This window comes from Vibrio sp. ZF57 (assembly GCF_001691235.1).
Lineage (GTDB): Bacteria > Pseudomonadota > Gammaproteobacteria > Enterobacterales > Vibrionaceae > Vibrio > Vibrio crassostreae_C.
On sequence record NZ_MAKD01000051.1, the window covers coordinates 1 to 84,686 of the forward strand.

Here is an 84,686-nt window from a genome sequence, read left to right on the forward strand (position 1 = left end):
AGCATAGTGCTCGCTTCTTTTTTATTTCATCAGGCGTTCAAACTCAACTTCTCAAAGAGGTTAAGGAATTAACCTTCTAGACCTGCGCTTGCTTGTTTGTTCTGAATCAGCTCAATCATGTAGCCATCAGGATCTTTAACGAACGCAATGTGTGTAGAGCCGCCTTTAACCGGACCCGCTTCTCGCGTTACGTTGCCGCCAGCTGCTTTAATCGCATCACACGTTGTGTAGATGTCATCAACACCGATAGCAACGTGACCAAAAGCAGAGCCAAGATCGTATTCCGTGGTGCCCCAGTTGTAAGTCAGCTCAATCACTGCGCCTTGAGATTCGTCGCCAAAGCCAACGAAAGCCAGTGTGTATTCGTACTCTTTGTTTTCGTTCTTACGTAATAGCTGCATGCCCATTACATTGGTGTAGAACTCGATAGACTTGTCTAGATCACCCACGCGTAGCATGGTGTGTAAAATACGACCGTTTGACATGATTTGCTCCTAGCTTGTTATTGGTTGTTTCTTTTATAGCACTATATATGAGCAAGCTCATAAGCAACACCAAAGAGATGATGAGTTTGGTCATATTTTCTTATTCTCATCATCTATCTTACTCTCCCCCTCTGCCTTTTTTCTTATTTGTATTACAAGAAATTAAAGAGCGACGGCCTTATTAATTTGTCAGTCACTAGCGCTTAATTCGCAGTTTTGCATAAATAGTAAGTTTGAGTGTTGGTCTTTTTTGTAATGGCCAAGAATGGCCTTGGTTGTTGAATTGTGACTTATATCTCCATCTTGTTGCTGATTTCCTTTCGTTTTTACAATTGGCATCTAACTTTCCATTTTATCAATTTATGATTACGCCAACATATCCCTGTTTATAGAAAGGTTATTCCGATGTTTTACTTCGTTATTAAGGAATTTTCGATAAAATACGCCGATAACTAATGGTTTTTACGAAAGTACAAAGGGTGTCTATTTTTTGTGCTTATCTTTTTTAAACAATAGTTTGGGCTTGTATTGTTTGTTTGATGTTTGATGTTTGATGTGGTTGTGTTTTCAAAGTAGTTGTCAAGTGTGTATCAAGTGTATCTTTTGCGATCTTTGCTAAATAGACAATCCTTACTATATAGTTTTTCAAGCGCACCAAATCGACTAAATATTCACTTTTGATTTGTGCGATTTTTCTATCACATAAGAATAAGTATTATTTTATTACATTAGCCTCGGCGTGAGGCATTGATGTGGAGTACTCAAATGACGAGTAAATGGTTTACACAACAAAGTTCAGATGTTTTAAACGAACTGAACGCAGATCAAACGACAGGTTTATCAACTTCTGAAGCGGATGCACGCTTAGAGAAGCACGGCACTAACGAACTGACTGCACAAGAGTCAGCTTCTGCGTGGGAACTGTATATTCATCAATATAAAAACCCACTGATTTTTATTCTAGCTGTTGGTGCAATCGTTTCTTGGTCTACTGGCCACGCGATTGATGCTATGGCTATTGCAGTGATTATCCTTATCAATACTGGTATCGCGTTCTGGCAAGAATTTAAAGCTCAGAAAGGGATGGAAGCGCTAAAAGAAATGGCAGCTCCAGAAGCCGAAGTGATGCGCGATGGTAAATGGATCAGTGTTCCAGCTAAAACCCTCGTTCCTGGTGACATCATCAAAATTAATACTGGCGATATTCTGCCTGCTGATGTTCGTATTCTTGAGTCAAACCGTCTGACGGTAGATGAGGCTGCACTGACCGGTGAATCTGAGCCAGTGAATAAGCAGTCTGAACGCCTTGAAGATGAGACCCTTGGTCTTGGCGATCAGAAGAACATGGGCTTCATGACAACAATCGTGACTACAGGTACAGGCCTTGCTGTGGTAACAAGCACAGGTATGCAAACTGAAGTTGGTCACATCGCTGATATGATGAACCAAACGGAAGAGACGAAAACACCAATGCAAGAGCGTATGGACACCATCGCACTCGCATTATTGGTTGTTGCTCTTGTGGTTGTTGCTATTGTTTGTGCTATCGGTGTTTACCACGGTATGCCATGGTTAGAAATCCTAACAACAGGTATCTCTTTATCGGTTGCCGCTATTCCTGAAGGTTTACCAACGGTGGTTACTATCGTATTAACGATGGGCTCGACTAAGATGGTTAAGAATAATGCTTTGGCTAAACAGCTAGCAGCAATCGAAACGCTTGGTTCTACAACCGTTATCTGTTCAGATAAAACCGGTACGCTAACACAAAACCAAATGCAGGTGATGAAAGCGTACGATGTGTCTGGTCGTTACTGGGATGTGTCAGGTAAAGGTTTTGATCCTAAGGGTGAATTCATTACCAAAGGTCACAATGTCGAAGCGACAAACAGCCCTGCAATGATGAAAGGTCTTGTTGTTGCAACGCTTTGTAACGATGCTGAATATGTAAATGCTGATGGTAAATGGACGGTTCGTGGCAACCCGACAGAAGGTGCACTAATTGTTGCAGCTGCAAAAGCAGGTCTTAAACAAGATGAAATGCTATCAACGGGTGGCTACTCAATCGTTAAGAAGTTCCCGTTCGATTCTGGTCGTAAGATGGCTTCTGTTATCGTTCGTGACCCACAAGGTAAGCACTTCCTAGCATTGAAAGGTGCGCCAGATGTTGTTCTTGGTAAATCAACCAGCTTCATGGTTGACGGTGGTTTCGTACCAACGGCTGGCTGTGAAGTTTCAGGCAACTTGGCTCTCGATACCGCACCGTCTCAAGAGCTTCATTTAAACTTTGAAGCGGCAATCCAAACCTTTGGTGGTGATGCTCTGCGTACACTTGCCGTTGGTTTCCGTGAATTAAAAGAAGAAGAGCTTGAGTTAGATTTCCCTGAGCTTGAAAAAGACGTCAGCATCCTGGGTATCTATGGCATCATGGATCCACCACGCCCAGAAGTACGCGATGCAGTAAATAGCTGTTATAGCGCTGGTGTTCGTACGGTAATGATTACCGGTGACCACGCAGTCACGGCAGCAGCGATTGCTCGTGAAATCGGAATCATCCGTAGCGAAGACGATCTAGTGGTAACGGGTGCTGAGCTTGACCAAATGGATGACGAGAAGCTGTTGTCTATCTGTTCTCAGGTTGCAGTATTTGCCCGTGTTACTCCAGAGCACAAGCTGCGTATCGTAAAAGCGCAGCAAGAGAACAATGAAGTTGCCTCTATGACCGGTGACGGCGTGAACGATGCGCCAGCACTGCGTCGTGCAGACATTGGTGTTGCGATGGGTATTACAGGTACGTCTGTTGCGAAAGACTCAGGTGACCTTATCCTGTTGGATGACAACTTCAGTACTATCGTGAAGGCGGTACGTCAGGGTCGTCAAATTTTCGATAACCTACGTAAGTTTATCCGCCAAGCACTTACAGCGAACGTGGGTGAGGTTTCGGTAATCCTATTTGCATTCCTACTCATGGGACCAGATGTAGTACTTCCGCTAACTCCACTAATGATTTTATGGGTTAACCTCGTTTCTGATGGTCTACCAGCACTCGCACTCGGTGTTGAGCCAGAAGAGAAAGATCTCATGGAGCGTAAGCCAGGCAAACGTGACCAAGGCTTCTTCTCTAATGGTCTAGGCGCTCGTATCCTAACTCGTGGTCTTGCATTAGGTGGTCTAAGCTTTGTGACATTCTCTTACGCACTCGACGGTGGTTACAGTGCTCAATACGCACAAACCGTTGCGTTTTTAACACTGATCTTTGCTCAACTTTGGAGCTTGTTCGATGCACGTACGTTTACAACGATTTATCGTAAGAATCCGTTCACTAACCACTACCTACTTGGTGCGGTGGCAGTATCGGCTATCTTGTCTTTAAGCGTTGTGTACACAAGCTTCGGTCAGTTGGTATTCAGCACAGAAGCGCTAGAGTTTAATCACTTAATATCGTTAATCTTCATTGCAGCAGTACCAACATTTGTTCTATCTGCTATCAAAGAAGTGACTAAAGTGGAGTTTATCTAAGACAGACTTCTTAGCTAAATAATTGAATCCCGCCATAAAAGGCGGGATTTTTTTATGCCTGTTGTCTTGGGAACGCAGAATTAGAAGTGAAAACTTATGTAGAGGCGGATTCTAGAGAGTGGCAATAAAAAAGCAGCGCTTTAAGCGCTGCCGTATTGATTAATCGTTGTGAACGGAAAGACTAATCTTCGCTCTTTTCTTTGAATTCACAGAGGTCTTCAATGATACAGCTGCCACAGCGTGGTTTACGTGCGACACAGGTGTAACGTCCATGAAGAATGAGCCAATGGTGGACATCCAGTTTGAATTCTTTTGGGATAACTTTAAGTAGTTTTGCTTCGACATCGTCGACGGTTTTACCCATCGCTAGCTTAGTGCGGTTTGATACACGATAGATGTGAGTATCAACGGCAATGGTTGGCCAACCGAATGCGGTATTTAACACTACATTTGCTGTTTTACGACCGACACCTGGAAGGGCTTCTAATGCAGCGCGATCTTCCGGTACTTCACCATTATGTAGGTCAAGCAGCATACGACACGTTTTGATGGTGTTTTCTGCTTTTGAGTTAAATAGGCCGATGGTCTTGATATACTCTTTTAAGCCATCAACACCTAGGTCGAAAATTGCTTGCGGAGTGTTGGCTAAAGGGTACAGCTTATCCGTCGCCTTGTTCACGCTGACATCGGTTGCTTGTGCAGACAATAGAACGGCAATCAGCAGCTCGAATGGGCTGTTCCAGTTAAGCTCAGTCTCTGGCTTTGGATTGTTTTCTCTTAAACGCTCAAGTATTTCTACTCGTTTTACATTGTTCATAGCGACATTACTTTCAAATAGTTAGGGCATGAAGCTTGGATTGCTTCTGCTTTATCATCGGTTACGCGCTCTTATGAGCGTCATTATTATATGTACTGTTTAGATCTGATTTCCCCCGCTGAGTGGTTGAGCTAACTCAGCGAGGTTTAAGCTAATTTAACTTATTAGGCATTGGTAACGCGAGCGCGTTCAATGACTGGTTTTTCTTGTTTTGGTTGTCTAGATTTTGCTTGGTTATCGATGATATTTTTCAAAGCAATTAAGAAACCAACACCAATGAAGGCACCCGGTGGAAGCAGGGCTAACAAGAAGCTGTTATCAAATTCAAATATCTGGATTCGTAACACCGAAGCCCAGTCACCAAGCAGCAGGTCTGCGCCATCAAATAGGGTCCCGTTACCAATAATCTCACGCATCGCACCTAACACGACCAATACTGATGTCATGCCTAGACCCATCCAGAAACCATCTTGAGCCGCTGGTAGCACTTCATTTTTTGAAGCGAAGGCTTCCGCACGACCAATGATGATGCAGTTGGTTACGATCAGCGGGATGAAGATACCCAAAGAGAGGTAAAGCCCATAGGCGTAAGCGTTCATCAGCAATTGAACACAGGTTACTAGCGAGGCAATGATCATTACGAATACTGGGATACGTACTTCTTTTGGCACATGATTACGAACCAAAGAAACAGAAACGTTTGAGCCGACCAGTACAAGCAAGGTAGCAATGCCTAGCCCAAGTGCGTTAGTGACTGTTGACGATACAGCCAGCAGCGGACATAACCCAAGAAGTTGCACTAGGGCAGGGTTATTGGCCCACATGCCATTTTTGATCAATGTTTTATGGTCACTCATTATTCACCACCACAATTTAGAGGTTGAGCAAGCAATGCTTGGTTGTTTTGGTTAACGTACTGGACCGCTTGTTTGACTGACTTCACGACTGCTCTTGGCGTGATAGTAGCGCCAGTAAACTGGTCAAAATCACCACCGTCTTTACGAACCTTCCAACGGTCTAGATTAGAATCCGTCACTTGCTTACCTGCAAACGAAAGAATCCAATCACTCACACGCAGATCAATCTTATCACCCAAGCCCGGAGTCTCTTGGTGAGAAAGCACGCGAGTACCTAAAATAGTACCGTCAGTTTTCATTCCAACAATGACTTTAATCGCGCCATTGTAGCCGTCTGGTGCAATCGCTTCGATCGCAATCGCGCTTGGCTCACCATTAAGCTTAGCAATGTAAGCCGGCATCGCTTGCTCAGTACCAAGTTCTTCTGCTTGAACCAAAGTACAAGACGAAAACAGCTCGTTGTCGTGCTGATCGTGTGGGATCACTTGGTTAAGAACAGACAGTAACTGAGCCTGTTCTTGTTGTTTGATCTGATCTTTGGTCAGGTAGTGAGTTACCGCGACCAAACCCGTCGAAGCACACGCAAAAATCGCGAGTACAAGGCCGTTTTTCTTAATTGCATTTAGCATGGTATCCGCTCCCTTAGTGACCGTATGTGCGAGGTTTGGTGTAGTAGTCAATCAGTGGAACACACATGTTGGCTAACAATACAGCAAACGCCACGCCATCAGGGAAACCACCCCAACTGCGGATGATAAAGACTAAACCGCCGATCAGAGCGCCAAACACTAAGCGACCTTTGACTGTCGTGGATGCTGAAACTGGGTCGGTTGCAATAAAGAATGCACCAAGCATAGTCGCGCCAGACAGAAGGTGAATGGTTGGAGAAGCGGTTTCACCAGGAGTGAGCACTAAGAACACTAAGCTAAACAGAGTAAGACTGCCGATGAAAGCCACAGGGATATACCATTGAATAACACGTTGCTTAATCAGCACTAAACCGCCGATTAGGTAAGCAAGGTTTACCCACTCCCAGCCTACGCCAGCTAACCAACTAAATTGAGGTTGAGATAGTGCTTCTGAGGCAGTATTGCCTGCCGTTAATGCCGTTTTGAATGCATCAAGCGGCGTCGCCATTGTGGTGCCATCAATGCCAAGGCGTGCTTGTTGCAGAGACAAACCTTCGTTATTGAAGCCAGTAAAGATCATCAAGAATGAGTCAATAAAGCTTGTTGCTTCTGCTGTCAGGCTCGCGGGAGCATTCCAACTGGTCATTTGAACTGGGAATGAAATCAGCAAAACAACGTAAGCGACCATCGCAGGGTTAAATGGGTTCTGCCCTAGGCCGCCGTATAAGTGTTTCGCGATAATAATAGCGAAGAACATACCAATGACGAGGATCCACCACGGAGAGTGTGGGGGAATCGCGACACTCAGTAGCCAAGCGGTTACAACAGCACTGTAATCACGCAGTGCCATTACTGGCGGGCGTTTTCTCAATAGCATGACGGCTGCTTCAAAGGTAACAGCAAGTGCAATAGCAAATACTAACTGGATGAGGGTACCCCATCCAAAGAAGTAGGTTTGAGCTAGTAGACCTGGCAATGCACAAATAGCCACCCATTTCATTAGATCTGGGGTGCTTCTACGGCTATGCGCGTGCGGTGAGCTGGCGATAAAGAAGGCCACTACTCTTTCTCCTCATTGTTCTTTTTATCTAGCTCTTGCTGGGCTTTTTTCGCTTTAGCACGAGCGATAGCTGCAGCAACAGCAGCTTTCTTCGGATCGACCTGTTCAGATTGAGTATCAGTTTCTACTTCAACTACTGGTTCAGATGTTTCTGCTTGCTTAGCTTGCTGTGCTTTTTTTGCTTTAGCACGGGCTATAGCGGCAGCAACGGCGTCTTTCTTAGCATCGCCAGAACTTCCAGCTTCAGTTTCAACTGCAGGTTCAGGAGCTTCGGTTGTTTCTTGTGTCGCTTGCTGTGCTTTCTTAGCCTTAGCGCGAGCGATGGCCGCAGCAACAGCAGCTTTCTTAGGGTCGACTTGCTCCGATTGAGTCTCGGTTTCAACTTCAACCACTGGTTCAGATGTTTCTGCTTGCTTCGCTTGCTGGGCTTTTTTGGCTTTAGCACGAGCGATAGCGGCAGTAACAGCATCTTTCTTGGCATCGCCGGATTTTTCAGCAGGAGCTTCAGCAGCAGATTCAGCTTGTTGAGCTTTCTTGGCTTTAGCACGAGCAATGGCCGCAGCGACAGCATCTTTCTTAGCATCGGCAGAGCTTTCAACAGGAGCATCCGAAGCAGATTCCGCTTGCTGTGCTTTCTTCGCTTTAGCGCGAGCAATCGCAGCAGCAACGGCGTCTTTCTTTGTATCGCCTGAGCTTTCAGCTGGAGCGTCGGAAGTAGATTCAGCTTGTTGAACTTTCTTGGCTTTAGCACGTGCAATGGCCGCAGCGACAGCATCTTTCTTAGCATCGCCAGAGCTTTCAACAGGAGCATCCGAAGCAGATTCCGCTTGCTGTGCTTTCTTCGCTTTAGCGCGAGCAATCGCAGCAGCAACGGCGTCTTTCTTCGTATCGCCTGAGCTTTCTGCAGGAGTATCGGCTGCTGCTTGTTGTGCCTTGCGCTCTCTCGCTTGACGCTTGCGCTCTTCACGCAGTTTAGACATTTCAGAGTTGTCTGGTTCAGCGCCTTCCGCTTTTTGAGCTGCAGCTTGTTTCGCTTTTGCCTTCGCAATAGCGGCAGCAACCGCAGGTTTCACTGCTGGTTCTTCATTCGGAGCCTGATCCGCAGCGGCTTTTTGTGCTTTAACACGAGCAATCGCAGCAGCAATAGCATCATCACCGCCGGATGTTTTCATATCTTTACGGCGGTTATCTGCGGCTTTTTTAAAGCGGTTTTCACGTTCGGCTTTATCACGCTCCATACGAGCGTTCTTCTCTTCAAAACGAATCTTGGCGCGTTCTGCAGCAGCGGCTTCATCTTTTCGAGTTTTGATTTCAGCTTTTGCTTGGCGATAGTACTGAACAAGAGGGATTTCGCTTGGGCAGACAAATGCACATGCACCACATTCAATACAGTCTTTAATATTTAGCTCTTCACACTTATCCAACTCGTTGGCTTTGGCGTGCCATTGCAGTTGTTGAGGAAGTAGAGACGCAGGGCAAGCTTCAGCACATGCGCTGCAACGGATACATTCCATCTCGTAAGTGCTTGGTGAGATCTCACGACGCGTTGGCGCCAAAATACAGTTCGACGTTTTGGTGATTGGCACATTGGCATGCGGCAAGGTAAAGCCCATCATTGGGCCGCCCAAAATTAAACGCGGCAGTTTTTTATCTGCTTTGTAGCCAAACTCTTCAAGTAACTCATGTACTGGTGTGCCTAATAGCGCCCAAACGTTACGAGGTTGCTTAAAGGTTTTACCGGTTAATGTCACAACGCGGTTAACCACAGGTTCGCCGTCAATTACCGCTCGCTTAATCGAGTAAAGAGAGCCGACGTTCTGAACCAAAACACCAATGTCTGCAGGAATGCCGCCAGCTGGAACCTCTTTGTTGGTGAGGATCTTGATAAGTTGCTTCTCACCACCAGAAGGGTATTTGGTTGGGATAACGCGAATGACGATATCTTTGTCTTTCGCTGCAATCTCAAGTGCTTTTATCGCATCTGGTTTGTTGTCTTCAATGCCGATAACCGTCAGCTTTGGTTGAAGAATGTGTTCAACCACTTCGATGCCTTTTAATACTTCGTCGGCATGTTCTTGAAGCAACTTGTCATCAGAGGTGATGTAAGGTTCACATTCCGCAGCGTTGACGATCAAAATGTCGGTACGACCTAAGCCTGATTGAAGCTTCTTAGCCGTAGGGAAACCTGCGCCGCCCATGCCTGAAATACCAGCTTGGCGAATCACATCAAGCAGTTCGTCAGAAGTCTTTGTCGAAAAATCTTCAACTGGATTTTTTTCAATCCAAGTGTCTAGGCCATCAGGTTTAATAACCACGCATATTTCGCTCAAGCCTGAAGGGTGAGCGGTAGTTCGCGGTTCGATAGCGGTAATCATACCCGATGTTGGTGCGTGTACTGGCAAAGTAAAACCAGTGTCTAAGGCCGTAAGTTGCTGACCTTTTAACACAGTGTCGCCAGCAGCAACCAATAGGTTCCCCGGCTTACCGATGTGCTGTTTCACAGGAAGAACGATTTCTTCTGGAAGCCTTGCATGGACGATATCAGTAGTATTCGACTGTTTCTTGTTTTCAGCAGGGTGCACGCCACCAGGGAAGTTCCAAATAGAGCCCGTGCGAATTTGTTCAATTAAAGAGATCATACTAACCCTATGCTTTAGGCTCTGACGTAGTCGCATCAGTCGCTTGGTTAGTGATATCAGTAACAGGGATGATGTTCATCTGCCATTTCCAATTTTCAGTCGTTGTTGCCACTGGAATCATTTCAATACAGTCAGTAGGGCACGGTGCGACACATAGATCACAACCTGTACATTCATCTTTAATTACTGTGTGCAGTGCCTTGGTGCCACCAACAATGGCGTCAACAGGGCAGGCTTGAATACACTTGGTACAGCCGATACACATATCTTCGTGAATGAAGGCAACGGTTTTTACTTTGTTATCTAAGTCATGAGCGGAGTCTTCAACTTCTACGCCCATTAAATCTGCTAGCTTCTCAATGGTTGCTTGGCCGCCCGGAGGACATTTGTTGATCTTGTCTCCGTTAGCGATCGCCTCTGCGTATGGGCGACAGCCAGGGTAGCCACACTGGCCACATTGAGTTTGCGGTAAAATGGTGTCGATTTGATCGACGATAGGATCAGCTTCAACTTTAAAACGGATAGAAGCAAAGCCCAAAATAGCGCCAAAAACAGCGGCTAAAACGGCGAGTGCAATGATTGCAATTAAGATGGTGCTCATGCTTATTTCACCAACCCAGTAAAGCCCATAAATGCCAGAGACATTAGGCCTGCTGTGATCATCGCAATCGATGCGCCTTTGAAGGGCATTGGAACATCAGCAACCGCAATACGCTCACGCATTGCAGCAAATAGGATCAATACAAGCGAGAAACCAACCGCAGCGCCGAAGCCATAGATGATCGACTGAATGAAGTTGTGGTTTTCATTGATGTTCAGAAGTGCCACACCTAATACCGCACAGTTGGTGGTGATAAGCGGCAGAAAGATACCCAACAGGCGATATAGAGTTGGACTGGTTTTGTGAACGACCATTTCCGTAAATTGAACAACCACCGCGATAACCAAGATGAAACTCATGGTACGCAGGTATTCAATACCCAGAGGGGTAAGGATGTAGGTTTCTACTAGGTATGCAGAGACCGACGCTAACGTTAGAACGAAAGTCGTCGCGAGGCCCATGCCAATCGCAGTCTCCAGTTTCTTGGAGACTCCCATAAATGGACATAGTCCTAAAAACTTCACTAGCACAAAGTTATTGACCAGCACTGTGCCAACCAACAACAAAAGGTATTCGGTCATAATGGATTAATTCTTGAGATTCCGATCCGGATATTATCCTGCTTTGCTCACCTAATAACAACCAAGGATCACTAGGGATTTAGACACTTGGTGAAAAAAACATCAGGTAATCGATTGATTATTAAAGTTACCGTAAGTATAGACGGCCAATTTTTACTTCGTGAGACAAGTTTGTAGGAGTAGTTGAATTGGATCTTTCATAAGATCATTCTTGAATTGAGCTCGATTTGCTTCCTAAGAATAGGGTCATATTTGTGGGTTTTGGTGCTCAGAACTATCAAAAAGAGAAGGAAAGCTGAGAGTCGAATACGTTCCCAAACCGCTAAAACGCAAAAAGCCGCATCGAGTGATGCGGCTTCTTTAAATTTGGCTCCCCTTGCAAGACTTGAACGCGGGCGGCTAGGTTTGTGACATTAACTTGGAACAAGTTAGTCGCAGTTATATACGAAAAAGCCCAATCTTTCGATTGAGCTTTTTTCTGAATTTGGCTCCCCTTGCAAGACTTGAACTTGCGACATACGGATTAACAGTCCGCCGTTCTACCAACTGAACTAAAGGGGAATTGCTTGTTAGCGACGCGAATTCTAATAATTGTCCGGATTTCTGTCAATAAAAAATATCAGAAAAAAGTAAGATAAAAAACTTTACTTTCTTGAACGCCTTATAGGATTTAGCTTTGCTTTAGTTATCCACCAAAATTGTGGATAAGTGTGTGTGTGAAACTTTAACAACAATAATCGGGATAAATCGAAAAATGTAAAAACCTTATCTAACGTAATGTATTTAAAAGATTTATAGCAAAATGTCGCAATTGTATAACTTTTGTAGATTATAAAACGAACAGTAAAACAAGCGGTATTTTTAGGTTTTTTGGGGAAAAGTAGTGGATTAAAATTCGAGTAATTTAGCTGGGGAAACTTTGCAGGGCACGGATAATACCAAGTTCTAAAAATAAAAGCTATAACTGATCTCTGATCTTAAGATGCATTTCTCTAGATAATTGTTGCAACGACACTCCTCCTAGAGTGACAATGACCTGATTAAAAAAACAGTATGGAAATGGCGACCTATGATTAAACTCTTTGACTTGGTATCGGACTACAGCCCGTCCGGTGATCAGCCGACAGCGATAACCAAATTACTAGACGGATTAGATTCTGGTTTGGCACATCAAACTCTACTAGGGGTAACGGGCTCAGGTAAAACCTTTACCCTTGCCAACGTCATTTCCCAATCTCAAAGACCTGCGATTCTGTTAGCGCCTAACAAGACATTGGCGGCTCAACTTTACGGTGAGATGAAATCTTTCTTTCCAAACAATGCCGTTGAGTATTTCGTTTCTTACTACGATTACTACCAACCTGAAGCCTACGTTCCAACCACGGACACGTTCATCGAGAAAGATGCGTCTGTGAACGCTCATATCGAACAAATGAGGCTTTCGGCAACCAAAGCCTTATTAGAACGAAAAGACGCCATCATTGTGGCTTCTGTGTCGGCTATCTACGGTCTGGGTGATCCTAAGTCTTATTTGAAGATGATGCTTCATTTGAGTCGTGGCGAGGTGATGGATCAGCGAGACATCCTGCGTCGATTGGCTGAGCTGCAATATTCAAGAAACGATGTCGCCTTTGAACGTGGTCAGTTCCGTGTTCGTGGTGAGGTGATTGATATCTTTCCGGCTGAATCTGACCAAGATGCGGTTCGAATTGAGATGTTCGATGACGAAGTGGACTGCATTAGTATTTTTGATCCTCTGACTGGTGCGGTGAAACAAAGAGACTTGCCGCGCTTTACGGTTTATCCAAAAACTCACTATGTAACGCCAAGAGAAAAAATCCTTGAGGCGATTGAGAACATCAAGGACGAACTGCGCGATCGTGCTCAATACTTAAAAGACAACAATAAGCTTTTGGAAGAGCAGCGTATCTCTCAAAGAACTCAGTTTGATATTGAGATGATGACTGAGCTTGGCTTCTGTTCCGGTATCGAAAACTATTCACGATACTTGAGCGGCCGTACGGAAGGGGAAGCGCCGCCAACGTTATTTGACTACCTGCCTGATGATGGTTTGCTGATCATCGATGAGTCACACGTGACTGTGCCGCAAATTGGTGCGATGTATAAAGGTGACCGTTCTCGTAAAGAAACCTTGGTCGAGTTTGGTTTTAGACTGCCTTCTGCATTGGATAACCGTCCAATGAAGTTTGAAGAATTTGAGTCTATAGCCCCACAAACGATTTTTGTGTCGGCAACACCAGGTAATTACGAGATTGAAAAATCAGATGGCGAGATTGCTGATCAAGTGGTACGTCCTACTGGTCTGTTAGACCCAATCATCGAAGTAAGACCTGTCGCGACGCAGGTGGATGACTTGCTGTCTGAAATCAGAATCCGTTCAGTGAAAGAAGAGCGTGTTTTGGTTACCACGTTGACCAAGAGAATGGCAGAAGACTTAACCGAATACCTAAGTGAGCACGGCGTTAAAGTGCGTTACTTGCACTCGGATATCGATACCGTTGAGCGTGTAGAGATCATCCGAGACCTACGTTTGGGCAAGTTCGATGTGTTAGTGGGCATTAACTTACTTCGTGAAGGTTTGGATATGCCTGAAGTGTCGCTGGTGGCGATTCTTGATGCAGATAAAGAGGGCTTCTTGCGTTCTGAGCGTTCTCTGATTCAAACCATTGGTCGTGCTGCTCGTAACTTGGAAGGTCGAGCAATCCTTTATGGTGATTCGATTACTAAGTCGATGAGAAAAGCGATTGATGAAACCGATCGTCGTCGCGAGAAACAGCAAGCCTACAACGAAGAGCAAGGCATCACTCCGCAAGCGTTGAAACGCAATATCAAAGACATTATGGAACTGGGTGATCTAACCAAGTCGAAGCAGCAGCGCCAATCGAAACAAGTTCCACTATCTAAGGTGGCAGAGCCTTCTGAAAGTTATGCAGTACTTACGCCGCAACAGCTTGATAAAGAGATCAGCAAGCTAGAATCTGCGATGTATCAGCATGCTCAGAATCTGGAATTTGAATTGGCCGCACAGAAGCGTGATGAAATTGAGCAGTTAAGAAAGCAGTTTATTACCAACAGCTAATCTCACTTTTCGCTCGAGAATTGATCCCCCTCAACACAAGAATTGAGAGTGTTTCAGACAAAAAAACAGCCAGTAGTAAATGTTCTACTGGCTTACGTTTGTGAACAATCGGTCCACTAACAACGTCAGTTGGCTAGGTGACCCGAAGGTCATTTATACCGTTGCATCGTTCGTGCCAGATAGATAAAACATTGATTGTTTGAAGCAAGTAAAAAAAACACACTACAAATACTGTGGCTAATTTGCATAATGCAAGGCGGAATGCGACTATAATAAGAAATGCAAATTATAAATGGCTAGGATATGCAATCAAAAACGCTAGATAACAAATCGAAGTATTTGTTGATGGTAGAGGATACCGCTTCGGTAGCAGCTTTATATCGCTCGTATCTTACACCGCTCGAAATTGATATCAACATTGTCGGCACTGGCCGCGATGCAATCGAGAGTTTGAATCATCGAATCCCAGACCTTATTTTATTAGATCTACGTCTGCCTGATATGACGGGTATGGACGTACTATTTGCTGTAAAACAAAAATACCCTGAAGTTCCAGTTATCTTCATGACGGCTCACGGCTCTATCGATACCGCTGTAGAAGCGATGCGTCATGGCTCTCAAGATTTCCTTATCAAACCGTGTGAAGCCGACCGACTCCGTATTACGGTGAATAATGCGATCCGCAAAGCCACCAAACTTAAAAATAGCTCGGAACACCCGGGAAACCAGAACTACCAAGGTTTTATCGGCAGCAGCCAAACCATGCAGCAGGTTTACCGAACTATCGATTCTGCTGCATCGAGTAAGGCGAGCATTTTCATTACTGGTGAAAGTGGTACCGGTAAAGAGGTATGTGCAGAAGCCATTCATGCGGCGAGTAAGCGTGGCGATAAGCCGTTCATCGCGATTAACTGTGCCGCTATCCCTAAAGACCTGATTGAAAGTGAGCTGTTTGGCCACGTTAAAGGTGCCTTTACCGGTGCTGCGACCGATCGCCAAGGTGCTGCTGAGCTTGCTGATGGTGGAACACTGTTCCTTGATGAACTGTGCGAAATGGACTTAGAGCTGCAAACCAAGCTGCTGCGCTTTATCCAAACCGGTACTTTCCAAAAAGTCGGCTCTTCGAAGATGAAGAGTGTCGACGTTCGTTTTGTGTGTGCGACCAACCGTGACCCTTGGAAAGAAGTACAAGAAGGTCGCTTTAGAGAAGATTTATACTATCGTTTATACGTGATTCCATTGCACTTGCCGCCATTGCGTGAGCGTGGTGAAGATGTCATCGAGATCGCGTATTCTCTGCTAGGCTATATGTCGGTCGAGGAGGGGAAGGCGTTTGTACGTTTTGCTCAGGAAGTACTTGATCGCTTTAATCAATATGAGTGGCCGGGTAACGTTCGTCAGCTACAAAACGTGTTGCGGAACGTAGTGGTTTTGAATAACGGCAAAGAGATTACTCTCAACATGCTTCCACCACCGTTGAACCAACCGATTGAAAACAGTCTGCGATTGAAAGAGAAGCAGAATGAAGACATCACGGTAAAAGATATTTTCCCATTGTGGATCACTGAGAAAACGGCTATCGAGCAGGCCATTAAAGCGTGTGATGGCAACATCCCTCGTGCGGCAGGTTTCTTAGATGTCAGTCCATCGACGATATACCGTAAGTTGCAAACGTGGAATGCGAAGCAGTAATCAACAAACAATAAGAAAATAATAATGACGAAAGTATTAAATCAGCAAAAAGTTGATGAGCTTGCCGGCGAAATAGGCCAAGAGAATGTCCCGGTTTTACTGGAAATCTTTTTAGGTGAGTTGAAAGGCTACTACGAACACCTAGAGATAAATAAAGAGTCGGATACCTCTAAGTACTTGGCTGATATCAGTCATGCGCTTAAGAGCAGCGCAGCAAGCTTTGGTGCGGATTCTTTGTGTAGTTTTGCGATTAGCTTAGACGCAAAAGTGAAGCAAGCGTTGCCTGTAACCGAGATTGATTTTCAAGATATGCAAGACCTCCTGTTATCGACGTACACTGAATATCAGCAGTTGATGACGGACCTTTAAAACAGCGAGTTATTACTGAGATTAAAAAAGGAGCAGCATGCTCCTTTTTTGTTGTTTGTTGCTTGAACCTATGGCTACGCCAACTGGGCTTCAATGGCTTGTTGAAGCTTCACACGGTCGTGTCGCCAATCTCGGTTTGCCGATGCAAGATCTGTGGTCACACAATTCCATTGCACTTCTAGTTCCGGGTGAGGTTCATTGCCTAACACGATGTCTATTTTCCTTGCCTTACAGGTACGTTCACACCACTCCAATTGCTCTTGAAGCGTCATTTTCCCTGCGGGACCGTGCTCTGGTGAAAGGTTTTCAACGAAGATAACTTTTGCCTTGGTGTTCTCAGAGATTGCTTTGCCAATCTCTGGAAGGAGAAGAGGGGGCATCACACTGGTTAAAAAGCTTCCAGGGCCAAGGACAATGCAGTCTGCTTGCTCAACGGCAGCAACGGCTTCTTTGGTTGCTGGCACTTCTGGAGACAAGTCCATCATGCGCAGCTTTTCCGTCATGTCATCAACGTTGGTTTCGCCGGTAACCCAGCGGCCGTCCATTGATAGAGCCGTGAGGTCTGAAGGATGCTCAGTCATCGGCACGATATTGACATCGACCTTGAGCATATTTCGAATCAGGTTAATTGCTTCCAATGGGCGAACGGAAAGGTTGTCTAACGCCGTCAGCATTAGGTTACCCAAGTTATGACCGTCTAACTCACCTTGACCACGAAAGCGGTATTCGAACATCATCGAACTGATTGAAGGCTCTGTGATTAATTGGTTGATACAGTTGCGTGTATCTCCCCATGCGATGCCACCTTGGCAATCTCTAATACGTCCGGTGGAACCGCCGTTATCTGTCGTTGCAACAATGCCAGTTGCGTTGTTACCAAAGTCTTTTAATGCAGCTAACATGCGACCTAAGCCATGGCCACCGCCGATTGCTACGACTTTCTTTGAAGAGTAAATATTCATTTATTGTTCTTGTTAGGTTATTACCAACTATAATTTAGGTTAAATGCTTCTCGCTATATACTCAACAAGAGTTATTTTGAGCGTTTGATACGTTTTTTTTTGCCGATGTGACCCGTTTTTTACCATCAGAGCTAGATTCACGTACAAATATTAAGTATTTTATTACTCAGCTACTGCGCGTGTGAATATAACGCTCAGTTGCCATAACTCCGAGCTCTCGCATGCTAAGTCGCACAGTGGTATTTGCTGTACCGATACGCATCAAGAGCCAGTGACATGTTGTCACAAGGGCTTAATTGGAAATGATTATGCCTCCCGTGTTTGGAAAGGTGTTCCGTGGCGCAACAATTCGAAGATAGATTCCATCGCAAGTTTTATTACTTGCGCTTGTCGGTTACAGACGTCTGTAACTTTAAATGTACTTACTGCTTGCCAGATGGTTACAAACCGTCAGGGCAAAAAAACTCGTCTTTTTTAAGTGTTCCCGAGATCAAACGCGTTGTTAAAGCGTTTGCAGATTGTGGTACCTCAAAGATCCGCATTACAGGCGGAGAGCCGAGCCTGCGTAAAGACTTTCCTGAAATCATACATACCGTTGCTTCTACTCCAGGCATCGAAAAAGTAGCCACCACAACGAATGGCTACCGCATGGAGAAACAAGTAGGGCAATGGCGTGATGCTGGTTTAACCCATATAAACGTGAGCGTGGATAGTTTAGATTCGCGCATGTTCCATCAGATCACTGGTGAGAATAAGTTTACTGAGGTTATGCGAGGCATTGATAAAGCGTTTGAGGTTGGCTTTGAACAAGTCAAAGTCAACGTCGTATTAATGAAAGACCTCAATAGTCAGGAATTACCAGCCTTCCTTAATTGGATCAAAGACAAACCTATTCAATTACGTTTTATCGAGCTGATGAAAACCGGCGAGATGGACGAGTTGTTCGATAAACATCATGTGTCTGGCGTTGCGATTCGCAACCAGCTTATTGCTAATGGTTGGCTGTTAAAAGTCAAAGCCGTTAACGATGGCCCGGCGCAAGTGTTTGTCCACCCAGACTACAAGGGTGAAATCGGTTTGATCATGCCTTACGAGAAAGACTTTTGTGAGAGTTGTAACCGACTGCGCGTTTCTGCGACCGGTAAACTTCACTTATGTCTGTTTGGCGACCATGGTGTTGAACTGAGAGATCTGATTCAAGAAGATCAACAAGAGCAAGAACTCATTGATCGAATTCAGGCTCAGCTTCAAACCAAGTCCGTTAGCCACTTCTTACACGATGGCAACAGCGGCATGACTCCAAACTTGGCGTCAATCGGCGGTTAACCCGCTACACACTCTAAAGCATTTTATCGCTCAGCTTCTTCAGGCGGGGCGAATCAGTCTAATGAAAAATTTATATAGGTGAACAAATGGGTCACGCAGAAAGCAAATTCCAAGCAGCAAACATCGCAGTACTAACGGTTTCAGATACTCGTACAGAAGAAAACGACACTTCAGGCGGTTACCTAGCAGAGCATGCTAAACAAGCGGGTCACAACGTGGTTGATAAGCAAATCGTTATTGATGACATGTACAAGATCCGTGCGATCGTATCTAAATGGATCGCTGATGAAAGCGTACAAGCTATCATGATCACGGGTGGTACTGGTTTCACTTCTCGTGACAGCACGCCTGAAGCGCTTAAGCCACTGTTCGACAAAGAAGTAGAAGGCTTTGGTGAGCTATTCCGTCAAGTATCTTACGAAGAGATCGGTACTTCGACAATTCAATCTCGTGCGATTGCGGGTTTTGCTAACCACACGGTTATCTTTGCGATGCCAGGTTCTACAGGCGCTTGCCGCACCGGTTGGACTAAGATCATCAAGCAACAGATGGATGCTAGCCACCGTCCTTGTAACTTCATGCCACACCTTTCTGTATAAGGCGGTTTGAGTATGAGCCAATTTACACACATTAACGCGTCTGGCGAAGCAAACATGGTCGATGTATCGGCTAAAGCGGAAACAGTACGTGAAGCGAGAGCGGAAGCCTTCGTTCAAATGTCGGCAGAAACGCTAGAGCTGATTGTCTCTGGTAGCCACCATAAAGGTGATGTTTTCGCAACGGCACGTATTGCGGGTATTCAAGCGGCGAAGAAGACGTGGGATCTGATTCCCCTGTGTCACCCTCTGCTATTAACTAAAGTAGAAGTGCAGCTTGAAGCTATCGAGTCTGAAAACAAGGTTCGCATCGAATCTGTTTGTAAGCTTGCGGGTAAGACGGGCGTAGAGATGGAAGCGCTAACGGCTGCTTCTGTGGCTGCGTTAACGATTTACGATATGTGTAAAGCTGTTCAGAAAGACATTGTTATCGAAAACGTGCGCCTGCTAGAGAAGACAGGTGGTAAATCTGGTCACTTTAAGGTGGAGTCATGATTACAGTACTTTTCTTTGCTCAAACTCGTGAACTTGTTGGTGTGGACAGCGTTGAAGTTGATGCACAATTTAAGACGATTGAAGCGATTCGTAGTCATCTTGTGACACAAGAAGGCAAATGGGATATCGCATTGGAAGAGGGGAAGCTTCTGGCTGCACTTAACCAATCAATCGTACCTTTGACAGCTGAAGTGAAAGACGGCGACGAAGTGGCTTTCTTCCCACCAGTGACTGGAGGCTAAGCATGGATCCAAGAGTATTAGTGACAGCTGAGGACTTCTCGGTAGGCGACGAATACGACTACTTGGCTCAAGGTACAGCTGCCGGAGCGATTGTGACGTTCGTTGGTAAAGTTCGCGACATGAACCTTGGCGACAATGTGATTGGTTTGTCTCTGGAGCACTATCCGGGTATGACAGAAAAATCACTGAGCGAGATCTGTGACCAAGCTGAGGCTCGCTGGCCTATTCAGAAGATGCGTGTTATCCACCGTGTAGGTGACTTAGATATCGGCGACCAGATTGTTTACGTTGGTGTATCCAGTGCACACCGTGGTGCTGCATTTGAAGCCTGTGAATTCGTTATGGACTTCCTGAAAACCAAGGCTCCCTTTTGGAAAAAGGAACGCACGACCGAAACGACGCGTTGGGTTGATTCTCGTGATTCAGACACGAAAGCAGCGGAACGCTGGGAGAAGTAATTTCTCTTAAAGTGATGTTGCTTCAGCATTTACTCATTTGTATATGAGACAGTCAAAAACCGACCACTTAGGTCGGTTTTTTTGTACCTGCTATAAATCTATTTATAGATAATCATTGATTTGACAAATGATAATTCATTGTGGTTGCATATAAATTCAGCGCGTAATTTTGTCTTAATTGGTGCATTGGATAACCCGGTTTGGTGCAGAGCATTATGCTGTCTTGTATAAAGTGATTATCCTCACAAATAGTGTAGAAGGTTTAGGTGATATGTGATGTGCAATTAGATTTCATGTGGCATTAATGTTAATTTGCGCTCAGTGTTCTAGCATAAGATGCTAAAAAAAAGTATCAACACAGATACATCAACACTAAAGGCTGTTTTTTAATTAATCCCTCTACGCAAGTCACTACTGATTTGGGGTTTTTTAGATATTTACACTGATACCTTAAGTATTTCGGAGAATTATCCGATTTTTTGCGACTTGTTTGTGGCAAATTACTTCAATGGTTGATAGTGTGTGCCTCAATCTTTGTAAGGTTTTAGATTTTTATGCTTAAATTTTGAGCTAAATAAATCTAAATCACTGCCGTTCAGTGAACCAAGCAAAGAAGTCATGGATGCAATACATAAAACTTGGAGTTTATTAAATGTACAAGAATAAAATCACTCAGGCCCTTCTTCTAGGTGCTGGTTTGGCAGTGGCTGCCTCTTCTACTCTTTCTATCGCTGCTGAAGTTCCAGCAGGCACAGAACTGGCAAAAGTTCAGGAACTTGTTCGCGGTAACGGTACTGAAGTTGCAACTATCGACCCACACAAATCTCAAGGTGTACCAGAATCTCACGTAATTCGTGATCTTCTAGAAGGTCTAGTGAACCAAGACGGCGACGGCAACACTATCCCTGGTGTTGCGGAAAGCTGGGAAACGACAGACAACAAAACATTCACTTTCCACCTACGCAAAGACGCAAAATGGTCTAACGGCGATCCTGTAACAGCTCAAGATTTTGTATACAGCTGGCAACGTGCAGTTGATCCTGCAACGGCTTCTCCATACGCTTGGTACATGGAATACACCAAGATGGCGAATGCGAAAGATATCGTAGCGGGTAAGAAAGACAAGAGTGAACTAGGCGTTAAAGCAGTGGATGCAAACACTCTAGTTGTTGAATTAGAAACAGCGGTACCATACTTCGTAATGATGATGGGCCACACAACAATGAAGCCAGTACACCAGGCAACTGTTGAAAAATACGGTGACCAGTGGACTAAGCCAGAGCACTTTGTTGGCAACGGTGCATTCTCTGTTGATAAATGGGTTGTTAACGAGCGTCTAGTACTCAAGCGTAACGAACAGTACTGGGACAACGATAAAACAGTTCTTAACAAAGTAACGTTCCTACCAATCGAAAACCAAGTAGCGGAAATGAACCGTTTCCTATCTGGTGAAATCGATTTCACAAACGAACTTCCAACTGAGCACTTCAAGCGTCTTCAAAAAGAGTACGCAGAAGATGTATCTGTAGCGGGTAACCTATGTACTTACTACTACATCTTCAATACGAAGAAAGCACCATTTGATGATGTTCGTGTTCGTCAAGCAATCTCTTACGCGATCGACCGTGATATCGTAACAGGTGCTATCCTAGCGCAAGGTCAAAAACCTGCGTATTTCCTAACGCCTGAAATCACAGCTGGCTTCGATCCTGAGCTACCTGCTTACGGCAAGATGTCTCAGAAAGAGCGTAACGCAGAAGCGGAACGTCTTCTTGAAGAAGCGGGTTACGGTAAAGACAACCCACTTAAATTCAACCTGCTTTACAACACTTCAGAGAACCACAAGAAGATTGCTGTAGCGCTAGGTTCTATGTGGAAGAAAACACTGGGTCTTTCTGTAACACTTGAGAACCAAGAGTGGAAAACGTACCTATCTTCTAAAGATTCTGGTGACTTCGAAGTAGCACGTGCTGGTTGGTGTGGTGACTACAATGAAGCGTCTTCGTTCCTGACGCTAATGAAGAGTAACAACACTACCGGTGGTGTTCACTACGACAGCGCGGCTTACGATAAGATCATCGATAAAGCACTTAACTCAACTTCAGAAGAAGAGCGCAAAGCACTTTACCTAGAAGCTGAGGCGCTAATGGCAAACGACATGCCAATTGCTCCTATCTACCAATACGTGAAATCTCGTCTACTTAACCCGCATGTTGGTGGTTTCCCAATCAACAACGCGGAAGACAAGATCTTCTCGAAAGACCTATACATCAAAGCTCAATAATAAGCTTCGATTCTAAAAAGTTAATATAACTATAACGATACAGGCACTACATGCGCAGGGCGCGCATGTAGCGTCTTTCTAATTTTAATTGTCACAGACTGAAAGAGTGAGTTTATGCTTAAATTCATTATGAAAAGGATATTTGAAGCGATTCCAACCATGTTGGTGTTGATCACTATATCTTTCTTTCTCATGCGTTTCGCACCGGGTAACCCGTTTTCAAGCGAGCGTCCATTACCGCCAGAAGTTATGGCTAACATCGAAGCTAAATACGGCTTAGATAAACCAGTGTTTGAACAATACACCACGTATTTGACAAATATCTTACAAGGTGACTTCGGTCCCTCTTTTAAATACCAAGATTACACAGTAAATGAGCTGATCGCGGTTGCACTTCCAGTATCTGCGAAGGTAGGTTTCGTTGCTTTTATCTTCACATTATTGATGGGGGTAACGGTCGGAACCATTGCCGCCTTGAAGCACAACACCTGGGTCGACTACACCATAATGTCGACCGCCATGCTCGGGGTGGTAATGCCATCTTTCGTGTTGGCACCGGCGCTTATTTACCTTTTCTCCCTGCACTGGAACATATTCCCAGCAGGTGGTTGGCATGGCGGTACATTCATGTACATCGTGCTGCCTGTTATCGCGATGTCTCTTCTTTACGTAGCAACCTTTGCTCGTATTACTCGTGGTAGCATGATTGAAACGCTAAACAGTAACTTTATCCGAACTGCACGTGCAAAAGGTCTAAGCTACCGTTATATCATTCTAAAACATGCACTTAAGCCAGCAATGCTACCTGTTGTTTCTTACATGGGACCTGCGTTCGTAGGTATAATCACAGGTTCAGTTGTTGTTGAAACCATCTTCGGCCTACCAGGTATCGGTAAGCTGTTTGTTAACGCCGCGTTTAACCGTGACTACTCGCTAGTAATGGGTGTAACCATCTTGATTGGTTTCCTATTCATCTTGTTCAACGCAATCGTTGATATTTTGCTAGCGCTTATTGACCCGAAAATTCGCTACTAACAGGGACGCATGGTTATGTTGAAGAAAAAAGAAAATTTAGAAGCGATCGAAAAGTTCTCTGAGAGCTTAGAGATTGAAGGTCGTAGTTTGTGGCAGGACGCGCGCATTCGTTTCATGCGAAACAAAGCTGCGATGGTGAGTCTGTTCATTCTTACGCTTATGGTACTGGCAGTTATCTTCTTACCAATGCTGGCTCAGTACACTTATGATGATACTGACTGGTACGCAATGCACGTTGGTCCGAATGCGGATCACTGGTTTGGTACCGATAGCTTAGGTCGTGATTTGTACGTTCGTACTCTTGTCGGTGGCCGCATCTCATTGATGGTTGGTGTGATGGGTGCCTTCGTAGCGGTACTGATTGGTACGCTTTACGGTGCAGCTTCAGGCTTCATCGGCGGTCGTACTGACCGAGTGATGATGCGTATCCTAGAGATCTTGTACGCAGTGCCATTCATGTTCCTAGTAATCGTACTGGTAACGTTCTTTGGTCGTAACATCGTCCTAATCTTCGTTGCTATTGGTGCGATTGCTTGGCTAGATATGGCGCGTATTGTACGTGGTCAAACGTTGAGCCTACGTAGTAAAGAGTTCATTGAAGCTGCACACGTATGTGGTGTAAGCAAATGGAAGATCATTACACGTCACATCGTACCGAACGTACTGGGTATCGTAGCGGTTTACTCTACGTTGCTTATTCCAAGCATGATCCTTACAGAATCATTCTTATCTTTCCTTGGTCTTGGTGTTCAAGAGCCTATGACAAGCTGGGGCGCATTGCTTCAAGAAGGTTCGCAAACAATGGAAGTTGCAATCTGGCAATTGACATTCCCTGCGGCATTCATGGTAGTTACGCTGTTCTGCTTTAACTACGTAGGTGATGGTCTGCGCGACGCGCTTGATCCAAAAGACAGATAACGAAATAGCAATTAAAAGCTATAAAAGATTAAGGAAGCAATAATGAGCTTATTAGATGTCAAAGATCTGCGCGTCGAATTTACCACACAAGATGGTATCGTAACCGCAGTAAACGACTTGAACTTCTCACTTAACCAAGGCGAAACGCTGGGTATTGTTGGTGAGTCGGGTTCAGGTAAATCACAAACGGTATTTGCACTGATGGGGCTGCTGGCTAAGAACGGCATCATCTCAGGCAGTGCAAAGTTTGAAGGCAATGAAATTCTCAACCTGCCTGAAAAAGCACTGAACAAGGTTCGTGCTGAACAGATCGCGATGATCTTCCAAGATCCAATGACCTCACTGAACCCTTACATGAAAGTAAGTGATCAGCTGATGGAAGTACTTATGCTGCATAAAGGCATGGGTAAAGCAGAAGCGTTTGAAGAATCAGTACGCATGCTTGAAGCGGTGAAAATCCCTGAAGCACGCAAGCGTATCACTATGTACCCGCACGAGTTTTCGGGCGGTATGCGTCAGCGTGTGATGATCGCAATGGCACTGCTGTGTCGTCCTAAATTGCTTATCGCTGATGAACCAACAACGGCACTGGATGTAACCATTCAAGCGCAAATCATGGAATTGCTGAACGAACTAAAAGATGAGTTCAATACAGCAATCATTATGATCACCCATGACTTGGGTGTTGTTGCTGGTTCTTGTGACAAAGTACTTGTGATGTACGCGGGTCGTACAATGGAGTACGGCACGGTTGATGAAATCTTCTACGAGCCAAGCCACCCATACGCGGAAGGCCTGCTTAAAGCGATTCCTCGTTTGGATACCGAAGGTGAAATTCTACCGACGATTCCAGGTAACCCACCTAACTTACTTCGCCTACCAACAGGTTGTCCTTACCAAGACCGTTGTCACCGTGTAATGGACCGTTGTAAGCAAGAAGCACCGATTTTGCAGCCATTTGCTAAAGACCGTCAGCGTGCTTGTTTTTCAGACTGGGAGACTTGGACAAAATGAGTAAAGAATTACTATTAGATATTAAAGACCTGAAAGTTCACTTTAGCATTGCAGCTAAGTCTGCTTGGCCTTGGGCAAAACCATCAAACCTTAAAGCGGTTGATGGGGTTGATGTTCACCTTTACGAAGGCGAAACACTAGGCGTAGTGGGTGAGTCTGGTTGTGGTAAATCAACTTTTGCCCGTGCGATTATCGGCTTGGTTGAAGCGACTGAAGGTCAAGTGATGTGGTTAGGTCAAGACCTAACTAAGATGCAGGAAGTGAAGCGTCGTGAGACTCGTAAAGAGATTCAGATGATCTTCCAAGACCCGCTAGCGTCGCTTAACCCACGTATGTCAGTAGGCGATATCATTGCTGAGCCTCTAGAGACTTTCTTCCCTGAACTTTCTAAACAAGAAGTGAAGGACAGAGTTAAAGAGATGATGGCAAAGGTTGGTCTACTACCAAACGTAATAAACCGTTACCCACATGAATTCTCTGGTGGTCAGTGTCAGCGTATTGGTATTGCACGTGCACTTATCTTGAAACCTAAGATGATCATTTGTGACGAACCTGTTTCGGCACTTGACGTATCTATCCAAGCTCAAGTAGTTAACCTTCTGAAGGAGCTACAAAAAGAGCTAGGTTTGTCTTTGGTATTCATCGCGCACGATTTGTCGGTTGTTAAACACATCTCTGATCGCGTATTGGTGATGTACCTAGGTAATGCGGTAGAACTTGGCGAATCAGATGCATTGTTCTCTGATCCTAAGCACCCATACACCAAAGCGTTGATGTCTGCAGTTCCAATTCCAGACCCACGCTTAGAGCGCAGCAAAACCATTCAGATGTTGGAAGGTGATCTCCCATCGCCAATCAATCCGCCATCAGGTTGTGTGTTCCGTACTCGTTGCCCACAAGCAACAGAGGCGTGTGCGCAAACTAAGCCAACGATTCAAGGCGATGACGTTCACGCAGTATCTTGCTTGCACGTACAAGTCTAGAGCCTATTTAAAACGGTTCAGCCTGTGACAGGCTTAAGCGCGACTAGTTATTAGAGTCGCGCTTTTTTTGTCTTAGGCTTATTGGTTCGCTCAACAAGCTTCATCAAAATATTCGAACAACTAAGCCAACTTCTTCTAGTTTTGAAAAAGTTGGCTTTTTTTATACTAGAGAAAAGTTTCGATGACAGAGGTTTGGATATGGGTAAGTTAGTTGAAGGTGTTTGGCACGATGTGTGGTACGACACCAAAGAAAGCGGTGGTAAGTTTGTTCGTGAAGATGCGGGCTTTCGTCACTGGATAGAGAACAAACCGGGCGCGCAGTTTGAGCCGGAAAGCGGCCGTTATCACTTATACGTATCGTTAGCTTGCCCTTGGGCGCACCGAACCCTTATCTTCCGTGAGCTGAAAGACCTAACCGATCACATTGACGTGACGGTTGTTTGCCCAGACATGATGAGTGAAGGTTGGCAAATGGGGTTACCTGAACCTCTATTTGGCCATACCCGCATGCACCAAATCTACACTCAAGCCAAGCCTGACTACTCGGGTAGAGTTACGGTACCTGTGCTGTGGGATAAGAAAACCAACACCATTGTGAGTAACGAGTCGTCTGAAATCATTCGCATGTTTAACTCAGAGTTTAACGAGCTAACGGGTAACACCGATGATTACTACCCGTGGGAGTTGTCCAAGAAGATTGATGAGTGGAATGATTATATCTACCCAAACATCAACAACGGCGTATACCGAACCGGCTTTGCGACAACACAAGAAGCCTACGAAGAGGCGTATGAAGCGTTATTTGAAGCGTTAGATAAAGTGGATGCGCATCTTAGTGAGAAACGTTATTTAGCGGGAGAGCAGATTACTGAAGCGGATTGGCGGTTGTTCACGACCTTGGTTCGATTCGATGCTGTGTATGTGGGTCACTTCAAGTGTAACAAGCAACGAATTGCGGATTACAAACATATCCAAGGTTATCTAAAAGAGCTCTATCAAATAGAGGGTATTAAAGAGACGACGGATTTCTACCACATCAAGCGCCACTACTACTACAGCCACACTGGTATCAATCCGACTCAAGTTGTACCCAAAGGACCAGAGCTAGACTTAGAATCACCACATGGTCGAGGCTAGGCTTACCAAGTAGTTCCTTTACTCCAGACATAAAAAAACCCTAGATAAACATCTAGGGTTTTTGCTTTTTACAAAAGAAAAATTAGTTAATTACTTTTTCTTCAGCTTGTGCAGCTTGGTCTGCTTGGATAGCCGTTAGAGCTACTGTGTAAACGATATCGTCTACTAGAGCGCCACGAGACAAGTCATTTACTGGCTTGCGCATACCTTGAAGCATTGGACCGATAGATACTAGATCTGCTGAACGCTGTACAGCTTTGTAAGTCGTGTTACCCGTGTTTAAGTCTGGGAATACGAATACTGTCGCTTTACCTGCAACTGGAGAGTTAGGCGCTTTAGAAGCGGCTACGTTTTCCATGATTGCTGCATCGTACTGTAGAGGACCGTCGATCACTAGATCAGGACGCTTCTCTTGAGCAAGTTTCGTTGCTTCACGTACTTTATCTACGTCTGCACCCTTACCAGATTCACCAGTAGAGTAAGAGATCATAGCAACGCGTGGGTCGATACCGAATGCCGCAGCAGAATCTGCAGATTGGATAGCGATTTCAGCAAGCTGTTCAGCTGTTGGATCTGGGTTGATCGCACAGTCACCGTATACAAGAACTTGATCAGGCAGAAGCATGAAGAAGATCGAAGATACGATAGAAGCATCAGGAGCAGTCTTGATGATCTGGAACGGAGGAACGATAGTGTTCGCCGTTGTGTGAACAGCACCAGAAACTAGGCCGTCAACTTCGCCAGCTTCAAGCATCATAGTACCTAGGAATACTGAATCTTCTAGCTTCTCACGAGCAACAACTTCAGTCATACCTTTAGCGCCACGAAGTTCTACTAGACGAGCTACGTAGTTTTCGCGAACTGATGCAGAATCGATGATCTCAACGCCAGCGCCAAGCTCAACACCTTGCTGCGCTGCAACGCGACGGATTTCTTCAGGGTTACCTAGAAGTACACACGTTGCGATACCGCGCTCAGCACAGATAGCCGCAGCTTTAACTGTACGTGGCTCATCTCCTTCAGGAAGAACGATGCGCTTAGCCGCTTTACGAGCAAATTCAGTTAGCTGGTAACGGAATGCTGGTGGGCTTAGACGACGGATGCCTTGAGTACCTTCAGATAGAGAATCAATCCAAGGGCCATCAATGTGGCTTGCAACGTGATCGTTAACGAACTCGATACGCTCTTTATCGTCTGCAGGAACTTCTAGGTTGAAGCTCTGTAGGTTTAGAGATGTCTGCCAAGTGTTACCTTGAGCCTTGAAGATCGGTAGACCTGAAGCGAATGCTGGTGCACAAAGGTTAGCAATGCTTTCTGGAATGTCGTAACCGCCAGTAAGCAGGATTGCGCCAATCTCAACACCGTTTTTCGCAGCAAGAGCCGCAGCAACGATAACGTCAGGACGGTCTGCAGAAGTTACTAGCAGTGAGCCTGGTTTGAAGTGCTCAATCATGTGCGGTAGAGAACGTGCACAGAAAGTGATGCTCTTAATACGACGAGTTGAGATTTCACCTTCGTTAACGATTTCAGCGTTAAGGTGCTTAGCCATATCAACCGCACGAGTTGCGATTAGATCGATGCTCCATGGCACGCAGCCAAGAACACGGATAGGGCTAGAGTTGAAGATTTGCATTACTTCAAGGTTCGCTTGCTGAGCGCTGTCTGCATCATCAAAGATTTCAGATAGGTCAGGGCGAGTACGGCCAGCCTCATCAACAGGAGCGTTAAGCTTGTTGATGATTACGCCTTTGATGTTTTTGTTCTTAGTACCGCCGAAGTTAGAACATGCTACTTCTATACGCTCTTTAAGCTGCGTAGGGTTGTCAGTACCAGGAGTCGCAACGAATACGATCTCCGCGCCAAGTGTTTTTGCGATTTCCGCGTTCACTTGGTTAGCAAATGGGTGCTTACGAGTAGGTACTAGACCTTCGATTAGCGTAACTTCTGCGTCTTTGTTGATCTTGTTGTATTGCTCAACAACAGACTCAAGAAGCTCGTCCATTTTTTCGCTACCGATCAAAGCTTCAGCTTTAGTCATTGCGATTGGCTCACCAATCTTAATGTCGCTGTTTGCGCTGATGATAGTAGACGTTAGATCTGGTTGGTTACCACCGCTGCGAGGCTGAGCGATTGGCTTGTAGAAAGAAACACTTACGCCCTTACGCTCCATAGCGCGAAGAACACCCATGCTAACACTAGTAAGACCAACACCAGCGCTTGTAGGGATAAGCATAATAGTACGTGACATTGACGAACACCTTTGACTATTGGAAATAAAAAAAGCTCAACTGCTATTCCCACCGATATTTAAATTGGGGTAGGAATAGAAGTTGAGCCCCATTTTCTTGATATGAAAAACTGACTAGCTTCGAATGAAGCTAGTCAGGAAAATCAATTAAAGACCTGCTAGTTTCGCAGTGTCTTCAGCAATTACTAGCTCTTCGTTAGTAGAGATAACCATTGCAGGGATACGGCTGTTAGCTGTAGTGATAGTACCTTCGCCGCCGAAACGAGCTTTAAGGTTAGCTTCACCGTCAACTTCGATACCGAAGATGCCTAGGCGGTTAAGAACCATTTCACGGATTGGGCCTGAGTTCTCGCCGATGCCGCCAGTGAAAGTGATTGCGTCTAGACGACCTTCTAGAGTTGCAGTGTAACCAGCTACGTACTTAGCTAGACGGTGACAGAACACGTCCATTGCACGAGTTGCTTCTTCTTTCTCACCGTAGTTGTCTTCAACGAAACGACAGTCAGAAGTCACTTCAGTTAGACCAGCAAGACCAGACTCTTTAGTTAGCATGTTGTTGATTTCTTCAACAGAGTAACCAAGTGCGTCGTGTAGGTGGAAGATGATTGCAGGGTCTAGGTCACCACAACGAGTACCCATTACAAGACCTTCAAGAGGAGTAAGACCCATAGAAGTGTCTACAGATTTACCGTTCTTGATTGCACATACAGAAGCGCCGTTACCTAGGTGACAGTTGATGATGTTAACTTCTTCAACTGGCTTGTTTAGTAGGCCTGCAACTTCACGAGTGATGAATAGGTGAGAAGTACCGTGCATGCCGTAACGACGGATGCCGTGCTCTTTGTACAGGTTGTACGGTAGAGCGTATAGGTAAGACTCAGAAGGCATTGTTTGGTGGAACGCAGTGTCAAAAACAGCAACGTTTTGTAGACCAGGGAAGTTCTGTTGAGCCGCTTCGATACCGATAAGGTGAGCAGGGTTGTGAAGAGGTGCGAAAGTCGCAGCGTCTTGAATACCCTTAAGAACTTCATCAGTGATAAGTGCAGAAGAAGTGAACTGCTCGCCACCGTGTACGATACGGTGACCGATAGCGCCAAGGTTAGCTTTAAGCTCAGGCTTAGAAGCAAGAATAGTTTCTACCATGAAAGATAGTGCTTCTACGTGAGCTGCGCCCGCGCCTAGTTGTGCTTCATGCTTGCCATCAAGTTTCCACTTCATACGAGCTTCTGGAAGACCTAGACACTCAGCAAGACCAGTTAGGTGCTCTGCACCTGTTTCTGCATCAACAACAGCGAATTTAAGAGAAGAACTACCACAGTTTAAAACTAAAACTAGCTTAGACATTAATGACTACCTGTTTATTTTTCTGATCGAAATCAGTTAAGGATGAAAATTAATCTCAAGAATAGTCGAAGCACATAGGCTTGCGTACTAACCTTGGTCAAAAAAACGTTAATTTCCGTATAAAGTGAAAGCGCTCTTTATCAAAAAGAGGCTTGTGCATTCCTTGCAGAAGTCTTCTCAAAGTTGCTTAAATTGTAAATAAGGGCAACAATGAGATTGAGGTCTGCAAATAATAGCGATATTGTGCAAATATAACAAAAAAATTTGAAAGAATATTATTTTTCGTCAAATTTTTGTGTTTTTAGTTGATGATTTCAACTTTTTTTTAATGGGAGACTCATATGAGCAATAGAGTTGGTTTAGCTAGTAGTTTAAAAGATGGCCAAAAGTACATGGATCTCTGGCCCGTCCGAAAAGAGTTAAACGCGATCTTCCCAGAACAACGCATTATTAAAGCGACCCGCTTTGGCGTGAAAGTGATGCCTGCGATTGCAGCTATCAGTGTTCTTACACAAATGGTCTTTAATAATTACCAAGCGATGCCACAGGCTGTGGTTATGGCTTTGTTTGCGATCAGCTTGCCGCTTCAAGGTATGTGGTGGTTGGGCAATCGCTCAAATACACAACTTCCGCCGGCGCTAGTATCGTGGTACCGCGAACTGCATGAAAAGATCACTGAAACGGGTTTTGCGTTAGAGCCTATGAAGCCGCGCCCTCGCTATAAAGAATTGGCAATCATTTTAAATCGTGCCTTTCGTCAGTTAGATAAATCCTCAATGGAGCGTTGGTTCTAAAGAATCCCAGCTCTCCCTCTTGTCTGAGAACAACTATTCATCTTCTATAGCTTGTTCTCAGATTTGCTCCTCTTTTTGTTACCTCGCTTACTTTCCGTTTAGCTTACCTGTCCTTATTCACTTGGTTTCTTACCTTCCTCCGAAGTCAATATAACCTTTCTCACATAACTCGAGCCTTGTTGTATTTTTGTTAAATATCACTTCAAGTTATCAATGGTTACTGGTAATAATGTCAATAGTGATTTTGATGTTGTTCTCTTTGAGCGAGTAATGACGGGTAGAGCTTGATTCAGGGAGCGATAATGAGTTCTGTAAGAAAGGTATTGGCAGCGGTTTTAAGTTGCTTGATGTTGCTATGGACTGGCAATGTAATGGCAAACGTTGCCAAAGTGTCGGTTTCACAAGTTGTTGACCATCCAGATCTGAATGCGACACGTTTAGGGCTTCTTGAAGGATTGAGAGCCAATGGTTATGAACCCGGTAAGAACTTAGAATTCTCCTATGAAATGGCGAATGGTAACCCGGCTCAGGCAGCCAAGATTGCCAGAGAGCTCGTCAGTGAAAATCCACATGTACTTGTTGGTATCGCGACACCGACTTCACAAGCCTTAGTGTCGGCGACTCGCTCGATTCCTATCGTGTTTACCGCGGTTACGGATCCTATCGGCGCTAGGCTGGTTAAACAATTAGAAAAGCCGGGGCGTAATGTCACGGGGCTTTCTGACTTATCTCCGATCACTCAGCATGTGTCATTAATCAAAGAACTGCTCCCTGAAGCTAATTCAATCGGTGTAGTTTACAACCCAGCAGAAGCAAATGCCGTTGCGTTAGTTGGGTTATTGAGAAAGGCAACTCGAGATTTCGGTTATACACTTCACACCGAAAAAGCGCTGACTGTTGACGATGTCGAAGCAAAAGCAGAATCCATTGCTAAGAAGTCCGATGTTATCTATGCCTTGACCGATAATACGGTTGCAAGCGGCATGGAGGGTCTTATCAAAGCGGCTAACCATGCAGATACGCCAGTCGTCGCAGGCGCCACATCTTATGTCGGAAAGGGAGCGATTGCTGGTTTAGGTCTAGATTATTATGATGTTGGGGTTCAGACCGCGGATTATGTCGCAGCCATTCTGGAAGGACAGAAGCCCGGGAAGTTGAGTGTCAAAACTGCGCAGAGTTCTCAGCTGGTGGTCAACCTAGATGCTGCTCGTGAGCTTGGCGTGACAGTGCCTCAATCTGTGATTGAGCGTGCGGTCATTAGCCGGTGAATTGAGTTTGGTGTTAGGTGAGCTAATAGGCCATAAGTCATATTATTAACAGCATTGAAATGGGCTCAGATAACAAACTCACCTGCTCTATATGTTGGCGCTTCTCTATTTTATTCATTTGTAAGCGGTTATTTGACCGTTAGGTGTGTCGTTAATATCAATTTACATTATTTTACGTCGAGCGAATTGCCGATTAATGTAATAATATTAATGGGGAAAATGAAAATAGCTGAACGCTAAGAGCACATTATATGAAAGTAAATAGGCACTTTAGCCTAACCTTTGTCTTCGGGTTTCCCGCTGTGATCGCCGCGATGTTACTTGGCCTAATAGGAAAGAATCATTTTGACGCGGTAGAAAAAGATATCAGTAGTGAGTTTCATCGTATTGAAGATGTGTTCAAAAGAACCACAAAAGTGGTGACAGCCCTAGATTACAGCTTCTCAAATTACTACAAATCAGGAAACCCTCTCTTTCTTGATCACAACAAACAAGTTGTGGATGGCCTTTGCCAAATTTGGCCGATCGACGTGTTACTTCTCGCTGATGGTAAAACCTCAGACATCCCTTCTGTCGATATCGACTATATGTTGGTCGGTGAAGAGTCCCTTTGTTCCGAAACCAGTGACAGTTATAAGAGCGCGTCAGAAAAAATAGCGTTAGCTCCTATTCTTTCATTTTTATCCCAGCTTGATGAATACCATGCCGGCGTGCACTTTATTGATACGAGCGGCTATGTGATCTCGTCGCCTGAAGGGTTTGCTAAGAAACTGAGTAAGGAATTACTTTCAACCATAAAAAGTCGTCCTTATTGGCAGAAAACAGCCAACAACCCTGACCAACTCACCCTTTCAGGTCCTGGTTATCGTTTTGATTCCCTTGACCGTATAATCAGTATGACGATCCCTGTATTCCATAAAGGTGTTCACCAAGGGATGCTGTCGGTGGATATTAATGCTGACAAGCTGCTCGCAAACTCGAATGAGCACCTTGCAGGTCGGATCGATATCATTGATACCACTTTAGCGACTCCGGTAGATTCTGCGGCTTTTTATCACGAGATCAAACTGGATGGTGTCTCGTCTCACCATGCGATGTATTACGAATTAGACATCGCGAAAGAGGTTGAGCACTTTTTCGTCTATGAGAAAGACAGCCTTATTGTTGCCATCATTGTGTATCTGTTCTCTGTAACTATCTTTTTCTACGTTAATTCCAATATTGAACGTGGCTACTTCAAAGATCTCGCAGCCAAAGACCCTATGACAGGGTTATTGAATCGTCGTGGCTTAGAAGCGTTCTGGCGCAGCGTAGAGCACGATCAACTGTTTGCTTTAACCGTCTTCGATATCGATGATTTCAAGTCAATTAACGACACCTACGGCCACGATAAGGGTGACGATGTGATCCGTTATATGTCGCGTCAGATCAGCAACAGTATTCGAAGCAGTGACGTTGCAGCACGGTTTGGCGGTGAAGAGTTTGTCGTTTACATGAAAGGCGAAGATTGTGAAACTCTGATGAGAACATTAGAGCGCGTGAAGAATGCGATTTGTACCACTTCAGCCGACATTATTCCAAATGGGTTTACGGTGTCTGGCGGTGTCTGCATTGTTGAAACTGAGCAAAGTAAACTTAACTTCGATGAGATATTTAAGTACGCCGATGAAAAGCTGTACGTGGCTAAGACGACGGGCAAAGACCGTCTTAAATTTTAACCACGTTATTGAATCGATGCTTTGTATGAAAATGAAAGAGGGAAGAGCCAACGTGTCTACCAAGCGAAGCTTATTTGCACCCGTAAACACGTTTGTATCGTTAGGGGCTTAGCCCTAATCTAATCTTAAACAGGTTGGCGGCGTTCTTCTTGATAACGCTGAAGGCGTTCTACAATCGGCGGCGCCTTCTTGAAAGTACGAATTTCTTTAAACAGTTCGTTTGCTTCAGGGTAGCCTTTACTTAGATAAACAAACCACTGCTTCACTCTATTGGGGTAGTACATGCCTTTGTCCCCTTTGATTTGAAACTCTGAATAGCGCAGCAAAAGTTCAATGACTTTATCCCACGGCATTTTTTGGTGGTTGTGCTTAACGACGTTGCCAAGGTTTGGAATATTGAAAGCACCACGGCAGACCATCAATGAATCGACGCCTGTTGCTTCTATGCAATCTTGACCATCTTGATAGTTCCAGATCTCACCATTAGCAATCAACGGCAGAGACGTTTTTTCTCTTATTTGATTGATGAAGTCCCATTTGATTTCGCTGGCTTTATAGCCGCCAACTTTGGTTCTTGCATGCACGGTGAGTTCGTCAGCTTTGGCTTGCTCGATGGCATCGACGATTTCAAAGCACTCTTCCGGATGCTCCCAACCTAATCGAATCTTTGCGGACACAGGAATGTGTGCAGGTACTGCTTCTCGACAGGCGTTCACCACTTGATAGATGAGCTCTGGTTCTTTTAGCAGTGACGCACCACCATTACTTTTGTTGACCGCCTTTGCTGGGCAACCAAAATTAAGGTCAATCCCTTTAGCGCCTAAGCTAGCAGCTTGAAAAGCATTCTCGGCCATCCAATTTGGGTGTTGACCTAAAAGCTGGAGATGGATTGGCACACCAGCCATGGTCTGAGAGCCTTGATGTAGCTCAGGGCAAATACGGTGGAACACATGCGGGGGAAGAAGTTGATCCACGACGCGCACAAACTCTGTCACACAGAGATCGTAATCATTAATCTCTGTGAGAATTTCACGCATTAGGTGGTCTAGAACGCCCTCCATAGGGCCAAGTATTACGCGCATGCTGCTTTACCGAAACTGAGTGAACCGAAAAATTCGAGGCGTGATTGTACGGTGTGCTTACAGGATTGTCACTATGAGTGTGGTTTGCCTGTCTTAATGTTGGTTTCGTCTCTTAATAGCGACATCTTGGGGAGGATGGCGTTATAATATCGAAAATGCCCAATATCCAGAGCTTTCATGACATATCAATTATTAAGCCTACCAGAATCAATCACAGACATTACTCCGCAGTTTATGGAAGGTGCAATCCTTGCCTCTAACTTGGCTACCAAACCACTCGATCCAGAAGAGTGGCTGGTTATCGTTGCGCCTGAAGCGGGTAAAGAGCTGGTAAAAACGGTGACAGAACAGATTAATCGCCAGCACAACCTGATTCAGCGTAATGAATACCTATTAACAGACGTACTGGCTGAAGGTGACTTTAACGAACAGTTCGCTGATTTTTCTGAAGGCTTCATGATGGTTTGGCCAACAGTGGAAGAGCAGTGGCAGAGCGTGACAGTCGCGGATGGTACTCTGCGCATGTTGCAAGCGCTCTTAACCACCTTGATGCTTGCGATTGATGAAGAGCAAACTCAACAACAAATGATCGCTGCAGGGCTTACTAACCCACCATCGCTTGCCGATTTAGTGGGTCAAGTCGATCTGATGATCTCAGAAGTGGCAATGGCAGCGGATGAAGCTATGTTGGGCAATAAGTCCCAGAGCGTGAACCCGTTTAAAGACATTGGTCGAAACGACCTTTGCCCTTGTGAAAGCGGCAAGAAGTTTAAACAATGCTGCGGTAAAAACAGCTAGTCACGGCTTGTTGAGCAACTTAGCTTGAGTGAGTAACAGACTTTCTTAAGTGATAAAAAGTTTTAAGTAATAAAAAAGTCGACCTTTGGGTCGACTTTTTCGTTTCTGGACATGATGAGTTAATTGTTAGTCATTCTTTGATTTAACGAATTGAGAAATAACCACAAAACCGAAAGCAACCAAGTTACCTGCAAAGATAATTACTAGCCACTGAGGCATAGAAAGATCGAAGAACTGCCACACAACCTTGCTGCAATCGCCGTAAGCCTCAAACATCCACGGAGCCCATTGGTTTAAAGGCGCCCAGCTAGGGAAGGTTACGAATAAGTCGCAGGTTGCGAAAGGGGACGGATTGAACTGGTAATCGACGTGCTCTAAAGCAAGCATCAAACCTTTGTATGCGCCAAATCCCCAGCTAGCAAGGCCTAACCAGCGTGATATTGGGTTATTCGGGGCAATCGCACCAATCATGGCGGCAACACCGATAGCGAGCATAGCAACGCGCTCATAGATACACATTACGCAAGGGCCAAGCATCATCACGTGTTGGAAGAAGAGAGCGCATGCCTCAAAAAAGACAATAAAAGCCAGCAGTAAAAGCCAAGATAAACGTCCCTTAGAGAAGTCTTTAAGCATTGCAAAAAAGTTCACGAATTTAATCCCGTCTATAAAATAAAAAAGCCCTGATTACTCAGAGCTTTTTATCTTGGATAAGTTTCCTAATCAACTAATATTTTTGATTAGTTAGTTATAGTTATTGTGGTTTGCGACACAGTGTTTAGCTTAGTGACCACCAGAGATAACTGGAGCGACGACTTCACCAGTGCGTTGAATGATCCAACCAGCATCGTAGAACCATGCTGTCATTGGCTCTACGATGAACACAATGCTTGCTAGGCCAACCAGTGCCAATACGATGGTGTATGGCAGCGCCATGATAACCATGCGACCGTAAGACAATCGAATTAACGGAGCAAGTGCTGATGTTAATAGGAATAGGAATGCAGCTTGGCCATTTGGTGTAGCAACAGAAGGTAGGTTAGTACCAGTGTTGATAGCAACAGCAAGTAGGTCAAACTGGTCACGAGTGATAATGCCTTCAACCAGTGCAGTTTTCACTTCGTTGATGTAAACCGTACCTACGAATACGTTATCTGAAACCATCGACAAGATACCGTTGGCAACATAGAAGAGTGCGAGCTGTGCGCCTTTATCTTCAACGTGAAGTACAGCATCGATTACTGGCTTAAATAGAGCTTGGTCGATGATTACAGCAACAACCGCGAAAAAGACGGCAAGAAGTGCGGTAAATGGCAGTGCTTCTTCAAAGGCTTTACCCATTGAGTGCTCTTCGATAACGCCAGTAAATGCCGTTGCCAAGATGATCACTGAAAGGCCAATCAAACCTACTTCAGCGACGTGAAGCGCAAGGCCAACAATCAGCCAAACTGCGATTGCACTCTGAACCCATAGTTTTGCTACGTCTTGCTTTGTACGGTTTGCACGTTCTTTGTTGTCAAACTCAACTAAGATTTGGCGAACATTCGTTGGCAGTTCTGCACCGTAACCAAACACTTTGAATTTTTCGACAAGTGCGCAAGTTAGAATACCGCAGAAGAAAACAGGCAGTGTTACTGGCAGCATACGGATGATAAATTCACCGAACTCCCAACCCGCTTGCTTAGCAATTACTAAGTTTTGTGGTTCACCTACCATGGTCATTACGCCACCCAGTGCAGTACCAACACCGGCGTGCATAAGTAGTGAGCGTAGGAAAGCACGGTAGTTTTCTAGGTCATCACGAGTTAGCTCAGAGATCTCTTCATCATGAGTATGATCGTGCGCAGATGTTGTGCCTTTGCCCGATGCAACTTTGTGGTAGATAGAGTAGAAGCCGACCGCAACGCTAATAACTACGGCGATTACTGTTAGTGCATCTAGGAATGCTGATAAGAAAGCGGCAGCAACACAGAAGGCAACGGAGAGTAAAATTTTAGATTGGATGCCAAGCAAGATCTTCGTGAAAATGAACAGAAGTAGTTCTTTCATGAAGTAGATACCAGCAACCATGAATACAAGTAAGAGTAATACTGGAAGGTTTGCTTGTAGCTCGTGATAAACCATTTCTGGTTTGGTCATGCCAATGGCGACGGCTTGAATTGCCAATAAGCCACCCGGTTGAAGAGGGTAGCACTTTAGAGCCATAGCTAGAGTGAAAATAAACTCAACCACCAACAGCCAGCCCGCAACAAATGGGTCAACTAGGAAGAAAACAAACGGGTTGATGATTAAAAAGGAAATGATGGCAAGTTTATACCAATCAGGAGCTTTACCAAGGAAGTTCTTGATAAAAGCGTTTCCGAGAGACATCGGCATGTTAATACTCTTTTATGTTGATTATGAATAGACAAGCAATACAACATTTTGAGAATCGAGCTATAGAAATTGTTAAAAACTATGACTAACAGTGACTTAGAAAAACTACATTCCATGTAATGTTCTGTGGTCTTGCCAAGTCACTCCCTTAGAAACTCAAGCACTGCTTATTTTTGAGCGCAACTTTACTCTTAGATAACATTTAGTCAACAGGAAAAGCCCTGTAGCCCTAAAAATACCTCTTTTTTGTTGAGAAACGCGATCAAAGTAGCGCAAGCATACCACTTAAAATGTGATAAAAACCGACTAGAATCAATATTTCAGCGAAATGATTGAAAATTACAGAATAACGACGGCTTATATATGATTATTACAACTTAATATTGCAAATTAATAGCTTTAAAAATATGACCAATCCCATTGATTTTAAAGAAAAATTGTCGTGTTAACGGTTTGTTTAAATGGTGATTTAGAGTCGCTTGCTTTACAAACCTGAGGTGCAAACGCGTGCTGAACTTTAGAGTTATAACTCTAACGGTGTTTAGGGTGAGTAAAATTTTTGAGGGTGTTTCCGCTAGGTGTGAACTAGTGGTATGATGAGTAAATTAGAACAGAATAATTAAATTGGATTGAAGTGTAGATGGTCATTAAGGCGAAGAGCCCGGCAGGATTTGCAGAGAAGTATATCATTGAAAGTATTTGGAATGGTCGTTTCCCTCCAGGTTCTATCTTGCCCGCAGAGCGTGAGCTTTCTGAGCTGATTGGTGTTACACGTACTACGCTTCGTGAAGTACTACAACGTCTTGCTCGTGATGGTTGGTTGACAATCCAACATGGCAAACCAACTAAAGTTAACCAGTTTATGGAAACCTCAGGTCTTCATATCCTTGATACGCTAATGACGTTGGACGTTGATAACGCAAGCAAAATGGTAGAAGACCTGCTTGCTGCTCGTACTAATATCAGCCCGATCTTTATGCGTTATGCATTCAAAGCAAACAAAGAAGCTTCAGAGCGTACTATCAGTAACGTGATTGAATCTTGTGAAGCGCTACTTGCGGCACCAACTTGGGATGAGTTCCTAGAATCGTCGCCATACGCTGACAAGATCAAACAAGCGGTAAAAGAAGATTCAGAAAAAGATGAAGCGAAACGTCAGACGATCTTAATCGCGAAGACTTTCAACTTCTATGATTACATGCTTTTCCAACGTTTGGCATTCCACTCAGGCAACCAGATTTATGGCCTAATCTTTAACGGTGTGCGTAAACTTTATGACCGTATCGGTAGCTACTACTTCTCTAACCCAGAAGCACGACGTTTAGCGATGGACTTTTATAAAGAGTTGTTCATTATCTGTGAAAGTGGCGAGCGCGAAACTTTGCCATTAGTGATTCGTAACTACGGTATCGCAAGTGCACAAGTTTGGAATGAGATGAAAACGACATTGCCGACGAACTTCACTGAAGACGACAGCTAAGGCATAGGTTTACTATTGTTGTTCCTGTTTAGTCAGTGACGTAAAGAAAACGAAAAAGCGGCGAGATAATTCAATTATCTCGCCGCTTTTTATTTATCTGTCGTTACTAGAAAATTATCAGTGGGTCAGTTACTTACCTATGACGAGTAATTTATCTATGTGTAGCAACTTAAAATTTATCTAGGAGTAGTAACTTAACCCGCAAACTCTTCTGAGTCTGGACGGTTGGTAAATTGCACACCGTTTAGAAAATCGCAAAGTAGTTGGTCTTCACACACTTTGTAGTTTTTGTTTTCTGGCTTGCGGAAGTAAGCGCCGATTTCGTACTTGCTCAAGCTAATGCCAACCACTTCTAGTACGTCCAAAACATCTTCTGCTTTCATGTTCAATGCGATACGAAGCTTCATGAAGATCATGTTGTTCGTCAGTGCAACTTCAGGTTTAGGTTGCTCGCCTTCTTTTTTGCCACGCTTAAGGTTGATGAAACCATTTAGGAATACCGCTAACTCTTTATCTTTCATCTTAGAGCATGACTTGTCGTTGTCATCTTTTAGCCAGTTAATCACTTGGTCATGAGCAACAGTCACATCAGCTTGTTCGATAGCTTTGATGATTTGTGCATTTTTAAGGTTTAGTGCGTGTTGAATACGACGCAAGATTTCGTTGTTAGTCACTGGGGATTCCTAAAAAGGGTTTTAGAGTAAAGAGGTGTTGGTTTAGCCTATTTTTGTCGACGAACCAATTTCTACTCTACATAGCATAGTTGACGGCGACTCTAACAGAGAACGTTAATTTTCGGTAGATATAAAAAATCCCCAATGCTGATTAACTCTTTCAAGTCAAAAATGCATTAGGGATTTAGTGATGAGTGCTTGTTATCTGACAGGAGCCAGAATTACATTACACGCATACCAGGTTGAGCACCTTCGTGTGGCTCAAGGATCCATAGGTCGCTGCCGCCAGGGCCCGCTGCTAGGATCATGCCTTCAGACATACCAAACTTCATCTTACGAGGTTTTAGGTTTGCTACCATTACAGTTAGCTTGCCTTCTAGCTCTTCAGGTTTGTATGCTGATTTGATACCAGAGAATACTTGGCGAGTCTCACCACCGATGTCTAGTTGGAACTTCAGTAGTTTGTTCGCTTTTGGTACTTCTTCACAAGAGATGATACGAGCGATACGCATGTCTACTGCTGCAAAGGCATCGAACTCAATCTCGTCTGCGATTGGCTCTTTGTCTAGCTCAGTTTGGCTTGCTTGCTCTTTTTCAGCTTCTGCTTTTTCTTTCGCTGCTGCTTCAGCGGCTGCATCTTCTTTAGAAGACTCAACCATTGCTTCCACTTTCTTAGGGTCAATGCGGTTGAATAGCGCTTTGAACTTAGTGATCTCGTGATCAGTTAGCGGAGTAGCAATCGCTTCCCACGTTAGCTCTTCGTTTAGGAAAGCTTCAGTGCGAGCTGCAAGCTCTGGCATCACTGGTTTCAGGTAAGCCATCAGTACGCGGAATAGGTTAATACCTACAGAAGAAACTTGTTGAAGCTCAGCTTCTTTGCCTTCTTCTTTTGCAAGAACCCAAGGTGCTTTTTCGTCGATGTACTGGTTAGCTTTATCCGCTAGTGCAGTGATTTCACGGATAGCACGGCTGAATTCACGAGTTTCGTATAGCTCACCGATACGCTCAGCAGCAGCAACGAATTCGTTATATAGCTCAGGCTCTGCAAATTCAGCAGCTAGCTTGCCTTCAAAACGCTTAGTAATGAAGCCAGCGTTACGAGAAGCTAGGTTAACAATCTTGTTTACTACGTCAGCGTTTACACGTTGAGTGAAGTCTTCAAGGTTAAGATCTAAGTCATCGATGCGGCTGTTTAGTTTCGCAGCGTAGTAGTAACGTAGACACTCAGGGTCTAGGTGGTTTAGGTACGTGCTTGCTTTGATGAATGTGCCTTTCGACTTAGACATCTTCGCACCGTTCACTGTTACGTAGCCGTGTACGAATACGTTGTTTGGCTTACGGAAACCTGCGCCGTCTAGCATTGCTGGCCAGAATAGGCTGTGGAAGTAAACAATGTCTTTACCGATGAAGTGGTAAAGCTCAGTTGTGCTGTCTTTCTTCCAGTATTCATCGAAGTTTAGATCGTCACGTTTGTCACATAGGTTCTTGAAAGAAGCCATGTAGCCAACAGGTGCGTCTAGCCATACGTAGAAGAACTTGTCTTTTTCGCCTGGGATTTCAAAGCCGAAGTAAGGTGCATCACGTGAGATATCCCACTGTTGCAGACCAGACTCAAACCATTCCTGCATTTTGTTTGCAGTTTCATTCTGTAGAGAGCCAGAACGAGTCCACTCTTTAAGCATGCTTTCGAACTGAGGTAGGTCGAAGAAGAAGTGCTCAGAGTCTTTCATTACTGGAGTTGCGCCAGAAACCGCTGATTTAGGGTTAATTAGCTCAGTTGGGCTGTATGTCTCACCACAGTTATCACAGTTATCACCATACTGGTCTTCTGACTTACACTTAGGGCAAGTACCTTTTACGAAGCGGTCTGGTAGGAACATCTCTTTCTCAGGATCGAAAAGCTGAGAAATAGTGCGGCTAGAAATGAAGCCGTTCTTTTTAAGTTCTAAGTAGATGTGAGAAGCCAGTTCACGGTTCTCTTCGCTGTGTGTGCTGTGGTAGTTATCAAAGCTGATATCAAAGCCAGCGAAGTCTTTTTGGTGCTCTTCACTAACAGCAGCGATCATCTCTTCTGGCGTGATACCCATCTGTTGAGCTTTAAGCATAATTGGCGTGCCGTGAGCATCGTCAGCACAGATGAAGTTTACAGTGTTGCCACGTAGACGCTGGTATCGAACCCAGATATCAGCTTGGATATGCTCAAGCATATGGCCAAGGTGAATAGAGCCGTTAGCGTACGGAAGCGCACAAGTTACCAAAAGTTGTCTTGGATCAGTTGCCATACTTAATAATTCGCTTTTTTGATAGGTATAAATTTGAGAGGTAATACTACTTTATAACGTGTGATACGCCAAGGTATCAGACTAAGGATTCCCCTAGTTTTTTAGGGGTTCAGTCTTCATCCCGTGGGTGATAGCATAAATAAAAAAAGGAGTCCCAATGCGTAACTTTACTTCTAAGCAAGATTTCTGTTCATGGTTGAATGAGTTCGAGTCACCAATCCTCATCCCAGAGTGGGCGCTACACCAAAATATTGTATCGGTTGATCCGCGTGGATCATTTGTTATCACCTTACCTTTTGCCGCTAATCAGCTTGCGGTTGAATTGGAACAGTGGATTCACTCTCAGATTGAACAACAGCTTGTTAGCGCTTTTCAGTTTGAAGTGAAGGTGAAGCCGTCTGCGTTAGAAACCACGGTTGCGACACCATTGAAGGGGGTGAAGAACATCATCGCCGTGACATCTGCAAAGGGTGGGGTGGGTAAATCGACCACTTCAGTCAACCTTGCTTTGGCTTTATCTAAGTCTGGTTCAAAAGTGGGTTTGTTGGATGCGGATATCTATGGTCCTTCTGTACCTATGATGCTTGGCCAATTAGATGCGAAACCAGAAGTCCAGAATAACAAGTGGATGATGCCAATCGAAGCGCACGGTATTTTCACTCACTCTATCGGTTATCTTGTGTCGAAAGATGACGCTGCGATTTGGCGCGGTCCAATGGCGGCCAAGGCTTTAGGTCAGCTTGTTAACGAAACCGTATGGCCAGAGTTGGATTATCTAGTTATTGATATGCCACCGGGCACGGGCGATATTCAGCTGACGTTATCGCAACAGATCCCAGTGACCGGGGCTGTAGTGGTGACCACTCCTCAAGATTTGGCGCTAGCGGATGCACGTAAAGGCGTAGCGATGTTTGATAAGGTGAGTGTGCCAGTCGCAGGCTTAGTTGAAAACATGAGCTATCATATTTGTAGTCACTGTGGTGAGAAAGAGCATATCTTTGGTGTTGGTGGTGCCGAAGCTATGTCAGAAGAGTTTTACCTCGATATTTTGGCACAGATCCCTCTTCATATTGATGTGCGAGAAGATATCGATGCAGGTTGCCCGACGGTGATTCGTCGTCCAGATAGTGAACATACACGTCACTACTTAGAGCTTGCAGAGAATGTGGCTGCGAAGATGTTCTGGACCGGCAAGGCGAGACCAGAAGCGATTAACTTCTCTATGGTTGAATAACGAATCTATGGTTGAATAGCGCAAGTTAATCACAAAGTCGTTTAAATATAGTTTGGATTAGATAAACAGCGGTGGATTTAAGTCAATATCCATTGGGCTTGTGCAAATAGTTGTAGGCAAGTTATTTGAAAGCAAACGATTGCATTCATTAAATGCATTGATATCATCAATTTGACTGCAATTAGCTAAAATGGCGACTAGAATCTATGTGCTTTAGCCCCTATAATCAGGCGGTTTATCTCTTCCCACCACCAAACCATATCGGGTGCAAAATTAATGTCTGATAATAATCAATGTGTCATCGTAGGTATCGCTGGCGCTTCAGCTTCAGGAAAAAGTCTGATTGCTAGTACAATTTATAATGAATTGCGCGAAAAAGTAGGCGACCATCAAATTGGTGTTATCACGGAAGATTGCTATTACAGCGACCAAAGCCACTTGAGTATGGAAGAGCGTGTTAAAACTAACTACGATCACCCAAATGCACTAGATCATGATCTTTTATGTGAACATCTACAGCAGCTAATGAGTGGCAACGCCGTAGAAGTTCCTGAATACAGCTACACAGAGCACACACGTACTTCTGAAACGACTACACTTACTCCAAAGAAAGTGATCATTTTAGAGGGTATTCTGCTTCTAACAGACCCGCGTCTTCGTAAACTAATGCACGCAAGTGTGTTTATGGATACACCATTAGACATCTGTCTATTACGCCGTGTTAAGCGTGATGTAGAAGAGCGTGGTCGTACAATGGACACTGTACTTAAGCAATACCAAGAAACAGTACGTCCAATGTTCATGCAGTTTATCGAGCCTTCAAAACAACATGCAGACATCATCGTTCCTCGTGGTGGTAAAAACCGTATTGCGATTGATGTGCTAAAAGCGCACATTGCGAAGTTGTTGAAGTCTTAATCGAATAAAATTTTGCCTAAGTGACTCACTTAGCTTTATTTTTTACCGAATCAGTGGCACTTTTATAGTGCCACTTTCTTTTGGAATCTAAGCAAGGAATATGCGGATGAAGAAACTACTCATTTTCATAGCTGTACCAGTGTTTGTTGTCGTTGCAGCAATTCTGGCACTAGTGCTGTTAGTGAATCCCAACCAATTTAAGCCATTAATTGTCGAACAAGCCCAAAAACACACAGGCCTAGAGCTAGTGATCGAGGGTGATATCAGCTGGCAATTCTTCCCATCCATTGGCTTTGAACTTGGTCAAACTGAATTACGCAACCCTGAAGGTTTTACGCAACCTAACCTATTTAAGGTTGATACCGTTGGCGTTGACGTTTCGGTTACTCCGCTATTTAGCAACCAACTAGAGATCGGCAACATTACTCTAGATGGTGCAGAATTCTATTTAGAAACGCTTAAAGATGGTCGCAAGAACATTGATGCACTAACGCAAGCGTCAGCGCCTCAAGAATCTGAGCCTGCAGCAGGCACAAGTTCTGAATCAGCGCCTGCCCCTCAAGAGCAAACTACCACAGACGCATCGGGTTGGACGATCAACCTTGCAGGCGTAACTGTATCAAACGCATTGTTTGAAATGGACGACAAGCAAGCGGGTTCATTCACTAAGCTATACGATGTGTCTTTGAATCTTTCTGAGTTTGCCGTTGATACATGGACAACCGCGACATTTGCGGCTTCTGGTGAGAACAATCAACAGAAGTTCTCTGCACAAGGCAGTGCAGAATTCAAATTAGCTGAAGGCTTTGCAAGTTACGCACTTCGTAATATCGACTTAAACGCTAAGTTCAATGATCCAGCGACGTCGATTGAGTCAGCAAAAATTGGCTTGAATACGTTTGAGTTCGATAAGGTAAACCAACTGACTTACGCTGTAATCGGTAATGCAGCTGGCCTTGACCTTGATCTTAAAGGTGGCGGTGAACTTACTGTTGATAGCGCGATTTCAAAAGTAACGCTGAACAAGTTAACGTTAGACTCAACATTCAAAGGCGACACGCTTCCTCAGTCTCCAATGAAAGTCGACATGCTGTCTGACTTAAGCTTCGATCTTAACAAGAGCCACCTGAGCTTTGTGTTAGAGAAGCTACAAGCTAACGCTATTGCATTAGACGGTAAAGCAGACGTAATCCTATCTGAAATACCAAAGGTTCGTTTCTCTCTTCATAGCCCGAACATTGATTTAGATGAATTCTTAGGCTTAGGCAATACAACAGAAACAGCGAGCACAGCGCCTTCTGGTTCTGCTGGTGGTTCAACGTCAAGTTCTGGTAGTTCAGATCCAGCTAAAGAAGTGGAACCTGATCTGTCGGCTCTGAAAACGTTAGACGTGAAAGGTGACATCACGATTGATAAGTTCAAGGCGAACAACGCGAAGATGCAGAATGTTAAAACCGCATTTTCGGTTAACCGTGGTATCGCAGAGCTAACCTCATTCACCTCGAATCTTTACCAAGGTTCTATTTCTGCTACTGCAAAGTTAGACGCTCGTAAAACACCAGCGACTTACACGGCTAAGAAGAAAATCAAAGGCGTGAAAGTACAACCGTTACTGGTTGATGTTGCAGATAACGATATGCTGGAAGGTACCGGTAATATTGATGTCAACGTGAAAGGTAAGAGTCTAACTCCGACGGGTATCAAGAAAAACCTAGTCGGTACTATCGCGATTAACTTTGAAGATGGTGCAGTTAACGGCATCAACGTAGCTCAACTGATTCGAGAAAACTACGCTAAGATCAAGGGCGAGAAAGTTGAAAGCACAAATGAAGCTCAAAAAACGGACTTCAGTGCAATGAAAGCGACGCTGAAAGTGGATAAAGGTTGGGTTTCAACTAACGACTTATCAGCACAGTCGCCACTGTTACGTGTGACAGGTCAAGGTAAAGCAAACTTCATCAATGAAACGGTCGACTTCCTTGTGCGTACATCAATTGTGGGTTCACTTGAAGGTCAGGGCGGTAAGAGCATCGACGACCTGAAAGATGTGACTATCCCAATTAAGGTAACAGGTCAGTGGGCCGCCCCGAAATTTGCACTTGTTTTTGATGATGTATTGAAACAGAAAGCACAGAAAGAAATTGATCGTAGTTTAGAAAAGTTAGACGAAAAGTACGGTGACAAGATCAAAGATGAGAAAACAAGAGACGCAGTAAACGGTCTACTAAAAGGTTTGTTTAACTAGTCTTCATCTCATTTAAAAATGAACAAAGCGCCACTCCTGTTGTAGGAATGGCGCTTTTTATTTTTGGCTCGATAATACTCAAGAGAGATTCCCTATGACACTCGTCCCTCGCTCTAGGGAATGACGATAGGCCGTCGTCCTTTGTTCAAGAGCGTAACGGCCTAGTGGTCGTCATCCTCGAGAGGGAAGAATGACCGAGTCGGGGATCTCTGGTTGAAGGTGATTACCAGTCAACGCCTTGTAGCGCTTTAACACCAGATTCAAAAGCGTGTTTCACATTGCGAACTTCAGATACTGTATCTGCTATCTCAGTAAGAGTACGGTGCGCGCCACGACCTGTAATGATGACAGACTGCATCTTCGGGCGGTTATTCAACGCCTCAACCACTTCATCGAGTTCGATGTAACCGTAGCTAACCATGTAAGTCAGTTCATCAAACAGAATCACATCGATCGACTCATCAGCCAGCATGCGTTGGCACTCTTTCCATACACGCTGCGCAGCTTCAATATCTTGCGCTTTGTTCTGAGTTTCCCAAGTAAAGCCTGTGCCCATGACTTGGAACTCGACATCAAGCTTTTGCAGAACGTTTTTTTCGCCGTTATCCCAGGTACCTTTAACAAACTGAGCAACGGCGCATTTCTTACCATGACCAACTGCACGTGTAATCGTACCAAAACCGGATGTTGATTTACCTTTACCGTTACCCGTGATGACCAGCAATAGGCCTTTTACTTCTTGTGCTGCAGCGACACGTGCATCGACTTGTTCTTTTACTTTCTGTTGTCTTGCTTTGTGGCGTTGTTCTTTGTTGTCTTCAGTCGACATAACAAATCCTTTTAAGTTGTGATTGCGTCTATCATAGCCTAACTTAACGATAGCAAAAACCATCGGAAGAACAGGTGATTAGGGATGAAAAAGATACTCGTAGTTTGTATGGGGAATATTTGCCGCTCGCCAACAGGTGAAGCGGTGCTAAGGAAGAAAGCGCAACAGCTGGATATTGATGTTGTGGTCGACTCTGCGGGGACGATTGGTTTTCATCAAGGCAACCCGCCAGACTCGCGATCCAAATCTGCAGGAGAGAAGCGAGGCTACAGCTTTAAGGGGATTACTTCTCGTAAAGTGGTTGATAATGACTTCGAAGAATTTGACCTGATACTCGCGGCAGATAGAGCCAATTTAGACGACTTAATGAGCCAGTGTCCAGCTCACTTCCAATACAAGCTTGCGTTATTTTTAAGCTTTGGAGAGTCACAATATCAAGAGATCCCCGATCCGTATTATGGTGAGGGAAATGGTTTTGAATTGGTGTTGGATTTAATCGAAGAGTCTAGCGAAGCGATACTGCGTTCGATGTAATGTAGGAACAATGTACGTCGTTTTGTTATCAGCGTAAGGGCTGACCGATAGGTATAAAAAAGGCCGACATTGAATGTCGGCCTCTCTAAATCTAACTTAAAGCTACAGCTAAGATTACTTAGACATTACTTTGTAGATTGGGTCTTCTGCAACGTTCGCTTCAACTAAGCTACCTGCTTTGTGCAGCATAGCAACACAGTCTTGGCTTAGGTGGCGAAGGTGAAGTGTTTTACCTAGCGCCGCGTAACGGTCAGCAATCGTGTCGATCGCTTCAATTGCAGAGTGGTCAGTCACGCGTGAGTTTGCGAAATCAACGATTACATCTTGTGGATCGTTGTATGCGTCAAACAACTCTAGGAAGTTAGCCGTTGAACCAAAGAAGATTGGGCCGTTAACTTTGTACTCTTTTGAGCCTTCAGCGTTTACTGATGTATCTGCGTAGATGTGTTTAGCATGTTGCCAAGCAAACATTAGCGCAGAAGCGACAACACCAACACCTACTGCCACAGCAAGATCAGTCAGTACTGTTACTACGGTAACAAGAACGATAACGAAGAAGTCTTGTTTAGGAACGCGACGCGCAAGCTTGAAGGTTGCCCATTCAAATGTGCCGATAACAACCATGAACATTACGCCCACAAGTGCTGCTAGAGGAATCATTTCAATCAGTGCAGAACCGAACAGGATGAACATCAGTAGTGCAACTGCGGCGACGATACCTGAAAGACGACCACGACCACCTGAGTTTACGTTGATCATCGATTGACCGATCATCGCACAACCACCCATCGCACCGAATACAGAACACGTTACGTTAGCCATACCTTGACCAACACATTCACGGTTAGATTGACCACGAGTGTTTGTCATTTCATCTAGTACTGTCAGTGTCAGTAGAGACTCGATCAGGCCGATAGCCGCAAGGATAATTGCGTACGGTAGGATGATCTGTAGTGTCTCAAAAGAAAACGGAACAGCAGGAATAGAGAACGTTGGTAGAGAACCCGCTAGCGTTGCAGCTTCGTCACCAGACATTGTACGTAGGAAGTCGACAACAGTGCGAGTTTCAAGGTCAAGACCGACAACCAAAGCCGTTACTGTAACAATAGCAACCAGTGAAGATGGTACCGCTGTTGTTAGCTTAGGTAGGAAGTGGATGATAGCCATTGTAAGGGCTACTAAACCCAGCATGAGTGTCATTTGACCGCTTGGTAGCCAAGTTAATGCACCTGTTACGTCTGGCGCTTTAAACTGACCAAGCTGAGCTAGGAAGATAACAATGGCCAAACCGTTCACGAAACCAATCATTACTGGGTGTGGAACGATACGGATAAATTTACCTAGTTTAAATACACCTGCTGCAATTTGCAGAAGGCCAGCCAGCATAACGGCTGCGAATAGGTATTGAACACCATGGGTTGCCACTAGGCTCACCATTACAACGGCCATTGCGCCGGTTGCGCCAGAAATCATACCTGGACGGCCGCCAAAGACAGAAGTGATTAAACCTACGATGAATGCTGCATAAAGACCAACCATTGGGTCAACGCCAGCAACAAAGGCGAATGCTACAGCTTCAGGTACCAGAGCCAGGGCTACTGTAAGACCTGAAAGCACGTCATTCTTTACAGAGTGCTTTGAAAATTGTGGGAATTCGAACATGTTTGCTCAGCTATGCTTAAGATGGATTTACCGACACGGGTGTATTGCGTAGCCAAACAGTGATGGAAAAGAGCGGCAATAGCGAAGTGTCGAAAAGATAAGTGCGCGAATGCTACCCAAAAATGTGATTAAGTTCAAGGTTGAACCTAACTTTGAGTAATATATCTGTTAATTTTTATTCGATTAGTAGATATGAAAAAGGCTGCTTTAATAAGCAGCCTTTGATTCTATTTACTCGCGATTACCTATCAGTAATCACTAGTAGTTTGGCTTAGTCATCGCCGCGCCAGCTTTGTTCGACGCTGCCTGACTGCCTGCACCTTTCGATACAAAACGTTCAGTGCGGAACGGAGCTGCAATCACTTCAATCTCTTTGATCTCTTGAGGACCAGGAGCTTTAGTCATTGGTGAACCGGCTTGCTTCTTAGCAACAGCTGCCTTTGGTGCCGCTTTAGGAGCTTCTGCTTTAACAACAGGTGCTTCTTCAACTTTTGCACTTTCAGCTTTAGGCGCTTCAGCTTCAACAACTGGTGTTGTTTCTGCTTGCACAGCTTCTGCTACAACAGGCGCTTCAACTTTCGTCGCTTCTGCAATCACTGGAGCTTCAACTTTCGCGGTTTCAACAACCACTGGTGCTTCTTCAACGACTGCAGGAGCTTCAACTGCAGCAGGAGTCTCAGCTACTTGAGCTTCAACAGCAGCATCTTCACGACGGATGATAACTTTACCCATTGCAAGCTCTGGACATGCGAAGCCGCCAGTCATTGCTACGTTGCTTTGTGGTGCCGTCTCTAGAGCAACATTCTGCTCTTGAACAGATGTTTGAGCTTCAGCTGCTACTTGAACTTCAGCCACTTCAGGCTTTGCCTGCTTGTGGTGAGGTTTTGGAATGAAGCGAGGCATCACTTTACCCATAGCCATCTCTGGAGAAGCTACACCACCTTTACGTAGGCGGAATGGGTTAGGGCGACGATCACGACCGCGACGACGACGTTGACCACTTGCACGTAGGTGACGTGGAGAACGACGGTTACGACGTTGTTTCGGCTCTTCCTGTTCAGTTTGCTCTGCATTCGCTTGAGTTGCTTCTACTTGTTCCGCAACTTTTTGCTCTTGAGCTACTGACTGTTCTTTTGAAACAGATAGTTCTTTAGCAGCAACCTGCTCTTTTGAAGCGTTATCTTCAGCTTGAGCTTGTTGGTCTTTAACACGAACTTGCTTGTTCAGTTTACGACGCTGACGACGCTCTTTAATCTTAGCTGCTTTCGCTTCAGGTTTAGCCTTAGGCGCTTCCGGTTTACCAGCTTGTGCTTCTGCTGCTAGCTGTAGACCTTCTTCTGCTAATTTAGATGGTGCTTGCTCTTCGCGTTGCTTCTGCTCATCACGTGGCTTGTTGCGACGGTCTTGCTTAGGCTTGCGAGGCTGACGAGTTTGCTGTGGAGCTGCTTCTTTTTGCTCTTCAGGCTTCTCATCACGAGCTGGCTTACGGCGGCGTTTGTTGTCACGGTTTTCGTTACGATTGTCACCACGTTCACCACGGTCGTTACGCTGTTCGCCACGCTCACCACGTTGGTTACGACGACGGTTATCGTTACGATCACGGCGTTGACGGTTGCCGTTGTTACGATTGTTTTTAGGTTTTTCTTCTTCTTTCTTCTCTTCTTCTTTTTTCTCTTCTTGAGTTGAAGAGCCAAATAAGAAGCTACCGATAGCTTTGAAGAAACGACCAATTAGGCCTGGTTCTTGAGTCGCTGCTGGTTCAGCTTTCTTCTCTTCTACAGCTTTAGGTGCTGGAGCAGGAGTTGGTGCTGATTGAGCAGGAGCTGCGAAGCCTTTCAGAGCAGGTTCTTCGATCTTCTTAGGACGAATAGTCTGTTCAGCAGGCTCTTTGCTTTCCGCTTCTTTTAGAGCTTCTAGCTTGTTAGGCAGCAAGTAAGATAGTAGATCGAACTCTTCACCTTCACGAACACGGATAACCTCAAAATGCGGCGTTTCCATGTCTGAGTTAGGAACAACAGTGATCTTAACTTCTTGGTTCTTCTCGATGTGGTTTACTGAGCGACGTTTTTCGTTCAGAAGGTAAGAAGCGATTGGAACAGGCACAACAGCAAGTACTTGTGCTGTGTTGTCTTTTAGAGCTTCTTCTTCAATCAAACGTAGAACAGAAAGTGCTAGAGATTCGTTATCACGAACAACACCAGTACCTGTACAACGAGGACAAATGTGGTGGCTTGCTTCTGCTAGTGATGGGCTCAAACGTTGACGAGACATCTCTAGAAGACCAAAGCGAGAAATACGACCAATCTGAACACGTGCGCGATCTAAACGAACGGCATCACGTAGACGGCTTTCTACTTCGCGTTGGTGGCGAACCGGGGTCATATCGATAAAGTCGATTACAACAAGACCACCTAGGTCACGTAGACGTAATTGACGTGCAATTTCATCGGCAGCTTCTAGGTTAGTGTTAAGTGCTGTTTCTTCAATATCGCCGCCCTTTGTTGCACGAGCAGAGTTGATATCGATAGAAGTCAGTGCTTCTGTTGGGTCGATTACGATAGAACCACCAGATGGAAGACGAACTTCACGTTGGAAAGCAGATTCGATCTGGCTTTCAATCTGGTAATGGCTGAATAGTGGCACTTCACCATCGTATTTCTTAACGCGATTCATGAAATCTGGGCGTATTAATTGAATGTGCGCTTGTGCACGTTCAAAAATAGTATTGCTGTCGATTAGAATCTCGCCAATATCACGACGTAGATAGTCACGAATTGCGCGAACAATAACGTTACTCTCTTGGTGAATTAGGAAAGGAGCTGCATTTGAATCAGAAGCTTGCTTGATAGCGCCCCAATGGTTCAATAGAACATTCAGGTCCCACTCTAGCTCTTCTGCGCTTTTGCCAACACCCGCTGTACGCACGATTAAGCCCATACCTTGAGGAAGCTCAAGAGTGCTTAATGCTGCTTTCAGTTGAGTGCGTTCATCACCTTCGATACGACGAGAAATACCGCCAGCACGAGGGTTATTAGGCATAAGAACTAAGTAACTACCAGCCAAAGAGATGAAAGTTGTCAGTGCAGCACCTTTGCTACCACGTTCTTCTTTCTCTACTTGTACGATTACTTCTTGGCCTTCTTTTAGCACTTCTTTAATGCTAGGACGGCCTTGGTATGTATAACCTTCAGGGAAGTATTCGCGGGCAATTTCTTTAAGAGGGAGGAAACCGTGACGTTCTGCGCCGTAATCAACGAATGCCGCTTCTAGGCTTGGTTCAATACGGGTAATACGTCCTTTGTAGATATTCGCTTTCTTTGACTCGTGACCTGGACTTTCGATATCTAGATCGAACAGTCGTTGGCCATCAACCAAAGCGACACGCAACTCTTCTTTTTGAGTTGCGTTAATTAACATTCTTTTCATTTAGAAATTCTCATTGTCTTTTCTTATTTTCATCATTGTTCTTATCGCTTTATTTCGTTTCTCATGGTGCCAGATCCCATGGCTTTATCGGTGCAGCCTCCCGGCTGGAGAGGGATGCTCTGGGGCACGTCAGTCATCATAGGGAGTTAGCCTATGATCCGCGATGTGGCGGTGAATACTCAACATGAGTGTACGTGAGTAGAGCGATAAGGAACTCAGTTGACCGTGTCTTACGCCGATTGCAGCACTGTCTAATCTGAGTTATCTACTCATTTACTTGCTTATGAATGGTTAGCTGTTTAAATAATAGTCAAACCACTGATAGCAGCTGTGAACTATAGCAGCGGTCGGTAAACACAGCAATCTGCTTTGTCGGAATGCTGTAAAAAAAACAGTTTTTGTTTGGGTTTTGATAGCTCTAACTCACTGTCTATAAATAATTTATCAATTGATATTTTAATTTGCAGGAATCTTGGTGCTTTTTTGTTCGAAGAATCAAAGAAATATAGAACTTCGGCGACCATTTTGGGATAGATCGGTAAGGATTAGGGATAAATAAGTTCGGAATAGGGCTAAGAAAATCTCAATTATCAAAAGTGACAGTGATACAATAGCGCAATGAGCGAAATTAGAACCCAAGTCCAATTCGTCGACATTGACGAAGATATGGCTGGTCAGCGTATTGATAACTTCTTACGCAACCAATTAAAAAACATCCCGAAAAGCATGATTTACCGAATCGTGCGTAAAGGCGAAGTCCGCGTAAATAAAAAACGCATTAAGGCTGAGTACAAACTAAAAGCTGGCGATTTAGTTCGTATCCCTCCGGTTACTATTGAAGAGAAAACAGAAGAGAACGTGCCGAGCACGAAACTCAACAAGGTTTCAGAATTAGAACAGTGCATCATTTATGAAGATGATCACATGCTAATTCTTAACAAACCGTCTGGCACTGCTGTTCATGGTGGTAGCGGATTAAAATTTGGCGCGATTGAAGCATTACGTGCTCTTCGCCCTGATGCTCGTTTTCTTGAATTAGTGCACCGTATCGATAGAGATACGTCTGGCATTTTGCTTGTTGCTAAGAAGCGCTCGGCGCTAAGACACCTTCAAGCACAGTTCCGTGAAAAAACGGTTCAAAAATACTACTTCGCTTTAGTTATGGGCGAATGGAAGAACAGCTGCAAAGTCGTCAACGCACCTTTGTTGAAAAATGAAGTGAACAGCATTGTTCGAGTTAACCCGAATGGTAAAGCTTCTGAAACCCGTTTTAAGGTTTTAGAAAAATTCCAAGAGGCGACGTTGATTCAAGCAAGCCCAATTACAGGCCGAACACACCAAATTCGTGTGCACGCTCAGTATACTGGTCACCCAATTGCTTGGGATGATCGCTACGGTGATCGTCGTTTTGACGCTTACACGGGTAAGGTTGGTCTTGATCGTCTGTTCCTACATGCAGCAAACATCAAGTTCACACACCCAGGTAGTGAAGAGAAGATGGATATCTCGGCGCCAATGGAAAGAAGGCTAGAGAAAGCCCTAACTGGTTTACGTAAGCTTTAAGAAGATACGAGATACGAGATACGAGATACGAGATACGAAGGTATAGAGTGCCTCTAAATTTGTTCTTCAGTATCCATAAATGAGAAAGGTTGACGAATATCGTCAACCTTTTTTGTTTTCATCTGTTGTAGAAGATCCCCAAGTCGCTCGTTCCTCGCTCTTGAGGATGACGACTTTTTAAAATCACGCTCTATATCATTAGTTGGTTAGATAAAATTGCGTGTTCCGCCATTCCCTAGACTGACGAAGGAAGGAGTAGGGATCTCTAACAAAGAGAGCGTATCCGTTATAGTACACCCATTCCTTGCGCTTCTAACATATCGACTAGATCGATCAGCGGTAAGCCGATCAAAGTATTTGGGTCTTTCCCTTCCATCTGTTTAAACAACGCGATGCCTAACCCTTCACACATAAAGCTACCTGCGCAGTAATAAGGCTGCTCTTTCTCAACATAACTAATGATCTGTTGCTTAGTTAAATCGCGGAAATGCACTACAAAGGTGTCGAGACGCGTGTCAGCTTCATTGGTTTCGTTGTTCCAAACCGAAAGCCCAGTATAAAAAGTAATGCTCTTGCCGCTTTGACGAGATAACTGCTCGATCGCTTTTTCTCGAGTGTGAGGCTTACCAATGATCTCTCCATCAATTACGCAAACCTGATCAGAACCAATGACTAAGCTAGGTTGCTCCACAACACAAGACTTAGCTTTGGTCTCAGCAAGACGCATCACTAACTGTTGTGGTGTCTCTTCTGGAAGCGGCGTTTCATCGCAGTCTGGCTTGGCTGTAATGAAGCTTAACTGTAGTTTTTTGAGGATCTCTTGCCTAAATGGTGATGTAGAGGCTAAAACTAGTTGGTAATTTCTCATTTTAATTTACAATTCAAGGAAGCATTTATCTCAGGATAACGTAACTTGTCCTGCTATTCATAATGCTCTGAATAGGAAAGGCAGGAAAGTACATTTTTTTTGCCATTTCCTTTGACTAAACACGATTTGGAAGATAAGATTCGCGCCCTATGCAAAAGGAAAAAATACCGCGTACAGTTGATCCGGCAAGAACGGCTCAAAAACGACTCGATATGGATGGTATCATCCAGGTCAGTCTTTTGAAGCGTTTAACTGAAGCAACTGAAGGCGTAAAACGTGACGCGCAAGTCTCAATGTCATTTGGGCTTGATGAACAACGATTAGTCGTTATCTCTGGTAAAGCTAACGTCGAAGTCGATTTAGAGTGTCAACGTTGTAATGAGGTTTTCGCACATGAGTGCGATGTCCAATTTACTTATACTCCTGTTTACAGTGAGAAAAGTGAAGAGGAAGCACCGGAAGAGTACGATTTGGTAGATCTGAACGAGTACGGTGAGTTAGACCTGATTCAATTAGTTGAAGACGAGTTCATCCTTGGATTGCCACAAATAGCAATGCACGACGATGCGAAATGTAGCGTTAACTCAAATAACTTGGTGTTTGGTGAACTTCCTGAAGAAATTGAGGAAGACAAAAAGCCGAATCCATTTGATGTTTTAAAAAGCTTAAAGAAGTAATTGCTTCTTTAAGAATTTACATAGGAGTAGGGTCAATGGCCGTACAAAAGAGCAAGAAATCACGTTCAATGCGTGGCATGCGTCGTTCACACGATGCGCTAACTACAGCTGCACTTTCTGTAGACGCAACTTCAGGTGAAACTCACCTACGTCACAACGTGACTGCCGAAGGTTTCTACCGCGGCAAAAAGGTTATCAACAAGTAAGGTTGACCTTTGCAAAATCTAACCGTTGCGCTTGATGCAATGGGCGGGGACTTCGGTCCTCGTGTAACAGTGCCTGCCGCCGTGCAGGCACTGTCGTATTTCCCAGAGCTAAAAGTCATTCTAATAGGTGATCGAAACGCGATCACATCTCAATTATCTTCATTAGGTCGAATGCCTGATTCTCGTTTGAGTATCCAGCATTGTGATCGAGTCATTTCCAATTCTGAAAAACCTTCACTAGCCTTACGTAATAGTCAGGGTAGCTCTATGCGTGCCGCTATCGATCTGGTTGCCGAATCACAGGCTGATGCTTGTGTGAGTGGTGGTAACACTGGCGCACTGATGGCTTTATCCCGTTTCAGACTCAAGCTTCTTCCCGGTATTGATAGGCCTGCATTGGTTTCAGCTTTGCCTACTGCATCCGGAAATCGCACATGGATGCTTGATTTAGGGGCGAACGTTTCTAGTGACGCAGATTCACTGTTTCAGTTTGCTGTCATGGGCAGTGCATTAGCAGAACAACATTTAGGTCGCGCACCACGTGTCGCTATCTTGAATATCGGTGCAGAAGAAATTAAAGGCAATGACCTTGTAAAACGATGCGCTGAAATGTTGTCTAATACTCAGTCTGTGAACTTCATAGGCTATATTGAAGGTAATCAATTACTTCAAGATGCTGCTGATGTCGTCGTATGTGATGGTTTTGTGGGCAATGTCTGCTTAAAAACGTGCGAAGGTACGGCTCAGCTCTTTATTGATAAGCTAAAAACGCGCATGATGGCTTCAACAATAAAGGGTTGGATAGCCAGAATGCTGTTTTCTGAGCTATTTACTGAATTAAAAACCTTGAACCCCGACCAGTATAACGGCGCAAGTTTGTTAGGATTGCGCGGCATTGTCATTAAAAGTCATGGAAGTGCTGATGTGTCTGCAGTCGTCAACGCGATTGGTGAAGCAGTACACGAGGTCAAACGACAAGTCCCCAGCCGCATTAGCGATCGTTTGGAAGCGGTTTTACTCGAGAGGCATTATTAGTCTTCATGTATAGCAAAATTTTAGGTACTGGCAGCTACTTGCCATCTCAGGTGCGTACTAACGCAGACTTAGAGAAAATGGTAGAGACTAGCGATGAGTGGATCGTTGCTAGAACGGGTATTAAAGAGCGTCGTATTTCAGCGGAAAACGAAACCGTTGCTGATATGGCGTTTTACGCTGCTGAAAATGCCATTGAAATGGCAGGTATCGACAAAGAAGAGATTGATTTAATCATCGTTGCGACAACCAGCAGTAGCCACACATTCCCGTCTTCGGCATGTCAGGTACAAGGCAAGCTTGGTATCAAAGGCTGCCCTGCGTTTGATTTGGCTGCAGCGTGTTCTGGTTTTGTCTACGCACTGTCTGTTGCTGATCAACACATCAAGACTGGCATGTGTAAGAACGTTTTGGTAATTGGTGCTGATGCACTGTCAAAAACCTGTGATCCGACTGACCGCTCTACTATCATCCTATTTGGTGATGCAGCAGGCGCGGTGGTTGTAGGCGCAAGCGAAGAGCCAGGTATTTTGTCTACTCATATTTACTCTGATGGTAAATACGGTGAGCTTCTAAGCCTTGAAGTACCAGAGCGCGGCGGTGATGCAGACAAATGGCTGCACATGGCGGGCAACGAAGTATTTAAAGTGGCGGTAACTCAGCTTTCTAAGCTAGTTAAAGACACCTTAGCGGCGAACAATATGGATAAGTCAGAGCTTGATTGGTTAGTTCCACACCAAGCGAACTACCGTATTATCTCGGCAACCGCTAAAAAGCTGACGATGTCGCTTGATCAAGTAGTGATTACTCTTGATAAGCACGGCAATACGTCGGCAGCTACCGTACCAACGGCCCTAGATGAGGCTGTTCGCGACGGGCGAATTAAACGTGGTCAAACGCTTCTACTTGAAGCATTTGGCGGCGGCTTCACTTGGGGTTCTGCGTTAGTTAAATTCTAACCCTAAGCGATAATCAACAAACAAGGCACATAACTTATGTGCCTTATTCAATTTTTTGCTTTGCTTAAAGGAAAATTACAATGAGCAAATTTGCTATCGTATTCCCAGGCCAAGGCTCTCAAGCTATCGGTATGCTTGCTGACCTAGGCGAACAGTATGATGTTGTTAAAAAGACATTTGCTGAAGCTTCAGAAGCACTTGGTTACGATCTATGGGCATTGGTTCAAGATGGTCCTGTAGAAAATCTAAATGAAACTTTTCGCACTCAACCGGCTCTATTAACAGCGTCTGTTGCAATTTGGCGTGTATGGCAAGAGCTTGGCCTAGAGCAACCTGTAAATCTAGCAGGTCACAGCCTAGGTGAATATTCTGCTCTTGTATGTGCCGGCGTTATCGACTTTAAAGAAGCGATCAAGCTGGTTGAACTACGTGGTCAACTGATGCAAGAAGCGGTTCCTGCAGGTGTTGGTGCAATGTACGCAATCATCGGTCTAGACGATGAAGCGATTGCTAAAGCGTGTGAAGAAGCTGCGCAAGACGAAGTTGTGTCTCCAGTTAACTTTAACTCTCCTGGCCAAGTTGTTATCGCGGGTAACAAAGCGGCAGTAGAGCGTGCTGGTGCACTTTGTAAAGAAGCGGGCGCTAAGCGTGCACTTCCGCTACCTGTTTCTGTGCCGTCTCACTGTGCACTGATGAAGCCAGCAGCAGACAAGCTAGCGGTGGCTCTAGAAGCTCTAGAGTTCAACACGCCAGCATTGCCTGTTATCAATAACGTTGATGTTATCGCTGAAACAGATCCTGCAAAAATTAAAGACGCACTTGTTCGTCAGCTGTACAGCCCAGTTCGTTGGACTGAAGGCGTACAAGCGATGAATGAGCAAGGCGTTGAGAAGCTACTTGAATTAGGCCCTGGTAAAGTTCTTACTGGTCTAACAAAACGAATCGTAAAAACTATGACAGCTGCTGCAGTTAATGACACTGCATCACTAGAAGCTGCTAAGTAAATAACCACTTAATAGAGAAGTTATGATGAATTTAGAAGGCAAAGTTGCACTAGTTACAGGCGCAAGCCGTGGCATCGGTCGTGCAATCGCTGAACTTTTAGTTGAGCGTGGTGCTAAAGTTATCGGTACTGCGACATCTGAAGGCGGCGCAACTGCAATCAGCGAGTACCTTGGTGAGAACGGTAAAGGTCTTGCTCTTAATGTAACGGATACTGACTCAATTGCTGCTACACTGAAAACCATCAACGATGAATTCGGTGCGATTGACATTCTAGTTAACAACGCAGGTATCACTCGTGATAACCTACTGATGCGTATGAAAGACGACGAATGGAATGACATCATCGATACTAACCTAACGCCTATCTTCCGCATGTCTAAAGCCGTATTGCGTGGCATGATGAAGAAGCGTCAAGGCCGTATCGTAAACGTTGGTTCTGTAGTAGGTACTATGGGTAACGCTGGTCAAGCTAACTACGCAGCTGCAAAAGCAGGCGTAATTGGTTTTACTAAATCAATGGCTCGTGAAGTTGCGTCTCGTGGCGTTACAGTGAACACTGTAGCTCCTGGTTTCATCGAAACTGACATGACTAAAGCGCTAAATGATGACCAACGTGCAGCAACTTTGGCGAATGTACCAGCAGGTCGACTAGGTGACCCTCGCGAAATCGCTGAAGCTGTGGTATTTTTGGCGTCACCTGCGGCAGCTTATATCACAGGTGAAACACTTCACGTCAATGGCGGTATGTACATGGTGTAAATTATGTGCAACATTTGTGCATGATTTAAGTCAAGATCATACGTAATTTCGGTTAAAATCGTGAAAATTGTGGTTTGACCAGAAAAGTTGACCTTGCAACTTTCAATAGATTGAATAAACTACGGAAAACATCGCATAAAGCGAACTCTGTAAAGGAAAAGAAAAAATGAGCAACCTCGAAGAACGCGTAAAGAAAATCATTGTTGAACAGCTAGGTGTAGACGAAGCTGAAGTTAAAAACGAAGCTTCTTTCGTTGATGACCTAGGTGCAGATTCTCTAGACACAGTAGAGCTAGTAATGGCTCTAGAAGAAGAATTTGACACTGAAATCCCAGATGAAGAAGCTGAGAAAATTACTACTGTTCAAGCAGCTATCGATTACGTAACTAGCGCTCAGTAATAATCTCTCCCAGGCGGTCACCTCGACCGCCTGTGTTTTATCTAACTCATCTATCCTCATCTTAAATCACCTCAATCCCCGGAGTGTAAAATCGTGTCCAAGCGTCGTGTAGTTGTCACTGGCATGGGTATGTTGTCACCGGTAGGCAACACTGTAGAATCTTCTTGGAAAGCCCTGCTAGCTGGTCAAAGTGGTATCGTTAATATCGATCATTTTGATGCAACCAATTTCTCAACTCGTTTTGCAGGTCTAGTTAAAGACTTTAACTGCGAAGAGTATATGACTAAAAAAGATGCTCGTAAGATGGACTTGTTCATCCAGTACGGCGTCGCAGCAGGTATTCAAGCTTTAGATGATTCAGCCCTAACTATTACTGAAGAAAACGCTCCACGTGTGGGTGTTGCTATCGGTTCTGGTATTGGTGGTCTTGGTTTGATCGAAGCCGGTCACCAAGCTCTAACTGAAAAAGGCCCTCGTAAGATCAGCCCGTTCTTCGTACCGTCGACGATCGTGAATATGATTGCTGGTCACATGTCTATCATGCGTGGCCTACGCGGTCCAAACATCGCGATTTCTACTGCATGTACGACTGGCCTACATAACATTGGTCACGCGGCTCGTATGATTGCATACGGCGATGCAGACGCAATGCTAGCGGGTGGTGCTGAAAAAGCATCAACTCCACTAGGTATGGGCGGTTTTGGTGCGGCTAAAGCACTTTCTACTCGTAACGATGAGCCTCAAAAAGCTTCTCGTCCATGGGACAAAGGCCGTGATGGCTTCGTTCTTGGCGACGGTGCAGGCATGATGGTTCTTGAAGAGTACGAACATGCGAAAGCTCGTGGCGCTAAGATTTACTGTGAGCTAGTTGGCTTCGGTATGTCGGGTGACGCTTACCACATGACATCTCCAAGTGAAGATGGCTCAGGTGGCGCACTAGCAATGGAAGCGGCTATGCGTGATGCTGGCATTACTGGTGAACAAATCGGTTATGTAAACGCACACGGTACTTCGACTCCTGCAGGTGACGTAGCGGAAGTTAAGGGCATCAAGCGTGCTCTTGGCGAAGCAGGCAGCAAGCAAGTATTGGTTTCTTCTACGAAATCAATGACAGGCCACCTTCTAGGTGCTGCTGGTTCTGCTGAAGCTATCATCACGGCTATGTCTCTGGTTGACCAAATTGTTCCACCAACAATCAACCTAGATGATCCTGAAGAAGGCTTAGATATTGACTTAGTACCTCACACTGCGCGTGAAGTTAGCAACATGGAATATGCTGCATGTAACTCATTCGGTTTCGGTGGTACAAACGGCTGTTTGATCTTCAAAAAGATTTAATCATCTTATTAAAGACGTAAACACTCGTAGATAGTCACAATTAGACTTGTTTTTAAACGGCTTGATGCTTTAGCATTGAGCCGTTTCTTTTTATGGGGAAAAACATGTTTTGGGTTGATGGAGAAAGCCAGCAAACTATCGATATTTTGGATCGCTCGTTTCAGTACGGAGACGGCTGTTTTACGACAATGCTCGTGAGTGATGGTGAGATACAACATCTTCACGATCATCAGCACCGTGTCGACGAGTGCCTTAAAGCACTACGCATTTCTGCTCTTGATTGGGATGTTGTTAGTCTTTGGCTCGATACTGCGCTTCAACACATCCAACATAACGCTCTTCATGGCACAAAGAGCCTTGATGGTTCAAAGAAGCTCCATAACGCCAACAAGCCTCATAATCAAAAAGCAGGGATCAAGCTGCACGTTAGTCGTGGAGCGGGTGGGCGTGGCTACAGTACCAAGAATATCGCCAAGCCGACAATCACCATCAGTACCTTTGATTACCCAAGCCATTATTCAGCGTGGCAAGACTCCGGTGTTGAACTCGGTATCTGCCATCAAGCGCTAGGTTTGAGCCCACTACTGGCTGGCCATAAGCACAATAATCGCCTTGAGCAGATTTTGATGAAAGATGAAATGGATCAAGCTAATGAAGTGGATGGTGTGGTTCTTGATATATCGGGCAATGTGATTGAAACCACCATGGCCAATCTGTTCTGGCGCAAAGGTCAGTCGATATACACACCTCAACTCACTCAAAGTGGTGTCGCGGGGGTTATGCGTAAGCAAGTGTTAACCGCGCTGAATCAGGCTGAACTTTCCGTTACAATTAGTGACTACTGCTTATCTCAACTCATGCAAGCTGATGAGGTTTTCATGACAAACTCCATTTTAGGGGTTGCCCCAGTTACCCGTATTAGTGATACCCAATTTAACATTGGAACCGTTACTCGTAGCCTTCAAGGACAACTAAACTCGTGATCAAAAAGTTATTTATTTTTATTATCTTGTGCTTAATTGCAGCCGGTGCTGCTGGTTTTTATGTTTACAACCAAGCGCAAGATAACCTGAAACAAGTTATTCAATTAGAAAAACCACAAGTCGTGACTGTTGCTTCAGGTAGCAGCTTTAACCGCGTTCTAGCCCAGTTGATTAACGAGGGGCTGTTTGAGGCTTCTCCTTACGAGAAATTAATCCGTAAGTTACATCCTGAGCTTGTAGACGTAAAAGCGGGTACTTTCCTGCTTGAACCGGGTTTAACCTTAGAGCAAGCGCTACAGGTGCTTGTAGAAGGGAAAGAACACCAGTTTACTATTACCTTTGTTGAAGGCAGTCGTTTTGACGAATGGCTTGTTCAGCTAAAAGACAACGAATTCATTCAACAGACATTGGATGGCGTTTCTGAAAAAGAGATCGCTGAAAAGTTGGGTATTGAAAACGAAAAGCTAGAAGGTCTCTTCTTAGCAGAAACGTATCACTACACCTACGGCACCACTGATTTAGATTTGTTGAAGCGCGCGCATCGAGACCTAATGAGCGTGGTGAATGAAGAGTGGGAAAATCGAGCGGATAAGCTGCCTCTTAAATCGCCATACGAAGCGTTAATTCTTGCATCTATCATTGAGAAAGAGACCGCTGTTGCGTCAGAACGTGAGCGTGTTTCTTCTGTGTTTGTTAACCGTCTAAACAAGCGTATGCGTTTGCAAACTGACCCAACGGTTATCTATGGCATGGGTGACAGCTACGATGGCAACATCCGTAAGAAAGACTTACGCACGCCAACGCCTTACAACACCTATACAATGAGTGGCTTGCCACCGACACCTATCGCTATGGCAGGCAAAGCGTCTATCAACGCGGCGTTGAATCCAGAGAAGAGCAACTACTTGTATTTCGTTGCGAGTGGAACAGGTGGTCACGTATTTTCAAAGAGTTTGACTGAGCATAACCGTGCAGTGCGAGCTTACTTAAAGCAATTAAGAAAAAACAGATAAAGAAATAATTATGAATCAGTCGAAATTTATCGTGGTTGAAGGCCTTGAAGGCGCTGGCAAAAGCACAGCAATCAATGCCATCGTTGAGACATTAAAAGCATCGGGTGTTGAAGATATTGTTAATACTCGCGAGCCGGGTGGTACTGTCTTAGCTGAAAAGATGCGTTCATTGGTTAAAGAAGAGCACGAAGGCGAGAAGCTTCAAGACATGACTGAATTGCTGTTGATGTATGCAGCACGTGTTCAATTAGTCGAGAACGTCATCAAGCCGGCACTCGCCAATGGTCAATGGGTATTGGGTGATCGTCATGATATGTCTTCACAGGCATACCAAGGTGGTGGTCGCCAGATCGCGCGCACGACTATGGAATCACTGAAAGCAACCACGCTAGGCGGCTTTAAACCCGATCTAACGCTATATTTGGACCTAGACCCTAGAGTAGGGCTAGAGCGTGCTAGAGGCCGTGGTGAGCTTGATAGAATTGAAAAGATGGACATCTCATTTTTCGACCGCACGCGTGAGCGCTATCTAGAAATTGCAGAACAAGATGATTCTGTACTTGTGATTAACGCGCAGCAAGAAATTGAGCAAGTAGCCGCTGATATTAAAGTCGCGCTAACTGCTTGGCTCGACAAACAGTAGGTAGTCATGGCTGAAGTGTATTCTTGGCTCACACCGGTATGGAGTGAGTGGAAAAAAAGTCTCGATGCGGAGCGTTTTCCTAACTCTGTGATTGTTAATGCACCGGAAGGGCTCGGCGTTGATGCTTTGATTAGCCAACTTACCGACGCATTGATGTGCACGAACTATGAAAGCGAGTCGTGCGGGTTTTGCCACAGCTGTGAGTTAATGAAGTCGGGCAGTCATCCTGATTTTCATGTGATCTCACCCGAGAAAGAAGGTAAGTCGATCACGGTTGATCAAGTGCGTGCCAGTAACCGCTGGGCTCAAGAGTCTTCTCAGTTAGGTGGTTTGCGCGTTATTTTGCTTAACCCTGCTGAAGCAATGAACGAATCGGCTTCCAACGCACTATTGAAAACTCTGGAAGAGCCATCAAGCAAGTGCATCTTCATTCTGTCTACTCGTAACAGTAATCGCTTAATGCCGACTATTATTAGCCGTTGTCAGCAATTCAATGTGGTTAGTCCGCAGTTAGAGACAGCATCAGCGTGGTTAGATGGTGAAGTGGGCAAAGCGGTATCGCAGTATATTTTAGCACTCAATGACAACGCGCCTTTAAAAGCAAAAGCGATGTTTGAGCAAGGTGGCGTTGAAGCTTCAACAAAAGCGCTCGATGGCTTTGTGAATGTGATAAAAGGCACTCAACCTGACATGCTAAAGTTCTCTACAGAGCTTAGCAAAGACCCTTTGATTCAACTTGGCTGGCTTTGGCATCTATTGTCAGATGTACAGAAGCTGCATTTTGGTTTGGCGAATCAGGCTTTCACTCCGAGTGCGAAAGCACTGTGTGAGGCGATGTCTTATCAAAGTGCTTATGCAGCATCGAATAAACTGCTGACATTGATTGAGCAGTTAAAGCAACACCCTGGGCTCAATACGGAGCTACTCATAATGAATTGGCTGATAGCCACTTGCGAGGAAACATGTTCGTAGATTCCCACTGTCATTTAGACAAACTGGATTACCAAGATTTACACACCAGCGTAGAAGATGTGGTTAACAAGGCGAAGGCTGCTAATGTAGACCAATTGCTTTCTGTCGGTGTGACACTCGATTCGTTTGAAAATATGCTCGAGATGATCTCGCCGTTTGATAACGTTAAAGCCTCTTGTGGCGTTCACCCTCTCGATGTTGAAAGTGATTTCAGCCTAGAGACAATGCGTGAATACGCGAGCAACCCTAAGGTTGTGGCGATTGGAGAGACAGGTTTAGATTATCACTACCAACCAGAGACGGCGGAGCTGCAACAGCTACGATTTAAGCAGCATGTTGAGTTAGCCGTTGAGCTGAATAAACCTTTGATCATTCACACTCGTAACGCACGTGAAGACACATTAGCTATTTTACGTGATGGCGGAGCTGAGAAGTGTGGCGGTGTGATTCACTGCTTTACCGAAGATCAAGCATTCGCAGAAGCAGCAATGGAACTAGGTTTCTATATCTCAATTTCAGGCATTGTGACCTTTAAGCAGGCTACAGAACTTAAAGAAGTTGTTAAAAACCTACCGCTAAACAGGTTGCTGATCGAGACGGATTCTCCATACTTGGCGCCCATTCCATATCGTGGAAAGCAGAATCAGCCTGCATATGTCGTCGAAGTGGCGGCCTACATTGCGCAATTAAAAGGTGTGTCGATGAAAGAGGTTGCCGAACAAATGACCAAAAATTACCAAAAACTTTTTTTGCGATAAAAATCTAAGTAAACAAATAAAAGGGAGCAAAAGCTCCCTTTTTGTGTTTTTGATCACCAAAAATACGTTTTTTTTTAATGTTTACGAATTATGTTGAACTTGAGAGCGCTAATTATAACATTTGTAATTTTGTTACTAAAAATAACATTCGCTCCTATTTTATTTACCCAGTAAAATAATAGGGCTCTTGAAAAATACTTATATATTTCAATGCATTAAACACTTGTAAAGCATTGCATTTCTAGATTTGACATGTGATCCAAGACGTGTTTTGAAACTAAATTTCGTAAGTGACTAGAAAGTTAGTTCCCCATCAATATATATTTAGCGGCAGAAAATATAATGCAATACATGGTTACATTTTCGCAGGGTGCTAACATATAGGCTACGGGGGTGTGCCGTTAGAACCCAATATAATTATTTTATCTTTATCAGGAGCATAAACATGTTTAAGAACCTTTTTGCTAGCCTGCAGAAAGTTGGTAAGTCTCTGATGCTTCCAGTATCAGTTTTACCAGTTGCGGGTATTTTGCTAGGTGTCGGTGCAGCAGATCTTCCTTTCATTCCAGAAATCGTTTCAAACTTAATGGAACAAGCTGGTGGTTCAGTATTCGGTCAAATGGCACTACTGTTCGCAGTAGGTGTTGCACTTGGCTTTACTAACAACGATGGTGTAGCGGGTCTAGCTGCTATCGTTGGTTACGGCATCATGACTGCTACACTTGGCGTAATGGCTGGTGTAATGGGCGTTGATAAAATCGATACTGGTGTACTAGGTGGTATCCTAGTCGGTGGTGTTGCTGCTTGGGCATTCAACCGTTTCTTCCGTATTCAACTACCAGAGTACCTTGGCTTCTTCGCTGGTAAGCGTGCTGTGCCAATCATCACAGGTTTCTCTGCGATTGGTCTAGCAATCCTACTATCTGTAGTATGGCCACCAGTTGGCGGCGCTATCTCTGCGTTCTCTGATTGGGCTGCTCACCAAAACCCACAAGTGGCGTTTGGTATCTACGGTATCGTTGAGCGTTCTCTAATTCCATTTGGTCTTCACCACGTTTGGAACGTACCTTTCTTCTTTGAAGCTGGTACTTGTGTAAACGCTGCTGGCGAAACTCAAAACGGTGTTCTTACTTGTTACTTAGTTGCTGATGACGCATCTCGTGCAGCGGGCAATGGCTTCGGTCAGCTAGCTGGTGGTTACATGTTCAAGATGTTCGGTCTACCTGCTGCTGCAATCGCGATTGCACACTCAGCTAAGCCTGAAAACCGCGCTAAAGTAATGGGCATCATGGCTTCTGCTGCGTTGACTTCATTCCTAACGGGTATCACTGAACCAATCGAATTCTCTTTCCTATTCGTTGCTCCAGTACTGTACGCAATCCACGCTCTACTAGCTGGTTCTGCATACGTTCTTGCGAACACTCTAGGTTTTGTACACGGTACATCTTTCTCACACGGTCTAATCGACTTCCTAGTTCTATCTGGCAACGCGTCTAAGATGGGCCTAATGGTTGTATGTGGTATTGCTTACGCTGCAATTTACTACATCGTATTCCGCACTGTGATTAAAGCTCTAGACCTTAAAACTCCAGGCCGTGAAGACGAGACTGAAGAAGAGTCAGTTGCGACTGGTTCTGAACTTGCTGGTGAGCTAGTTGCTGCATTCGGTGGCAAAGCGAACATCACTGGTCTTGACGCTTGTATTACTCGTCTACGTGTTGCAGTAGCTGATACAGCTCTTGTTGACCAAGACAAGCTGAAGAAACTAGGCGCTGCAGGTGTTGTAGTAGTAGCGGGTGGCGTACAAGCTATCTTCGGTACTAAGTCTGACAACCTTAAGACAGACATGGATGAGTGGATCCGTAACAACGGTTAATTCTCTGATTCAATAAATTGAAAGGAGGCCGAAAGGCCTCCTTTTTTGTTTTCTGCTCTATGAAAGATCTATTGTGCTTAATCTCCATTAACTCAGGTACTTATCATTCAACTCGATCATTTGATGGTCGTTCCCAAATTTTTCGTGTCTTTTATCTTTTACCCAGCGATGACACCTTTTGCTGAGATTCCAGTAGACTTCCGTTTTTTAAATACAGTCTGAGAATATTATGAAACATCGTTACTTGATCGGCCTTATGTGCTGCAGCGGAGCCTCGTTTGCTCAAGCTTCTGAAGCTCCAGCTTTGGAAGTGGGACTCGCCATTGACCAAGACCTGAGTGTCGTTGTGGAATTTGATCAGAAATACCGTGCTACGATTGGCAATGACGGCGCTGCCTTTGATTACATTTTGAAGCGTGGTCAGTTCGAGACTGAAGCTCCGTTGAGCTGGTACGTCGGTGCTGGTGCTTGGGCTGAATGGAATGACGACTTTGGCTTACGCTTGCCGTTAGGCGTGAAAGTGAATTTCTACGAAGGTTGGAATGCTTACGCTCAAGTTCACCCTGAACTCGATATGTATAAAGGTGTTGAGTTGCAAGTGGGCGGCGCTTTAGGTGTTACCTATAAGTTCTAACCTGAACTAAAACCGTTTTAATAATGAAAAAACCAGCATTTAGCTGGTTTTTTAGTTTGGGCCGATCTTATATTTTTGCTTCATTGAGCCGCTTAGAAAGTAAAACTCAGTCCGACATTGGCTTGGAATTGGTTCATCCAGTCGGTATCAAAGCGAATGATGCACTCTTGCCCGTTATTTGGGATATTACAAACACCGGAGGTATCGTTGTCGACAACCGTGCCTAACCAACGTACTTGTGTGTTCAACGCTAGTCGGTCACTAAATTTGTACTCTAAGCCACCAAAGATAGAAGTTGAGAATCCATACTTATCTTTTGCCCAGTCTACATCGACGTAAGAAGCACCCAGGCCTAGCCCTAGATAACCCGACAACACAGGCGAAGCAGGGTAGTAGATGCTGCTTTGAAGGTGCAGGTATTGGATGGAGGAGCTTAGGTTAAGCGTTTCTAATTCCGAGCTCTGATTGGAGTAGAAGAAGCCGATGCGTCCTTTTTCAAGTGGCGTTTCAATGGCAAAGGTGTAATTTTCAGAGCCTTTCATGTCATAGGTTTTACCGTCCTGGTCTTCGACACTGCCACCGCCGGTATAACCTACCATAGGTGTAATGATGATCTCCGGCGAAGCATACGCGCTTGAAACGGAGAGAAGCGTAATCAGTGCCATCATATTTGCTTTGTTATTCATGAGTATATCCTTATCCATACACTTACTAATTGTGATGGTTACATCAATATTGTGCGACTAATTTCGACGATTCTTGAAGATACTTCACACACCTGATAGTACTTAAATAGAGACTCGACAAATTAATAATAAACCAGAGGTGTCTATGGACCATAATCTGAAAAATGCCCTACAAATTACCGTGTTTATCTACATGATCATTCTTTCATTTGGCTTTATTGCGATTGGTAGTTAATACCATCTATTGCGAGGCTGAGTTTTGATACTCAGGGAATAATGAATAGTGGGATTATAACCAATATTGATACAGCAATAGACTTGGATTATTACGCTAAGTTTATTGCTGGAAAAACAGCACTGGTCGCTCAAGGTGGCGGACAGAGAAGTATTTTTACTTCTGGAGTGCTGGATGCCTTTCTTCTCTCAAATTTTGACCCCTTCGACGAATTTTTTGGTACCTCAGCAGGTGCTCTCAACTTATGTGCTTATCTGTGCCGTGATAAAGGCCTTGGACGTTCTTTTGTTCTCGACCTCACAACCTCACCAGAGTTCTTCAATCTCTTTTCCTATATACGACACAGAAAGAACCTAGGATTAGAATGGGCGCTAGAACAAATCATGGCTTACCCATATAAGCTCGATCTGGATTTAGGGCGACAAACGCTAGGCGATCGCCACTTCTATGCGGCTGTAACGGATTCCAAAGACTTACGAGACCACTACTTCCCATTATTGGGCGAAGATTGGTACAAGGTGATGATTGCGACCTGTGCTATTCCTCGCTTGTACAATGACGAAGTCTTTATTGGTGACAGTGCTTATGTGGACGGTGGTGTATCGGCGTGTATCCCAGTTCAGGAAGCGTGGCGAAGACAAGCTCGTTCTATTGTGGTGATTCGTACTGAGCCAGTGGTGGAGGAAGGTAATACCCATTTGGTTGAAGCACCAGTTAAGGGATCTTCAGTCAAAGCGCCTAAACCTATATCTGCAGAAGAACTGGAGTGGTTCCGCGAATCTTTCGACAGTGTTCAAGGCCATTGGCAACAGAAAGTGGAACAGTGGAAAACCGACTGGACCTCTTTCTTCCAACAACAAATTATGCGCTCAAAAGAGCAGAAGCGTGACCGTGGGCATTTAGACCTGCTGAACGGTGGTCGCTGGCTATTTGGTGCAGATGATATTTATCGCTTAAGTCATTTAATCGGAGATAAGTTTGATTCAGGGTTGGCTGACATGCTGATGGTGCATTATCAGACCTACTCATTGACTCAGGATTTTTTGAATTCGCCACCAGACGACGCGTTTGTGGTTCAGATAGCACCTAGTCAAACGCTTAAATCGAGCTCATTAATGAGTCATAAAGATGATTTACTGCATGATTACGAATTGGGTTTAGAAGCCGGTTACCGATTTGTGGAGACCTATACCTCAACGGAAAACGCTCGCAACTCGCATATGCCACAGTTAGCCACCATTGCTGCGGGTAACTAATTCCCGAAGTTGATGAGCTAGCATGCTGTGAGCTCGTTATGCTGTTTAAGCAGATTTTAGTGAGTCGTGTTCTGAAATGAAAAAGGGTTATTGAACTTGGTTCGATAACCCTTTTAAGTTTTTGAGATTAGGCGAATCGTTTCGCCTTAAGGTCAAATATTAGGTGACAGGCAAGATTCTCATACAGTTGGTTGACCCTGCTACATCCATAATGTCGCCTTGAGTGACGATCACTAGGTCACCAAACTTAAGGTGTCCTTTCTCTTTCAAGCAAGTGAGTGTAGATAGTGCAATGTCAAAGCTGTCTTCGGCTTCTGTCTCGAAGTAGATTGGTGTCACACCTCGGTATAAGGTACAGCGATTAAGCGTTCCTTCGTTACGAGACAGCGCGTAGATCGGCATGTCGGCACTCAGGCGAGACATCATCAGTGCGGTGCGGCCTGACTCGGTGAGAGTGACAACGCCTTTAATGCCTTCCATATGGTTTGCAGAGTAGATGGTCGCCATCGAAACGGTTTCTTCGGCAGTAACAAAGGTGCGGTCAATACGGTAATTGGATTGGTTATTAATGCCTGCCATTTTTTCCGCACCAATACAGACTTCAGCCATCGATTTTACGGTCTCGACTGGGTAGTCACCAGCTGCAGTTTCACCAGACAACATCACAGCATCGGTGCCATCGAGTACGGCGTTGGCAACATCCATAACTTCGGCACGGGTTGGCATTGGCGCAGAAATCATTGATTCCATCATCTGAGTTGCGGTGATGACAGTTCGGTTAAGCGCTCTGGCACGGCGTATAAGCTGTTTTTGTACTCCGACTAACTCAGGGTCGCCAATTTCCACTCCGAGGTCACCACGAGCCACCATGACCACATCTGAGGCCATTATGATGTCATCCATGTTCTCAACTGTAGCTACTGTCTCTGCTCGCTCCACTTTTGCGACGAGGTGAGCTTCTAAGCCGGCTTCTCGTGCAAGCTGACGAGCATAATGCATGTCTTCACCATTACGAGGGAAAGACACCGCTAGGTAATCCACTTTGATTTGTGCGGCGGTGACGATGTCGCGCTTGTCTTTTTCTGTTAGCGCTTCTGCGGAAAGGCCACCCCCTTTTTTGTTGATGCCTTTGTTATTTGAGAGTGGGCCGCCAATGATGACTTCGGTATGAACGCGACAGCCTTCCACTTTGGTTACTTTGAGTTGAACACGACCATCGTCAAGCAACAGTATATCGCCGGCGGATACGTCGTTAGGCAGTTCTTTGTAATCAAGGCCAACGGCTTTTTGATTGCCTTCACCTAAACCTAGGCTGCTGTCGAGAGTAAATAGGTCACCTACGGCAAGTTGAATTTTGCCATCTTTGAATGTCGACACACGAATCTTGGGACCTTGTAAGTCTCCGAGAATGGCGATTTGAGTACCGTGTCTTTTTGCTATTGCTCTGACTTTTTCTGCGCGTTGTATATGGTCGTCGCTGGTGCCGTGAGAGAAGTTCATACGGACTATATTGGCACCGGCTTTGATGATCTCTTCAAGCACGTTACCTTTATCAGTAGAAGGGCCTAGCGTTGTGACGATTTTCGTTTTTCTTAATTCGGCTGTCATGAATACTCCTAGAGTGAGGCCAAGTAATCTTTTAAAAGACTGAATTAAGTATATGCATTAATTGATAATTTATTGGGAGCTAGGAGGATATTTCTTGATTTGCCTTTAATTATTGAATTCAGGGCTCAAACGCGATGTTTTATTCTGAAAATTAAGTCGCAAATTATCGATGTGGGTGTTAATTTTCCTCGAACTATTTGACTCGATACACAAAGATTCATGTATATACGTGATACTGGTCACGGCGATATACCAAGTGACTTCACAATTACTTCGCAAAGTAAAAAAATTACCTCGTTGATGATTTCTGGAGCGTAAAATGTACATGGCTCAACCGGGCCATATTGATCATATCAAACAGGTCAATGCTGGTCGTGTATATAAACTAATTGACCTTAAAGGTCCTATTTCTCGTATCGATCTGTCCAAGCAAAGTGAGTTGGCTCCGGCGAGTATTACTAAAATTACCCGTGAACTCATTGAAGCTCACCTTATTCACGAAACGACGGTTCAAGAAGCCACGACTCGTGGGCGTCCTGCTGTCGGTCTGCAAACCAATAACGAAGGTTGGCAATTTTTGTCGATGCGTCTTGGTCGCGGATACTTGACGATCGCGCTCCATGAATTGGGCGGCGACGTGCTTATCGATACCAAGATTGATATCCATGAACGTGATCAAGACGATGTGCTTGCGCGTCTTCTCCATGAAATCGATGAGTTCTTCCAAACCTATGCCGAGCAACTCGACAGGGTGACGAGTATCGCTATCACACTGCCAGGTCTGGTGAATTCAGAGCAAGGTATTGTGTTGCAGATGCCGCACTATAACGTTGAAAACTTAGCGTTGGGGCCGGAGATCTACAAAGAAACCGGTTTGCCAGTTTTTATTGCCAATGATACCCGAGCGTGGGCATTAGCAGAAAAGCTGTTTGGTAACTCACAAGACAACGACAACTCTGTTCTTATCTCGATTCACCACGGTTTAGGTGCCGGGATCATTCTTGATGGTCGCGTTCTGCAAGGACGTCACGGTAACATCGGTGAGTTGGGGCATATCCAGATCGACAAGGAAGGCAAGCTTTGCCACTGTGGTAATCGAGGCTGTTTAGAAACGGTGGCGAGTTCTCAGGCAATCCGTGAGCAAGTCAAAGAGCGATTGGTAAATGGTGAAGAATCAACGCTAACGGTGTTTGAAGACGTCACTATTGAACAGATCTGTGCTGCCGCTGCTAATGGGGATCCGCTGGCTGTCGAAGTGATTGAACAGTTAGGCCGTTATCTAGGTTCTGCGATTGCGATTGTGATTAACCTGTTCAACCCAGAGAAAATCTTGGTGGGTGGTGTTATCAATCAGGCGAAGAGCGTGTTATACCCGGCGATTCAAAAGTGTATCGAAGAGCAGAGTCTATCGGTTTACCATAAAGACTTAGAGCTGGTGGAATCTCGTTTTTATAAGCAGGCAACCATGCCAGGTGCTGCGCTCATCAAGCAGGCCTTATACGATGGCCAACTGTTAATGAAAGTTATTGAAGGTTAACCCCTTTTTCTCGTCTTGTAGCCTTACCTTGAACCTTTCCATGTACTTAAGCTTTGTATAACATCATTTGTTGTACTTAGTTTAAGCATTCTGTGCATTGGCGCTTTGCTTTAACCTATTGAAGTAGGCTATTGTAGTCACAGTTATTATTTGTCACTAAGGTGTTGTATGTCTGGCGTTTTAAATTCGGTTGATCAGAGAACCAAACTGGTCGGTGAAAACCGTCTGGAACTCTTGTTATTCAGCTTAAATAGTCGTCAACTATTTGCGATTAACGTATTTAAAGTGAAAGAAGTCCTCAAAGTGCCAGTACTCACTCGCTTACCGGGCTCTCATCATCATATTACGGGTGTTGCGTCTTTACGTGGTGAATCGGTGCCTGTTATCGATTTACGCAGTGCCATTGGCTTTCCGCCATCTCGTGCGGAGTCTCAAGAGAGCAACCTGATTATTACGGAATACAACCGAACCGTACAAGGTTTCTTGGTTGGGCAAGTTCGTAATATCGTGAACACGACATGGACAGAAATCCAGCCGCCGCCAAAGACAACAGGCCGTGCAAACTACCTAACCGCTATTACGCATATTCAAGAAGAAGAGCAGCACAAGATCGTCGAGATCATCGATGTTGAGAAAGTGTTGGCTGAGATCATTGATTACGATGTCTCGATCTCTGAAGGCGTTTTAGATGAACAATTAGCTCAGGAGATGATAGGACGCAATGTGCTTATCGTTGATGACTCTTCAACAGCGCGTAACCAGATCAAAGGCACCTTGTCGCAGTTGGGTTTGAACATTATTGAGTGTTGTGATGGCTTAGAAGCACTGACCTTACTTAAGGGCTGGTGTGATGAAGGCAAAGACATCAATCAAGAAATATTGTTGATGATCACCGATGCTGAAATGCCTGAAATGGACGGCTATAAACTGACACATGAAGTACGTACTGACCCAAGAATGCATGACCTATTCATCACGCTAAATACTTCATTAAGTGGAAGTTTTAATGAAGCTATGGTTGAGAAAGTAGGGTGTAACCGCTTTATTTCTAAGTTCCAGCCAGACCTCTTGGTTGAAGTGACTCAAGAGCGAATGCGTCAGATTTTATAATTAATGCTGCTGTACGGTTTGTTTTGAGTGACCTTATAGAAAACGCTTGCTAATATTCACGCAGCATATTTTTCTTAACGAAATATGCTCAACTACTAGCGTAATTTTTCACACACAATCTAAGGTAGTTCCTCTTAATGATATGGTTAACGTCTAAAGTCGTCATGACTTTGAGCTTATTACTGTATAGGGGATTTAAGAAAAGACGTACGGAAGCTGAAGTTGAGTCATAACTCAACAACTGGAATTGAAGGGAAGCGGATGCTTCCCTTTTTCGTTTTTCTTTCTCTCTTTTCTTTAGCCAATGATCGATTGAGAACAGTTGGTACTTCGCTAATGAAAATCCCGAGATTTGGTTTTCAAGCCAACAATTTCATCGGTAATATCGATAAGTTTTCCCGCGATAACATGCACGACTTCACCTTCTTTTTCTAATATCCCTTGTACTTTTAACGCCTTGGCTGTGAGATAAGCTTGCTGTTGAGCGCGTGCGGTTGCTCCCCATACCACGACATTAATATTGCCAGTGCTATCTTCCAGCGTAACAAAGGTGACACCTGCCGCGGTGCCGGGAGATTGTTTACCTGTGACTAATCCGACAACGGTGACCATAGATTTGTGTCTTTGCTGTATTAAATCTTTCATGTGTGTGAATCGACCTAATCGTCCTGCTTCTTCGAGCAAAGTGATGGGGTGCTTGTTCAATGAAATTCCGACACTGGTGAAGTCTTCGAGTAGATCTTGCATCTCATTGGGCTTGTGCAGTACATGTTCGTCATGTCCTGCCTCAGCATCGTCATAGGCTTGGCTAAACAGAGGTAAATCCGACGCCGAGTCCATGATCGCCCAGCGAGTCTGGAAGCGGTCTCCAGAAACGTTATGTAGCGCATTGGCCGATGCCAGTAGCTCGATATCTTTCTTATTCATCGATAACTGTTTCACCTGACTAGGGTGGCGATAACCGGATGGTGGACGATTGGCGAGCACGCTTTGAATTCCATGCTCGCTGAATCCTTTGATTTGTCGCAGCCCTAAGCGAATCGCTAGACCATTCTGATGAGGGGCAACCGTGTGGTCGTTTTGAGAAGCGTTCACACATACCGGAAGTATCACCACATTGTGTCGTTGTGCGTCTTGTACCAACTGTGAAGGGCTATAAAACCCCATCGGTTGGCTATTCAACAGAGAAGCGTAGAAGCACTCTGGGTAGTAGCATTTCAACCAAGCGGAGCAATACGCTAACACCGCAAACGAAGCCGAGTGGCTTTCAGGAAAACCGTACTCGCCAAAGCCGCATATCTGTTTAAAGATCTGCTCAGCAAACTCTGTCTCATAGCTGCGCTTTTGCATTCCTTCGATGAGTTTGTTTTTAAACTTAAAGACGTTGCCATTTTTCTTCCAAGCGGCCATTGCCCGTCTGAGTTGATCTGCTTCTCCGCCTGTGAACCCTGCAGCGACCATCGCGAGTTTGATCACTTGCTCTTGGAATATCGGTACACCTAAGGTGCGCGACAGTACTGATTCCACGTCTTTAGATGGATAACTGATTGGCTCAATGCCATCTCGACGCTTGAGAAACGGATGCACCATATCACCCTGAATAGGGCCTGGGCGTACGATAGCGATTTGAATCACCAAGTCGTAATAAGTCTTCGGTTTAAGCCTTGGCAGCATGCTCATTTGTGCGCGTGACTCAATTTGGAATATCCCGACTGTGTCTGCTCGCTGAATCATGCCGTAAACCTGAGGATCGTCCTTAAGGCGAGTGATCTCAGCAATGGTCAGTGATCGCCCGTGAATACGTTTGATCAGGTCGAAACATTTACGAATCGCAGAGAGCATACCCAACGCGAGCACATCAACTTTCAGCAAGCCTAAGGTTTCTAGATCATCCTTATCCCATTGGATAATGGTTCGATCGTGCATCGCTGCATTTTCGACGGGAACCAGCTCATACAAAGGCCCTGAGGATATGACAAAGCCACCGACATGTTGAGATAAGTGACGTGGGAAGCCGATAATCTCATTAACCAAGTGGATAAACTGCTGCCCCTTCAAAGAATCAGGTTGTAGCCCTAATTGAGTGAGCTGAGCCTGCCAACCTAAGCTTTTGTCCCTGCGATTGGTGTTCTTGATGAAGTAGTCGAGCTGAGTTTCTTGTAGCCCTAATGCTTTCCCCACATCTCTCACCGCACTTTTGAAGCGATAAGAGATGACAGTTGCAGCAAGTGCAGCCCGTTCTCTACCGTATTTTTTATAGATGTATTGGATGACTTCTTCACGACGTTCGTGTTCAAAATCGACATCAATATCAGGCGGCTCATCGCGCTCTTTACTGATGAAACGCTCAAACAGCACCGAGATCTGTCTTGGGTCGACAGAGGTGATTTCTAAGCAGTAACAGACCACGGAATTGGCCGCTGAACCTCGACCTTGGTAAAGAATGCCTTGGCTTTTGGCAAACATCACGATGTCATGAATGGTGAGAAAAAAGAAAGGGTAGTCAAGCTCGTCAATTAATCCCAATTCTTTATCTATGATTTGTTGGATGTCGTTAGGTACACCTTGTGGGAAGCGAGTCTGTTTTCCTTTTTCGACCAACATGCGCAGATAACTCATGGGTGTCTCCCCTTGAGGAATCAGCTCACTGGGATATTCGTATCGCAAGCTATTTAAATCAAATTCACACAGCTCAGCGATACGGTTGCTCTCTTCTAGCCATTCCGCTTTGAAGATATGAGAGAGCTTATTGATACTCCGTAAACAGCGCTCGGCATTAGCGAGTAAGTGACTGCCCACTTCGGTAATGGGCTTTTGGTACTTTATCGCAGTGAGTGAGTGCTGCAAGGGTAAGCGATTCGCATTGTGCATCAACACACCACCACAAGCTGTAATCGGCAGTTGGTGATGTTGTGACAGCTCAACGCAGTAATCTGTGTACTGCTGGTCGGTTTGCTTTAGGTGTCTTTGTAAGCCGATCCAAAGCCGACCTGAATGGTGCTGGGAGAGCCATTCCCCCCAATGCGCGTCTTCATTTTTCTGTTGAGGAAGCCAAAGAATAAAGCAGTGCTTAGCCGACATGATATCCCACTCAGAGAGCTGATAATGTCCCTTACTGCTACGACGTCTCGCGTTGGTAATTATACGGCACAGCTCGGCGTAGGCTTGTCTGTTTGGGCATATCAAGATCACTTGGCACTCTTCATTTAACCAAAACATGCTCCCGACAATTTGCTTGAGTGACAGTTTATGTTGCTTGATTGCAGAGTGAACCTTAACGATGCCCGCGACTGAGCACTCATCAGTAACCGCGAGTGCTTTGTAACGTAAGAAGTCGGCCTGTAAAACAAGCTCTTCCGCATGCGAAGCTCCCTCTAGAAAGGAGTAATTACTTTGACAGAAAAGCTCTGAGTATTGCTGAGACATAACGTAATCTCACTTAACCATTGCGAGTGAACATGATTGAAAAGGGACGCTGAAATTGAATAAGTAGAACGGAGGAGCTAACAAAGTTTCTTGCTGACTTACGTTCTTACCGACTAGCTAAATAAGCCGTGCAAAAACCACTGTTTATCTGGCGTTCTAAATATCCAGAGCCACCGACCGTTTTCGCTGTGAGCAATAAAGTAGTCACGAATGACCTTCTCTCCGTCCCACCAGCCAGACACAATGCGCTCTGGGCCTTGAGATAAGGTGACGCTTTCGGTTAAGGCTTCGGGCTCTGGCAGTAAAATACTGGGCCTGAGCCGCTGTTGAACGACGCTGAGAGCTATGGTTTGTGGGGGTGTTTGCCTTTTTGTCACAGACTTACTCAGTGTTGGGAGCGAATACTGATTGGCCTTTTCTGGCCTTGGGTCGTGCTGTATTTTTGGTGTTTGAATACAGGCTTGTCCAAGCTTTGCTTGCAGTAGTGAGAGCAAATCTAACGCGGCAAGTGTTCCGGTATTACCATCAAAAAGATCATGGTAGGCCATTTGGGGTTCTCCATGACAAACCAAGCTGAGGGTCAGTCCTTGAACCGGTGCGGTGAGCTTGAGTGACTCTAAGGTGAGATGAGTAAGGTTCGCCCATTTTTCAGCAAGGTAATCACCTTGTGCCGAATAAAAAGAGACAGGGTGATCGTCTTTATCTCTTAGGTGTAAAGTCAGAGTTAACTCGAAAGCCACTCGATCGCGTAGCTTCAAAAAACATTCGAGTTGATTCAGTAATTTCAGCAACGGCTTTTCGATAAATAGGATGTTTTCAATATCAAACAATAGCTCCAAATATTGCTGGAAATTCTCTGGTGGATGATAGAAATCAATCGGGTGCTTGAACTGGCCGTTAAGGCGACCGACATAATTCACCAAGTCGATATCAAAGCGGCGTGCGACCTCTTGCAAAGGCAGCTTTAATAAGTCTTCAACGGTATTGATACCGACACGGTTCAGGCGTTCCACTTGCTTGGTCGGTAGCTCACTGGAAATTAATGCTTGTTGATTGACCCAAGTTTTCATCTGCTCAATATTGTTTGTTGCTTGGTTGATCGCTTGCTTACCCAAAAGGATCGCAGAAAGCGGCGAATAACCCGTAGCGAAGCTGAACTGGATATTGAGCGTTTCTAAGTGGCTTTTGAGCTCATGCCAGTAGTTATCTAGCCCGTCGTAAAGTGACAGCATGTTAGAGGCTTTAATCAACAAACCATTAGGTGGCAATAACGCCATGTCGGAAGTGACCAGATACGCCCATTGAGCGATCTCTTTAAGCTTACTTTTCTCCAGTTCAATACTGTAAGGGTGGACGTGTAAGTTGTGGCACAAAGCTGCTGCAGACCCTAAGCCCATACCAAGCGAAATTCCCGATTGCAGCGCAGCTGGGTTTGCTTGCAGTACATGGTGATCTTTTTCATCCACGATGATAATAGGTTGTTCGCGTGAGTCTTCGCTCGAACCCAATTCATTAGAGTTAAACAAGGTATCCAACTGCAGAGATGGAAAGTGCAGATAAAGCCACAACATACGTTAGCCTTGCTTCGCAATAGGAAAAGCCAGCACAGTGTTACCAGACAAAGCGCGGTCTGAATTGTCTTCATAAACGACTTTCTCTGTGAGTAACGGCCAGTAGTGTGTCATGTCTAGAATAAAGCTGCCATACGACCAGCTGCCTTTTCTCTTAGTCACTTCAACCTTTAATCCCTGCGCGTGAGAAGAGAGTTTCATGCTTAAGGAAACGGGCAGGGATAATTGATTATGGCTGGTGGCTTTAAAGTGAAACTGCAGGCACTTACCGGTTTCACTGGCTGCTTGTAGGCGCTTTGTTTGGTGTATTTCTAGATCGGCTCCCCATAGCAATACAGAGTGACAAGCGCCGCTTTTGAGGCACTGCTCAGCTGCCCACAACGCATCGAGATCGCGTTGAGGCTGGATAACGAGAATGTTTTCTAATTCAATGCCTTGGCTGTTAAAAAACTCAGCACAGATCTTCCCTGGCGGGTTAATGAATATGGCCAGTTTTTGCGAGTTTTGTTGAGATAAATAGGGCGTCAGTAGGCGAAGCTCGCCGATCCCTTGTTGTGATTCAACTTCAATAACGCCGTGCGTCGGGAAGCCGCCATCAAGCTGTTTATCCAGTTGAGGATAGCCTGTTGAAGTGGTGCTTCCTTGCGTTGTTGATTGTAACCCTTTCCAGATTAGCTGGCGGTCTTGTAAGTTTTTTATTAGTTCATGCATAATTAAATACCTGTATATTTATACAGTATATTTAACAATGGAAAAGATGCAAAGAGAAATGATGAAAATTAGCGGCAGTAATAGTTGATTGATTTAGATACAAAAAAAGCCGCTATGGAAGCGACTTTTTACTATTGGTCAATGATATCAGTTACTTAGGTTGAACATCGATACATTGGCCATTAATGTCTGTCACACTTGGGTTCATTAAGTGTAGGTACAGTGGGATGATGTCGAGTGGCGTTTTCAGCTTGTTCGCATCTTCACCTGGGTACGCTTTTGCACGCATACGTGTTTGAGTACCACCTGGGTTGATCGCATTAACACGGATGTTTGTGTCTTCAAGCTCATCCGCTAAGATCTGCATCATCCCTTCGGTAGCAAACTTAGAAATCGCGTAAGTGCCCCAGAATGCACGGCCAGAGTGACCAACGGTAGAAGAGGTGAATACGATACGACCTGCTTCTGCTTTTTTAAGTGCAGGTAGCAGAGCTTGAGTCATCAAGAACTCAGACTTCACATTGATCTGCATAACATCATCAAAGGTTTCTTCATCAATCTGCTCAAACGGGCTCAGAGTGCCAAGAACGCCAGCATTATGAAGTAGGCCGTCTAAACGACCGAACTGTGATTGAATGGTTTCAGCCATATCAACGTAGTTCTGCTTTGTCGCACCTTTTAAATCCAATGGGATAATTGCAGGCTGCGGGTAACCAGCGCTTTCGATTTCATCGTAAATGAATTCTAGGTTTTTAACATTGCGGCCTAACAGAATGACAGTTGCGCCATGTTGAGCGAAGCTTAGTGCAGCTTGGCGACCAATGCCAGCACCGGCACCTGTAACCAAAATTACTTTATCTTTGAGGGCATCTGTAGAGATTGGGTAATCCACTGTGCTTATCCTTCTTTCTTTTATTATGTTCGTCATTCCATTGATGTTTAATCACACAGATAACCGCAGGAATGATGAGAAATTCTTGGTAATCGTGACAAGATGGTTACAATACACTAATTCATACAATAGGGGATATGACATTGGAATTTTTGTTGGACTACGGCTTGTTTTTAGCCAAGATTGCGACCGTTGTAATCGCCATCATTGCAATTTTAGTCATTGCTAAATCTGTGGGTGGAAAATCAAGCGCGATTAAAGGTGAGCTGGAAATCACGAACCTATCTGAACACCATAAACAGACGATTGAACAATTAGAGCACCATCTACACGATGATGCTTTCATCAAAGCCCGTGATAAAGCAGAAAAGAAAGCGGAAAAAGAGAAAGTAAAATCACGCGGTAAAGAAGTGAAGAAAGCAGCGAAAGAGGGTGAGCTTGATAGCAAGCGTGAACCACATCTATTCGTTCTTGATTTTAACGGCAGCATTGATGCGAAAGAAGTGGCTTCATTGCGTGAAGAGGTAACGGCGGTTCTGGCTGTGGCTCGTGAAGGCGATGAAGTCTTACTTAAGCTTGAATCTGGCGGTGGCATGGTTCATGGCTATGGTCTGGCGTCTTCTCAACTTGATCGTATCAAAGCGGCTGGCCTGCCTTTGATTATCTCGGTAGACAAAGTAGCAGCAAGCGGTGGTTACATGATGGCATGTATCGCAGACAAAATCGTATCAGCACCTTTTGCTATCGTTGGTTCTATTGGCGTGATTGCTCAACTACCAAACTTCAATAAACTGCTTAAAAAGCACGACATTGAGTTTGAACAGCTAACTGCGGGTGAGTACAAGCGCACACTGACTATGTTTGGTGAGAACAGCGATAAAGCACGTGAGAAGTTCAAAGAAGAGCTAGAAGAGACACACGGCTTATTCAAAGACTTCATTCGTGACCATCGTCCAGCGCTAGACCTTGATAAGGTTGCAACGGGTGAGCACTGGTTTGGTACACAAGCACATGAACTTGGGCTGGTGGATGAGATCCGTACTTCTGATGACTTAGTTGTTGAAGCATGCAAAGACAAGACGGTTCTAGCGATTCACTATGTACAGAAGAAAAAGCTGTCAGACAAGCTAGCTGGCGTGGCAGGTAAATCTGCAGACAGCGTGCTGATGAAGCTGATTGAACGCGGTCAAAAGCCGATTGTTTAAGCTTATTTAGTTCGAGCCTTAAAAAGAAAGCGCATAAGTCATCAGACTTATG

Annotated in this window: 71 protein-coding genes, 1 tRNA gene and 1 riboswitch; of the genes, 45 read left to right on the forward strand and 27 right to left on the reverse strand. The window is 44.7% G+C overall.

All coding sequences use genetic code 11. The annotated features are described in order from the left end of the window. Positions 1 to 68: 68 nt before the first annotated feature. A complete protein-coding gene (gene gloA, locus A6D97_RS05325) occupies positions 69 to 485 on the reverse strand; it encodes a lactoylglutathione lyase (RefSeq protein ID WP_004734046.1) in 417 nt (138 codons plus the stop codon). A gap of 765 nt (positions 486 to 1,250) precedes the next feature. On the opposite strand from gloA, the gene A6D97_RS05330 reads away from it, so the two are divergent. After that, positions 1,251 to 4,004, forward strand: coding sequence for a cation-transporting P-type ATPase (locus tag A6D97_RS05330; protein ID WP_065583965.1), 2,754 nt, complete (start codon positions 1,251 to 1,253; stop codon positions 4,002 to 4,004). A gap of 181 nt (positions 4,005 to 4,185) precedes the next feature. Here the strand turns inward: A6D97_RS05330 and nth are convergent, their stop codons facing one another. The 8 genes from nth to A6D97_RS05370 form a co-directional block, all read right to left on the reverse strand. Further along, the gene (gene nth / locus A6D97_RS05335; protein WP_017061172.1) at positions 4,186 to 4,821 is read right to left on the reverse strand and encodes an endonuclease III; all 636 of its coding nucleotides are present in this window, start codon (positions 4,819 to 4,821) and stop codon (positions 4,186 to 4,188) included. 164 nt (positions 4,822 to 4,985) lie between these two features. Further along, a complete protein-coding gene (locus tag A6D97_RS05340; protein WP_065583966.1) occupies positions 4,986 to 5,678 on the reverse strand; it encodes an electron transport complex subunit E in 693 nt (230 codons plus the stop codon). Further along, on the reverse strand, positions 5,678 to 6,307 hold the full coding sequence (rsxG, locus tag A6D97_RS05345) for an electron transport complex subunit RsxG (RefSeq protein ID WP_017061171.1): 630 nt from the start codon (positions 6,305 to 6,307) through the stop codon (positions 5,678 to 5,680). The genes A6D97_RS05340 and rsxG overlap by 1 nt, the downstream gene beginning before the upstream one ends. A 13-nt stretch (positions 6,308 to 6,320) precedes the next feature. Continuing rightward, positions 6,321 to 7,367, reverse strand: a complete 1,047-nt coding sequence (rsxD, locus tag A6D97_RS05350; RefSeq protein WP_017063459.1) for an electron transport complex subunit RsxD — start codon at positions 7,365 to 7,367, stop codon at positions 6,321 to 6,323. After that, positions 7,367 to 10,006 (reverse strand): electron transport complex subunit RsxC, encoded by a 2,640-nt coding sequence (gene rsxC / locus A6D97_RS05355; protein ID WP_065583967.1) that lies wholly within the window; start codon positions 10,004 to 10,006, stop codon positions 7,367 to 7,369. The genes rsxD and rsxC overlap by 1 nt, the downstream gene beginning before the upstream one ends. A gap of 7 nt (positions 10,007 to 10,013) precedes the next feature. Beyond that, a complete protein-coding gene (gene rsxB / locus A6D97_RS05360) occupies positions 10,014 to 10,607 on the reverse strand; it encodes an electron transport complex subunit RsxB (protein WP_065583968.1) in 594 nt (197 codons plus the stop codon). Positions 10,608 to 10,609: 2 nt separating this feature from the next. After that, a complete protein-coding gene (gene rsxA / locus A6D97_RS05365) occupies positions 10,610 to 11,188 on the reverse strand; it encodes an electron transport complex subunit RsxA (RefSeq protein ID WP_004734039.1) in 579 nt (192 codons plus the stop codon). Between the two features lie 485 nt (positions 11,189 to 11,673). Continuing rightward, positions 11,674 to 11,749 (reverse strand) — tRNA-Asn (locus A6D97_RS05370). Positions 11,750 to 12,257: 508 nt separating this feature from the next. Between A6D97_RS05370 and uvrB the strand changes: the two genes are divergently transcribed. The 3 genes from uvrB (at position 12,258) to luxU (ending at position 16,349) form a co-directional block, all read left to right on the forward strand. Next, the gene (gene uvrB / locus A6D97_RS05375) at positions 12,258 to 14,288 is read left to right on the forward strand and encodes an excinuclease ABC subunit UvrB (protein WP_065583969.1); all 2,031 of its coding nucleotides are present in this window, start codon (positions 12,258 to 12,260) and stop codon (positions 14,286 to 14,288) included. A 303-nt stretch (positions 14,289 to 14,591) separates the two neighbouring features. After that, positions 14,592 to 15,980, forward strand: a complete 1,389-nt coding sequence (gene luxO / locus A6D97_RS05380; RefSeq protein WP_004734031.1) for a quorum-sensing sigma-54 dependent transcriptional regulator LuxO — start codon at positions 14,592 to 14,594, stop codon at positions 15,978 to 15,980. Positions 15,981 to 16,004: 24 nt separating this feature from the next. Continuing rightward, complete coding sequence (gene luxU / locus A6D97_RS05385; RefSeq protein ID WP_017062179.1) at positions 16,005 to 16,349, forward strand: quorum-sensing phosphorelay protein LuxU; 345 nt, start codon at positions 16,005 to 16,007, stop codon at positions 16,347 to 16,349. A 74-nt stretch (positions 16,350 to 16,423) separates the two neighbouring features. On the opposite strand, the gene A6D97_RS05390 is transcribed toward luxU, so the two are convergent. After that, positions 16,424 to 17,311 (reverse strand): YvcK family protein, encoded by an 888-nt coding sequence (locus A6D97_RS05390; protein ID WP_017062178.1) that lies wholly within the window; start codon positions 17,309 to 17,311, stop codon positions 16,424 to 16,426. 195 nt (positions 17,312 to 17,506) lie between these two features. Next, positions 17,507 to 17,659, forward strand: a riboswitch (molybdenum cofactor riboswitch). Here A6D97_RS05390 and moaA point away from each other — a divergent pair. From moaA to A6D97_RS05445, 11 genes are all read left to right on the forward strand, one after another. Further along, positions 17,648 to 18,637, forward strand: a complete 990-nt coding sequence (moaA, locus tag A6D97_RS05395) for a GTP 3',8-cyclase MoaA (protein ID WP_009848642.1) — start codon at positions 17,648 to 17,650, stop codon at positions 18,635 to 18,637. It overlaps the preceding riboswitch by 12 nt. 86 nt (positions 18,638 to 18,723) lie before the next feature. Continuing rightward, positions 18,724 to 19,236, forward strand: a complete 513-nt coding sequence (gene moaB / locus A6D97_RS05400; RefSeq protein ID WP_065583970.1) for a molybdenum cofactor biosynthesis protein B — start codon at positions 18,724 to 18,726, stop codon at positions 19,234 to 19,236. A 12-nt stretch (positions 19,237 to 19,248) separates the two neighbouring features. Further along, positions 19,249 to 19,728, forward strand: coding sequence for a cyclic pyranopterin monophosphate synthase MoaC (gene moaC / locus A6D97_RS05405; RefSeq protein ID WP_004734026.1), 480 nt, complete (start codon positions 19,249 to 19,251; stop codon positions 19,726 to 19,728). Beyond that, positions 19,725 to 19,970 (forward strand): molybdopterin synthase sulfur carrier subunit, encoded by a 246-nt coding sequence (moaD, locus tag A6D97_RS05410; RefSeq protein WP_017063465.1) that lies wholly within the window; start codon positions 19,725 to 19,727, stop codon positions 19,968 to 19,970. Before moaC ends, moaD begins: the two co-directional genes overlap by 4 nt. Before the next feature lie 2 nt (positions 19,971 to 19,972). Continuing rightward, positions 19,973 to 20,428 (forward strand): molybdopterin synthase catalytic subunit MoaE, encoded by a 456-nt coding sequence (gene moaE, locus A6D97_RS05415; protein WP_017062176.1) that lies wholly within the window; start codon positions 19,973 to 19,975, stop codon positions 20,426 to 20,428. A 652-nt stretch (positions 20,429 to 21,080) separates the two neighbouring features. After that, positions 21,081 to 22,712, forward strand: coding sequence for an ABC transporter substrate-binding protein (locus tag A6D97_RS05420; RefSeq protein WP_065583971.1), 1,632 nt, complete (start codon positions 21,081 to 21,083; stop codon positions 22,710 to 22,712). Between the two features lie 114 nt (positions 22,713 to 22,826). Beyond that, on the forward strand, positions 22,827 to 23,747 hold the full coding sequence (oppB, locus tag A6D97_RS05425; protein ID WP_017062174.1) for an oligopeptide ABC transporter permease OppB: 921 nt from the start codon (positions 22,827 to 22,829) through the stop codon (positions 23,745 to 23,747). Positions 23,748 to 23,762: 15 nt separating this feature from the next. Further along, a complete protein-coding gene (oppC, locus tag A6D97_RS05430) occupies positions 23,763 to 24,665 on the forward strand; it encodes an oligopeptide ABC transporter permease OppC (protein ID WP_017062173.1) in 903 nt (300 codons plus the stop codon). Between the two features lie 42 nt (positions 24,666 to 24,707). Further along, positions 24,708 to 25,679 (forward strand): ABC transporter ATP-binding protein, encoded by a 972-nt coding sequence (locus A6D97_RS05435; protein WP_012603544.1) that lies wholly within the window; start codon positions 24,708 to 24,710, stop codon positions 25,677 to 25,679. Beyond that, on the forward strand, positions 25,676 to 26,662 hold the full coding sequence (gene oppF, locus A6D97_RS05440) for a murein tripeptide/oligopeptide ABC transporter ATP binding protein OppF (RefSeq protein ID WP_017062172.1): 987 nt from the start codon (positions 25,676 to 25,678) through the stop codon (positions 26,660 to 26,662). Before A6D97_RS05435 ends, oppF begins: the two co-directional genes overlap by 4 nt. 198 nt (positions 26,663 to 26,860) lie before the next feature. Further along, the gene (locus A6D97_RS05445; RefSeq protein ID WP_065583982.1) at positions 26,861 to 27,799 is read left to right on the forward strand and encodes a glutathione S-transferase family protein; all 939 of its coding nucleotides are present in this window, start codon (positions 26,861 to 26,863) and stop codon (positions 27,797 to 27,799) included. Positions 27,800 to 27,881: 82 nt separating this feature from the next. Here A6D97_RS05445 and pta read toward each other — a convergent pair whose 3' ends face one another. Next, complete coding sequence (pta, locus tag A6D97_RS05450; protein WP_017069189.1) at positions 27,882 to 30,047, reverse strand: phosphate acetyltransferase; 2,166 nt, start codon at positions 30,045 to 30,047, stop codon at positions 27,882 to 27,884. A 147-nt stretch (positions 30,048 to 30,194) separates the two neighbouring features. After that, a complete protein-coding gene (locus A6D97_RS05455) occupies positions 30,195 to 31,391 on the reverse strand; it encodes an acetate kinase (protein ID WP_017062169.1) in 1,197 nt (398 codons plus the stop codon). Positions 31,392 to 31,732: 341 nt separating this feature from the next. On the opposite strand from A6D97_RS05455, the gene yfbV reads away from it, so the two are divergent. The 3 genes from yfbV to A6D97_RS05470 all read left to right on the forward strand — a co-directional run bounded on the left by yfbV (position 31,733) and on the right by A6D97_RS05470 (position 35,171). After that, complete coding sequence (yfbV, locus tag A6D97_RS05460) at positions 31,733 to 32,185, forward strand: terminus macrodomain insulation protein YfbV (RefSeq protein WP_017062168.1); 453 nt, start codon at positions 31,733 to 31,735, stop codon at positions 32,183 to 32,185. Between the two features lie 302 nt (positions 32,186 to 32,487). After that, positions 32,488 to 33,453, forward strand: a complete 966-nt coding sequence (locus tag A6D97_RS05465) for an ABC transporter substrate-binding protein (RefSeq protein WP_017066116.1) — start codon at positions 32,488 to 32,490, stop codon at positions 33,451 to 33,453. 251 nt (positions 33,454 to 33,704) lie between these two features. After that, entirely contained in the window at positions 33,705 to 35,171 is a 1,467-nt protein-coding gene (locus A6D97_RS05470; protein WP_065583972.1) for a GGDEF domain-containing protein, read from the forward strand. A gap of 125 nt (positions 35,172 to 35,296) precedes the next feature. On the opposite strand, the gene dusC is transcribed toward A6D97_RS05470, so the two are convergent. Beyond that, the gene (gene dusC / locus A6D97_RS05475; RefSeq protein WP_017069187.1) at positions 35,297 to 36,253 is read right to left on the reverse strand and encodes a tRNA dihydrouridine(16) synthase DusC; all 957 of its coding nucleotides are present in this window, start codon (positions 36,251 to 36,253) and stop codon (positions 35,297 to 35,299) included. Between the two features lie 177 nt (positions 36,254 to 36,430). Between dusC and A6D97_RS05480 the strand changes: the two genes are divergently transcribed. Next, positions 36,431 to 37,051: a YecA family protein gene (locus A6D97_RS05480; RefSeq protein ID WP_017063471.1), complete on the forward strand. Its 621-nt coding sequence runs from the start codon at positions 36,431 to 36,433 to the stop codon at positions 37,049 to 37,051. Between the two features lie 126 nt (positions 37,052 to 37,177). On the opposite strand, the gene dsbB is transcribed toward A6D97_RS05480, so the two are convergent. Then, the gene (dsbB, locus tag A6D97_RS05485; RefSeq protein ID WP_017063472.1) at positions 37,178 to 37,702 is read right to left on the reverse strand and encodes a disulfide bond formation protein DsbB; all 525 of its coding nucleotides are present in this window, start codon (positions 37,700 to 37,702) and stop codon (positions 37,178 to 37,180) included. A gap of 132 nt (positions 37,703 to 37,834) precedes the next feature. Further along, positions 37,835 to 39,427 (reverse strand): Na(+)/H(+) antiporter NhaB, encoded by a 1,593-nt coding sequence (nhaB, locus tag A6D97_RS05490; protein WP_017063473.1) that lies wholly within the window; start codon positions 39,425 to 39,427, stop codon positions 37,835 to 37,837. 640 nt (positions 39,428 to 40,067) lie between these two features. On the opposite strand from nhaB, the gene fadR reads away from it, so the two are divergent. Further along, a complete protein-coding gene (fadR, locus tag A6D97_RS05495; RefSeq protein ID WP_017062161.1) occupies positions 40,068 to 40,907 on the forward strand; it encodes a fatty acid metabolism transcriptional regulator FadR in 840 nt (279 codons plus the stop codon). 194 nt (positions 40,908 to 41,101) lie between these two features. Here the strand turns inward: fadR and A6D97_RS05500 are convergent, their stop codons facing one another. Beyond that, positions 41,102 to 41,581, reverse strand: coding sequence for a DUF1456 family protein (locus tag A6D97_RS05500; RefSeq protein ID WP_010437231.1), 480 nt, complete (start codon positions 41,579 to 41,581; stop codon positions 41,102 to 41,104). 221 nt (positions 41,582 to 41,802) lie between these two features. After that, complete coding sequence (metG, locus tag A6D97_RS05505; RefSeq protein ID WP_017062160.1) at positions 41,803 to 43,863, reverse strand: methionine--tRNA ligase; 2,061 nt, start codon at positions 43,861 to 43,863, stop codon at positions 41,803 to 41,805. 157 nt (positions 43,864 to 44,020) lie between these two features. On the opposite strand from metG, the gene apbC reads away from it, so the two are divergent. The 3 genes from apbC to A6D97_RS05520 all read left to right on the forward strand — a co-directional run bounded on the left by apbC (position 44,021) and on the right by A6D97_RS05520 (position 48,260). After that, complete coding sequence (apbC, locus tag A6D97_RS05510; protein WP_017063474.1) at positions 44,021 to 45,097, forward strand: iron-sulfur cluster carrier protein ApbC; 1,077 nt, start codon at positions 44,021 to 44,023, stop codon at positions 45,095 to 45,097. A gap of 276 nt (positions 45,098 to 45,373) precedes the next feature. Further along, the gene (gene udk / locus A6D97_RS05515; RefSeq protein WP_004734002.1) at positions 45,374 to 46,015 is read left to right on the forward strand and encodes a uridine kinase; all 642 of its coding nucleotides are present in this window, start codon (positions 45,374 to 45,376) and stop codon (positions 46,013 to 46,015) included. 106 nt (positions 46,016 to 46,121) lie between these two features. Then, positions 46,122 to 48,260 (forward strand): AsmA family protein, encoded by a 2,139-nt coding sequence (locus A6D97_RS05520; RefSeq protein WP_065583973.1) that lies wholly within the window; start codon positions 46,122 to 46,124, stop codon positions 48,258 to 48,260. A gap of 223 nt (positions 48,261 to 48,483) precedes the next feature. On the opposite strand, the gene cobO is transcribed toward A6D97_RS05520, so the two are convergent. Continuing rightward, complete coding sequence (gene cobO, locus A6D97_RS05525) at positions 48,484 to 49,089, reverse strand: cob(I)yrinic acid a,c-diamide adenosyltransferase (RefSeq protein ID WP_017062158.1); 606 nt, start codon at positions 49,087 to 49,089, stop codon at positions 48,484 to 48,486. An 84-nt stretch (positions 49,090 to 49,173) separates the two neighbouring features. On the opposite strand from cobO, the gene A6D97_RS05530 reads away from it, so the two are divergent. Further along, positions 49,174 to 49,623, forward strand: coding sequence for a low molecular weight protein-tyrosine-phosphatase (locus tag A6D97_RS05530; protein WP_029235137.1), 450 nt, complete (start codon positions 49,174 to 49,176; stop codon positions 49,621 to 49,623). Positions 49,624 to 49,737: 114 nt separating this feature from the next. Here A6D97_RS05530 and A6D97_RS05535 read toward each other — a convergent pair whose 3' ends face one another. Next, entirely contained in the window at positions 49,738 to 51,285 is a 1,548-nt protein-coding gene (locus A6D97_RS05535; RefSeq protein WP_017063477.1) for a SulP family inorganic anion transporter, read from the reverse strand. A gap of 258 nt (positions 51,286 to 51,543) precedes the next feature. Further along, positions 51,544 to 54,711 (reverse strand): ribonuclease E, encoded by a 3,168-nt coding sequence (gene rne / locus A6D97_RS05540; RefSeq protein ID WP_065583974.1) that lies wholly within the window; start codon positions 54,709 to 54,711, stop codon positions 51,544 to 51,546. A 618-nt stretch (positions 54,712 to 55,329) separates the two neighbouring features. Here rne and rluC point away from each other — a divergent pair. Beyond that, positions 55,330 to 56,274, forward strand: a complete 945-nt coding sequence (rluC, locus tag A6D97_RS05545; protein WP_017054981.1) for a 23S rRNA pseudouridine(955/2504/2580) synthase RluC — start codon at positions 55,330 to 55,332, stop codon at positions 56,272 to 56,274. 286 nt (positions 56,275 to 56,560) lie between these two features. Here the strand turns inward: rluC and A6D97_RS05550 are convergent, their stop codons facing one another. Continuing rightward, positions 56,561 to 57,142 (reverse strand): nucleoside triphosphate pyrophosphatase, encoded by a 582-nt coding sequence (locus A6D97_RS05550; RefSeq protein WP_017067204.1) that lies wholly within the window; start codon positions 57,140 to 57,142, stop codon positions 56,561 to 56,563. 149 nt (positions 57,143 to 57,291) lie between these two features. On the opposite strand from A6D97_RS05550, the gene yceD reads away from it, so the two are divergent. The 15 genes from yceD (at position 57,292) to A6D97_RS05625 (ending at position 70,397) form a co-directional block, all read left to right on the forward strand. After that, positions 57,292 to 57,819 (forward strand): 23S rRNA accumulation protein YceD, encoded by a 528-nt coding sequence (gene yceD, locus A6D97_RS05555; protein WP_017062153.1) that lies wholly within the window; start codon positions 57,292 to 57,294, stop codon positions 57,817 to 57,819. 35 nt (positions 57,820 to 57,854) lie between these two features. Next, positions 57,855 to 58,025, forward strand: coding sequence for a 50S ribosomal protein L32 (rpmF, locus tag A6D97_RS05560; RefSeq protein WP_004737376.1), 171 nt, complete (start codon positions 57,855 to 57,857; stop codon positions 58,023 to 58,025). 9 nt (positions 58,026 to 58,034) lie between these two features. Then, positions 58,035 to 59,060, forward strand: a complete 1,026-nt coding sequence (plsX, locus tag A6D97_RS05565; RefSeq protein WP_017062152.1) for a phosphate acyltransferase PlsX — start codon at positions 58,035 to 58,037, stop codon at positions 59,058 to 59,060. 5 nt (positions 59,061 to 59,065) lie between these two features. Further along, complete coding sequence (locus A6D97_RS05570; RefSeq protein WP_017054985.1) at positions 59,066 to 60,016, forward strand: beta-ketoacyl-ACP synthase III; 951 nt, start codon at positions 59,066 to 59,068, stop codon at positions 60,014 to 60,016. An 80-nt stretch (positions 60,017 to 60,096) separates the two neighbouring features. Continuing rightward, on the forward strand, positions 60,097 to 61,020 hold the full coding sequence (fabD, locus tag A6D97_RS05575) for an ACP S-malonyltransferase (protein ID WP_017063479.1): 924 nt from the start codon (positions 60,097 to 60,099) through the stop codon (positions 61,018 to 61,020). A gap of 25 nt (positions 61,021 to 61,045) precedes the next feature. Continuing rightward, positions 61,046 to 61,780 (forward strand): 3-oxoacyl-ACP reductase FabG, encoded by a 735-nt coding sequence (fabG, locus tag A6D97_RS05580; RefSeq protein WP_065583983.1) that lies wholly within the window; start codon positions 61,046 to 61,048, stop codon positions 61,778 to 61,780. Between the two features lie 166 nt (positions 61,781 to 61,946). Beyond that, entirely contained in the window at positions 61,947 to 62,180 is a 234-nt protein-coding gene (gene acpP / locus A6D97_RS05585) for an acyl carrier protein (protein ID WP_004737381.1), read from the forward strand. A 93-nt stretch (positions 62,181 to 62,273) separates the two neighbouring features. Then, positions 62,274 to 63,518, forward strand: a complete 1,245-nt coding sequence (gene fabF, locus A6D97_RS05590; RefSeq protein WP_010437291.1) for a beta-ketoacyl-ACP synthase II — start codon at positions 62,274 to 62,276, stop codon at positions 63,516 to 63,518. A gap of 104 nt (positions 63,519 to 63,622) precedes the next feature. Beyond that, positions 63,623 to 64,501: an aminodeoxychorismate lyase gene (pabC, locus tag A6D97_RS05595; protein ID WP_065583975.1), complete on the forward strand. Its 879-nt coding sequence runs from the start codon at positions 63,623 to 63,625 to the stop codon at positions 64,499 to 64,501. After that, positions 64,498 to 65,514 carry an endolytic transglycosylase MltG gene (gene mltG, locus A6D97_RS05600; RefSeq protein WP_017062149.1) on the forward strand — a complete coding sequence of 339 codons (1,017 nt, stop codon included), beginning with the start codon at positions 64,498 to 64,500 and terminating at the stop codon, positions 65,512 to 65,514. The genes pabC and mltG overlap by 4 nt, the downstream gene beginning before the upstream one ends. Before the next feature lie 10 nt (positions 65,515 to 65,524). Next, entirely contained in the window at positions 65,525 to 66,157 is a 633-nt protein-coding gene (tmk, locus tag A6D97_RS05605; RefSeq protein ID WP_017062148.1) for a dTMP kinase, read from the forward strand. Positions 66,158 to 66,163: 6 nt separating this feature from the next. Then, positions 66,164 to 67,129, forward strand: coding sequence for a DNA polymerase III subunit delta' (locus A6D97_RS05610; protein ID WP_065583976.1), 966 nt, complete (start codon positions 66,164 to 66,166; stop codon positions 67,127 to 67,129). After that, a complete protein-coding gene (locus A6D97_RS05615; protein ID WP_065583977.1) occupies positions 67,120 to 67,887 on the forward strand; it encodes a YchF/TatD family DNA exonuclease in 768 nt (255 codons plus the stop codon). Before A6D97_RS05610 ends, A6D97_RS05615 begins: the two co-directional genes overlap by 10 nt. A gap of 445 nt (positions 67,888 to 68,332) precedes the next feature. Beyond that, on the forward strand, positions 68,333 to 69,763 hold the full coding sequence (gene ptsG / locus A6D97_RS05620) for a PTS glucose transporter subunit IIBC (RefSeq protein ID WP_017062145.1): 1,431 nt from the start codon (positions 68,333 to 68,335) through the stop codon (positions 69,761 to 69,763). 229 nt (positions 69,764 to 69,992) lie between these two features. Next, positions 69,993 to 70,397 carry a hypothetical protein gene (locus A6D97_RS05625; protein WP_017062144.1) on the forward strand — a complete coding sequence of 135 codons (405 nt, stop codon included), beginning with the start codon at positions 69,993 to 69,995 and terminating at the stop codon, positions 70,395 to 70,397. 92 nt (positions 70,398 to 70,489) lie between these two features. Here A6D97_RS05625 and A6D97_RS05630 read toward each other — a convergent pair whose 3' ends face one another. Next, positions 70,490 to 71,083 carry an outer membrane beta-barrel protein gene (locus tag A6D97_RS05630; protein ID WP_017067207.1) on the reverse strand — a complete coding sequence of 198 codons (594 nt, stop codon included), beginning with the start codon at positions 71,081 to 71,083 and terminating at the stop codon, positions 70,490 to 70,492. A 145-nt stretch (positions 71,084 to 71,228) separates the two neighbouring features. On the opposite strand from A6D97_RS05630, the gene A6D97_RS21785 reads away from it, so the two are divergent. Together A6D97_RS21785 and A6D97_RS05635 are read left to right on the forward strand one after the other, a co-directional pair. Then, positions 71,229 to 71,318 (forward strand): YnhF family membrane protein, encoded by a 90-nt coding sequence (locus A6D97_RS21785; protein ID WP_100214626.1) that lies wholly within the window; start codon positions 71,229 to 71,231, stop codon positions 71,316 to 71,318. A gap of 41 nt (positions 71,319 to 71,359) precedes the next feature. Next, on the forward strand, positions 71,360 to 72,574 hold the full coding sequence (locus tag A6D97_RS05635) for a DUF6363 domain-containing protein (RefSeq protein ID WP_017063485.1): 1,215 nt from the start codon (positions 71,360 to 71,362) through the stop codon (positions 72,572 to 72,574). A 159-nt stretch (positions 72,575 to 72,733) separates the two neighbouring features. On the opposite strand, the gene pyk is transcribed toward A6D97_RS05635, so the two are convergent. Next, the gene (gene pyk / locus A6D97_RS05640; RefSeq protein WP_017067208.1) at positions 72,734 to 74,182 is read right to left on the reverse strand and encodes a pyruvate kinase; all 1,449 of its coding nucleotides are present in this window, start codon (positions 74,180 to 74,182) and stop codon (positions 72,734 to 72,736) included. Positions 74,183 to 74,501: 319 nt separating this feature from the next. On the opposite strand from pyk, the gene A6D97_RS05645 reads away from it, so the two are divergent. Together A6D97_RS05645 and A6D97_RS05650 are read left to right on the forward strand one after the other, a co-directional pair. Beyond that, positions 74,502 to 75,719, forward strand: a complete 1,218-nt coding sequence (locus tag A6D97_RS05645; protein WP_017062140.1) for an ROK family protein — start codon at positions 74,502 to 74,504, stop codon at positions 75,717 to 75,719. A gap of 168 nt (positions 75,720 to 75,887) precedes the next feature. Then, positions 75,888 to 76,829 (forward strand): chemotaxis protein CheV, encoded by a 942-nt coding sequence (locus tag A6D97_RS05650; RefSeq protein ID WP_017062139.1) that lies wholly within the window; start codon positions 75,888 to 75,890, stop codon positions 76,827 to 76,829. 333 nt (positions 76,830 to 77,162) lie between these two features. On the opposite strand, the gene A6D97_RS05655 is transcribed toward A6D97_RS05650, so the two are convergent. The 4 genes from A6D97_RS05655 to A6D97_RS05670 all read right to left on the reverse strand — a co-directional run bounded on the left by A6D97_RS05655 (position 77,163) and on the right by A6D97_RS05670 (position 83,429). After that, a complete protein-coding gene (locus A6D97_RS05655) occupies positions 77,163 to 80,255 on the reverse strand; it encodes an error-prone DNA polymerase (protein ID WP_065583978.1) in 3,093 nt (1,030 codons plus the stop codon). Between the two features lie 113 nt (positions 80,256 to 80,368). Continuing rightward, complete coding sequence (locus A6D97_RS05660; RefSeq protein WP_065583979.1) at positions 80,369 to 81,826, reverse strand: DNA polymerase Y family protein; 1,458 nt, start codon at positions 81,824 to 81,826, stop codon at positions 80,369 to 80,371. A gap of 3 nt (positions 81,827 to 81,829) precedes the next feature. After that, complete coding sequence (imuA, locus tag A6D97_RS05665; RefSeq protein ID WP_017063488.1) at positions 81,830 to 82,537, reverse strand: translesion DNA synthesis-associated protein ImuA; 708 nt, start codon at positions 82,535 to 82,537, stop codon at positions 81,830 to 81,832. Between the two features lie 151 nt (positions 82,538 to 82,688). Further along, positions 82,689 to 83,429: a YciK family oxidoreductase gene (locus tag A6D97_RS05670; protein WP_065583980.1), complete on the reverse strand. Its 741-nt coding sequence runs from the start codon at positions 83,427 to 83,429 to the stop codon at positions 82,689 to 82,691. Positions 83,430 to 83,566: 137 nt separating this feature from the next. Between A6D97_RS05670 and sohB the strand changes: the two genes are divergently transcribed. Next, entirely contained in the window at positions 83,567 to 84,634 is a 1,068-nt protein-coding gene (sohB, locus tag A6D97_RS05675; RefSeq protein ID WP_065583981.1) for a protease SohB, read from the forward strand. The last annotated feature ends 52 nt before the right edge of the window (positions 84,635 to 84,686 follow it).

Bases quoted from the DNA above. Each gene is read 5' to 3' on its own strand.
- gloA (WP_004734046.1), bottom strand. From the start codon at position 485: ATGTCAAACGGTCGTATTTTACACACCATGCTACGCGTGGGTGATCTA.
- A6D97_RS05330 (WP_065583965.1), top strand. From the start codon at position 1,251: ATGACGAGTAAATGGTTTACACAACAAAGTTCAGATGTTTTAAACGAA.
- nth (WP_017061172.1), bottom strand. From the start codon at position 4,821: ATGAACAATGTAAAACGAGTAGAAATACTTGAGCGTTTAAGAGAAAAC.
- A6D97_RS05340 (WP_065583966.1), bottom strand. From the start codon at position 5,678: ATGAGTGACCATAAAACATTGATCAAAAATGGCATGTGGGCCAATAAC.
- rsxG (WP_017061171.1), bottom strand. From the start codon at position 6,307: ATGCTAAATGCAATTAAGAAAAACGGCCTTGTACTCGCGATTTTTGCG.
- rsxC (WP_065583967.1), bottom strand. From the start codon at position 10,006: ATGATCTCTTTAATTGAACAAATTCGCACGGGCTCTATTTGGAACTTC.
- rsxB (WP_065583968.1), bottom strand. From the start codon at position 10,607: ATGAGCACCATCTTAATTGCAATCATTGCACTCGCCGTTTTAGCCGCT.
- rsxA (WP_004734039.1), bottom strand. From the start codon at position 11,188: ATGACCGAATACCTTTTGTTGTTGGTTGGCACAGTGCTGGTCAATAAC.
- uvrB (WP_065583969.1), top strand. From the start codon at position 12,258: ATGATTAAACTCTTTGACTTGGTATCGGACTACAGCCCGTCCGGTGAT.
- luxO (WP_004734031.1), top strand. From the start codon at position 14,592: ATGCAATCAAAAACGCTAGATAACAAATCGAAGTATTTGTTGATGGTA.
- luxU (WP_017062179.1), top strand. From the start codon at position 16,005: ATGACGAAAGTATTAAATCAGCAAAAAGTTGATGAGCTTGCCGGCGAA.
- A6D97_RS05390 (WP_017062178.1), bottom strand. From the start codon at position 17,311: ATGAATATTTACTCTTCAAAGAAAGTCGTAGCAATCGGCGGTGGCCAT.
- moaB (WP_065583970.1), top strand. From the start codon at position 18,724: ATGGGTCACGCAGAAAGCAAATTCCAAGCAGCAAACATCGCAGTACTA.
- moaC (WP_004734026.1), top strand. From the start codon at position 19,249: ATGAGCCAATTTACACACATTAACGCGTCTGGCGAAGCAAACATGGTC.
- moaD (WP_017063465.1), top strand. From the start codon at position 19,725: ATGATTACAGTACTTTTCTTTGCTCAAACTCGTGAACTTGTTGGTGTG.
- moaE (WP_017062176.1), top strand. From the start codon at position 19,973: ATGGATCCAAGAGTATTAGTGACAGCTGAGGACTTCTCGGTAGGCGAC.
- A6D97_RS05420 (WP_065583971.1), top strand. From the start codon at position 21,081: ATGTACAAGAATAAAATCACTCAGGCCCTTCTTCTAGGTGCTGGTTTG.
- oppB (WP_017062174.1), top strand. From the start codon at position 22,827: ATGCTTAAATTCATTATGAAAAGGATATTTGAAGCGATTCCAACCATG.
- oppC (WP_017062173.1), top strand. From the start codon at position 23,763: ATGTTGAAGAAAAAAGAAAATTTAGAAGCGATCGAAAAGTTCTCTGAG.
- A6D97_RS05435 (WP_012603544.1), top strand. From the start codon at position 24,708: ATGAGCTTATTAGATGTCAAAGATCTGCGCGTCGAATTTACCACACAA.
- oppF (WP_017062172.1), top strand. From the start codon at position 25,676: ATGAGTAAAGAATTACTATTAGATATTAAAGACCTGAAAGTTCACTTT.
- A6D97_RS05445 (WP_065583982.1), top strand. From the start codon at position 26,861: ATGGGTAAGTTAGTTGAAGGTGTTTGGCACGATGTGTGGTACGACACC.
- pta (WP_017069189.1), bottom strand. From the start codon at position 30,047: ATGTCACGTACTATTATGCTTATCCCTACAAGCGCTGGTGTTGGTCTT.
- A6D97_RS05455 (WP_017062169.1), bottom strand. From the start codon at position 31,391: ATGTCTAAGCTAGTTTTAGTTTTAAACTGTGGTAGTTCTTCTCTTAAA.
- yfbV (WP_017062168.1), top strand. From the start codon at position 31,733: ATGAGCAATAGAGTTGGTTTAGCTAGTAGTTTAAAAGATGGCCAAAAG.
- A6D97_RS05465 (WP_017066116.1), top strand. From the start codon at position 32,488: ATGAGTTCTGTAAGAAAGGTATTGGCAGCGGTTTTAAGTTGCTTGATG.
- A6D97_RS05470 (WP_065583972.1), top strand. From the start codon at position 33,705: ATGAAAGTAAATAGGCACTTTAGCCTAACCTTTGTCTTCGGGTTTCCC.
- dusC (WP_017069187.1), bottom strand. From the start codon at position 36,253: ATGCGCGTAATACTTGGCCCTATGGAGGGCGTTCTAGACCACCTAATG.
- A6D97_RS05480 (WP_017063471.1), top strand. From the start codon at position 36,431: ATGACATATCAATTATTAAGCCTACCAGAATCAATCACAGACATTACT.
- nhaB (WP_017063473.1), bottom strand. From the start codon at position 39,427: ATGCCGATGTCTCTCGGAAACGCTTTTATCAAGAACTTCCTTGGTAAA.
- fadR (WP_017062161.1), top strand. From the start codon at position 40,068: ATGGTCATTAAGGCGAAGAGCCCGGCAGGATTTGCAGAGAAGTATATC.
- metG (WP_017062160.1), bottom strand. From the start codon at position 43,863: ATGGCAACTGATCCAAGACAACTTTTGGTAACTTGTGCGCTTCCGTAC.
- apbC (WP_017063474.1), top strand. From the start codon at position 44,021: ATGCGTAACTTTACTTCTAAGCAAGATTTCTGTTCATGGTTGAATGAG.
- udk (WP_004734002.1), top strand. From the start codon at position 45,374: ATGTCTGATAATAATCAATGTGTCATCGTAGGTATCGCTGGCGCTTCA.
- A6D97_RS05520 (WP_065583973.1), top strand. From the start codon at position 46,122: ATGAAGAAACTACTCATTTTCATAGCTGTACCAGTGTTTGTTGTCGTT.
- cobO (WP_017062158.1), bottom strand. From the start codon at position 49,089: ATGTCGACTGAAGACAACAAAGAACAACGCCACAAAGCAAGACAACAG.
- A6D97_RS05530 (WP_029235137.1), top strand. From the start codon at position 49,174: ATGAAAAAGATACTCGTAGTTTGTATGGGGAATATTTGCCGCTCGCCA.
- A6D97_RS05535 (WP_017063477.1), bottom strand. From the start codon at position 51,285: ATGTTCGAATTCCCACAATTTTCAAAGCACTCTGTAAAGAATGACGTG.
- rne (WP_065583974.1), bottom strand. From the start codon at position 54,711: ATGAAAAGAATGTTAATTAACGCAACTCAAAAAGAAGAGTTGCGTGTC.
- rluC (WP_017054981.1), top strand. From the start codon at position 55,330: ATGAGCGAAATTAGAACCCAAGTCCAATTCGTCGACATTGACGAAGAT.
- A6D97_RS05550 (WP_017067204.1), bottom strand. From the start codon at position 57,142: ATGAGAAATTACCAACTAGTTTTAGCCTCTACATCACCATTTAGGCAA.
- yceD (WP_017062153.1), top strand. From the start codon at position 57,292: ATGCAAAAGGAAAAAATACCGCGTACAGTTGATCCGGCAAGAACGGCT.
- rpmF (WP_004737376.1), top strand. From the start codon at position 57,855: ATGGCCGTACAAAAGAGCAAGAAATCACGTTCAATGCGTGGCATGCGT.
- A6D97_RS05570 (WP_017054985.1), top strand. From the start codon at position 59,066: ATGTATAGCAAAATTTTAGGTACTGGCAGCTACTTGCCATCTCAGGTG.
- fabD (WP_017063479.1), top strand. From the start codon at position 60,097: ATGAGCAAATTTGCTATCGTATTCCCAGGCCAAGGCTCTCAAGCTATC.
- fabG (WP_065583983.1), top strand. From the start codon at position 61,046: ATGAATTTAGAAGGCAAAGTTGCACTAGTTACAGGCGCAAGCCGTGGC.
- acpP (WP_004737381.1), top strand. From the start codon at position 61,947: ATGAGCAACCTCGAAGAACGCGTAAAGAAAATCATTGTTGAACAGCTA.
- pabC (WP_065583975.1), top strand. From the start codon at position 63,623: ATGTTTTGGGTTGATGGAGAAAGCCAGCAAACTATCGATATTTTGGAT.
- tmk (WP_017062148.1), top strand. From the start codon at position 65,525: ATGAATCAGTCGAAATTTATCGTGGTTGAAGGCCTTGAAGGCGCTGGC.
- A6D97_RS05610 (WP_065583976.1), top strand. From the start codon at position 66,164: ATGGCTGAAGTGTATTCTTGGCTCACACCGGTATGGAGTGAGTGGAAA.
- A6D97_RS05615 (WP_065583977.1), top strand. From the start codon at position 67,120: ATGTTCGTAGATTCCCACTGTCATTTAGACAAACTGGATTACCAAGAT.
- ptsG (WP_017062145.1), top strand. From the start codon at position 68,333: ATGTTTAAGAACCTTTTTGCTAGCCTGCAGAAAGTTGGTAAGTCTCTG.
- A6D97_RS05625 (WP_017062144.1), top strand. From the start codon at position 69,993: ATGAAACATCGTTACTTGATCGGCCTTATGTGCTGCAGCGGAGCCTCG.
- A6D97_RS05630 (WP_017067207.1), bottom strand. From the start codon at position 71,083: ATGAATAACAAAGCAAATATGATGGCACTGATTACGCTTCTCTCCGTT.
- A6D97_RS21785 (WP_100214626.1), top strand. From the start codon at position 71,229: ATGGACCATAATCTGAAAAATGCCCTACAAATTACCGTGTTTATCTAC.
- A6D97_RS05635 (WP_017063485.1), top strand. From the start codon at position 71,360: ATGAATAGTGGGATTATAACCAATATTGATACAGCAATAGACTTGGAT.
- pyk (WP_017067208.1), bottom strand. From the start codon at position 74,182: ATGACAGCCGAATTAAGAAAAACGAAAATCGTCACAACGCTAGGCCCT.
- A6D97_RS05645 (WP_017062140.1), top strand. From the start codon at position 74,502: ATGTACATGGCTCAACCGGGCCATATTGATCATATCAAACAGGTCAAT.
- A6D97_RS05650 (WP_017062139.1), top strand. From the start codon at position 75,888: ATGTCTGGCGTTTTAAATTCGGTTGATCAGAGAACCAAACTGGTCGGT.
- A6D97_RS05655 (WP_065583978.1), bottom strand. From the start codon at position 80,255: ATGTCTCAGCAATACTCAGAGCTTTTCTGTCAAAGTAATTACTCCTTT.
- A6D97_RS05660 (WP_065583979.1), bottom strand. From the start codon at position 81,826: ATGTTGTGGCTTTATCTGCACTTTCCATCTCTGCAGTTGGATACCTTG.
- imuA (WP_017063488.1), bottom strand. From the start codon at position 82,537: ATGCATGAACTAATAAAAAACTTACAAGACCGCCAGCTAATCTGGAAA.
- sohB (WP_065583981.1), top strand. From the start codon at position 83,567: ATGACATTGGAATTTTTGTTGGACTACGGCTTGTTTTTAGCCAAGATT.